Genomic DNA, 108,794 nt, shown 5'->3' on the forward strand with positions numbered 1-108,794 from the left:
TCACCATCGGGCAATTTGGGGTCCGCGATCGAGTGGTCGGGGTTGGCGAGCGGACCAAGTTCCGCCAGGGCCGCCGCCGAACCGCCCGCCCGCGCCTGTGCCAGCCCCTTCACCCAGGCGGTGCGCCAGCCGCGCAGGCGGACGCGATCGTCCTCGGTCGCCGCCAATCGCCAGTCGGACGCCTGTTCGACCCGCTGCGCCATGGCGGCACCGACCGCACCCACCGCCAGGGCCGTGGCCAGCAGGACGGTGGCGCCCCTCATTGCGCGGTCCATCCGCCATCGACCGACAGGTTCGCGCCGGTGATCGAGCGCGCCTCGTCCCGGCACAGGAACAGCGCGAGCGCCGCCACCTCCTCGATCGTCACGAACTGCTTGGTCGGTTGCGCCTTCAACAGCACATCGTCGACCACCTGCTCGCGGGTCAGGCCGCGCGCCTTCATCGTGTCGGGAATCTGGTTCTCGACCAACGGCGTCCAGACATAGCCGGGCGAGATGCAGTTGGCGGTGATGCCGTCGGTCGCCACTTCCAGTGCCACCGTCTTGGTGATGCCGACGACACCATGCTTGGCCGCGACATAGGCCGACTTGTTGGGGCTGGCGACCAAGCTGTGCGCCGAGGCCGTGGTGATGATCCGGCCCCACCCCTTTTGCCGCATATGCGGGATGGCCGCGCGCATCATGTGCCAGGCGGAGGACAGGTTGATCGCGATGATCGCATCCCATTTCTCGACCGGAAACTCGGCGATCGGGGCGACGTGCTGGATGCCCGCATTGTTGATGACGATGTCCACCGATCCGGTTTCCGCCACCGCGCGGTCGATCATCGCCGTGATCTGATCGGGCCGGGTCATGTCGGCCGGGTCGTAAAGCGCCGCCGCACCGCTCAGCTTTTCCAGCGCGACCCGCTCCGCCTCGATCGCCTCGGCATCGCCGAAGCCGTTGAGCATCACGCTTGCGCCCTCCGCCGCCAGCGCCTTGGCATAGGCCAGCCCGATCCCCGACGTGGAGCCCGAGATCACCGCCGTCTTGCCCTTCAGGAACATGCCATTCTCCCTTGGTATGGCACGCACCATGCTGCCAGATTATCGGTCGTGCAACCGCCGCAAGGCTTTGCGGGTTCAATGCCGCAAGACCCGATAGGCGGGCGAGGCGACAAAGGGGTGACGGTGCCATGCGGCTCGACGATTATGACAATGATATCGACGTCGGCGAGGCGCAGAGCGGCGGAGGCTTTGGCGGCGGAGGTGGTGGCGGTGGCCTGTTGTTCGGGCTGTTGCCGCTGATCGGCAGCCGTTTCGGATGCGGCGGGATCATCGTCGTCCTGATCATCCTGGCCGTGCTGGGCATGAACCCGCTGGGGTTGCTGACCGGCGGCGGCAGCAACACGGCGCCGGTCACCCGCTCCGCCGGTTCGTCGGGTGAACAGAATGCGCGCCAAGTTTGCGAAGTTTCGCCGGAACGCCGCGAAACCTGCCAAGCGTTCAGCAACGCGGACAATACCTGGGAAAAGATCTTCGCCCAGAGCGGCCAGCGGTTCGAAGCGCCGGGCCTGCGCTTCTTCAAGCCGGACGCCGGATCGGCCCAATCGGGCTGCGGGGTCGCCCAATCGGCGGTGGGACCCTTCTATTGCCCGACCGACCGCAAAATCTATCTGGACACCAAATTCTTCGACGAACTGGCCAACCGCTTCGGCGCGAAGGGCGACTTCGCCCGCAATTATGTCGTCGCGCATGAGTTCGGCCATCATATTCAGACCCTGCTGGGCACGTCGGAACAGGTCCATCGCGCGCAACAGGCGGCGGGCCAGGCGGAGGGCAATGCCCTTTCGGTCCGGCTGGAATTGCAGGCGGACTGCTATGCCGGCGTATGGGCGGCAAAGAACCGCGACCGGCTGGAGCCCGGCGATGTCGAGGAAGGCATGACCGCCGCCCGGGCGATCGGTGACGACACGTTGCAACGCGAGGCGACCGGGCGGGTCGTACCCGACAGCTTCACCCACGGCACTTCGGAACAGCGAATGCGCTGGCTGCGCCGGGGTATGGAGACCGGCGACCCGGCCCAGTGCGACACGTTTTCGGGGGCCATCTGAACCCTGCGCCGTCATCCCGGCATCAGCCGGGTTGACGGCCAAGGAGGATCAGAGCTTGACCAGCATCTTCCCCTTGTTGCCGCCCGAGAAGAGCGCGAGGAAGGCCTCCGGCGTCTTGTCCAACCCTTCGAATACCGTCTCTTCGCGCTGCAACTTCCCGTCGTTCAGCATCGCGGCCATGTCGCGATAAAAGCCGGCATGGTCCCGGAAGTCGGAGACGATGAAGCCCTGCATCCGCACGCGGTTGCCGATCAGCCGCGCCAGATATTTGAGGCTGGTCGGCTTCGCCTCGTTATAGACGTCGATCATTCCGCAGATCGCGAAACGGGCCCCCTGCCGCGCATGGGCCAGAGCCGCATCAAGATGATCGCCGCCGACATTGTCGAAATAGACGTCGATCCCGTCCGGGGCCGCTTCGCCCAGCGCCTCGACGACCGGCTTGCCCGCCTTATAGTCGATGACCGCATCGGCACCCAGCGAACGCACCCATTCACCCTTGTCCGCGCCACCGGCCGAGCCGATGACCGTCATCCCCTTGGCCTTGGCGATCTGGACCACGGTCGACCCCACCGCGCCCGCCGCCGCCGACACGAACACCGTCTCGCCCGGCCTGGCCTCCGCAATCTGGAGCAGGCCGTAATAAGCGGTCATGCCCGGCATGCCGAACTGCCCCAGAAACGCCTGCGGATCGACCGCCAGATCGGGTAGCGGCTGGACATGCTGGGCGGGCAGGATCGCCTCGTCGCGCCAACCCGCCATATGGCTGACGAGCGTGCCAACCGGAATATTCTCCGCGCGGCTCTCCACCACTTCGCCGATCGCGCCGCCCTGCATCGGCTCGTCCAACTGGAAGGGCGGGACGTAGCTTTTCGCGTCGTTCATCCGCCCGCGCATATAGGGGTCGACCGACAGCCAGCGGTTCGCAATCCGAACCTGCCCCTCGCCCAGTTCGGGCAGCGCCTGCTCGATCAAGGCGAAATCGTCCTGGCGTGGCATTCCCTTGGGCCGGGCCGCGAGTGTCCATGCCTTCATAACCGTCATCCTTTTCATCATTTGCGCCGGACATGGGAAAGGGCCCGGATGATGTCCACCCGAGCCCTCCAAGAAAACTCACCCTTCAGTGACGTTTTCTGTCCTCAATAACCCCGGTTGGTGTCCGAGGTGCTGCCCGTCGTACCGGTGGTACCAGCGGTGGTCGTGCCGCCGGTGGTGCCACCGGTGGTGCCGGTCGTGCTCTGACCGGCCGTGCTGGCGGAGCCGGTCGTACCCTGGCTGTTCTGGCCATAGCTGTTCGACTGACCGTAGCTGCTCGACTGGCCATAAGGATTCGACTGGCCGTACCGGTTCGAGCCGGTCTCGCTGGTGCGATCGCCGAACATGGCGCGCGCATTCTCCTCGTCGCGCCAATGGGTCTTGGCTTCCTCGGCGGTCTTGGTCAGCGTGATCTTGTCGTCGACCGACTTCAGCCAGCGCGACGGGATCGAGTGATGCTGGCCGCCCGCGTCCTTGTCGTTCTTGGTCAGCAGAATGCGGTCGCCCCGCACCTTGTCCACCGTGCCGACATGCGCGCCGTCCGAACCGAGCACTTCCTGATGCTCGGTCACCTTGGACAGCAGGCCGCGCTGGCCCTGGCGCTCGGTGCGCCAGCTGCTGAACTCGTTCTCGAACTTGGTGCGGTTCTCGCTGCGATATTCGTCATAATCGCGGTCGAGCGCGGCGATCTGGCCCGAGCGCCAGTTGTTATAGTCATGATCCTGCGCGGCATAATAGCGCTCGTCGAACTTGGCGTCGGCCTCGCGGCGGCGTTCGGCCTCCTCGTCGCCGAACCACGAACGCACCTCGTCGCCGGCGCGGGCAAAGAATCCGCGATCCTCATAATCATAGCCCTGCGGCTGACGGCCATAGTCGCGGCCCGACTGCTGGCGACCATAGTCGCCCCGGTCCTGCCGGTCGTCGCGGCCATAGCGGTCGCCGGTATAGCCATAGCCCCGCGCGGAGTCGCCATAGCCGCGTGCCGTGTCGCTATAGCCCGACGGACGATAGCCTTCGCGCCCATAATCGCGCTGGCCACCGCGATAGCCGTCCCGGCCATAGTCGCCCGAGCGGCCCTCGCCATAACGGCCTTCATTCTCGCGACCCTGACCATAGCGTCCGCCGAATTCCTGACGCGAACCGCGATAGCCCTCATTCTGGTCATAGCCCTGGCGGCCATAACCCTGGTGGCCATAATCGCGCGCGCCATAACCCCGGCGGCCATCGTTCCGGTTGTCGTTACGGTCGTCGTCAAAGGCGCCCGCCGCTTCGTAATCGCGTGCGCTGGAATAGGTATAGTCCCGCCCCGAGCCATAGTCCCGGCCATAGTCGAAGTCGCGACCGCCACGATTGGCGTCGCGGGAATAGCGATCGTAAGCCATCCTAAACCCTCCTGAAAATCGGTCCTGCGGGGGCCGACGCCGCTCGTCTGGCGGGCCGTGCCTTCCGATGGTTTCAATGAGGCAGATCAAGACATTGTTCCGTCGACACGGCGCTTCGCACGACGGAATGCCCGAAGCGAAGGGTTGATCGTGGCCGAAAAAATTTGCCGCCCGCAGGCGATGCGGTGTTGCGTCGCTTTCGATCACCAGCTAATGGCGTCGCTCCCGACCATGGTCGGGATATGGGGCGGGGCTGTAGCTCAGATGGGAGAGCGCTGCAATCGCACTGCAGAGGTCAGGGGTTCGATTCCCCTCAGCTCCACCACCCCTTTCACCGGATTGTGCGACGGTGATATTTCCTCCCATCGCTGACATTGTGCGATCCGGCAGGTTGACCTGGCGATGATGCCCGATCCTATTCCCGCCGCTACCCTGATCCTGATGCGCGAAGCGGCGCAGCGTGGGGCGCCGCCCGAAATCCTGATGGTCGAACGCGGCGCGACGCTGGCCTTTCTCGGTGGAGCGATGGTGTTTCCGGGCGGCCGGGTCGATCCCGGCGATCATGCGATGGTCCCTCCCCATGCCCCCGATCCAGACGACAGCGCCGCCCGCATCGCCGCCATTCGCGAAACGATCGAGGAGGTCGGGCTGGCGATCGGGCTGGTGCCCCACCTGGACGACATGACGGTCGCGTCCATCCGCGCGGATCTGGCCCAAGGGCAAGCCTTCGCGGCGGCGCTGACCGAACGGCATGTGGAGATAGACGAGACCGTACTGACCCCCTTCGCCCGCTGGTGCCCCGAGCATGTACCAGTTCGGCGGTTCGATGCGCGCTTCTATCTGGCGGAGGTCCCGCGCGACGCCTCCACGCCCGTTATCGACGGCGGGGAGACCGCGCGGGCCGAATGGCTGACCGCCCGTGCGACGCTCGCGGCGGCGGATCGGGGCGAGATCCATATCATCTTCCCGACCCGGCGGACGCTGGAACGATTGGCGCAGTATGGCGATTTCCTATCCGCGAAGGCCGATGCGCGTGCATGGCCGATCCGGCGGATCATTCCCTTTCAGGCGGAGCGTGACGGCGTGCCATCGATCTGCATACCCGACGATCTGGGCTATCCGATCACCTCGGAACCCCTTTCCGCCGCCAGACGCGGCTGATGCGCGCGTTGCGGCGATGGACGACCCTGTTGGTCGTGATCGCCGGGGCAGCGGTGCTGGCGCTCCTGCTCTGGGGCATGATGCGGCAGCGGCCGCAGGACGTGCCTTGGGCCCCGCTTGACCTCGGTCAGCCGGTGGGACTGTTTACCGGGCGCAAGCTGACCGCCTTGACCCAGGACGCTGCCAAGTGCCGCGGGCTGCTCGACCAGGCGGGGATTGCCTATACCGCGCTGCCTGCGCGAACGCCGGAGGCGCAGTGCGGCTATGACGATGCGGTCCGCTTCGCATCCGGCGGCGCACGCGCGATCGGCTACCGCCCCGCTGCACTGGGCGTCTCCTGCCCAGTCGCCGCCTCGCTCGCGCTTTGGGAGTGGAACAGCGTCCAGCCCGCCGCACGCGCCCTGTTGGGGGCGGAGGTGGTCGCGATCGACCATCTGGGCAGTTACAATTGCCGCCGGATCAATGGGCGGAGTTCCAGCGACTGGAGCGAACATGCCCGCGCCAATGCCGTGGATATTGCGGGATTTCGCTTAAGCGACGGACGCCGGATCAGCGTGGTGCGCGACTGGCGCGATCAGGGCGCGGTGGGGCGCTTCCTCCGCCAGGTCCGCGACGATGCGTGCGATCTGTTCGCAACCACCCTGTCACCCGACTACAATGCGGCCCATGCCGACCATTTCCATCTGGATCAGGCCTATCGCGGGCCGATGGGCTGGCGCGCCTGCCGCTGACGGGCGCGCCGGGATGCGATCAATTGGCCAGCGACGTGCCGTTGCTATCCACCTTTTCCACCCAATGGGGGAAAAAGGCGGGCTGACGGCTCGACCAGCCGGAGGCGGTGGCCGCCGCCTCACTGATCGACTGGAGCAGCTTGCGCCGCAATTCGGGGTGCAGGTGCGGCAGCGCCGCCGCCGCGCAGAAGACCGAGGGAAGCCAAGGGCGAACCTCTGCCCCGATCAGCCGCTCATACAGGAAGCGGAAAGCCGAAAAGCTGGTCAGCCGCCCCTGCCCCAGGTCGAACGCCGCGATAGTCACGGACGAAGCCATGAAAGGCTCCAGCGCCTCCAGGCCGCTGTCCACCGGGATCAGGTGACGGATTTCGGGCAGGTTGCGATACAGCCGGGCCTGGGCGCGGATGCTTGCCGCTTCGACCACATCGCGCGACCAGCGCGCCATCGCATCCTCGCGGTCCAGCCCGATGTCGAGCGAGCGGCGGATGTAACGCTGCGTCGCTGCGGCGAAGCCCGCAAACTCCTTCATCTCGGCCAATGTCATCGTGCCTTCGGCCGGTCGGTTCCTCGATCCCATATCCTTTACCCCGCCCATCGTAACTACCCGATCATCCTGCGCCAATTAGGTTAACGCAACGCTGAACGGGCCTTAGGCAAACGACCACGAAATTCGCCGCGCCGCAACATTGATTGCGACGAACGGTTATCGCGGCAATCATTTTCCACAAAGGCCGGAAAAATAGAGGCAAAAGGGATGCAGGCCGTCTTCATGGTCACGCGGCCGGAAATCGAACGGCCCAGCCACCCCCGGGCCGGGCGGAGTAGGAGGCCAGAGGCCGTTCCTCCGCCCGGATCGCAGGATCAGCGATCCTATTCCTTGAAGCCGGACGATTCCGCCGGGCCATCGCGGCCAGGCTGGGTGATGGAGGGCGGATCGCTGGCGTCCATCGATTCGTCGAGGCTTTCGTCGAGCTGTGCGTCGACATCCTCGGGGTTCTTCGCCAGACCGCCGGCAATGTCCGGGTCCTGCCCGGCATCCTGCTCGGGCGGACGCGGACGGTTGCCCTGTTCGGCCTGTTCGCCGCCCGGCGCCACCGATACGCTGTCGAGCGCGCGGTCGTCGATGCTGTCGTTCATGTCACTTCCCCATCACGAGTGGACCGGACCAACGAGCCAGCCCGCGCAAGCGTTCCTGCCCGCTTCAGTCGAGACGGCGGACGACCACCCGTTGATCGCAAAGCTGCGCCTCGCCGAAGACGGTCATAAAGGCGATGTCGGTCGCATCCCGACCGACGCAGACGCGCGCAATCTCGTCGGCGCGGGCCATGCCGGTCGCGTCCACCAGATGCCAGCTCCCCTCCAGCCACAATTCCGCAACCGCATGGAAATCGGGCGGATCGACGCCGGGCGCATAGGCCGAGACGCAGCGTGCCGGAATCTCCGCCGCGCGTGCCAGCGCGACGAGCAGATGGGCATAGTCGCGGCACACGCCGCTGCGCATCCCGAAGGTATCGAGCGCGGTGGTCAGTCCGCTCGAACTGCCTGATTGATAAGTCAAACGGGTCGAGACCCATTCGATCAGCGCCGCCGCCATCGCCCCGCCCGACAGACCCGCGAAACGCCGCCGCACAAACCCCTCCAGCCGGTCGGACTCGCAATAGCGGCTGGGCAGCAGATAGGGGATGAGATCGCCGGTCAGCGCCCGCGCCGGGGTCGGCCGCATGGCGTCCAGTCGCAGGACCGGTCGCGCAATCTCCACCACCGCTTCATAGCGCGCCATCAGGGCATGGTCCGCACGCACCCAGCATCGCTGTCCGATGCCCTCCTCGCCCGTCACCGCAGTGACGCCGTGGTCGGACCAGATGGTCAGCGCCTGATGCTCCAGCCGCTGATCCGCCATCGCCGCCACCTCGATCTGGAGCAGAATATCGGCGGCCTCGCGAAGGCCATAGTCCAGCGTGACTTCGATCGACAGGCGCATGGGCCATGTTCCTTCCACGAAAAAAGGCCCGGCGGACACACCGCCGGGCCCCATGTCCAAATCCGTTACCTGACGATCAGTCGCGGCTGGAGCCGAACAGACGCAGGATGAACAGGAACATGTTGATGAAGTCGAGATACAGGCTCAACGCCGACATGATGACCACGCGGTCCTGCATCGACGTGCCGCGCACCTGATAATACATTTCCTTAGTCCGCTGCGTGTCATAGGCCGTCAGACCGGCGAACAGCAGCACGCCGACGAAGCTGATGACCAGCGCCATCGTACCCGACTGAAGGAAGATGTTGATCACGCTGGCGACGATCAGGCCGACCAGACCGATGATCAGAAAGGTGCCGAACGCCGACAGGTCACGCTTGGTGGTATAGCCATAGAGGCTGAGCGCCGCGAAGCCCGCCGCCGTCGCGAAGAACGCGCCAGCGATCGAACCGCCGCTATAGACCAGGAAGATGGTCGACAGCGACAGACCCATGACGACCGCGAATGCCCAGAACAGCATCTGCATCGTCGAGGTCTTCATCCGGTTGACGCCCATGCTCAGCGCGAACACGAAGCCGAGCGGCGCGAACATGATGACATATTTGAGCGGACCGCCGTTCAGGAAGACCTGCGCGGCCATGCTGTCGCGCCCGCCCCATGCGAAGAGCAGCGCGACGATACCCGTCAGCAGCACACCCGACGTCATGTAGTTATAGACGGACAGCATGTACGAGCGCAGACCCGCATCATAGGCGGTCGAGCCTGTGGTGGCTGTGGTACCGAACGGCGCGGCGCTCGGCCGTGGATCAGACCAGTTTGCCATGGTGAAACATTGCTCCTTTGCCCGGCCAGATGCCGGTTACGCGAAATATCGTCCCGTTCGTGACTCATTTCAAGCGGGAGAGGTTCCCGTCGCGCCGACAGAGTGCGATAGACATGTTTTGTCATGCTTCGCCTGTTCGTCGCCCTTCGCCCGCCCCCTGCCATTCGCGACCTGCTGTCCGACGTCATGGACGGCGTGCCGCAGGCCCGGTGGCAGGATGACGATCAGCTTCACCTGACGCTGCGCTTCATCGGCGAAGTCGATCGCCCGGTGGCGGAGGATGTCGCCGCCGCGCTAGGCCAGGTCCATGCCCCCGCACCCGTCGTCCGGATTTCGGGGGTCGGGGTGTTCGATCATCGCGGTCGGGTCGACACCCTATGGGCCGATGTCAGCCCGCAGGATGCGCTGGCGCACCTGCATCGCAAGGTGGATCAGGCCTGCGTGCGGGCCGGCCTGCCGCCGGATTCGCGTGCCTATCGCCCGCATGTCACGCTGGCCCGGCTGCCGCGCTCCGCGGGCGCCGCCCCCGAGATCGAGGGGTGGCGCGCTGTTCACGCCGGCCTGTCCAGCGCCCCCTTCGCCATGGAGCATATCCTGCTCTATCAAAGTCACCTGGGGCATGGGGGCGCATCCTATGAACCGGTGATGCGTTGGCCGCTCGATACCGGTGGACGATAAGGCCGGACCGCCTATAGTTCTTTCGATCAGGGAGCTTCCGACATGAAATATATCGCATTGATGACCGGCGCCGTAGTCACGCTCGGGCTGGCCGCCTGCGACCAGAACAAGATGGAAACCGGCTCCCCGGTCCCCGGCGGTCCCAGCGCAACCGCCAGCCTACGCACCGGCACCGGTGTCGAGGCCGGACGCGCGACCGCGACCGAGGTGGCGGGCGGGTTGCGCATCACGCTGGACGCGATGAACGTTCCGGCCGGGATGCACGGCGTCCATGTCCACACCGTGGGTCGCTGCGACGCGCCCGACTTCACCACGGCGGGCGGCCACTGGAACCCCACGCAGCGCCAGCATGGCAGCATGAACCCGCAGGGTCCGCATGAGGGCGATATGCCCAACATGACCGTCGGCAATGACGGGCGCGGGACGCTGGGCGTCGTGCTGCCGGGTGCGACCATGGCGGGACTGCTCGATGCGGACGGCTCGGCGATCGTCATCCATGCCGCCGCCGACGACCTGAAGACCGATCCGAGCGGCAATAGCGGCGGCCGCATCGCCTGCGGCGTGTTCCAGGCCAACTGATCCTCGCTGGAGCGCCGATGACCAAAGCCCTGCCGACCCGCGCTTTTGGCGGTTTCCTGTTCGACATGGATGGGACGATCCTGAGTTCGATCGCCTCCGCCGAACGCGCCTGGACCGTCTGGGCGACACGGCAGGGGCTGGACGTCGCGGCGTTCCTGCCGACCATCCACGGGGTTCAGTCGGTCGAGACGATCCGGCGGCTGAACCTGCCCGGCATAGATCCGATCGCAGAAGCGCATGCACTGACCGAGGCGGAGATGCTGGATGTGGACGACGTCGTGCCGATCGGTGGCGCGGCCGCGTTTCTGGCCGCGCTGCCGCCGGATCGCTGGGCCATCGTCACCTCTGCACCCAAGCGGCTGGCGGAGGTACGGCTGAAGGCGGCGGGGCTGCCTTTACCCGGCGTGTTCGTGACGGCGGAGGATGCGGAGCGGAGCAAGCCCGCGCCCGATGGCTTCCTGCTCGGGGCCAAGCGGCTAGGCGTCGCGCCGAAGGATTGCCTGGCCTTCGAAGACGCCCCCGCCGGGATCGCGGCGGCCGAGGCGGCTGGGATGACGGTGGTGGTGATTACCGAGACGCATCGGGGAGCGATGGATACGCCCCATGCGACGGTGGCGGATTATCGCGACCTGGCGGTGGAGTGGGACGGCGCCAGCCTGAAGCTCGAACACCGGGTCTGATCCAACCTGTTCCCCGGCGAAGGCCGGGGTCCAGTTTCTATCCGGCCGAGATGGCGGGATATCGCCGCGTGGGAGGCAGATGCCCCCCGCCATTGAAAAGCCATAGCAACTGGGCCGCAGCTTTTGCCGGGGAACGGGCTAGAGATTGCTTGCCCTCCCCAACCCCGTTCAGCCTGAGCGCGGTCGAAGGCTAAGCCCTCCCCCTCAAACCGTGAAGCTTTCCCCGCACCCGCACGCGCCCTTGGCATTGGGATTCTGGAACACGAAGCCCGCCGTGAAGTCGTCCTCGACCCAATCCATGGTCGACCCGATCAGATACAGGATCGAGCCGCCATCGACGAACAGCGTGCCGCCGGGCGTATCGATCTTCTCGTCGAACGCCTTAGCCTTGGTGACGTAATCCACCGAATAGGCCAGACCCGAGCATCCCCGGCGCGGCGTTGACAGCTTGACCCCGATCGCCCCCTCCGGCGCACGCGCCATCAGGTCGGCGATCCGCGCCTCGGCCGAGGGCGTCAGGTTCAACGCGGCAGGACGCGGGCGGAGTGTGGTCGCCATGGTCAGAGCATCCCCAGTTCGAGCTTGGCGTCGTCCGACATCTTCTGCGGGTCCCAGGGCGGGTCCCAGATCAGGTTGACGTCGGCGGTCGCGATCCCCGGCACGGCCGAGACGCGCAGTTCGACCTCGCCCGGCATCGACTCGGCGACCGGGCAATGCGGGGTGGTCAGCGTCATGGTCACGATCGCATGGCCGCCCTCGGTCACCTCGACGCCGTAGATCAGCCCCAGGTCATAGATGTTGACCGGGATTTCGGGGTCGTAAATGTCCTTCAGCGCGTCAATGATCCCGTCATACAGCGCGCCGCCCGGCTGGGTCGGATCGTCGGCGGTCGGCTTTTGCGAGAGAAAGCCCGACAGATAGTCGCGCTGCCGCTCGGCCGGTGCCTCGACCACGTCCTGCACGCGCGCCTTGGGCGGCTGTGCGACGCTGTCCACTTCCTCGATCTTATAGTCGCTCATCCGAAAATCCTCGTGACCCGCCGGACGCCATCCACCAGCGCCGCGACGTCATCGGGTCCGTTATACACGCCGAAACTCGCCCGCGCGGTGGCGGGCAAGCCGAGCGCCTCCATCAAGGGCTGGGCGCAATGATGGCCCGCCCGGATCGCCACCCGGCTTTCGTCCAATATGGTGCCGATGTCGTGGGGATGAACCCCCTCGACCGCGAAACTGACGATTCCGGCGGAGTCCTCCGGCCCCAGCAGTCGCACCGAATTGATCGCCGACAGCCCCTCGCGCGCCTGCGCGACCAGGGCGGCCTCATGCGCATGGATCGCGTCCAGCCCGATGGCCGACACATAGTCGATCGCGGCATGGAGCCCGAGCGCCCCGACGATATGCGGCGTCCCCGCCTCGAACCGGCCGGGCGGCGGGGCATAGGTCGTCTTCTCGAAGCTCACCCGGTCGATCATCGACCCACCACCCTGATAGGGCGGCATCGCCTCGAGCAGTTCGGGCCGCGCCCACAGCACGCCGATCCCGGTTGGGCCATAGAGCTTGTGGCCCGAGAAGACATAGAAGTCGCAGTCGAGCGCCTTCACATCGACCGCGATGCGCGGCACCGCCTGGCACCCATCGAGCAGGATCTTCGCGCCAACCCGATGCGCCAGATCGGCCGCACGACGCCCGTCGAGCACCGATCCCAGCACATTCGACACATGGCCCAGCGACACCAGCTTATGCGCCGGGGTCAGCATCCGCGCCATCGCGTCCAGATCGATGCGGTGATCGTGCGTCAGCGGCAGCACGTCGATCGCGACGCCCAGCCGCTCGGCGACCATCTGCCACGGCACGATGTTGGAATGATGCTCCAGCATCGACAACAGGATACGGTCGCCCGCCTTTAGGTTCGTAGCGGCCCAGCATTGCGCGACGAGGTTGATCCCCTCGGTCGCGCCGCGCGTGAAGACGATCTCGTTCGCCGATCCCGCCCCGATGAACCGCGCCGTCGCCTCGCGCGCCGCCTCATAGGCGAGCGTCATGTCGGCCGAACGCTGATAGACGCCGCGATGCACCGTGGCGTAGCTGGTGTCATAGGCGCGGGTGATCGCGTCGATGACGGCCTGCGGCTTCTGTGCGGTCGCGGCGGTGTCGAGATAGGCCCAGCCGTCCGGGATGGCGGGGAAATCCGCCACCCGGTCGAGAGGCGCGGCGCTCGTCAAAGCGCCGCCTCCAGCCAGGCGTCCGCGTCCGCCGCAAAGGCCTCGCGCACCACCTCGTTACCGATCCGGTCGATCGCGTCCGCTACGAAGGCACGGGTCAGCAGCGCCTGTGCGCGGGGCTTCGGAATGCCGCGGCTCTGCATGTAGAACAGCGCCTTGGCATCGAGTTCGCCCACGGTCGCGCCGTGCGCGCACTTCACGTCGTCGGCGAAGATTTCCAGCTCGGGCTTGAGGTTCACCGTCGCGGTCCGCTGGAGCAGCAGGCCGCGAAGCGACTGTTCGCCATCGGTCTTCTGCGCATCACGCGCCACTTCGACACGTGCAGCGAGGCTCGCCTGACTGCGATCGGCAGCAACCGCGCGCCACAACTGATGGCTCTGGCCGTTCAGCGCGGCATGGCGCAGGCCCACCGCGCACTCCTGCTTCAATTCGCCCTTGGTCAGCAGCGCACCACCGAACTCGGCATAAGCACCGTCGCCGGTCTGGGTGATCCCACCGTCGATCCGCGCGCCCATATTCCCCGCCGCCAGGAAGGTTGCGGTCAGGCTCGCGCCCTCGCCCAGCTCGGCTTCCTCGCGCAGCGACACGAAGCCGTCGTCCTGCAACAGCCGCACCGCGCGCATCAGCCGCGCCGATGCGGCGAGCTTCAGCCGCGTCAGCCGGTTGGTCCAGCCGCGCCCGACATAGGTCTCATAGACCTGCGCCGCCGCATCCTCGGCCAGAACGATCTCGGCGGGCAGATGGTTGGCCGCGCCGCTGGCGACATGGACGATCTGTACGGGCTCCGCGACCGCGTCACGCTCCAGCCGCAGCGACCAGCCGCGCCCAAGCGCTTGGCGACCCAACGGATGATCGCTCGCGTCGATCTGGGTCAGCTGGACCGGGCCGAGGCTGCTGGCGCTTTCATCCAGCACGCCGTCGACGAACAGCAACCGCGCGCCCGGCAGATCGAGGAAGCGATCCGCGCCCGCCACCGGCACCGCCCGCTCGCTCTCCGCCGCGCGGCGAAGCGCATCGATATCGGCCCAGCGCCAGGCCTCCTCACGCGTGGAGGGGAGTTCCAGCGTGGTGGTCACGCCGCCGCTCCCTCGACGCCCGCATAGCCCTCACGCTCCAGCTCGAGCGCGAGTTCGGGGCCGCCCGAACGCACGATGCGGCCATCGGCCAGCACATGCACCCGGTCAGGCTGCACATAGTCGAGCAGTCGCTGATAATGGGTGATCAGCAGCACCGCCTTATCGGGCGCGCGCATGATGCGGTTGATGCCGTCGCCCACGATGCGCAGCGCGTCGATGTCGAGGCCGGAGTCCGTCTCGTCCAGGATCGCGAACTTGGGGTTCAGGATGCCCATCTGGACCATCTCGTTGCGCTTCTTCTCGCCGCCCGAGAAGCCGACATTGACCGGACGCTTGAGCATGTCCTGGTTCAGCCCCAGCCCATCGGCCTGTGCACGGGCGAGCTTCAGGAACTCGGCGCCGGACAGTGGCTTTTCGTCACGCTGCCCGCGCTGCGCGTTCAGGCTCTCGCGCAGGAACTGGACGTTGGACACGCCGGGGATTTCGACCGGGTACTGGAAACCCAGGAACAGGCCCGCAGCGGCGCGCTCGTTCGGCTCCAGTTCGAGAAGGTCGACGCCGTCGAACGTCACCGAACCCTCGGTCACTTCGTAACCCGGACGCCCGCCCAGCACATAGCCCAGCGTCGACTTGCCCGCGCCGTTGGGGCCCATGATCGCATGGACTTCGCCCGCATTCACCTCAAGCGTCAGGCCCTTGAGGATCGGCTTGCCGTCAATCTCGGCGTGGAGGTTTTCAATTTTCAGCATTTGCGACCATCAGCTTGGAAGGCCGTCGTCCAGCCTTCTTGTTCAGGAAAAGTAGTATTGGGGCAAAATAGAAAAATGCAGCTACGATTGCCCAAACGAGCATGCCTTCCGATGTACTTTCAGCGCTAAATTCCGGCCACAATGGAATTTCCAAAGTGACCACACTCCAAAGCAGAATTGGAAGGGCTACAGCCAACCATAAAATTGCCACGGACCAGAAAGCGACGAAGCGTATCACCCCACGCTCCCCTCCAGCGAAATCCCCAGCAGCTTCTGCGCTTCGACCGCGAATTCCATCGGCAGCTGCTGCAGCACCTCGCGCGCAAAACCGTTGACGATCAGCGCGACCGCCGCTTCCTGGTCCAGCCCACGGCTCATCGCATAGAAGAGCTGGTCCTCGCTGATCTTGCTGGTTGTCGCCTCATGCTCGATCTGCGCGCTGGGGTTCTTCACCTCGATATACGGCACGGTATGCGCGCCGCACTGGTCGCCCAGCAACAGGCTGTCGCACTGGGTGAAGTTGCGAACATTCTCGGCGGTCGCCGCCACGCGGACAAGGCCGCGATAGGTGTTGTCCGAACGCCCGGCCGAAATCCCCTTCGACACGATGGTGGAACGGGTATTCTTGCCCAGATGGATCATCTTGGTGCCGGTATCGGCCTGCTGGCGATTATTGGTCACCGCGACCGAGTAGAACTCGCCGACCGATCCGTCGCCCGCCAGCACACAGGACGGGTATTTCCACGTCACCGCCGAGCCGGTTTCGACCTGGGTCCACGACACCTTGCTATTCTTGCCCTGACACAGCGCCCGCTTGGTGACGAAATTGTAGATGCCACCGACGCCATTCTCGTCGCCCGGATACCAGTTCTGGACGGTCGAGTACTTGATCTCGGCATCGTCCAGCGCGACCAGCTCGACGACCGCCGCGTGCAGCTGGTTCTCGTCGCGCATCGGCGCGGTGCAGCCTTCGAGATAGGAGACATAGGCCCCCTTGTCCGCGACGATCAGCGTGCGCTCAAACTGGCCGGTATTCTCCGCGTTGATGCGGAAATAGGTCGACAGCTCCATCGGGCAGCGAACGCCCTCGGGGATGTAGACGAAAGTGCCGTCGGAGAAGACCGCCGAGTTGAGCGTCGCGAAGTAGTTATCGCGCTGCGGCACGACCTTGCCCAGCCACTTGCGGACCAGATCGGGATATTCCTTGATCGCCTCGGAGATCGACCGGAAGATGACGCCTGCCGCTTCCAGCTCCTTGCGGAAGGTGGTCGCGACGGACACCGAGTCGAACACCGCGTCGACCGCGACCTTGCGCGCACCCTCCACGCCCGCCAGCACTTCCTGCTCGGCGATGGGGATGCCCAGCTTTTCGTAGGTGCGGCGAATCTCGGGGTCGAGCTCGTCCAGCGACGCGATCGTCTTTTTCTGCTTGGGCTCCGCGTAGTAATACGCGTCCTGATAGTCGATCGGCGGGATGTTGAGCTTGGCCCAGTCGGGCGTCTCCAGCGTCTGCCACAGGCGAAACGCCTTCAGCCGCCAGTCGAGCATCCATTCGGGCTCGCCCTTCTTGGCCGAGATATAGCGGACCGTATCCTCGCTCAGCCCCTTGGGCGCGAAGTCCTGCTCGATCTCGGTGGCGAAGCCCCACTCATACTTCTTGTTGGCGGCGGCGAGCGCCTCTGCGTTTTTCGTGGCCATCAGGCGAATACCCCCGGACGCAGATCGGCGCCCATCACTTGCGATTCAACAGGATCGGCGGCGAGCGTCGCGAGCGTCACCCCGGAAAAGGCGGCGCGTACCGCCTGATTGACGACATGCCAATGCGGCCGGACGCGACATTGCATTTCCAGGCCGCAGTCATGCGCGGCGCCCTCGACACAGGCGGTCAGCGCGATCGGGCCGTCCACCGCCTCGACGATGTCGGCCAGGCTGATCGTATCGGCATCGCGGGCGAGGCGGATGCCGCCGCCGGTGCCGCGTGTGCTCTCTATCAGGCCAGCGCCCGCCAGACGGCTGACCAGCTTCTGCGCGGTGGGCAGCGGCACGCCCGTCTGGCCGGCCAGCAGGGTCGCATTGCTCCGCCCACCGGCACCTTCGCGCGCGGCGGCGGTCATCATCACGACCGCGTAATCGGCTAGGCTGGAAAGGCGCATGAACTCCCAATCGGATGGATTTGGTCCGATTGGCAAATGGGCGTGAGGGGCCGGTTCGTCAACCGCGAATACGTACGGGATTTTCGATCGGTGTGAGTGAAATCCTCCCCGGCACGGGGAGGGGGACCGCCGCGAAGCGGTGGTGGAGGGGTGTCGCCGCTGATGGGGACACCCCTCCGTCAGTCCTTCGGACTGCCCCCGCCCCGGGGAGGGGGGGAATTAAAGTCAGCGCCCGATCAGGCCTTGTGCGATCTCGTCCGCCACGTCCGAGGCCGGATGGCCCGTCTCGGCCGACCGCTGCCACACCTGTTCCAGCCGCTCGGGGATCTTGGCGATGCGCGCCATGACCTCGGCCGCGTCGCCCTGGCCCAGATATTCCAAGCCGACATTGATAATGCCGCCCGCGTTGATGACGTAATCAGGGGCATAGAGGATGCCCGCTTCCGCCACGCGTGCGCCGTCCTCGCGGGTCGCCAGCTGGTTGTTGGCGCCGCCCGCGACGACCTTCGCCTTCAGCCGCTGGATCGAATCGGCGGTCAGCACCGCGCCCAGTGCATTGGGGCTGACCAGATCGACATCGGCGAACAGGATCTCGTCGGCCGAGGCAACGCTCGCGCCCAGTTCCGCCGCCATCGCTTCGGCGCGGGCCTGGTCGACGTCGGCGATGGTCAGCACCGCGCCGTCCTTGGCCAACAGCTTGGCCAGACCGCCACCGACCGAGCCGACGCCCTGGATCGCGACGCGGACGCCCTTCATGTCGGTCGCGCCCAGTCCGCGCTTGGCGGCGGCCTTGACGCCCAGATAGACGCCGTGCGCGGTGTAGGGGCCGGGATCGCCGCCCGCCGCGCCGCTCGCGACCGGCAGGCCGGAGACATAGCGGGTCTGGGTCGCGATGACCTTCATCCGCTCCTCGGACATGCCCACGTCCTCGGCGGTGACGTAACGGCCACCCAGCGATTCGACCGCGCGGCCGAATGCCTCGAGCTGCGCGGTGGTGATGACGTCACCCGGCTTGGCCGCAAGCACCACGCCCTTGCCACCGCCCAGCGCCAGGCCGGCCATCGCATTCTTATAGCTCATGCCGCGCGACAGGCGCAGCGCGTCGGTGATGGCGAGCGCGGGGGTGGCATAATGCCAGAAGCGCGCACCGCCCGCCGCCGGGCCGAGATGGGTGGAATGCACCGCGATCACCGCCTGCAACCCCGATGCGGGATCGGTGAACAGATGCACGCCTTCATGCGCGTCGAAATCGGGAAAGCCCCAGTTCGTCATGCTCGTCCTTCGGTCCGACAAAAGCGGAACCGGACCGAGTCTTCCGATCCGGCCACCCTATCGGTGAGGATTTAGGGGGGACACGGGCACGAAAGGGGCCGGTGCCGTGGCCAGAGAAATGGCCGGGAAGAATGGGGCGACCGACGGGACTTGAACCCGCAACTTCCGGCATCACAAGCCGGCGCTCTAACCAATTGAACTACGGTCGCCGCGAAGGCTTGCGCCCCTAAACGGGATGACGGCCTTTCGTCAAGCGGTCAAAAGCGCCCTTCCGCCGAAAGTCGGTATCCACCGCCCGAGCCCGCGACGAAACCGAGTTGCTCCAGCCGCGCCGCTGCCGCCGGATCGCCGGGCGTCAGGACCAGATCCGCGGTGTAGCGACCATCGGGGCGGATGCGCAGGTTCACCGCCTCCGTACCCCCCTGCCCCGTCATCGGCAGCAGCAATGCCCCCGCCTCGCACCGGGCATTGCCCATCATCATCGGGGGCAAGGGCAGGCCGCCCGCCTCGCCCGCCACCGTCGCCCGGACACGACCGCCCGCCTCCTCGCACACGCCGTCGCGGAAGCGGACGGTCACATCCTCCAGCATCAGCGTCGTGACGGGGAGCGGCGCAAACAAGGCGGCAGCGGGCAGGCTGGCGGTGACGCCATCGATTCCCATGGCATGACGGCTGATCGTCGCCGCGCCGATGATCGGACGGCCATCGACCCCGGCCCCCTCGAACGCCAGACGCGCCCGTCCCAGCAGCAGCGCAAGGGGTGAGAGCGAGACGCGCAGATCGCCCAGCGCAACCTGCCCGAACCGCGCCTCCAGCAGGCTGCCACCCCAGATGGTACCGCCGACGCGCCGCGCGCTCAGCCCTTCGTCGGCAAGGCCCGTCGCACCCAGCGCCAGCCGCATGGGCAGAAAGACGATCAGCGCGACGACCAGCATCGCCGCGAACAACACCGAGGGTCGCGTAGTAAGCCGCAAGCGCATCATACCACCCGCGTCCGCAGGAGCAGCGCCACGCCGACCGTGCGGTCGCCATTATCGGTCAGCGTCGCCTGTTCGACCAGCACCCCGCCCCGCTCCAGCCGGGCAAGCCACGGCGTCAGCGCGGCGGGCCGGGCCGCGGCGATCTGCGCACGAACCCGACCAGGGCCATCCTCGGTCAGCGCGGACAGGGTAAAGCCTGCCTGCTCCGCCGACACCCGCACCGTGTCGGCCAGCGTTCCCGACAAAGCGGCCGGACGGCGGCGGCGCTGGCGCAGTTCGTCCGCGATGGCCTCCGCCTCGCCCAGTCGGATAACCGCATCGGCATGGCGTTCGCGCGCGCTCGACAAGCCGTCGCCCATGGGCCGCAAGATGCCGCCCCATATGATCGTGACGATCAGCAGTGCGGCCATGACCAGCAACAGCCGCTTCTCGCGGGTCGAACGCCCATCGAACCAGAGCCTCAACGCCCTCATCGTGCGCGCACCGTAAATTCTCCCGTGATCCGGCCATTCGCCGCGACGAAGGTGCTCGGCTGGACCGTGAAGCCCTGCGCCTCGACCGCGCGCTTCAGGTCGGTGGCCAGCGCCTCGCGGTCCACCGCCACGCCCAGCCTTATGTCGCCGGTCGGCTGGAAATCCATCGCGGTCAACTCGCTGCCGGGCACGCTGCGCACCGCCGAAAAGACCGCTGCCGCCGTCCGGCTGAACCCCTGGCCCGGACCGCGCACCGCCGCCAGACGTTCGGTCAGTTGCCGGTCGGCATCGACCAGCGTCTCGCCACGGGGCAGCGCGGTGCGGGCGACCTGTTCGATCTTCGCCTCGGTCGCGTCGGCGGCGAAGCTGTATTTGGTCCAGCGCACCAGATCGATCGCCAGCGTCACCGCGACGATCGCCAGCCCCAGCCAGCCGAGCCGCCGCACCAGCCGCCAGTCGATCGCAAAGCTCCGCCGCCGCGCGAACACCCCCTGTCTCAGGTCGAGCGCGGGCGCCGCCACCGCCACACTCAGCGCGCTTTCGATCCCGTCGGCGTCGAGATCGACGAGCGGCTCCTCACCCGTGACGATCTCGGTAAAGCCCGGTTCGTCGGCAAAACCCGACGCGCGCCCGCGCACTACGCCCTGCCCGGCGAGGTCGCCGCGAACATAGCCTTGCTCGGGGCGCGGCAGCAGCAAGGGCGCGGGCACCACCGCGACCGGATCGATCCCCTTGCCCGCCAACAGGCTGAGCCATACCGCCATCGCGCCGCGATTGACGATGCCGATTGCCCGGCTCCCCGCCTCGTCCTCGCCGACCGCGACATGGAGTTCGTCCATCGGCGCGGCGCTGACCTCCGCCGCCAGCAATCGCGCGGCGGCAGCCGCCTGCGCGGTCGAGCGGGCAGGAATCTCTGCCCAGTGCAGCGACACCGCATCGGCGGGCGCGACCGCGATCACCTCGCCGTCGCCTTGCGGGAGGCCCTCGCCGGCGGCGGCGACGCGCGCATCCTCGATCCGCATCCAGCGATAGTCGCCGCCCTCGCCCGGCGGCAGGAACAGGAGGTTGGTCGCACTCATCACTCTTCCCCCCATCTCCGCGCCACCAGTCGCGGCGGCAGTCGCGACGCATCGACCAGGGCGCGTTCGTTGACCTGGACGCTGCCCAGCGTCACGTCGATCCGCAGATCGAACCAGCGGGTCGTCGTCGCCACCCCGCCCGCGCCGCTCGCCCCCGGTATCTGCGCCCAGAAAGCGCTCGCGTCCGCATAGCCTTGCGGCGGGCGACGCAAAAGGGCCTGAGCGATGCCGGCGGGCGAAATCGTGTCGATCTGCGCCATCGCGACGAGCGGCGCCTGCTCGGGCGCCAAGGTGTTGATGTTGACGCTGGTCGGCTTCGCCTCGGGCAAGGTGCATATCCAGGGGCGCAGCGTGGCATAGAGTTCCGGCGTGACGCCGTTGACCATCCGCAACTCGCTGACATCCGCCATCATGGCGCCACCGGTCCGGTAAGGCGGATCGCGTGCCAGATACAGCGCATCCTCCGCCCCGCCCCCTTGCGGATTCTGGTCGCTGTCGATCCAGTCGGAGGTCGCCGTCGCCACCTGCACCGCGACCTGATCGGGGATGCCGAGCAGCCGCATCAGCCGGCCGAAATGCGCGACCTCGACCGCGTTGCCGATCAGCACGCCGGGCTGACCGGGAATGGGTTGCGCCAGCCCGTTCAGGTTGAAGCAGTTGCCGCCATCGGTCACGCGCGCCACCGCCGTTACGCCGCCCGCCCCATCGCCCAGCGGCAGCGCGAAGGGCCGATCGCTCCACCCGCCGAGCAGCGAGACCTTGCCTTGGGCGCGTTCCAGCAGATCGCCGATGCGGATGATCGCCAGCGCCTCCGCCGCATAGGCATATCCGCGCGCCTGCTCGATCGCCACCGCATTGCCGCCGAGCCGGGTCGACAGCCGCAGCTTCTCCAGCGCGGTCGCGGCCAGCACCGCGATCACCGCGACGAGGATCAGGACGGTCAGCAGAGCCGCTCCGCGTTCGCCCGGACCGGGCCGGGGCTCAGCCATTGGGTGTCGCGGTCGGGCTGGGGGTCGGAGAGCTGCTCGGCGACATCCCATTCGGCACGCTGACATAGCCGGTGCCGATGAGGAACAATTGCCGGAAGATCATGCCGTCATCGCGAACGATCGTGACCTCCGCCGCCTGGGGCAGCGCGACGCCCGCTTGCCCCTGCCACTGGTCGAGCCATGCGCCGCCAAACCGATAGCGCAGATGCAGTTCACGGACATGGTCCATCAGCGCGGCGGGCTCCATCGGCGCGGCCCCGTCGAGCAGCGGCCAGGCGACCCGCTCCAGAACGTCACCGTTCAGGCGATAGGCGACTTTCTGCAATGACGGCCGCGGTGCGGCGTCGAGGTTGCTCCAACCGGCACGCACCAACCGCATCGCATCGGGCCCGGCGACCATGGCGGGGGTCTGTACGCCGCCTTCGTCGCGGGTCGGCCGGTCGACTGCCTGTGCCAGGTCGGCGGACAGGATCGCGGTCGTCCGGCTGACCGCCGACATCGCGTCGAGCTTCTGGCCCGTCACCGCTTGCGCCCGCACGCTCAACGACAGGATCGCCACGGCGGCGGCGGCCAGCATCGAGAAGATGAGCAACGCCACCATGACCTCGACCAGGGTGAAGCCGTTGGAATGGGTGCCACACCGGCGAAGGCCGGGATCCCGTTGCCGTGCGGAATGAGGCGCGCAGCGACATTTGCCCGCCCTTTCAAGGTCCGCCGAAGCTGGACCCCAGCCTTCGCCGGGGTGGTGCAAGGTGAACATCACGATGCCGCCACCCCGATCGCCGCCGTCGCCATCGGCGGACGCACCATCGTCATCCGGCCGACAATGCTCCCCCCGGCATTGGCGACCGCGACATCGATCCGCACCACGCGCGCATCGCCTGTCCCGCTGACGATCCGGGTCCATTTCCAGCTTCGCCCGCCATTCACCTCCGCGCCGCTGGTCCGCCCTAGCGCGGGCGCCTGCGGGTCGGTGACGGCCGAGATCGCGACATTGCGCGCGACCATCTGGGCCACCAGCGTCTCGTCGAGAATCGAGGCACCCCGGATCGTCGCGCTCTCCAGCCGGACGAGCGCCATCGCCGCCAGGCTGAACACCGCCAGCGCGACCATGATCTCGATGAGGGTAAAGCCATCCTCCCCGGCACGGGGAGGGGGACCATCCGAAGGATGGTGGAGGGGGCGGGCCGCATAGCGTGCCCCTCGTGGAAGCCCCCCTCCGTCAGGCCTTTGGTCTGCCACCTCCCCGTGCCGGGGAGGATTGAAACGCCCCTCAACCATCGACCCGCACCGTGCCGTCGGCGCCGATCCGGACAATGCTGCTCGCCCGCTCGCGGGTCAGGCGGAGTTCGACCGGGCGATCGGCCAGCCCCGTCACGTCAAAGGTGATCCGCACCCGCCCGCTCGCATCGGGGATCAGGGCCTGGGTGCCGTCCTCCCATTGGGCGACGCGCAACGGCTTGGCGGTCATCGGGCTCCACGCGCCGTCCGTTCGCCGGTCGAAGCCATAGCCGCCGCGCGTCACCCAGATGCTGACCGGCGAAGCCTCGACCACCGCCACGTCATGCGCGGCGCGGACGCGCGCGGCGAAACGCAGCGCCTCGTCGGTCACGCGTCCGCGTCGATCGGGCAGCGACCAGACCGCGATGGCGGAGGCGAGGCCAATCACGGTGATGACGACCATCAGCTCAACAAGGGTAAAGCCCCGCTCCCTCAATCGGTTCGCACTGAGCGAAGTCGAAGTGCATGGGGGGAGGGCTCGGCTTGGCCTTCGACTCCGCTCAGGCTGAACGGAGGATTGGGATGAGGTCCCTCGCCTCACCACGCGCAGGCCCCGCCCGCCGCCGTTCCCGGCATCCAGGCGGGCGGCCTTGCTCACTTATCCCAGTTGCCGATATCGGCGTTGATCCCCTCGCCGCCTTCCTTGCCGTCGGCGCCGTAAGTCCAGACATCCGCCTCGCCATGCTGGCCGGGCGAAGCATAGAGATACGGACGGCCCCAGGGGTCGTCGGGCAGCTTCTTCAGATACCCACCCTTCTGATAGCGCGACGGATCGGCGAGGCCGGCGGGCATCGACACCAGCGCCGGAAGGCCCTGCGACGTCGTCGGGAAGGTCAGGTTCTGCAGCTTGTAGAGCTCCAGCCCGCCCTCGATCTGCGCGATGTCGGCCTTGGCCTTCTGCACGCGCGCAGTATCGCCCGAGGGAAGCACGTTCAGCGCGACGATCGTCGCCAGCAGGCCGATGATGACGATGACGACCATCAACTCGACCAGCGTGAAGCCGTTGGCGGGGCGCTTGCGGCGGATCCGCCGGGGGGTGGGGTTACGCATCAACTTGTCCTCATGGGCTATTGTCCCGCCAGCGTGTTGAGCTGGAGGATGGGCAGCAGGATGGATAGCACGATCGTCGCGACCACGCCGCCCATCACGACGATGATCGCCGGTTCCAGAAGCGACAGCGCGGTGGCGGTGAAGCGGTCGAACTCGCGTTCCAGATAGTCGGCAGCGCGCTCCAGCATCTCGTCCAGCCGCCCCGCCGCCTCGCCGCTCGCCGCCAGATAGGTGAGCAGCGGCGGAAACACCCCCGCCCGCCGCATCGCCGCCGACAGGCTGCCACCGCCCCGGATCGCATCGACGATCGCATCGGACGCGACGCGCAGGCGGCGGTTGTGAATGGTTCCGGCGGTCAGGGTTAGCCCTTCGAGCAGCGGCAGGCGGCTCGCCACCATCGTCCCCAGGGTACGCGCCATCCGCGCAGCGTGCAGATCGCGCAGCAACCGCCCCAGCAGCGGCAGCTTCAGCAGCCAGGTGTCGAAGGACAGCCGGATCGACGGCACCTTCAGCGCCCGCCAGAAACCGATGCCCGCGACCACCGCGACGCCCAGCATCAGCCACCACCAGCCGACCAGCAGGTCCGAAACCCCGATCACCATGCGCGTCAGGAACGGCAATTCCTGCCCGACCGTATCGAACTGCTCGACCACCTGTGGCACGACGAACATCATCAACGCGGTGACGACGCCCAGCGCGACGATGGCGAGGATCGTCGGATAGGCGAGCGCGGTGATCAGCTTGCCACGAATCTCCGCCTGCCGCTCCAGCAGCGCGGCGAGCCTTTCGAGGATCGTCGGCAAAGTCCCCGAACTCTCCCCCGCAGCAACCATCGCGCGGTAGAGCGGCGGGAAACTCTTGGGCTCGCGCGCCATGGCGTCGGCCAGGCGGCGGCCTTCGGTCACGCCTTGATGCACTGTGGAAACGATGGCGCGCACCCGCTCCTGTTCGGTCTGCCGGGTGATGGTGCGCAGGGACTCTTCCAGCGGCGAGACGCGGTTGAGCGTCGCGAGTTGGCGGGTGAACAGCGTCAGTTGCTTGACCGACATGCGCGCCCGGCCGAGCTTCAGCCCGAAGAGCGGGCGGCGTTCGGCGGTATCGCCGCTGCCCGGCTTGACCGAGACGACATAAAGCCGCTGCTTCTCCAGCGCGGCGCGGGCGGCGTCGCTGGTTTCGGCAGGGATGAACCCACGCCTCTCCGCGCCCTTGGTATCGATAGCGACATAGTCGAACCCGGCCATGTCAGTGCCTCACCCCATGACACCGCACCACCCCGGCGAAGGCCGGGGTCCAGTTGCGGTGAGGTATATGGGATCGAGATTTTATCTCACGCGAAGCCGCGAAGCCGCGAAGAGAAGATGGGTTCGCGCAGGGGCGCAGAGGACGCAGAGGTGTCTGGCGCGCGGCAGCGCTCTGTTCTTTCAACCGAGCGAAAGATGACGGCCGCTGGCGCGGCGAAGACAACCTCTCTGCGCCCTCCGCGCCTCTGCGCGAACACGCCCTTCTTCTTCGCGGCTTCGCGGCTTCGAGTGAACCCGAATTCGTGACGCATGGCGACTGGACCCCGGCCTTCGCCGGGCTGGAGGATCGTGATGGGACGATAGACACCCTCCTCACCCCGCGTCGGAGTCGCGGCGGGACACGCGGATGGCTTCTTCCGCCGTCGTCACGCCATCCAGCACCAGCGCGCGCGCCGCCGCCGCCAGCGGTTGCTGTCGGGCAAAGGCATGGGCCGCGATGGCCTGTTCGTCGCCGCCCTCGTTGATCAGCCGCCGGATCGTGTCGTCGACGCGCACCGCCTCGTACACGCCGGTCCGCCCCTTATACCCGGTGCCGTTGCACTGCGGACAGCCGACCGCCTCATACACGATCGCCTTGTTCTCGATCCCGAGCAGCGGTGCCACCGTATGCTTGGCCTTCACCGGCCGCTTGCACGCCGGGCACAGCCGCCGCACCAGCCGCTGCGCGATGACGGCGCGCAGGGTCGAGGCGAGCAGGAACGGTTCGACCTTCATGTCGCGCATCCGGGTGATCGCGCCGACCGCGTCGTTGGTGTGCACGGTCGACAGCACCAGATGCCCGGTCAGCGACGCCTGCACCGCGATCTCGGCAGTTTCGCGGTCGCGGATTTCGCCGACCATCACCACGTCCGGGTCCTGACGCAGGATCGCACGCAATCCGGCCGCGAAGGTCAGGCCGACCTTGGCGTTGACCTGGGTCTGCCCCACCCCCTCGACCGCATATTCGACCGGGTCCTCAACGGTCAGGATGTTGCGGCTGCCATCGTTGAGCAGGCGGAGCGCGGCATAGAGGCTGGTCGTCTTGCCCGAGCCCGTAGGCCCAGTGACCAGGATGATGCCGTTGGGCTCGCTGAGCGCCTCGCGCAGCAGCGCGTACATGGCCGGGTTCATCCCCAGCGCGTCGAGGTCGATCCCGGCATTCTCCTTGTCGAGGATACGCAGCACCACCCGCTCGCCCGCCCGGCTGGGCAGGGTCGAGACGCGCACGTCGAGCAGCTTGCCGCCCAAAGTCAGCGCCATGCGCCCGTCCTGCGGCACACGGCGTTCGGCGATGTCGAGCCGCGCCATGACCTTGATACGGCTGACCACCACGGGCGCGACATGCGGCGGCATGCGCAGCGTCTCGCGCAGCACGCCATCGATCCGCATCCGCACGACCAGGCCGGTCTCGTAGGGCTCGATATGGATGTCCGACACGCCGTTGCGCGCGGCGTCGGCGATGATGCCGTTGATCAGACGGATGGCAGGCGCGTCGTCGGCGGTGTCGAGCAGGTCCTCGGCGGTCGGGATGCCGTCGGCCAGCATGTCCAGCTCGTCGCCCATGCCCACCGCCGCGATCGCGGTCGCCTGTCCGTCCATCGCATAGGCGTCGGACAGAAGGCGGTCGAAAGCGGGCGCCTCGACCCGTGCAACGGCGAAGGGGCGGCCGATATGGCGGCGCAGTTCGATCAGCGCACGTGGGTCCGCCCCGTCGCGCAATGCTATGGTCAGCGGGTCCGCGGCCTGCACCACCGTGCCGAACTTGCGCGCATAGGCATAGGGGATGGTCAGCGGCGCGACCAGCTCCAGCGCCTCTACCGTTTCCTCCACCGGCGACATGGGCAAGGCATCGCCGCCACCGACGGGCTCGGCGGCCCCCAGCGGCAGGGGGACCATATCCCCGGAAGAGACGGATTGCGGCTCGTCAGTCACGGCGCTTGATCGGTTCGACCGACTTGGCGACGGGGACCGCGATGCGCGGGTCCTCGATATTGCCGGGCATCGGCGCATGCGGGATGGGCGGCGCGGCGTTCATGTAATCACGGACCAGCTCGTCGATCGAGGGCTCGACGCCGGGCTGGGCATAGCCCTGAAGCTGGCGGAGATAGCCGTAACGCTGCTCGGTGACGCGGCGGCTGTCCTCGGGCGTGCGCAGGATGGTCGGGCGGATGAAGACCATCAGATTGGTCTTGGACCGGCTGCGCGCCTTGGAGCGGAACAGCGCGCCCAGGCCGGGTATGTCGCCGAGCAGCGGGATCTTCTCGATGGTGCGGCGCTCATTGTCGTCGAGCAGGCCGCCGATGACCGTGATCTGGCCGTCATCGGGGGTGAAGACATTCTCGAAGGCGCGCTTGTTGAGGATCAGCTCGCTGTTGTTGCTCGACACGGGTCCGGCGATCGAACTCACCTCCAGTCTAACATAGAGCTTCAGCGAGCCACCCGCATTGACCTGCGGCTTCACGTCGAGCTGGATGCCGACATTCTGGCGCTGCACGGTGCGGAAGGCATTGTCGAAATTGTTCGACAATGCCTGGCCGGTGGTCACCGGGATTTCCTGCCCGACCAGGCTGTGCGCCTGTTGATTGTCGAGCGTGATGATGTGCGGAACCTGGAGCAGATTGGACGTCGTATCGCTCTTCACCGCATTGATGATCGCGCCGAACACCGTGTCGCCGATCTGCCCGCCCCAGCCGGCAAAGCCGCCGGTGGTGCCCAGGATCGACTGAACCGCCGACTGGGTCAGCTGGCTATAGGCCTGGTTGGGGACGTTGGTCGTGGTCCGCGTGCCGTCGGGCGCGACCACCGTGGTCGTGGTGCCGCCGATCGTGTTCGCCCCGACCGCGCCTGCGATCTGGAGGATGTTGGGTGCGGTATTGCCATAGGTCGATGCGGCGAACGCCCCGCCCGACAGGCTGCCGAGCAGGAATTGCGCCCCCAGCCGCCGCGCGGTCTGGTCGGACACTTCGGCGACGATCGCCTCGATCAGTACCTGTTCGCGGCGTACGTCGAGTTGGCGGATCACCTCGCCGATCTGGCGCTGGATGTCGGCGGGGCCGGCGATCACGATGGCGTTGGCGCCGGTGAAGCGGGTGACGACCGCCGCCGTCCGCCCGCCTTGCGTGCTGATCGCGGGCTGCTGTCCGCTCTGGCCGCCGGCTCCGGGGGCACCGGCCGCCTGGGGCTGCGCCACGGGCTGGATACGCTGGGCGATCGCGGTGCCCGCCGCCGAGCCCGCCTGGGAATTGGTCTGGGTGAAGCTGCCGCGCGACAGGGTGGTTTCCTGCACCGGATCGGGCGTCTGGCCGACCAGTTGCTGGAGTACCGGCAAAAGCTGCTCGGCATCGGCATTTTGCAGGAAGACGACGCGAATCTCGGTGCCGCTCTTCGCCTTGTTGTCCAGGTCGATCGCGATCTGGGCGAAGCGCGCCACGCTCGACGGATCGCCGCGCAGCGCGATCGAGTTGGAACTGTCGATCGCGACCACCGACACACCGGTTCCGCCTTGCGCAGGCGCGCCGCCCTGCCCGCCACCGCCACCGCCACCGCCCGCCAGCGTCTGGAGCGCGGTCGCGATCTCGCGCGCGCCCGCATTCCTCAGCGCGATGACGCGGGTCGACGCGTTGTCGGCGTCGATCCGGCGAACCACCTCGCGGATGCGGCGGATATTGTCGGCGAAGTCGACCACGACCAGGCTGTTGCCCGCGCGGTTCGCCGTCACCGATCCTTGCGCGCTGACCAGCGGGCGCACCGTCTCCAGCGCGCTGTTCGCGTCGATCGCGCGCAGGCGGATGATCTCGGTGACATAGGAATTGCGGTTCGCCCCCGACGATCCGATCCGGCTGGGCTGCGAGGCGGCATTGTCGATCGGCTGCACCCGGAACGCCCCGCCCGCGCTGGGCACTGCGACCAGGCCGTTGGAGCGCAGCGTCGAGAGGAATATCTCGAAATATTCGGACCGGGACAGCGGTCGGTCGGTCACCACCGTCACCTTGCCGTTCACCCGGCTGTCGATGATGAAGGTGCGGCCCGTCACCTTGGCGGCATCGGCGATGAAGGCGCGGATATCGGCGTCGCGGACGTTGAGCGTGGTCTGCGCCTGCACCCCCGCCGCCAGGGCGAGCGCCAGAACCGAACCGAGGACGAGCTTCTTCATGGCCGTGGTGCCGCAATCTGGAGGGAGAGCGGCAGCGTCTGGTCGCCCCGCTCGACCGTGATGGAGAGAGAACCGCCCTGTGCGAAATCGCTTGCCAGCCGGTCAAGGTCGCCTGGCCCGCTGACGGAGCGCCCGCCCAGTGCGGTAACGATATCGCCTTCGCGCAGGCCCGCCGCGCGGAACGCCGCACCCGAACCCATCGGCCGGACGACCAGGCCCGAGACGCGCCCGCCGTCCAGCCGCGGGATGAAGCCGATATCGCTGCGCAACTGCGCGATCGCGACGCCACCCTGGGGCGGGACGGGGCCGGATAGCGGCGCGGACGGCGCGCCCGGGACCGGGGCGGAGACGGTGGCGGGTGGCGCGTCGGACTGGTCGAGATACAGATCCTCGGTCGCACCGCCGCGATCGATGGTGATATGGTCGAACGCCACCGCCTTCAACGTGACGCCCGGCTGGATTTCCTCGCCGACCGACACCGAACGCTGGACGCCGTCGGCCCCCGCGACGATGGCCGAGCCGCGTCCCATCGCCTCGTCGATCCGGGTGCCGTAGAGGGTCAGCTGAAGGTTGGTGACGGCAGCCGGGGCGGCCTGTGCCCCCTGCAAGCGGAAAAACGGGTCGAAGCCTTCGAGGATCGCCGCCGTCGAGCCTGCGACGACAGGGGCAACCGGCCGCCAGTCACCCAACGGCGAAATCGGCGTCACAATCACCCATAGCAGCCGCGCACCCTGAACGGCGAGACCCGCCATCAGGGCCAGTTCGGCCACCGAGTAGACATTCACGACCGGCAAGCGCCGCAACAATCGGCGCCCGCGCGCGTCGAGCCTCAACCGCATGAAATTAGACCCCATCCGCTTTTCAGCCACTAGGCATGGCATGTTACACGTTTGCGTCAAACCCCCGAAACATGTTCGTCATACTCGTTTCACATGGACATTGCGATGAACAGGCCCGCTACGAACTCGCCGACACTGGGCAATGGTCTTGATCCGACACCGATCGTCGCGCGGCTGAGCGCCATGCCGGGCGTGCAGCGCCTGCCCAGCCCCAAGCTGACACTGTTCATCGCGCGCGACATTCTGCCGCCCGATCTATGCGCCGTGCTGATGGCGCGAATCGATGCGGTCCGCCGCCCCTCGACCATCGCCGACGCCAATGGCGACACCGCCTATCGCACCAGCGAGACTGGCGACCTGCCCGCAGACGATCCGGCCGTGATCGAAACCGAACGGCGGATCGCGATGCTGACCGGCCTGTCGGGCGAATATGGCGAGCCGATCCAGGGACAGCGCTATGCCGTGGGGCAGGAATTCAAGCAGCATACCGATTATTTCGAACCCAAGGGGTTGGACTATCATCGCTATTGCGCCCTGTCGGGCAACCGGACCTGGACGGTGATGCTGTATCTGAACACGCCGGAAGCGGGCGGCGCGACGCGGTTCAAGGTGGTGGACAAGATGATCCAGCCCGAACCCGGCAAGCTGGTCGCCTGGAGCAACCGTCGCGCGGACGGCTCGACCAACCCCGCCACGCTGCATCAGGCGATGAAGGTGCGGGCGGGGGTGAAATATGTCATCACCAAATGGTATCGGGAATTGCCCTGGCGGGGGTGAAGACGAACCTCCGTTCTTCCTGAGCGAAGTCGAAGCCCACTCCCCGCCCCTCCCCAAACGGAAAAAAGCCGCCGTCCGGATCACCCCGGACGGCGGCCCATCACCGAAACCCGCCTAAGGGATTAGAAGGTCGTGCTGATCCCCAGCGAGAACACGCGGCCCAGATCATAGCGGTTCAGATACACGAACCGGCCATTCCCGAAATCCTGCCGCTCGTTATACCGCGTGCGGGTCAGGTTGCGGGCTTCGGCCTTCAATTCGAACTTGCCGCCCATCAACTCGAAGCCCTGCCGCGCCACGAGGTCGAGGCGGATGCCCGGCACCTCGACGATGTCCGGCTGGAAACCCGTACCCGACAGGTTGGACGGTCCGCGATTGGTCACGCGGTTGCTGGCATAGTTGAACAGCAGCGTGATCTGCGACAGCGCGGCGGTATCCTCCAGGCCCAGTTGCAGGTTGACCAGATGATCCGACTGGCCGGTCAGCGAAGCCCCGTCCCGGAACAGCAGCCGCGCGGGGCCGAAGCCCGAGGCACAGCCCGCGAGCCCCGGCGAACCCGCCGCCGATGCCGGGTTGGGCACGCAGGTCGCGTCCGCATTGATCTTCGACTTGGTGTAGGTGTAGTTCGCGATCGCGACGAGGCGGCGGGTGGCGAAGAAATCCCCACCCAGTCCGGCCAGCGGCACATATTTCTGCAACTCGACTTCCGCACCATAAAGGGTCGCCGAAGGCAGATAGGTGAAGCCCGTCTGCAACCGGTCGTCCGCACCGGTGTAGAAGCCGACCTGTTCGATCGGGTTCTTGATCCGCTTATAGAAGCCCGCCAGCGTGAAGCGCTGATCGCGAGCATAGAACCATTCGTAGCGCGCTTCCAGGTTCCACAATTCGCTGTCGCGCAGGTTCGGGTTACCGAAGAACAGGCGGTCCGAATCCGGGTCGCGGAACTGCTGCGGCGCCAATTCGCGGAACTGCGGGCGCGAGATGGTCTTCGCGCCGCTCGCGCGCAATTGCATGTCGGCGGCGAAATTCCAGGTCAGCGTACCGGCGGGCAGGAAATAGTCGTTCTTCAGCCGCGTGGTGGCGCTCTGTACCGGCGTCACCGTCTCGACCGCCGTCTCATAACGGAGGCCCGCCACCGCACGCAGGCCGTCGGTCACTTCCGCTTCCGCCTGCGCATAACCGGCATGGACGTTCAGCTTCGCGTCGTACGCATAAGCGCCCGCCTGGGTCGAGAATTGCAACTGGAGCGTACACGCCCCCTGCCCGCGCAGCGGACAGGCATTGTTGATGACGTCCGGGCTCAGCAGATAGTCCGGGCGATAGAGATTGTACGGGAAGCCCGGCGCGGTGCCCGCACCGTCGCTGGTCTGATAGTTGAACTGGATACGGCTCGAATAGCGGTCCGTGCCCTGGTAGAAATAACCGGTGCTGAGCGTGATCGGGCGGTCGCTGTCGATCTTGTAGGAAAGATCGGCCTGTCCGGTCCACAGATTCTCGTTCAATTCCGAGAAGATGATCGAGGCGAAGGGGGTAAAGCGCTGCGTCACCTGATAGGCGCCGTTGCACTGCAATCCGCCAGCGCCATTCGCGCCGTCATAGCTGATCGGCAGGCCGTTGCTGGTCCGTGCGGAACAAAGATAGTCGAACTGCCGCTCATAGGGCGCATTGCGCTTGGAGTTCGCGAAGGCGCCGCGCGCGTCGAACTTCAACGCGTCGGTCAGCTTGAACTCGCCGACGAGCTGGCTTTCGATCAGCTGGCGCTCGAACCAGTTGGTGTTCTGCTGGAAGCGCAGGCCGCTGGCATTGTTATAGACTTCCGCCGCCGAGCCGCGACCCTGCTTCAGCGTGTCGTGGATATAGACGTTGGTCCAGCGCACCGTGTTGTCGCCGAATTCATAGCCCAGCCCGACCAGCGCATTGGCGACGATGCGATTGTCGGTCAGCAGCGTGCGGAAATCGTTGCGGATCGTGCCGTCGGGCGACACCGAGTCCTGCTGGATCGCCGAGCGGGTGCGGAAGGTGTTGGAGAGCGAGAGCGAGGAGATCACGCCCAGGCGGTCGCTGCCGATGTCGAAGACCGAGCCCGCCGACAGCTCGCCCGACAGATTGGCGGGCAGCTGGTTGTTGCGCTGGAGCAAGGTGGTCGAGGCGTTGGACAGGCCCGCCACCTGCGCGGCGGGAACGATGCCCGAGCCCTTGCCCGCCTGTACGTCGCGCACGAACTGCGGCACGCCGCGCGTGCCGTCATCGAAGCCCAGCCAGTCGGCATCACCGCCCGCATAGGTATAGCCCAGCTCGCTGGTCGTGACATCGTCGGCCGCGACGGTAAACCCGCCCGAGATGAAGTTCTTGGCCGGGATCGCCTTGGTCGTCAGGTTGATGACGCCGCCGCCGAACTCGCCGGGGTAGTTGACCGAATAGGTCTTCTGGACCAGCGCCGAGCCGACGATCGTGGTCGGGAAGATGTCGAGCGGGACCGAGCGGCGCAGCGGCTCGGGGCTGGGCAAGGGTGAGCCGTTGAGCAGCGACGAGGAGTAGCGATCGCCCAGACCGCGGACATAGACGAAGCCGCCGCCGACGACCGACAGGCCGGTGACGCGGGTCAGCGCGCCCGCAATGTCGCCCTCGCCCGTGCGCGCGATGTCGGCGGCGGACAGGACCGAGACGATCTGCGGCGTGGCGCGGATCGTGTTGGGGATGTTGCGGCCGACGACGACGATCTCGTTGCTGGCCGAGCTATCGACGCCGGGGGCCGAGATTTCGACCGGCTCTTCCGTCGACTGACCGTCCTGGCCCGTCGGGGTCTGGCTCTGCGGCGTGGCCTGCCCATCGGGGCTGGTCGCGGTGGTGCTGGTCTGCGGCGGCGCACCGGCCGTCTGCGCGAGCAGAGCGGGCGCGACGAGCTGCGAGGTCAGCAGAAGGAGGGAGGCATAAGCGAGGCGTCGCTGCATGGCCGGTTCATCCGATCAGATATATGGAGGAAAGCCGGGGCGGCGATGTTCGCCACCCCGGCCTGCCGAGAGCGCCCGGTCGAGCCAGGGGCGCATGGTCAGCGGGGCCTTAGCGGCCGTTGCAGCTGAAATAGACCGAGGTGAAGACCGGCGGCCCCTGATCCTGCAGCGCGCTGTCGGCCGCACGGATCGTGGTGCGGCCCGAGCCCGAGCCTTCGCCCGCGATCAGGTTGATGCAGGCCACGCCGGACTGGGTCGACTTCACGATGCCGTTGATGAAGGTCATGTCGGCACCGCCGCGCAGACGGATGGCCGCCGGCGCATTGGCCGTCTGGACGAAGGTGAAGTTGGCATAGCGGCCGAAGGTGCGCGGCAACAGGTCTTCGGCATTGTTCGAGTCGATCTCGGTCGAGAAGCTGTCGGCGGTCGCGCCGATCGTGCGCTGTGCCGCGATCAGGAACTGCATGAAGCCGCGATAGCCATTGTCGATGTCGAAGCCGTCATCGTCCGCGCCGGTGATCGCGATATATTTCAGGTTCGACGTGCCGCCGAAGATCTCGATGCCGTCATCGGCCGAGTTGTGGCTCTGGATATGATCCAGAACCGTGCCCGAACCGGTGCCGCCCAGCGTCAGGCCCTGAAGCTCGTTGCCGTCCGAGATGGCGATGCCCGAATAGCGGATCTGGACATAGGACATCTGGCCCGACGAGTCGGCCTGGTTCGCGCCGCCATAGAAGCGGCCCGTCACGCCTTCGATCGCCAGCTGGCAGGTGGTGGAGGTGCCGGCGGCATTGTTCGGGCCGGTGCCGGTGGCGCAGACCGCGGTCGGCGCGCGGCCGAGCAGGATGATGCCGCCCCACTGACCCTGGCTGGCGTCCGATACGCCGTTGTTCACCAGATTCTGCTGCGAGGTGAAGATGATCGGCGCGTCGCGGGTGCCGACGGCCGAAATCTTCGACCCACGGTTGACCAGCAGCAGGTCGTTGGTCGCTTCCGACGAGTCCGCCGCGATCACCACGCCCGGCGCGATGGTCAGCGTGACACCGGCGCCGCCGGTCGAACCCAGATCGGTGCCGACTTCGGTCTGGCCACGCAGGCGATAGACGACGCCCGCAATCTTGGGCAGCGTCACATTCTGGGTGGTCGTGATGGTGTTGTCGATGCGGCAGTAGCGGAAGCTGGGCGAGGACGAACTGTTGGTGCCGTCGTCGATCGTGCCGGTCGGGCAGACCGACGTGGCGGCGGCATAGGTGCCGATCGACGGAACCGCCGTACAACGCGCGCCCGAACCGCCGAATTCGGCCGAGGTCGAGTTGCAGGTCCAACCCTGGAAGGCCGTATCCGACGGGCCGTTGAGCGCACCGACATAGTTGGTCGAGGTGAAGAAGCTGTTCAGCGTCGACGGGTCCGACGCGGTGGTCAGCGAGGTGCTGCTGGTCGGATAGATGCCGTTCAGCGCCGCGCCGGTGCCGTTGACGTTGTTGTTGGACCCGGCATTCACGATCGCCAGCTGCTCGTCGGCGGTGATCGAGATGCTGTTAACCGTGTTCACGGCGGCGAACTGCGCGGCGGTGATGTTGGCGGTCGGCGTCGGGGTGGGCGACGGGGTCGGCGTCGGCTGCGGCTGAACGATCACGACGCTGCCCGCCCCCGGCGAGGCGACGCTGTCGGCACCGCCGCACGCGGCAAGGGCCGCACAGGCCGAGCTGGTCATGAGAATGAGGCCTAAGCGCTTGATGCTCGCCATCGCCGAAAAACTCCCGATCTTATCGTTGCCATATCGGGCGAATGGCCGCCCGATGATCGACTCAAGACAAGGTCCCCCTGTCGATCCCGGACCGGGCGTTAGGCGCGGCTCATGACGCCAAGATGCATTTTACAAGAATCTTTTGTGACACATCGAAGTCGTTTCGATGACAGGGCGGTGCATCCGTCCGCTCGAAAAATATATTCCGCCGGAACACCGGCAGAGGGCAGCTTTTTGCAGCCATGGTCGTTACAAAGGGGCGAGGTCGAGCTTCCGCACGTCCTTGGCGCCCCGCTCATCATCGTGTCACTACGGATCGGGCGGGGCGTCTCTCACCTTCGCCGCCGTCCTGTTTTCTCACGTCACGTCAGCGAGGATTTGCGCTTGGGCGCATCCTGCCCCTCGGTGCTATCCTGTCCCCGGTCGAGCGTATCGCTGGGGCGGCGCGCATCGCCATCCTTTTGATGCTCGGTCGAAAGATTGGGACGACGGGTTTCGGTGGTGGGCTTGATCGCATCGGTCATGGTCGCTCTCCTGAACGAACCAATGCATGCTCCCCAAAGGCGTTCCGCCGATCCGGACGAGCGGGCGAGACCGGATCATGCCGGTCCCGCCTATCACTCGGCCCGTCGAATCAGGCCTGGCTCGTCGACCTGGCCAGGACCGGCGTCTGCTGATGCTGCACCACCCGCCAGACTTCATGTTCGAGGCGGCGGATGACGGAGGTGCAGTGCGCCTCATAATGTTCGTCGCCCCGATGGGCGGCCACGTGATAGCCGATGACGATCAGCCCCTCCTGCGGGCGGGAAACCTGTCGTTCGGTCAGCTCGGCGCGGTCCCAGACGGGCGTATCGGCCACCGCATCGATCGCGGCGCTGCCCGACAGGACGAAGGGCGGGCGCGGCAGGACCATCACGACTTCGGGATCGACCTTTTCACGATAATTGTCCGGCCCCTCGGTCCAAAGGCTTTCCTCAAAGCTCCAAAGGCGTGCGTCTTCCATCCTGTTTGCTCCCGTTTCGATGTTCGGCGCGGCGCGTTGCCGAGAGTCAGGCGAAGTCGCCCAGATCGGCGGCCTCGTCCTCGGCGCGCTTGGCAAGGGTCGCGTCGCCGGGTGGCGCAGCATGCGGACGATCCTTGGCCGGCCCCGTTTCTTCGCGCTTGTCGGCGGAGGGATCGGGGCTGGGGTCGGGCGTATCGGACATGCTGGCTCCACGGGCTTGGCGTCGACCCTGCACAGAACGTCCCAGAACGCCGTCGGAGCCGTGCTCCGCAGCGGAATATTATTCCAGGTCAAGTCGTAAGCGCGTCGCCGGGCTGGTCAGCCCCTGGCCGTCACCGGAACCGAGGCCCGCGCCGCCGGGGCAGAGGCCGGACGCGGCCCGCCCGGCCCGTCATGTCGCGTGGCGTAGAGGTGGCGCAGGATCATCGCCAGATCGTCCTCGCTCAGACCGGACGCGGCGTCGACGACCACCCCCTCGGGCAGGGTCTCGACCCATGCCGCCAGACGGTTGCAGGCGGCGCCAAGCGCGGGATCGAAGCTGTCGTCAAAAGCGGCCATCGGCTCAGCCTAGAGCTTTGGCGATGCACCGCAAGACGATGGTCATAGCGAGATGCCCCGCTTCGCCATCTCGGCAAAGGCCATTTCGGCCAGCGGCGTGCGCGGCGCCTGCTGGAATATGTCAGCGAGGTCGAGCAGGTCGTCATTGCCCAAGGCGGTGATCGACGCCTCGATCCGGGCCACCGTCCTTGCGGTCGTGGCATGATGATCGGCGATCCGTTTCATTCGTGTCTTGAGCATGGTCTTATCTATTGCACATTTTTCGAGTGTGTCAGGATTTGATCGAGCGTCACTGGCATAAAATGATGCACATCGACGCCGACGTCGAATTGGCGGGGCATCGGCTTCAACCGGCCATGGCTGTGGCCGTGAAGATTGATGGCGCGCCGATGCTGCCCATTCCAGCTTCGAAAGGGATAATGGCAAAGGACCAGCGCGTGTCCATCCACTTCGATTTCGGCATAATCCCCGGTGCTGGCCCATCCTGGCGCCATCAGCGTGGCCGCCGGATCGTTATTGCCGCGCAACAAGTGCTTGGTGCCGTTCAGCCGCGTCAACAGCGCGGGTACATCGGCGGGGCGGCGCGCGACGTCGCCCAGATGCCAGACCACATCGTCCAGCCCTACCACGGCGTTCCACCGCGCTATCAACATGGCATCCATCTCGGCCACATTGCGGAACGGCCGCTTCTGGATATTGATGGTGCGGTGATCGCCAAAATGCGTATCGGCGGTGAAGAACAGGGTCATGTCCAATACAGGATGCGGGCGGACGGCAAGGCCGATGCGATCCCCTCTTCGAAAAAGCCGCGCAGTTCGCGCATCGTCGTCGCGTCGTACACCTGCTTCTCGGTGCCGAACTTGGTCCGTTTGGTGACGCGGCGGGTTGCGCCCATGTCGAGCGACGATCCCGGATACCAGCTGTCCAGCACCGCCTTCGACCCCGCCGTAAAGCGGTGGGTGATGAGCTCGATCGTCAGGTCCAGCTCTGGCACACCCGCCAGCGCGGCCCCCGCATTGGCCAGCAATTCGCCATAAGCCTGCCGCCACCCCTCCGCTGCGATGATCGGCGCGATGGTGAGACCGACCGGATAACCCGCCATCGCCATCCGGCGAAGCGCGGCCAAGCGGTCCGCGACCGCCGATGTGCCGCCCTCGAAACGCGCATATATCCGGGGGTTGACCGACGCGCGCATCCGCGTCCGCCCCTGATGATCGATATTCAGCAAGGGGCCGACATCGGCGAATTTGGTGGTGAAACGAAGCTGGACCGGGGCGTCCCATCGGCCGAACCGCGCGATGGCCGCCGACAGCGATCCGGTGATCGGCTCCAGGGCCAGCGGATCGGTATAGCAGGACGCCTCGAACGTCGTGCCCTCATGCGCCCGATCCCGATTGCGCGAGGTGATCGTCCCCTGTCCCAGATAGGCCGGAAGCCCGTCCAGTATCTCGTCCAGATTGGCATAGACGCGGGTGATCGGCGGGCCCTTGAGCGACCCGGCGAGATAGCAATAGCTGCAATGCGCCGGACAGCCCTCCGCCAGATCGACGCGCCAGTCGGCGCTGGGGGCGATGGGTTGCAGCCGGCGCTTGGACGGCGGCGCCACCACCACGGCCAGCGTCGTCTTGGCTGCGGCATAGGCGCGGCGCGGATCGTCGGGCAGGTCGAGCGCCAGCCGGTCACCCGGTAGCAACACGATCTCCACGCCCTGCGCCTCGGCGCGTTCGACAATGGCGCGGCCCTGGGCAAAACCCATGGCCGACCGCGTGACCAGCAGCCGTCTGGGCCGCCACGCCGTCTTGTCGCTGCTCACTGATGGGACTGCACTGGCCATGGCCGCTGAACGATCCGCGCCGCCAGATGGTCCGACACAATATCGCCTTGCGCAAGCGCGCCGCTTTTTTCGCCATATGAGGCACTTAGCGGAGCACCATGCATCGCTGCGCGTTACGGCCCGACACCATCGAAAGCAAAGCGTGCCGCATTTCCTGATCGCGCAAAGCGAACGCCCCGAGGAACGGGAGGCCCGTCGCAAGCGCGCCGGCAAGAGTTCCGGCGAAACCTATGCCGCCACCCTCCGCCAGATGCAGCCGGGGGTCGAGATCAGCGTCGTCTCGCCCGCCGACGACGATGCGGCCATACCGGTCGAGCGGCTGGCGGACTATGACGCCGTCTTCCTGACCGGCTCTCCCATGCATGTCTATGACGACGGGCCCGAGGTTCGGCGGCAGCTCGATTTCATGCGCGACGTCTTCGCGGCGGGCGTACCGTCCTTCGGTTCCTGCGCGGGTCTCCAGATCGCGGTCGCCGCCGCCGGCGGTCGGGTGCGCAAGATGCCCGAGCGAATGGAGGCGGGGATCGCCCGCCGGATCAGCGCGACGGAGAGTGGCCGGACGCATCCCTTGTTGGCGGGCCGCCCGGCCAGTTGGGACGCTCCGGCAATCCATGGGGACGAGGTGCTGGATCTGCCGCCCGGCGCGACCCTGCTCGCCAGCAACGCGGTCACGCGGGTTCAGGCGGCGGAAATACGCTTCGACCGCGGGATATTCTGGGGTGTGCAATATCATCCCGAACTCGCGTTGCGCGAAATCGCCATCGCGGTCTCCGCGCAAGCCGCCGACTTAGTCGCGGCGGGGCTGGCGGAACGCGAGGACGAGGTTCAGGAGCGCGCCGCCGTCATGGATGCCCTGCACGATCGCCCCGACAGCCGCGCGTTGCGCTGGCACCTGGGAGTGGACGGCGAATTTGCGGAGGAACGCCTGCGACGTCGAGAGATCGCCAATTTCCTGGCCCATCTCCCCCAGTTGCGCGCGGCCTGATCCCCCGCATTCTAGACCCGCCCCCACCTGCGTGAGGGGAGCGCCAGCGAGACAGCGATTACCGGCTCATCGAATAGGGTCTGTCTTTCGCAGCCGTCGCCCATGTCCGATTGGGTCGCGCCGCCATCCGGAACTCTAGCGTGCCCCCCGCCATGATCTCCTCATGCCGGATGTAACCGTGCCTTAGCGGCTGCCCGTTGAGCCGTACCGATCCGATATAGGGATGATCATCGTTTAGCCCCTCGGCACTGATCGCGAAGCGCTTGCCATTGGGCAGGTTGAGCACCGCGCGGCTGACGAAGGGACGGCCGATGACATATTGGTTGGTCCCGGGCGTGACCGGGTAGAAACCCAACGCCGTGAACGCCAGCCACGCCGACATCTGGCCCAGATCGTCATTGCCCGACAGCCCGTCCGGCGTCGGCTTATACTGGCTGTCGACGATCTGTTTCAGCCGTTCCTGCGTCCGCCATGGCTGTCCGGCATAGCTGTAGAGATAGGCGACATGGTGGCTGGGTTCGTTGCCATGGATATACTGGCCGATCAGGCCCGCAATATCCTCGGCATGGCTATAATCGAGCTTGGAATTGTCATAGTCGAACATGCGGTCGAGCTTGGCGACCACCTTCTTGTCGCCGCCCATCGTCCGGAACAGTCCGGCCTGATCCTGGGGCACGAACCAGCTATATTGCCAGGCATTGCCCTCGGTATAATCCGACCCATAGTTGATCGCGGTGGGATCGAATGGCACGCGCCAGCTCCCATCGGCCTTGCGCGCCCGCAGGAAGCCGGTCTTCGCATCGAAGCTGTTGCGCCAGTTGCCCGCCCGCCTGTCGAAATCGGCGGCGATGTCGCGCCGCCCCATCGCCGCGGCCATGCGGGCGATCGTCCAGTCGTCATAGGCATATTCGACCGTCTTGGACGCGGCCTCCGGCTCGCGGTCGATCGGCACATAGCCGCGCGTCATATATTCGCCCAGACCGCCATAGGGCGCATAGCGCGCGCTCGCGACCATCGCCGCCAGCGCGGCCTCGGCGTCGAACCCCCTGATGCCCTTCATATAGGCGTCGGCGATGACCGGCACCGCGTGATAGCCGATCATCGTCCAGGTTTCGCGTCCGTGGAATTGCCACACCGGCAATAGGCCTTCCGGGCTGACCGCCTGGCTCGCGAGCAGGGACCGGACGATCTCGGCATTGACCTTTTCCGGCTGGATCAGGGTCAGCAGCGGATGCTCGGCGCGGAACGTATCCCAGAGCGAAAAGGTCGAGCGGAAGGCAAAGCCCGTCGCCTGATGCACCTGATCGTCGGGCCCGCGATACCGCCCGTCGCTGTCGCTCCACACACTCGGTGCGAGCAGGCTGTGATAGAGCGCGGTGGCGACCATCCGGCGCATCGGGGCCGCCCCCTCCACCTCGACCGCGCCCAGGGCCTGGGTCCAGGCGGCGCGGGTCCGATCGCGCACCGCGTCGAAGCCGCCCGGCTCGCTGTCGAGATTGGCGATCGCACCCGCCTCGTCCACGCCCGAGATCGCTACCTTGACCTCCAGTGGCCGGTCGAGCGTGCCGAAGTCGAGCCGCGCCATCAGCGCCCGGCCCAGCCGCTCGGCCACCGCATCGCTGCCGCGCCCCGGGCCCTGGAAGCCCTTATAGGGAACGTCCGTCTCCCGGTTGACCAGCGCGTGCGCGACGAGCGGAGCGGAGAAACGCATGGCGAAGAAGAATTTGCGCCCTGGTGCCCAACCGCGCGTCTCGCGAAACCCGGTCAGCGTGCCATCGGGGCGAAGCCGCAGGCCCGACCACAGGATCTTGCCCGGATAATTGTAGAGCGACGAGCGGAAGTCGATGACCAGATGCGCGGCCTTGCCGGTCGGGAAGGTATAGCGATGCACCCCCGCCCGAGTGGCGGCGGTCATTTCCGCGCGCACCTCCGGCCCGTCCAGCGTCACCGCATAATAGCCGGGCCGCGCTTCCTCCGTCGCATGGCGGAAGGGCGAGCGGTATCCCGGCTTGTCGGGCGTGCCGGGGTCCATCGGAACCGCATCCCCCGACACCGGCATCAGGAGAAGGTCGCCCAGATCGGAATGCCCCGCGCCGGAGAAATGCGTGTGGCTGAAACCCTGGATCGTCGGATCATCATGGCGGTATCCGGCGGCGTGGCCGTAGCATTCGCGAAGCGCACATTGGGTATCGGTATCGGGCGATAGCTGCACCATGCCGAACGGCGCGACCGCTCCCGGAAAGCTGTGCCCCTCTCCGCCGGTGCCGATAAAGGGATCGACCTCATCGACCATGGCCCGCTGCGCCGACGCGCTGGCGGAAAGCAATGCCAGGCCCAACATCATGCCCCGTATCGCCATCCCCACTCCCCTTTTCGCCCTATCGGTCCATCTTTCCCGATACACGCCGCCTTGCCAAGGGTGTCACGAGGTCACGCGTACGCGCTAAACCAATTAAATTGCTGACTTAATCGACGGAACCATAGGAATAGCCGGTCAGGCCATTCAGGAATCCTTGCGGTCGAGCCGACCCAAGATCAGCGCTGCCGTTTCCGCGACCGCGCAGAGTCTTTCCTCGTTCCACCCTTCGCGGGCAGCGGCCGACAGACCGAGCATCGTCGTGGCGATGGTATCGGCGATACGCCCGGGCGCCTCGATACCGGACTCGGTCAGGAACGCGTGCACTTTCTCCCGGTTTTCCCCGGCGATCTGCGCAGCCGCGCTGCCCCAATCGGTCGTCACGGTCTTGGCATGTTCGAGGATGAGGCACCCCCGCCGCTGAGGATGCTCGGCATAAGCATGCGCTGCGGCGCATAGCATGTCGGCAATGGCGGTCAGGGGCGCGTTTCCCGGGACCAGGAAGCGGTCCAACGGCACGACGGTCGCCGAATAACGGTTGAGCGCGTCCTTGAAGAAGGCGGTCTTGCTGCCGAAGGCCGCGTAGAAACTCGGCGGGGTTATCCCGATCGCCTCGGTCAGCGCCGCCACGCTGACATTCTCGTAACCATGCTGATGGAACAGATGCTGCCCGACCTCGACCGCAGCGTCGAGCGCAAACCCGCGTGGCCGTCCCCGCAGCCGCCTATTTTCTTTAATGGTCATTACAGAATCCATTTGCCTCACCCGACGGCATTTGTATAGCGGCCATTCATAGAAATCGCCATGCCCGGATCGCCTCGGTGCGGGGCAGGCGTGGGAACCGCCGAAGAAGGACCGTCATGCCGCCATCCCCCTTGCCGAGCCGCGTCGAAACAGGATCGGCCCCGCATGCCGATCTGCCTGTCGCAGCACTTTCCGGCCTCGCCGCCAGTGGTTTCCTGTGCATCGTGACCGAGACGCTTCCCGCCGGCCTGTTGCCGCAGATCGCGTCCGGTCTGCAAATTTCCGAGGCAATTGCGGGCCAACTCGTCGCGGTCTATGCCCTGGGGTCCCTGCTGGCCGCGATCCCGCTGACGAGCCTGACCCAGGGCCTTTCCCGGCGGGCCGTCCTGCTGGCGACGATCTTCTGCTTCGTGATCGGCAATAGCCTGACGGCATGGGCGGGATCGGTCGGGGTCATATTGGTCGCGCGGTTCGTCGCCGGCTGCGCAGCCGGGCTGGCCTGGGGAATCCTTGCGGGGTACGCGCGCAGCATCGTGCGGCCGGACCAGACCGGTCCGGCGATGGCAGTTGCGATGGTCGGCGTGCCGCTGGCGCTCTCGCTGGGTGTTCCCCTGGGGACCTTCCTTGGCGGCCTGGTCGGATGGCGCGGATCGTTCCTGATCCTCTCGGCGCTCAGCATCGTATTGATCGGCTGGATCATCGCCAAAGTGCCCGACGCGCCCGGTCGGTCGGGCGACGATCGTTCCTCGCTGCGCCAAGTGATCGCCACGCCGGGCGTCGTGCCGATCCTGCTCGTCATCCTCGCCTGGATGACGGCGCACAACATCCTCTATACCTATATCGCACCCTTCGCGACGGCCGCGGGGGTGCGGATCGATCTGGTCCTCCTGGCATTCGGCGTCAGTTCGCTCGCGGGCATCTGGGTGGTCGGGCGACTGGTGGACCAGATGCTGCGCGCGCTTGTGCTGCTCGCGATCGGGTCGTTCGCGACGGTCGCGATCCTCCTAACCATCGCTGGCGAGCAGGGCGTTGTCGTCTATGCCGCTGCCGTCATCTGGGGACTTGGGTTCGGCGGCGCAGGAGCCATGATGCAGACGGCGTCGGCGGACGCGGCCGGAGATGGCATCGACCTGGCACAGGCCATGGTGACCACAGCCTGGAATCTGGCGATCGCGGCGGGCGGTGCGTTGGGCGGAGCACTGCTTACCACCGGCGGGACGGCGCTGCTGCCGCCCGCAGTCGCCGCGCTGGCTCTGCTCGCCTTCCTCATCGCGCTGGCCGCACGCCGTTTCGCCTTTCCGCCCGGTCGCCGCGCGCCCTCGGGGCGCTGAAGCGGCATCGCACCGGGCGGAAGGCCCCTCACCGATCCGGGATCAGCCAGGTTTCCGCGACCTGTTTCCCGCGTCCGCTGCCGCCCATTCCGGGCGGCCGCGTCCATGCCAGGTCGAGCGTGCCCCCAGCGGTGGCTTCGCGCGGAATAGAGAGCGTTACCTGCATCGGGTTGGCGGTGCGGGCGAACTGATCCTGCAACACGATATGCCCGTTGGCGACCAGCCGGATCGGCAGCGTATAGTCCTCCCCCGCATAGGTGACGGTCAGCCGGTAGCGGCGGCGCGGGTCGAGGCCGGTATAATGCAGCCGCAGCGGGCTGTCATACAATGTCTCGGCATAGTCGAGCTCGCCCGGCCACCAGCCGTCTTCAGGCGTGCGGTCGGCGATGCCGTCGATCGCGGTGGTGAACATCTGCGGATCGGTCGCGAAGCCCGGCCCGCGCACCAGATGCGGCTCGGCATCGGGGCGGCCGAGATCGTCGTAGAGCGCGCCCTCTGCACGTCGGCTGCGATCGGGGATGGGCCAGCCCTTTGCCATCTGCGCCTCGATCCAGGCGCGGCCGGTCAGGTCGACATCGGCGCGGTCGAGATTGGCACCGCGTTCGATGTTGGACGCACCGAAGCGCGTCACGCTGAGCTGCAACCGCGCCTGCTGCCACAACCGCTCGGCCAGCCCGTTCAGCCGGGCGAGCAGCGCCGCCACCTCCGGCCCCTCCCCGGTCGCCAGGATCGCCCGCGCCCGTTCGGCATCGGGAGCCGCCAGGGCAGCCGCCCGGCGCGCGCGCGCGGCGATGGTGCGGCGACGGACCAACGCGTCATAGACCGCGCGGTAACGCAGCGCGTCGATCCGCCAGTCGGCAAAGGCGGCGGGACGGATCGCGTCCGCCAGGCGCAGCGTCGCGTCGATCCGTTCGTTGCTCGCCGGATCGCCGATCCAATTGGCCTCCAGCGCGGGCGGAAGCATCGCGGCCATCGGATCGCCAATGAACATCCGGGCATAGTCGCTGGCGAAGGCCTTCGAATCGGTTTGCGGGTTCCAGCCCAGACGGAACCAGAGGAACTGGTTGAAATCGTCGTTCACCCCTTCGGAATAGGTGATGAACCCAGACGTCAGGGGCATAAAGCGCGCGAAGATATGCGCATAGGCGGCCGGGCGCGGATTGATCGGCTCGCGCCCCTCGGTCAGCGCGAATTCGGGCCACCAGCGCGGCACGGGGAATTGCGCGTGCATCGTGTGCGCGATGTCGGGATAGAGGATCAGCGGATAGCGCACGGGAATCCGCGCGCGTTCGAGCGGCAGCGGATCGCGGGTCTGCGGCCCGACGAAAATGCCGGTCAGCCAGTCGGGGCGCTTGTCCAACTCACGATAGAAATCCTCGAACCCGGCAGCGTCGAAGCCTTGTGACGATATATAGACGGGAGCCCCGGGATTGCGCGCACGGAGCAACGCCGCCTGCTGCGCCACCAGCGGGAACAGGAGCGACGGAGACGTATGGCCCGGATCGCCGCCCGGAACATAAAGCGCGTCGACATAGGGCAGATCGGCGAGCGTCCGCCGGAAGGCGGCGAGTTCAGCCGCGACTGCACCCGGCTTTTCGTAATGGCCAAGTTCGGGATAATAGAGCGCGACGTCCAACCCCAGCCGATGGGCGATGGTCGCGATGCCCGCCAGCGTCTCACGCGCGGGCGCGGGGAAGAGCGGCCCGGTCTCGTCATCGTCCGAGACAGGCGCGATCACCTGCACCCCGCTCGCGCCCCAAAGCGCAAAATCCTCGATCCGCCGCTGAAACATCGGCAGCGTCCAGGCGTCATAACTGTTGTTCTTGGGGCGATAGCCGATCTGGGTCAGCCGCGTGGCATAGGCTGGCGACTGGCGGACCGGTCCTTTCAGGGACAGGCGCGCAGTCCCGCCTGCGACATCGAGATGGCGCAGCACCCAGCCCGCGCCATAGACCAGACCGCGCGTCCCCTCGGCCGTGATGACGGTGACGGGGCCGACCCGCCGAATCTCGAAGCCCTCGCGGCCCAGCGATGCCGGGCGGCGCCACTGTTCCCGCCATCGGCGCGGCAACGCCCTGGCGACCGCGTCCGGCGGAGCGATCACCAGCCGAACGGTCCCGCAATGCTGTACCCGCTCCGCCATCCGGCGATGGAGCAGATCGGCCGCAACCTCGCCCCCGGCCCCGGCCGTGACACAGGACGCCGCGAGCGCGGTTGCCGCCAGGATCATGCGGCGCTCCAGGGCGAAAGAAGGACGGTGCCGGTCACATTCTGCTCCGTGGTTTCATTTTGGTCTTGTGCCGCGCCATCGGCGCAGAAAAAAGGCCCCGGCATCGCTGCCGGGGCCAGCGGAAGGCGGCTGCGCGACCGCCCTCCCGGGGTAGATCAGAAGCGCGCGGTTCCCGTCAGCGAGAAGACGCGCCCATTCTTGTACAGCGCAGTCGGAGCCGACGGCGTGCTGCTATACTGGTAATAGGTCTCGTCCAGCAGGTTCGACGCATTCGCCGTCACGCGGAAATGGTCGTTGATGTTGTACGACGCCGAGAAGTCGAGCTGACGATAGGAGTCGGTGAAGTTCGACGACTGGAGACGCCCGAAGCCATAGAAATATTTCGAGCGGTAATTGTAGCTTAGCCGCGCCTGGAAGGGTCCCTTCTCGAAATAGGGGACGATATTGTAGGTGTTGCGCGACAGATAGGGCAGGCCCTGGCCCACGACGGCGGTCTCACCGCTGGCGAAGGTATAGTTGGACTGGATGCCGAAGCCCCAGATGATGTTGGCCTGCCCGGTCAGCGAGAAGCCGGTGACCGTCGCCTTACCGCCATTGACCGGGCGGTTAATGGCGTATTTGTTGGTCAGGCCCGTGACCGCGTTGGTGTATTCCACGCCCTGGCCATCGGGACCGTTGTCGACGACATTGCCAATATAATTGCTGATGTCGCGGTAGAACACCTCGCCCGACAGATAGCTGGCGGGAGCGAAATACCATTCCGCCGACAGGCCGAAATTGGTCGCGGCATAGGGCTTCAGGTCGGGATTGCCGCCTCCGCCGGTCTTCTGCGTGTCGTCGAGCGACAGCGAGCCAGCAAGGTCGCTGTAGCGCGGCCGTGCGATGACCTTGGCCGCCGCACCGCGCAGCACGACGCTGGGCCCGGCGTCATAGGCGATGTTGAACGCAGGCAGGAAGCGGTCGTCGGTGCGCGGCGCCGTCACCAGCTTGGTCTGCCCCGCCGAGGACAGATAATAGGTCGAGATGTCGCGGGTGCGGACGAAGCGACCGCCGATATTGCCGCGGAACTTGCCGGCCTCGTAATCGACCTGGACATAGGCCGTGCCGATCCGTTCCTGCACCTGGAAGAAGGAGCCGGTATCGAGCGGACGGGTGATGTTCAGCGTGCCGGGCGCGTTCAGCGCCTTGATCGCGGCTTCCTTGGTCAGCGTGGCATAGGGCACGGCGTTGCCGGTGGTCGACAGGCCGTCATAGACGCTGCCGCTCAGCACATAGGAGACCAGATCGGCCAAAGTGAAGAAGTTGTTGGTGTAGGTCGCCCCGCCATAGGTCGTCTGACGGTTGTCATGGATGTTGGCGCGTACCCCGAAGCGCACCGTCTTCAGCAGACCGCTGTCGAGGTCACGTGCGAAGTCGATCTGGCCGAATTTCTCTTGGTCGACCGTGTTCTCGGCGCGGGTGATGCCACCGATCTGGGCGCCATAGAAGCCTTGGCCATTGGTCGCGGCCAGCACGGCGGAATCCTTGCGCAGACTGGATTCGGCGGGCGAGGTGCTGATCCACTGGGTGCCGTCGCTGGCCGGATTGTCCCAGTTCAGCGTGGTGTTGCGGCCGTTCGCGCCCACGGTGAAGCCCTGACGGGTGCGGAAGTTCAGCAGATATTCGGGGTCCTTGCCGCCGGTCGCGCGGGTGTAGCCGGCATTGCCGGTGATCTTCCACCCATCGACATCCCAGTCGAACAACGCGCTGTAGCTGTCGTTCTTGATCCGGGTGCGACGGAAATTGGTGTCGAGTTCGCCCATCCACGTCTTGCTGGTGCTGGGCTGCGCCGCGAAGGTCGCCGAGGTGATCAGACCGTTGCTGATCGTCGCGGCGGTCAGCTGCGACCCGCGCGTGTTGTAGCTATATTCGGAATTGCTGAAATTGTCGTAATTGCCGCGGATCACGATCGCATTGGCGGTCAGGGTGAAATTGTCCGTCGGCTTGAACTGCATCGTGCCGGTGAAGCCCAGGCGCTGGCGCGTCTGCTGGAAATATTCATGCGCCAGATAGGCGGGCAGGCGTGCGGCCTTCAGGTCGTTGACCGTGCCCCCGGTAATCTTGGCGTTCGGGTTGATCAGCACGGTCTGGCCCGACGCGTCGGTGGTGGTGAACTGGCTGCCGGTCAGATAGCCATAGACCGCGACACCGGCGCGGGCGAGATTTTCCTTGTCGTAATTGACCGAACCCAGGATCGCGAAGGTGTCGCTGTCATTGTGCCAGCTATAGAGCGCCGATCCACGGAAATTTCCCTTGGCCGAGCGGTCGTTATACTCATAACCGCCGGTCGCAGTGATGGTGCCGGGCTTCAGGTCCAGCGGCTTGCGCGTGACGATGTCGACGGTACCGCCGATCGCGCCTTCCTGCAGCCGCGCCTCGGGCGTCTTGTAGACGACGGCCTGGCTGATGATCTCGGGCGAGAGCAGCGAATAGTTAAAGGTGCGGCTCGACCGGTCGCCGGGGTTGCCGCCCCAGTCGGCCGAGGCGATCGAGTGGCCATCGATCAGCACGCGGTTCAGCGCCGGCTCGACACCCGCGATCGACACCTGCTCGCCCTCGCCGAACTGGTGGTCGACCGTCACGCCCGGCAAATGCGACAGCGATTCCGCGACATTGGTGTCGGGGAATTTGCCGACATCCTCGGCACTGATGACGTCGACGATCGCATTGGTCTTGCGCTTCGTGTCGATCGCATCCTGAAGGCTCTTGCGGATGCCACGCACGACGATGTCGTTTTCCTGGCCGACGGCGCTTTCGTCCTGGGTCGGCGTGGTGGCGGATACGGTCGTGGTCTGAGCCTGCGCTGTGCCGGTCAGGCCCGCCAGGATAGTGGTCGCGAGAATGCATTTGCGCAGGCGCATGATGATAAACCCCCCTTTTTTCGGTCCACGCCCCCTATTGGGGTGGACCGAGCTTCGGCCGTCTCTCGACGGACGAAAGTGCGCGGGGCGTCGATCCCTCCCGACGGTGGACGCCCCCTGCACCTAGGCAGGAAAGATACCAATTAATACCAAATAGGTCACCAAAAACTTTTATTGTTACTTTCGTTATATGACCGGGTATAACTTATTCCACAAAAAGCAGATTTTGTTGCGCCTCGGCCAAGCCGTCCCATGGAGCCCATATTTTTTTGGCGATCAGGGGCGCAAAATTCCTGCCGTCTGATTTTTCGCCACGAATCAAATGAGCTGGCGCGGATCGTCCGGGGACGCCCGGCGGGTGCCCCTCAAAACGCGTCGAACGCCGCCTGAACGGGAAGGGAAGCGGGCTCCTTCCCCGGTGTTCGCCCTTGATGTCAAAAGTGCGGGGAAATGCGGATCGATGGGGAAAGACCCAACACTGATGAATCCTGAGCGCCTGTCCGATCCGGCTGAACGCAGCCGTCAAGCGCCAGGTGTCTTGTCCCAGATTTTGATGATGGGGTTCTTTCGTTGGAATGGAAGGAAGCCATGCCGTCAAACGCTTCCATTACGAACGCCACGACCAGCCACGGGCGCACCCCGCCAACTTCACGACAACCTACAATTTCGCCGCCGGCTCAAGACGCTCAGCGAGCTCACGCCCTAAAAGACGTTGCCAAGATTTGGACGTCAGAGCCAGACCGGTTCATCGCCGACCCGATCCACCAGATGCCGGGACTGGACACCAAGTCGGAAAGTCAGCGAACACGGATTTAACACTGATAGCACGAATTTCCGTCAAGGTGGTGGAGCGGCGCCTCCATTAATAGCGGCCGCCCCTTCCGCAATAAGCCTGCTTTCGTGATGCGGCTCCACCGAATGAGGACGAAAAATTACCCGGACACTTCGGCGTTTGCGATCAACCAGAATTTTTTGGCGAAGGGCGCTTTGGACGACCAGGTGAGCTTGGTGCCACATGGTATGGCGAGGATGTCGCCTCCCTTGAGTTCATGTGTCTCGCCGGTACTTTCGTCGACGACCTGGAATTGGCCTTCGAGCAGCAACTCGATCTCGTCGCCGAGCGGAGACGTATAGGGAATCACCGTCGATCCGTCGGGCTCGCAACCGGCTATGCCGACGCCCGCCCGCCACAGGCCGCAGAGGAGAGTTCCGGTGCTTCCCCTCGCGCGCAGTTTGAACAGTTCGCCGCATACCATGGCGCCATGCTCTGGCTCGTCCCATGCAAAAGGCTCCCAATTGTCGGGATTGTCGCTGATATGACCGACATAGACATCGTCTTCCTTGACGCTGGGCGACGGCGAATCCCACAAAATCCAGAATTTCTTGAGGAAGGGCGCATCGATGTCCCAGGTGAGCACCACATCCTTGGGGTCGCTGATGATCGTGCCCGCTTCAAGGCGATACTGTTTGCCGGTCGCCGCGATCGTGACGGTCGCACTTCCCTCGAGAATGACCATGGTCTCGTCGCCGAGCGGCGCGGAATAGTCGACATGGCACGATCCGTCTTCATGGCATCCTGCGATGCCCTTGCCGGTTCGCCAGAGACCAAGTTGCAACGATCCGCTTGTATTCTCGAACGGGATCGGCGCGACTTCGCCCTTGGTCTGGGGGCCGAATACGGGATCGTCCCAGGCGAAGGGCGTCCACTCGGCCGGATTGCTGTTGCGAGAGCCGGTGCTGACGCTACGGGCTTTCGGTGCCGTGTCGCCTTGGGCAATGGGTTCGCTGGCCATGGGGAATCTCCTTGCTCGCGTTGCCTTCCCATATCCGTGCCACTGGCGAATTGTGTCGCTAGCAGGCGGGCGGACATGCTGAATTTGCCTCGCGAGACTATGAAGAGGGCCGATGCCAACCTAGGACCAGGGCGTCCATTTCCACTGGTGCCAGGCTGCCAGGGCTGGCTCCACCCATCGTAAGACGAAGCCCGGCTCACATGGGAGCGGCCCACACCGTCAGCAATTTCCCTGACCATTGGGCATGAAGCAGACGGTCGCCGGGATTGAAGCCGATTGCGGGCCCGACCGGTGCGCCGTCCACCGTCATCACATCAGGCGTTAACATGATCCGGTAAACCACCGCGCCGGTCGCGAAGACCGCTCGCTCGGATTCAGCCGCGTCGTTGCCGATCAGGGTTGGAAGTGATGCCGGATCGAAGGCGCACTTGCCGCGCCATACCCGTTTGCCATCACGTCGAATGGATACCGCTGTCTCTCTCCGACGAAACATCGAGCGCGATATACTACCCCATGGCAGGTCAGAATACCGCTCCTGCGATTACACCCTGTTTCGAGAAGACGGATGACAGCGTCAGCCTTGTTCGGTCATACGGTCCACTCGGCAGGAGTTACGGTGTGTCCGATCAATCCATTAACCTCGTAGCCGTGCAGGCCGCTGAGGTGGCGCCGAGGATAAAGCCCTCAAACTATCCCGAACCTTTTGCATCCATGATGGCCGGACGGGTCAAACGCCCGATCGGCGACCTGTTTGGGTTACGGAGCTTCGGCGTGAACCATGTGACGCTTCCGCCCGGCGCAATATCCGCGCTCCATCACCGGCACTCGGTTCAAGACGAGTTCGTCATCGTGCTTATGGGACAGATCCACCTTGGTCCATGATGCCGGAGAGGCCGTCCTCACACCCGGCATGTGCGCCGGCTTCGCGCATGACGGAACCGCCCATCACCTTGTCAACCGCTCGGATGCGGACGCGACCTACATGGAGGTCGGTGACCGGCAGGCGGGCGATGAGGTCAGCTATCCCCGAGACGACCTTAAGGCCGAGCGCACTGTGGAAGGCTGGCGATTTTTCCACAAAGACGGAACACCATATTAAGCGAGCGCCGATTCCCGCTTACCGATCCTCGCGGCAAGACCCCGGCCCTCTCGCCGCCTTCCTGTCAGGGCAGTGCATCAACTCCATTACAGCTTCCTGCCCGGCCTCAGGGGCGTAAAACCCTATCATCGGGCCCTTTCCCTAGTGGGTAGATGATCGGTGCGACCGGGCACAACGTCGTCACCTGTCTGGATGAGCGCCCGATCATCGCCAAAGGATGTGGCACTCGTGGCCCATGCGGATCCACCCGATGCCCTCGTGCGCGAGGGTCGGGATATCGAACGGTGCGTGCTGGCGCTCCGTGCGGCATCGTCTTGCCGACCGGGTCCTGCTCAACGGCGCAAAGACCATCGCCTTCACCGACTGACGAGCCCCCGTTCAGAAGTGCAGCGCCTGCCCCTGCTGCGCCTGTATATAGTGCGCCTCGGGACCGCCGGGCTCGGCCAGTTGCGCCATCACCCGCCGTTCGACCGTATCGCTGCCCGACAGGTCCGGCTTGATATGGCCGATGACGATCGGCACGCCCGCCAGCGATCCCGCGACGTCGGCCAGCCGCGACAATTCGCTGTGCAGCCAGCGCGGCGTCAGGTGGCCGAACAATTGGCCATCCGGCCGGGGATCGGGATAGGATGTCTCGACGATGATCGCCCTCAGCCGCCCCTCGCGGATCAAGGGCGCCACCGCCGTCCAAAGAAGCGCCAGCGCGCCGCTTCTTTCGACGGCGTCGGGACCGGTATCCCCCATGCACAGGATCGCGTCGGCGCCGGAGCGGATCAGGAAGGCGGTGGACACGGTACCGCCATGGGACAACGGGAAAGCCGATACATTCAGCCCCGTCCCGGCGATCGGCACGGGCGGCGCACCGGGTACCAGATCGCGATAGGTATAGCGATTCAGTCGCGGCGCGGGGCCACGATCGGCCATGTTGGGCCAGGCGCTCCCGTTGAAATAGTCCGCCGCCAGCGCCGCATTGACCGCCGGTAGCGCGAAGATCGGCTTGGCCGTGTCGTCGGGCGAGGCCATCACCAGCCCCGCGACATGGTCGAGATGGGCATGGGTGATCAGATAGGCGCCGATCCGGTCGTGCAGCACGTCCGCCACCTTCGCGCCACGCCCGAACGCCCCGGCCCGAATGCCCGCCCTGATACCGGGCACCAGCGTACCCGCGTCGCAGGCGACGCCGCGGCGGCTGCCCGCCGATGCGATATACCAGGCCGTCGTTTCGCCCTCTTCGAGGCCACCCTTGACCCCCAGTGGCACGATGTCGAAGGCCTGCCGAGAACGCGCCCCGGTCGCAGGGCCCGGCAGGGCCAGCGCCACCAACGTCATAGCCAGTAAAACCCGCTTCACATCGCCCCCCTCGCCAAGTCCCCCACTGGTAGCGGGCGCCGAGCGGCAGTCCAAATTGTAACATTGGCGCACATCTGCGGTGTCGCAGTCTGATCACGATGGTGCCGCGGTCAGGATATCAAACACGAAGGGCGTATGAGACGGGCGGGCCATTCCTATTGGGGTCGTACTCCGGGAAGGGCGCCTAGCTGCCGATCTGACGGGCTGGAACCCCGACGACCGTCGTTCTGTCGCCGACCTGACGGGTAACTACGGCGCCGGCACCGATCGTCGCACCTTGGCCAATATGAAGCCCCTGCGAGATGGACGCATTCAGCCCCACGAATATGTCTGGTCCGGACGTTACGCACCCACTGAACCGCGCTGGGTTTGTCGGAGGCCCCAACTCCTGAGAGGAAGGGGCTATGGCGAGCAAGACGATCAACAAGTTTTCGCCTGAGGTGCGCGCGGTGCGGATGGCGGGCGAGAAGAGCATCGTCATGGTGGACGTGGACGGCCAGCGCCGCCCGTCCCTGGCCCTTGCCGCTGCACAAGACGAAGAACGGCAAGGCGCACATGGTGCCCGCGACGGACACCGTCGTCGCCCTGTTGGACACGCTCAACAAGCAGGCGGTCGGCGGGTGCTGGTTCCAACTCGACAGCAACATCCACAACGACGTGAAGGCGATGGGCCACGACATCGGCGACGTCGGCCTGCACATCCTGCGGCACACCTGCATCACCCGACTCGCGTTCGGCGGGATGGAGCTACAGCGCCTATCGATGTGGGCCGGTCACTCGGACGTCAGCATCATCACGAAGCAGTACAGCCACCTCGACGCCTCGGCGCTCGCGGGCGGCATCATTGCCCGGTATCCGGGATCATTCCAGAGCCGGTGCTCATCGTGCCGAACTTGGTGCGGCATGATTGCGACAAATGGCTGATTTATGCGGGGTAAATGGCGGAGAGGGAGGGATTCGAACCCTCGGTACCGTTGCCGGTACGCCGCATTTCGAGTGCGGTGCATTCGACCACTCTGCCACCTCTCCGCGAGGACGATCCTAAGGCGCTTTGCCATCGGGGCCGGTCGATTGGAGGCGCGCTCCTAGATCAGCTTTTTATGCATTGCAAGCGCCTAAACTTGTGCGACGCGACAAAGGCATTAAATCAGACCCATGGATCGTATCGACACCCTCCCCCACCCCTTGGGCCAGGAAGCGCAAGCGCCGATCGTCGCGACCGCGCGGTTCGCGATCGGGGACGTGGTGCGCCACCGCATGTTCGACATTCGCGGCGTGATCTTCGACGTCGACCCCGTCTTCGCCAATAGCGACGAATGGTATGACGCCATCCCCGAGAAGATTCGTCCCGCCAAGGATCAGCCCTTCTACCATCTGCTCGCGGAGAATGCCGAATCGAGCTATGTCGCCTATGTCAGCCAGCAGAATCTGCTGCACGACGACAGCGACGAACCGGTGGAACATCCGGCCATCGACGGGATGTTCACCGGCTATGTCGATGGGCGCTACCTCTTGCGGCGCGAACATCGGCATTGATCCGTTCGGGGCCGGCGCATGCCCTTGAAATTCGAATCCTTGGTTGACAATCGGCCCACCTTTGCCTAGCTGGCCTTTCTTTCCCGGTGGGCATTCCCGCGCGGGAGCCATGCATTTGGGAAGTGATAAGAGCCATGTTCGCAGTCGTGCGCACGGGCGGCAAGCAGTATCGCGTCGCCGCCGGAGATAAGATCGTCGTCGAGAAGATCGAGGGCGAAGCCGGCGCGTCGGTGACGCTGGGTGACGTTCTGCTGGCGGGCGAAGGCTCGGAGCTGAAGGCGGTCGACGGCATCACGGTCGCCGCCGAAATCATCGCTCAGGCGAAGGCCGACAAGGTCATCGTCTTCAAGAAGCGTCGTCGCCACAACTATCGTCGTCGCAACGGCCACCGTCAGCAGCACACGATCCTGAAGATCGTGTCGGTCGGCGCCTGAACCTCAGTCGCGCCACCCAACGAAATCCAGGAGTAGTTCGCAATGGCACATAAGAAAGCAGGCGGTTCGTCGCGCAACGGTCGTGATTCGGCCGGCCGTCGCCTTGGCGTGAAGAAGTTCGGCGGCCAGGAAGCCATCGCCGGCAACATCCTCGTGCGTCAGCGCGGGACGAAGTTCTATCCGGGTCGCAACGTGGGCATGGGCAAGGACCATACCCTGTTCGCGCTCGTCGATGGTCGCGTCTCGTTCCACGAGGGCAAGCTTGGCCGTAAATTCTGTTCGGTCGAACTGGCCGCAGCGGCCGAATAATCGGGTAACCGTGCCGGGTTGCCCACCAGGGTGACCCGGGTTCCGCGACGGAACCAGCAAAAAAGGGAGACGGGTCACCCCGGCTCCCTTTTTTTTCATGCTCCCTCCACCGCTTCCGGGCCCATGTCGCCATCCCGTCATCCAGACGTGGCAGGGGCAGGCCCGACGCGACGAGGAGTTGTCGAGTGATGTTCGCGCGGACCGAAAGATTGTTGTTACGGCCGGCATGGCCGGAAGATGCTACCCCCCTGGCGGAGGCCATCGGGCACGAGTCGATCGCCCGCATGGCGGCGCGGGTCCCCTACCCCTATACCTCGGAAGACGCGAGCAACTGGCTGGCGCAACCATGCAGCGCGACCGAGCCGCGTTTCCTCATCACCGCGCTCGATCGTGGCGGCGCGCCCGAATTGATCGGCGGCATCGCGATCATCGCTGGCGATACGGGTCATGAGATCGGCTATTGGCTGACCCCGTCGGCATGGGGACGGGGATACGCGACCGAGGCGGGGCAGGCCATCGTCGCCATTGCCCGGCATGCGTTGCCAATTCGGCGGTTGGGCGCGTGGCATTTCGCCGACAATCCCTCCTCGGGGCGCGTGCTGACCAAGCTCGGTTTTGTGCCCACGGGTCAGCAGATGTTCCGGGCCTCGGTCGGTCGCGGAGGAAGTGCGCCGAGCATCCATTATGCTATCGACCTGGAAGCAGACCGATGCCGGACGATGCCGCTGGCGGCATGATGGAAGAAAAGCCGGGCGGCAGCCACAAAGATTGGCGCCGTTCCGGCATTCCGGTTCGCCCTGCCAGTTTCGGCTGATGGCAGACCCGTCGAGGCGATAAAAATCGATCATTGATCCATGCGAATCACCGTGCCGGTTTGGCAAGGGTGATGGCCGATCTATTTTCAGTTCAACGATTATACGGCTGGTTTATTACCATTCTGGACACAAAACTTTTTGCGCGTCCACATTTCCAGCCAAAATGGCCATGAATATTGCCTAGACAAGCATAATTTGGAGCGTGGGTTCGATCTTAATCCTTTTGCAAGCAATTTCAGCAGGACTGGTGTTCGCAGGCAGTCAATCGCCGGAGAACATCGATGGTCGGGCTCATGGGAGCGAGAACGGATATCGACGCGCGCCACGTCACGGGATCAAGGGGCCCGGGTGTGCGAATCGTACGCAGTCAGCGCGGCGTCGCTGCGGTGGAAATGGCGCTGGTGCTGCCAGTGCTGTTATCGGTCCTGTTGGGAATTGTCAGCGTCGGCGACTATTTCCTGACCGCTCATCTTGTCCAGCAATCGGCAAGCGATGCGGCCCGCGCGGCTTTGGCGGGATTGGACGCCCCCGAACGCAGGACGATCGCGATCGCCACCGCCCAGCGCATGCTCAATTCGACGGGCGTGTTACGCGCCGATCGCGGACGAATCGAAACAATCGAGAAGGACAATATCCTGACCGTTTCGATCCAGTACGACGCGTCGGCTGACCCTTTGCTCAACTTGCCATTCGTTCCCGCGCTTAGCCGCAAAATGACCGCGACCAGTGCGGCGTTGGTCGGCGGCCTGTCATGATCAACGCGCTCAGGCATAATCGGCAAGGCAGCGTCAGCATTCTGACCGCCTTGGCAGGGGTGATGATCATCGGCGGCGCGGCCTTTGGTATCGATATCGGCATGATGACCCTGTCGCAGCGCCAGCTTCAGGGCGTCGCCGACCAGGCCGCGATGGCCGCCATGGCCTCTAGCCCCAACCGCCGCGCGCAAGCCGTTGGACAGATACTGGCCGCCAATGGCGTCAGCGATGCGTCGAGCACCATGACCTTGGGCACCTATCGCGCCGACCCAGCCGTTGCGCCCGAAGCGCGCTTTGCCGCAGGCGCGGATGGAGACGCGATCCGCGTTACATTACGACGTCCGGTTCCGTTGGTCTTCGGCCGAATCCTGACCGGCACCGCCTCGAAGCCGGTCGCGGCGAGCGCGATCGCCCGGCGAATGGATTATGCCGCCTTTTCGCTCGGCAGCCGGTTGGTCAATGTCGAAGGGGGGCTGCCCGGCGCCTTGCTCAACGGGCTGGCCGGCACCGATCTGTCTCTCTCCCTCTTCGATTATCAAGCGCTCGTCGGAGCAAAGATCGATTTGCTGAAGGCGATCCCGCTGCTGGGCACCCGCATCGGCCTGACGGGGGCGAGCTTCGACACCATATTGGCGGCGGATGTCACCTTGCCCGTTCTGCTGACGGCGATGGCGGATACGACGGGCGATGCGGGAGCGGCGGCTGTGCTCCGACGCATCGCGCTGCGCGTGCCTGGGTCCAAGGTGCCGCTTACCCGTTTGATCGACTTGGGACCGCTGGGCACCCTCACCAAGGCCCACTCACGCGACTCTGTCTGGGTGGATGTCTATGAGATGCTGCGCGAATCACTGTCGGTCTCCAATGGACGCCGACAAGTGGCACTCGATCTCGGCGGATCCATCCCCGGACTGGCCTCGACGAAGGTGATGCTGTCGATCGGCGAGCGCCCCGTCACCACACCCTGGCTCGCCGTCGCGCGGGACGGAACGATGACCGTTCGAACGGCGCAGCAGCGGATGTTGCTGGAAACCCAGATCGGCACACCCCTGCTAGCTTCCGTGCAACTGCCGATCTTCGTCGAAACCGCAGCGGCACAGGCGCGGCTGAACAGCGTCACCTGTTCGGGGACGACGCCATCGGTGACCATCGATACGCTTCCCTCGCCCGGCACGCTCGCCATCGCGCAGATCGATCGTGCCCGTTTCGACGACATGCAGCAGTCGCCGATCGCAGGGCCCGCCACGCTGCTCCAGGTACCGCTCGCGCGCGTGACGGGCCAGGCACAGGTCAATCTTGCCAGCGACTCCGCTTGGCAACGGGTCAGCTTTGCCGGCACGGATATCGCCAACGGCACGGTCAAGAGCGTTACCGCCAATTCGGCCGTCCGCGGAATCGCCAGTTCGCTGATCAATCGGGTCGATCTGCGGCTTGAGCCCTTGGGCTTCGGCGTGGGATTGAATGGGCTGACCGGGATCGTCGGTGCCGCGCTGACGCCTGTCGCGCCGGCGCTCGACACGCTGATCGGCAATCTGACCGATTTGATGGGATTGCATGTCGGACAGGCGGATATCACGGTGGATGGCGCACGGTGCGGCGCGGCGGCGCTGGTAGCCTGATCGCACCCGCAGACAAGGCCGGGCTGGCCTCTTGCGTCCTTGCGAGGTAAGAGCGCGACCATGCATTTCCTTGACCAGGCCAAGATCTTCGTCCGCTCCGGCGCGGGCGGCCCCGGCGCCGTTTCCTTCCGTCGTGAAAAATACATCGAATATGGCGGTCCCGACGGCGGCAATGGCGGCAAGGGCGGCGACATCATCTTCGAGGCGGTCGCGGGGCTGAACACCCTGATCGACTTCCGCTACACCCAGCATTTCCGGGCTCCGCGCGGCCATGGCGGATCGGGGTCGAACCGCACCGGCGGCGGCGGCGATGATCTGATCATCAAGGTGCCGGTCGGTACGCAGGTCCTGTCCGAGGACAAGGAAGAGGTGCTGATCGACTTCACCAAGGTCGGCCAGCGCGAGGTGTTCCTGCGTGGCGGCGATGGCGGACGCGGCAATGCCAGCTACAAGACCTCGACCAACCGCACCCCGCGCCAGCACGGCACCGGCTGGCCGCACGAGGAGGCGTGGGTCTGGCTGCGGCTGAAGCTGCTCGCCGATGCGGGTCTGGTGGGCCTGCCCAATGCCGGCAAGTCGACCTTCATCAACGCGGTGACCAATGCGCAGGCAAAGGTCGGTGCCTATGCCTTCACCACCACCCGGCCGCAGCTGGGCGTGGTGCGCCATCACCAGCGCGAGTTCGTCGTGGCCGACATCCCCGGCCTGATCGAGGGCGCGGCGGACGGCGCCGGGATCGGCGACCGGTTCCTGGGGCATATCGAGCGGTGCCGCGTCCTCCTGCATCTGGTCGACGCCAATGACGAGGATGTGGCCGAAAGCTATCGCATCGTCCGGGACGAGCTGGAGGCCTATGGTGCCGGCCTCATCGAAAAGCCGCACATCATTGCGCTGAACAAGATCGACACGCTCGACGACGAGCTGATCGAAGCACTGTCCGCCGAACTGGCCGAGGCGAGCGGCGCGGACGTCATCCCGCTATCGGGTGCGGCGGGAACGGGCGTCGACTGGGTGCTCGACAAGCTGCTGGAGGCGATCGGACCGGGGCCGGATGCGGTGCCCGCGAATGACGAGGGCGAGGACGAGATCACATGGTCGCCGCTCTGATCGCAGCATGATCTTCCCCCCCGCCACCTTTTCGCGGCTGATCGTCAAGGTCGGTTCCGCCCTTCTCGTCTCGCCCGAAGGCGAAGTGCGCCGCGACTGGCTGACCGGCCTGGTCGCCGACATCGCCGCGCGGGTCCGCGAGGGGCAGCAGATCGCGATCGTCTCTTCCGGGGCGATCGCACTCGGTGCCCGCCGCCTCGGCCTGCCCAAGGGCGGGCGCGCCAGCCTGGAGGATGCGCAGGCGGCCGCCGCGACCGGGCAGATCGCGCTGAGCCAATGTTGGGCCGAGCTGCTCCATGCCCAGGGGCTGACCGCCGCGCAGATGCTGGTGACGCTGGACGATCTGGAGGATCGCCGTCGCTATCTGAACGCCGCCGCGACGCTCGGGCGCTTGATGGGACTGGGCGTGGTGCCGGTCATCAACGAGAATGACAGCGTCGCGACCGAGGAAATCCGCTTCGGCGACAACGACCGGCTGGCGGCACGAGTGGGTCAGGCGGCGGGCGCGAACGGCGTACTGCTGCTGTCCGACGTGGACGGATTGTACGATAGCAACCCGCACACCAATCCGCAGGCGCGCCATATCGAACGGGTCGATCGGATCGACGCGGTCAGCGGCATGGCCGATGGCGGCTCCGCCTCGGGGATGGGTTCGGGTGGCATGGTGTCGAAGATCGCCGCCGCGCGCATCGCGGTCAGCGCGGGTGCGCATCTTGCCATCGCTTCGGGGCGGATCGACCATCCGCTGTCGACACCGGCGCGCCACACTTTGTTCGTCGCGGAAAGAAGCGCCCCCGCCCGCAAGGCGTGGCTGGCGGGCGGCCTGACTGCGCGGGGCGCGATCAGCGTCGATGCGGGCGCGGCCAAGGCGCTGGCCGAGGGCGGCAGCCTGCTCGCCGCCGGAGCCACCGCCGTTCAGGGCCATTTCGCGCGCGGCGACCTCGTCACCGTCGAGGGGCCGAACGGCACCATCGCACGGGGCCTCAGCGAATATGACTCGACCGAGGCCCGCGCGCTGATCGGCACGCGGTCCGACGAGCAGGCCGCGATACTGGGCCATGCGCCGCGCGCCGCGCTGATCCATCGCAACCATCTGGCCCTGCTGTGATCGTCGCGGTGACGGGAGCGACCGGCTTTGTCGGTCGCGCGGTGGTGGACCGTGCCGCCGGTTCCGGGCTGAGCCTGCGTGCGCTGACCCGGCGGGCCCAGCCGTCGCGCGCCGGGATCACCTGGATCGCGGGTGCGCTCGACAAGCCGGAGAGTCTTGCCACGCTGGTCGAGGGCGCGGACGCGGTGCTGCATATCGCAGGCGTGGTGAATGCACCCGATCGCGAGGGTTTCGCCGCGGGCAATGTCGATGGCACCCGCGCGATGGTCGAGGCGACGAAGGCTGCGGGCATCAAGCGCTTCGTCCATGTCTCCTCGCTGTCCGCCCGCGAGCCCGAACTGTCCATCTATGGCTGGTCCAAGCGGCAGGCCGAGAATGAGGTGACGGAAAGCGGACTCGATTGGACGATCGTGCGGCCGAGCGGCATCTATGGCCCGCACGATACCGAGTGGCTGGACGTATTCCGCACCGCCCGGCTGGGGCTGTCCTTCATGCCGCCGCCGGGCAAGCTCTCGCTGATCGCCGTCGAGGATTTCGCCCGCCTGTTGACCATATTGGTCGCCACCGATGGCCCGCGCGCCGCGCTGGAGGTGGACGACGGGCAGGTGCTGACCCATGCCGAACTGGCCTCCGCCATGGGTGCGGCGGTGGGGCGGCGCGTGATGACGCTCCACCTGCCCAAGGGCCTCTTGAATCTGGGCGCGAGGATCGATCGAAAGCTGCGCGGGCCGGGTGCCAAGCTGACCGCCGACCGCGTCGGTTATCTCTGCCATCCCGACTGGACCGCCGATCCCGCCAAGCGCCCTTCCCCCGAGCTTTGGCAACCCGCAATCGCGCTCTCCAAGGGGCTGGCCGACACGGCGCGGTGGTATCGCGCCAACGGCTTGCTATAGCAGCACGATACACGCGGTCGAAAAGCCGCCGCATTTGGGTGCCACTGGCCCCTTTGAAAGGATCATCATGAGCGACCGCCAAGCCATTTTCGACACCGTCGCGGCCCAGATCGCCCCCTTCAACAAGAAGGGCGTGGCACTGACCGAGGCGACGACCTTCCAGGGCGACCTGGAGTGGGACAGCCTGACCGTGATGGATTTCGTCGCCGCGATCGAGGACGAGTTCGACATCATCATCACGATGAACATGCAGGCAGAGATCGAGAATGTCGGTCAGCTCGTCGACGCGGTCGAAAAGCTGAAGCAAGCCTGACCCCTACAGCGCCCGAGACGGACCCTCCCATGACCGAAGCCGCCGCCCAGTCCCATGCCCTTCCCGCCGACGCGCCCGAAATCGCGCCGGAACGCGACCTGCTCTCCAAGTTCGACGGCCTGATCGCCGAGCGGCAGAAGCTGCTCGACTCGGGCGTCACCGATCCCTTCGCGATCGTGATGGAACAGGTGAAGTCTCCCACCGAGGCGGTGATTCGGGGCAAGGACACGATCCTGCTCGGCACCTATAATTATATGGGCATGACCTTCGACGCGGATGTGATCGCGGCGGGCAAGACGGCACTGGAGCAGTTCGGTTCTGGCACGAACGGCAGCCGGATGCTCAACGGCACCTTCCATGACCATATGGAAGTCGAACAGGCCCTGCGCGATTTCTACGGCACGACCGGCGCGATCGTCTTTTCGACCGGTTACATGGCGAATCTGGGCATCATTTCGACGCTGGCGGGCAAGGGTGAATATGTCATCCTCGACGCAGACAGCCATGCCTCGATCTATGACGGCTGCCAGCAGGGCAATGCCGAGATCGTCCGCTTCCGCCACAATTCGGTCGAGGATCTCGACAAGCGGCTCGGCCGGCTTCCGAAGGAACCCGCCAAGCTGGTCGTGCTGGAGGGCGTCTATTCGATGCTGGGCGACATCGCCCCGCTGAAGGAGATGGTCGCCGTCGCCAAGAAGCATGGCGCGATGGTGCTGGTCGATGAGGCGCATTCGATGGGCTTTTTCGGCCCCAACGGGCGCGGCGTGTACGAGGCGCAAGGGCTGGAAGGCCAGGTCGATTTCGTCGTCGGCACCTTCTCCAAATCGGTCGGCACGGTCGGCGGCTTCGTCGTGTCCAACCATCCGAAGTTCGAGGCGGTGCGCCTGGCCTGCCGCCCCTATATCTTTACCGCCTCGCTGCCCCCCTCGGTGGTGGCGACCGCGACGACCTCAATCCGCAAGCTGATGACCGCGCATGAGAAGCGCGAGCGGCTCTGGTCGAACGCGCGCGCATTGCACGGCGGCTTGAAGGAAATGGGATTCAAGCTGGGCACCGAAAACTGCGACAGCGCGATCGTCGCGGTGATCCTGGACGATCAGGAACAGGCCGTCATCATGTGGCAGGCGCTGCTCGACGGCGGCCTTTACGTCAACATGGCGCGGCCGCCCGCGACTCCGGCGGGCACCTTCCTGCTGCGCTGCTCCATCTGCGCCGAGCATACGCCCGAACAGATCGAGACGGTGCTGGGCATGTTCCGCACGGCGGGCCAGGCGGTCGGCGTCATCGCCTGATCGCCCCATCGCGCGCGGCTTTGCATTATCCGGCGGCTGGGATAGCGTGAACGCCGTGATCGAGCAGGACAATCTCGGAGGGGTCGGCCGCTGGTGGACCTTTGCGCTGATCGCGATGGCGTTGGCCGGTGCGGTGACGCTGGCCATGCTGATCGTAACGATGGGCAACGCCAATCGCGAGCGCGACCAGGCGTTGGAGCGTCAGCGGCACAGCTATGAGGTGATGATCCTGGCCCGCACGCTGGCGGGGACGATCGCACGGTCCGAAGCGTCGCTGGGTCGCTATGTCATCTCGGGCGACAGCAAGCTGGGCCAGCTTTACGTCGACGAATGGAATCTGGCGCGCGCGCAACTTGAACGGCTGGACGTGCTGATCGAGGAGACGCACCAGCAGAAGCGCGTCGAGCAGCTTCGCAAGGCTTATGAGGCGCGGGGCGACGAATTGTCGTTGATCGCACTTTCGACCACCTATCACCGCAACCGGCAGGCCTATGGCCTTTATTACCAGGCGCGACAGGCCGACGCGCTGTTGCAGATCAACCGCCTGCTCACCGCACTGATCGAGGGGGAGCGCGTTCTGCTGGATCAGCGGAGCACGGCGGCGCAGGAAACGGTGCTCCACGCCAACCGGATCGCCGGGGGGCTGGTGATCTTCGGGATTGCGCTGGCGTTGGGGGCGATGCTGCTCGGCTGGCTGATGTTCCGCACTGTGGGCGAGCGGGCGGAGGCCCGCGCCGAGGCTTGGACCGAACGCGCCCGCGCCGAGGAACTCGCTGCCGCCGTCGATGCCGCGACCGAGGAACTGAAGGTGCAGGAAGCCAAGCTGCGCCAGGTGCAGAAGATGGACGCGCTGGGCCAGCTGACCGGCGGGATCGCGCATGATTTCAACAATATGCTGGCGGTCGTGCTGGGTGGATTGGAACTGGCACGCCGGGCCGAGGGGCGCGAGTCGGTGATCCGCCACCTCGAAAGCGCGACCGAGGGCGCGCATCGCGCCGCCGCGCTGACCCGCCGCCTGCTGATGTTCAGCCGTGAAGAGGCATTGACCCCTGAATGGCTCGCCCCGCGCCAGTTGGTGAGCGGCATGCGCGACCTGCTCGACCGCACGCTGGGCGATGGGGTGAAGGTGACGGTCGAGGACACCACCACCGGCTGGACGATGTTCGGCGACCGGGTGCAGGTCGAAAACGCCATCCTCAATCTGGCGGTCAATGCACGCGATGCGATGGACGGGCGGGGCGAACTGACCATCCGCACCGCAGAGGTCCGGGTGGACGCCGATGCCCTGCCGCGGGCGGGGACGGGCGACTATGTCGTCCTGTCGGTGACCGACACCGGCGCGGGCATGACCCCCGAAGTGGCCGAGCGCGTCTTCGAGCCCTTTTTTACCACCAAGCCGGCGGGCAAGGGAACCGGCCTGGGGCTCAGCCAGATTTTCGGGCTGGTCGGCCAGATGGGGGGCGACGTCGCCATCCGCACGGCGCCGGGGGCCGGAACCACGGTCAGCCTCTATCTTCCTCGCCATTTCGAGACACACGCCCCCAAAGCGGAAGAAGCGCCCGCCGCCCTTCCCGAGGTGCCGGCGCTGGAAGGCTTGCGGATGCTGGTGGTGGAGGACGATCCGCGCGTGCTCGCCGCGACGATGGGGGCGCTGCGCGAACTCGGCCATGATCCGGTCGCCTGTGGCGACCCGCGCGAGGCGGAAGAGCTGCTCGCCCGACATCCGGGCATTCGCCTGATCGTGTCGGATGTGCTGATGCCGCATATGACCGGTCCGGAAATGATCGCCGCCCTCCGCCCCGCCCATCCCGGCATCGCGGTGCTGTTCGTCACCGGCTTTGCGGGCGAGACGCAGGCCACCGGGTTCGAGGGGCATGAGGTGTTGCGCAAGCCCTTCACGCTGGCCGGACTGGAGCGCGCTTTGGCGGCGGCGTTGAAGCGGGTGGCGTCGGGGCCTGTCTCGGCGGCGGCTTGAAGCGGCAGTTCGGGCGAAGGCCATGGGCGTTGCGCGGAAAACCCAAAGCCCAAAGGAGGGGGTGACGCGCCCCGCCCCGCCCCGTATAGCCATGGCCGTTTTATCGCGCGAGTGATGTTCCCCGCATGAAGTCCCCCGCATGAAGTCGATCGATCGCTACATGGCCCGGCTGATCGCGTTGCCCTTGTTCGCGACGCTGCTCATCTCGGCGATGCTGCTGGTGCTCGATCGCATCCGCCGCCTGTTCGAATTCGTCGCGACCGAGGGCGGGCCGATCAGCGTGGTGTGGCGGATGCTCGCCAACCTCCTGCCCGAATATCTGGGGCTGGGCATTCCGATCGGGTTGATGCTGGGCATATTGCTCGCCTTTCGCCGCCTCGCCACCTCGTCCGAACTGGACGTGATGCGCGGCGTCGGCATGAGCTATACCCGGCTGCTGCGCGTCCCCTATATGTACGCCATCATATTGGCGGCCCTCAACCTCGCCATCGTCGGCTATATCCAGCCGATCGCGCGCTATTATTATGAAGGGCTGCGCTACGAGTTGCGCACCGGGGCGCTGGGGGCGTCGATCAAGGTCGGCGAATTCACCCATCTGGGCGACCGCATGACGCTGCGCATCGAAGAAAGCCGCGACAATGGCCGCGACCTGTCGGGCATCTTCGTCCACGCCAACACGTCCAAGGGCGACTGGATCGGCGTGACCGCGGAGCGCGGGCGCTTCCTGGCGACCGACGATCCCAATGTCATCATCTTCCGCCTGACCAACGGCACGCTGATCCACAACCGGCCGGAATTCCGTGCGCCGCGCGTCCTGACCTTCTCCAGCCATGACCTGCCGATCGACCTGCCCAAGTTCGACAATTTCCGGCAGCGCGGCGGCCGCGACCTGGAATTCACGCTGCCCGAACTCGCGCGGCACGGCCAAGAGGCGCAGAGTGCGGAGGCGCGTGCGGGAAGCCGTGCCGAATTCCACTTCCGCGTGGTGGAAGTGGTGACGATGTTCCTGTTGCCGCTGCTCGCGGTCTCGTTGGGCATCCCGCCCAAGCGATCGACTTCGGCGCTGGGCGTGTTCCTGTCGATCGTCATGCTCGTCACCTATTTCAAGGTGAATCAATATGCCGCCGACATCGGCGCACTGGGGCGGGTGAATCCCGCGCTCGCCTTGTGGGGGCCGTTCACGGTCTTCGCGGGACTCGTTCTCTGGATGTATTATGTCACTGCCTATGTGCCGGGCGGCCAGCCGATCGGCGCGCTGGAGCGTGGCGTGGCGAAGCTGGCCAAGGCCATAGGCCGCTGGCTGCCGGGCCGTCGCCGCAAGAAGGGGCAGACGGCATGAGCCTGTCCAACATCTTCCCGTCGCGGACGATCGCCATCTACATGGCGAAGATGTTCCTGATCCGCACCTTCGCCATTCTGTTCGCGGTGGCGCTGGTGCTCCAGACGCTTGACGTGCTGAGCGAGTCCGGCGCGGTGCTGGCCGCGCCCGGCAACGGGCAGGCGCAGGTATGGCGCTATGTCTCGCTGCGCGCGCCGCAGATCATATCCTTCCTGCTGCCCTTCTCGGTGCTGCTGGGTACGATCCTGACCTTCTTCACGATGAACCAGAATTCGGAGGTCATCGCGCTGAAGGCAGCGGGCATGTCGGCGCATCAGGTGCTGGCGCCGCTGCTGGTCGCCAGCGCGGGCGTCGCGGTGCTGAGCTTCGCGTTCAACGACCGGATCGTCCCGCGCGCCACCGCGACGCTGAGCGCCTGGCAGAAGGTCGAATATGGACCGCTGCCCATCGATAGCGGCGACCGGGCCAATGTCTGGGTACGCGACGGCGACGACCTGATTTCGGTCGACCTGATCCAGGGGCGCGGCGACAGGACGCAATTGGGCGGCGTGACGCTTTACGATCGCAGCGGCGGCAATTTGCGGGCGATCGTCCGCGCGCCGCGGGGACAGCGGGACGGAGCCGGCTGGCGGATCGGCCCGGCCACCCGGTTCGAGGTGGCGTCGGGCAAGCTGACCAATATTCCCTCGCTGGTCATCGGCCAGGGCGTGACGCCCGAGCAACTGACCCTGGCCAGCGTCAACGCCGACAGCCTATCCTTCGGCGCCTTGTCTGGCGCGATCGATGATCTGCGCGAGGCGGGCCGTCCGACCAAGTCGCTGGAGGGTTCGCTCTGGCACAAGCTGTCCGCGCCGATGTCGGCGGTGCTGATGCCGCTGCTGGGCGCGGTCGCCGCCTTCGGCATCGCGCGGTCGGGCAAGCTGTTCGTTCGCGCCGTGATCGGGATGGCGCTGGGCTTCGCCTATTTCGTGGCGGACAATTTCTCGATGGCGATGGGCGATCTGGGGGCTTATCCGCCCTTCCTCGCGGCCTGGGCGCCGATCCTGCTCTTCTTCCTGATCGGTGAGGCGGTGCTGTTTCGCACTGAGGAATAAGGCGGGCCCCGCCCGTCCTGCCTCCTACCTCCGTTCGCGCTGCGCGAAATCGAAGCGCACAGGCCATTATGGCGGCCTGCGTGCGGCTTCCTTGGGCTTTCGCCTTCGCTCAGGCTGAACAGGCAGCAGGGCCGATCGTCACGCCGGACGAAGTCGAGGCGCGTGCCCCGCCTTCGTCCGATGCAGGGAAATCACTTCCCCCGACGAAGGGTGCTCATGCCGATCTTGGCAACCAGCCCCGGCAGCCCGCTATAGCTCGCCTTGTGATAAGGCGAATCCGGGGTCAGCGCCGCGCTGATCCGGCGATGTGCCTCGCCTAGCGCATGATAGGGCAGCGACGGCAGCAGATGGTGCAGCGCGTGATAGCGCAGGCCCACGGGCGCCCACAGCCCCGGCAACAGAGCCGGGGGCGGCACATTGACCGAGTCGAGATATTGCGCGGTCACCGTCATCTGCTCGCCCTCATTCTCCCACAAATGGGCGACGAGCGTGCGGACCTGGTTCAGCACCGCGACCGCCGAACCGATGGCGAATCCGATCGCGAAGCCGCGCAGCGAAATGATGCCGACCGCCACCATCACGACCAGAGCCACCGCCCAGATCGAGGCGGCCGCATCGGTGCGGTTGAAACGCACCAGCGCTTCGCCCTCGGGCATGCGACGGCGGAACTGCGGGTTGATCGCCAGCGCCGAATAACGCTCGACCACCATCTTGCGCAGCCCCGGAACCACCCAAGACAAAGGCGACAGGATCGCAAAGCGGATCAGCAGCCCCAGCGGCGCCAGTGCCGACACCAGGATGAAGACCGGCAGCGTCCACGGCTTCATCAGCGCGAGCGGCAGATATTCGGGATCGTCGACCGTGCCATAGCGGGTCTTCGCATGGTGAAGGTTATGCACCCCCTCATACATAAAGGCGGGGGTCAGCAGCGGCACACCGACCAGCGCGTTCCAGCCCTCGCGGAAACGCGGCAGCGCCGAATGCTTCATATGGCTGACTTCGTGGATGAACAGCAGCGCGCGATAGAGAGCCAGCACCGCGACCACCGACGCGACGACGATCACTCCGGTCGAGGATGCCGTCACCGCCACGGCCAGTGCGGCATAGCCGAGCAGCGCACTGCCCGCCATGTCGGCCCAATAGAGGCGCGGATTTGGCGCGATCAGGTCGCGCGTCAGTTCGGCGGCGGCGCGCAGCATTGCCTTGTCGTCCGCGATCGGCAGGCGCGCACCGGGCATGGTGCCGGCGGCCGAGGCGCCGCGCTCGAAAGAAAGGGTCGATTCCATGGGCATATCCTTTGCCCCCATATAGTGGCGACACGGTGGCATTCCCACGGCGGGCGATGACGATATCCTCACTCGCTATGATCGACCAAGCCGGTTAGGTACGAGGGCGAAATCATACGCTGGACCGATCCCACATGACCCTTTCCATCCGCCCCATAGCGTCCAAGCGCGACCGCAAGACCTTTGTGGACTTCCCGTTCGGCCTCTACGCGGACGATCCGCATTGGGTGCCGCCGCTCAAGGGCGAAGCGCTGGGGCTGATCACGCCGGAAAAGAATGGCTGGTACAGCCATGCCAAGGCGCAGCTTTTCCTGGCGGAAGAGAATGGCAAGGTGGTCGGGCGCATTTCGGCACATCTCGATATGCTGGCGCTGGAGATGGACGTGTCCAAGGGGTTCGGACCGGGCACGGGTTTCTGGGGACTGATGGATGCGACGCGCGAGGAGGTGTTCCGCGCGCTGCTGTCGGCGGCCGAGGGGTGGCTGCGCGAACAGGGCATGACACGCGCGATCGGTCCGGTGTCGCAATCGGTGTGGGAGGAGCCGGGCCTGCTGGTCCAGGGGTTCGACCAGGACCCGACGATCATGATGGGCCATGCCCGGCCGGAATATCAGGGCTGGATCGAGGCGGCGGGTTATACCACCATCAAGCAGCTCTTCACCTATGAGCTGGACATCACGCAGGAATTCCCGCCGATCGTCCAGCGGATCATCAAGTCGGGCGAGAAGAACGAGCGCATCCGCGTGCGCGAGGTGAACAAGGCCAAGTTCGAGGAGGAGGCCGCGATCATCCTCAGCATCCTGAACGACGCATGGTCGGACAATTGGGGCTTCATCCCGCTCACGCCGCCGGAAATCAAGGACGTTGGCGTCAAGCTGAAGCCGATCGTGTTCAACGACCTGATCCGCATCGCCGAACTGGACGGCAAGCCGGTGGCGTTCATGATCACGCTTCCCGACCTCAACGAGGCGATCAAGCCGCTCAAGGGCAGCCTGCTCCCCTTCGGCTGGGCCAGGCTGCTGCTGTGGCTGCGCGCGCCCAAGGTACGGACGATGCGCGTGCCGTTGATGGGGGTGGTGAAGGAGCTTCAATCGTCGCGCATGGCGAGCCAGCTGGCCTTCATGATGATCGAATATATCCGCCGCGCCTCGGTCACCAAATATGGCGCGTCGCGGGGTGAGATCGGCTGGATCCTCGACGACAATCAGGGGATGCGCTCGATCGCCGAGACCATCAAGAGCGACGTGAACAAGACCTATAACATCTACGCCCGCGATCTGGGCTGACATGCGCGGGGCGGGGCCATGCGACAGCGGTGGCCCCTACCCCCTTTTCGATCACTTCTTGCGGCCGATATAGTTGAGCGGATCGACGCCGTTCCACAGCCACTGTTTGCGCGTCTTGCAGACCTTGCCACGCATGATGTGATCTTCCTCGACATTCAGGAAGCAATAGCGGGGCGGCTTGACCGGAGCGGAGGCGCTGGGCAGCGCGGAGGCTTCGATCGGGGTGGCCGCTGGCTTGGCGACCTCATCGCGCGGCGACGGAGCGGACAGGGAAGCAGCGGCGGCGAGCAGTGCGAACAACATCGTGATTCTCCAACGAGCGGTGTGTCTGAGGGGGGATCAGCGGCGCGCGATGCGGCCGGTGGGAACTTGGCCTTCGGTGGCGATCCACTCGTCCGCCGTGCGGCAGACCTTGAGGCGGATGCGCGATCCGGTCGGCGTATCGTAAATGCAAAAACGGGTATCGGCCGGGAAAGTGGACGCTGCGGAGCCCCCCGACGTCATGGCGGCCGTACTTGGCGCGGCGACCGTCGGTGCGATCGGCTCCCGGCCCGACGCGGCGGTGGACAGGGTCGATGCGATCAGCAGTGTCAGCAACATGGTAGTAACTCCCTGAATGCCGGATCACCCCGGCATGTGAGTTACTGCATTAGTTGTGCCATACACTGAAAAAGCCGGATTTCAGCCACTTAGCTGATTCCCACATAGGACGATCCGCCAAGCTGTAGTGTTTTTCGCCAAGTGATCCGGGAAATTTTGCTACGCTGCGCCGTCGAGGCCATACACGTCGCCGCGCTGGGCGCTCAAGCTTTTCGCGTAAGCAGATAAATCGCGGGGTAGTAGGATGGGCAAGTTGCATCGCCCTATCTTACTACATATTACAAATAGATATCCCCACGCTCCCGTCATTTCTAAGCCGAGCATAAATCATCCTCCCTATATTTATCATAAGGACGAGAATCGACAGCTTGATAGCTAAATGCAAATTGCGACATATCCGTGCATATAGGATGACATATTCGTTGCGTTATTGAGAAATCTCGTAGGCGACACGGCTCCTGTCGTGAAATTGTCACGGGTCGCTGCGAACAGGGATGGGATCGCCGCACTACGGGATGCCCATTCGATGGCAACGCAGATGAGTACCGCCAGCGTCACCAAGGCCTATGATCGCTGGTCACCAGTTTACGACCTGGTCTTCGGCCCCGTCTTCAGGAAAGGCCGCTCCGCCGCGATCGTCGCCGCCGAGCGGATCGGCGGGCGGATCATCGAGGTCGGCGTCGGCACCGGCATTTCCCTGCCCCAATATTCCCGCGACAACCGCATCGTCGGTGTCGATTTGTCCGAGCCCATGCTCGACAAGGCACGCGAACGGGTGAAGCGCGGCAACCTGGCCCATGTCGAACAGATTGCTTACGGCGATGCCGAGGCGCTGCAATTCGCCGACAACAGCTTCGACGTGGTGGTCGCGCAATATGTTATCACCGCGGTCCCCAATCCGGAACGCGCGCTCGACGAATTCGCTCGCATCTGCCGCCCCGGCGGCGAGATCGTCATCACGACGCGGGTAGGCGCGGGCGATGGGCTTCGCGGTCGCATCGAAAAGACGCTGATGCCGATCACCAGTCGCCTGGGCTTCCGCACCGATTTCCCGTTCCACCGCTATACCGACTGGGCGGCAACGCGCGGCGACGTGGAACTGGTCGAAAGCCGCCCGCTGCCCCCGCTCGGCCATTTCTCGCTGGTCCGCTTCGCCAAGCGTCAGCCTTCCCTCCAAGGACATGTCCAATGACGGGTTTTCGCACGCAGCTCGCCGAACAGCGGTGGGACGATCATCGTTATTATCATCACAGCCTGGTCAATCAGAGCCTGCACTTCGTCAGCGCCTGCACCTTCCTGACCGCCTATGTCCTCTTGTTCATCGACCCGGCGGTCGCCAGCCTATTGGCCTGGGGCGTGGCGATGACCAGCCGCCAGGCCGGACATTTCTTCTTCGAGCCCAAGGGCTATGACCATGTGAACAAGGCGACGCATGAGCATAAGGAAGAGATCAAGGTCGGCTACAACCTGGCGCGCAAATATGTGCTGATGGGCATCTGGGGCGCGATCCCGCTGGTGCTGCTGGTCCAGCCGACCCTGTTCGGGACGCTGGAATATCCGGACGGCTTCATGGGCTATTTGCGCCATGTCGGCATCGGCTGGCTGGGCCTGGGCGTCAGCGCGATCATCGTGCGGGTCATGCAACTCTGGGTCGCCCGCGATCTGGAAACGGGCCTCGTCTGGGCGACCAAGATCGTCACCGACCCGTTCAACGACTTCAAGATGTACAAGAGCGCACCGCGCCGCCTGATGAAGGGCGAGCGGATGGATCATCACGATGTCGATGATTTCGAGGATTTGAGGGCGGCGTAAGCCTACTTCGGAACTACGTTTTCAAAGGGGGGGGCGCCCAGCCCCCACCCCTTGCCCAACCCTCTCCCCGATGGGGAGAGGGCTTTTGCCTTTCCTACTCCCTCTCCCCCCAGGGAGAGGGTTGGGGTGAGGGACTGGGGCTGGGCGAACGTTATCCATCACTCCCCCCGCCCCATCCGCACCGCCAGCGACTCCTTTAAAATCCGCCGCCGGATCGCCTTGTTCGCCAGTTTGAGGTCGGTTGGCGCGTCCGGAGAGGTCCACCACCAGCCATCGTCACGCATCTGTTGTCCTGCTGCAACGAAGCGGTCGCAAATCTCGGCAAACAGGGTGTCGTCGATGTCGAGGCTGAAGATCAGCCGCCCGGTCCCGACCCAGCTCAACGCCAGTCCTTCCGCCCGGAGATAATATTGCAGCATCCAGTTATAGGGCGAGGCGACCGCATAGAGGATGGTCCAGATCGTCTGGACATGCGCGACCGACAAAGGAAGCCCCGCCGCCGCCATCGCTGCGTTGAACATCGCGGCCCGCGCATTCCATCGCGCGTCCAGCCCGTCATAGAGCGCGGCGATCTCGGGCGTCTCCAGCCGCCGAAGAAAGGCGTTCATCGCGCCCATGACCATGGGGTGCGAATTGAACGTGCCGCGCGCGAAGCAGATGTCGACGGGACGATCCTCGCGCCAGCGCTTCATCAGATCGGCCGGGCCGCAGAGCACACCGACCGGCAACCCGCCGCCCAGCGTCTTGCCATAGGTGATGAGGTCGGGCCTCACCCCGAAATATTCGGGCATCCCGCCTTTCGCCAGGCGGAAGCCCATGAACACCTCGTCGAAGATCAGGACGATACCGTTCGCCCGGCACACATCGGCCAGCCGGTGCAGCCATTCGCGATAGGCGGCCATGTCCGCCCCCGCCTTGCGACCGCCATCGACCAGTTGCCCGTCGGACGGGGCCGAGCCATTGGGGTGCATCGCCTGGAGCGGATTGACCAGCACACAGGCGATGTCCTTGCGCGTGGCGAGGACCTTCAGCGTCCGCTCCGACATGTCGGCCAGCGTCAGCGTGCGGTCGGCGGGCATGGGATTGCCGATGCCCGGCTGAACATCGCCCCACCAGCCATGATAGGCCCCGGCGAACCGCACCAGGCGCGGACGGCGTGTGTGATAGCGCGCCAGCCGGACCGCCTGCATCACCGCCTCGGTGCCCGACATATGGAAGGACACCTCGTCCATCCCCGACAATTCGGTCAGGCGGCGGACATTGTCGGCGACCACCGGGTGAAAGGACCCCAGCACCCCGCCCAGATCGGCGACCATCGCCGCCCCTTCGGCCATGGTCTGTTTGTAGAAGTCGTTCCCGAACAGATTGACGCCATAGGAGCCGGTCAGGTCGATCAGCCGGTTGTCGTCCAGATCGACCAGGATCGGCCCCTCCGACCGCTGGTAGAAGGCGCCGGTCGCGAGCGTCGTGCGGACCTTTTCGCGAAACTGGAACGGCACGCGGTAAGCGCCGGTGAATTGCAGGTCGGACAGACCGGGCCGAGTCTCGCGGGTCAGCGCGAGCGTCTGCGCGAATCGAGTCGCAAAGATGTCGCCCAGCCGCTCGAACCCCGCGCGACGTTGCCCGGCCACCGCATCGGGAGCGCCATCGACCCGAAAGAAGCGATCCTCGCCATAGCTATAGAACGGAATCTGCCCGGCAATCCGCTTGGCCATGCGGACATGGCCGCCCAGCCCGGGATGCTTGGCGCGCGACAGGGTCAGGCGGCGATGCCCTTTGGTCAGGGCGACTGCACCGGCGGAAACGGCCAGCAGGCCAGTGAGAATCGGGTTCATGCGGTCTTTGACCGCGTACCCATGACGGAGGCATGACAATGCGCGGACCCATCATGCGGTTCTTCCTGAACGAGGACATCAATTTCCTCGTCACCAATCGCCTGCCCCGCCGCTTCGCCACGCAATTGGTCGGCCGAATCGCGCGGATCGAGCATCCGCTGGTGGCGAAGCCCAGCCTGGCGCTGTGGAAATTCTTTGCAGGCGTCGACCTGTCGGATGCGCGGACGAGGCGGTTCAAATCGTTGCGCGACGGCTTCGTCCGCCCTTTACGCGACGGCGCGCGCGCGTTCGATACCGATCCCGACACACTCGCCTCGCCTTGCGATGCGTTGGTCGGCGCGCATGGCCGGATCGAGGACGATCGACTCTATCAGATCAAGGGCTTTCCCTATCGCCTGGGCGATCTGGTTCCCGACCCCGAACTGGTCGAGCGGTTCCGCGACGGCTCGTTCGTCACGCTGCGGCTGACCGCGGGCATGTATCACCGCTTCCATGCCCCGACCGACATGGCGGTGGAGGGGGTGACCTATCTCTCCGGCGACTGCTGGAACGTGAACCCGATCGCGCTCAAGCGGGTGGAACGGCTTTTCTGCCGCAACGAACGCGCGGTGATCGAGGCGCGAACGCTGGTCTCGGGGCGGCCGCTGCTGATCGTCCCGGTCGCCGCGATCCTGGTGGCGAGCATCCGCCTCCATTGCCTGGATACCGAACGCAGCCTGCGCGAACATGGCCCGGGCCGCCGCCCCTGCGCCGCGCGGATCGGCAAGGGTGAGGAGATGGGCTGGTTCGAACATGGTTCGACCATCATCCTGTTCCTGCCCCCGGACATGCGGCTGGCGGACACTCTGGTCGAGGGACAAGCGATCCGCGCAGGCACGGTGATCGGGCGAACGGCCTGACGCGGACTGGTCGCGGGGCCCGATCCGGTGCGGCCGCATCAACCCGTATCGTTCTCGTCGCGCAACGCTCGTCCGGCGATCGTGATCTCCCCCACGAAACAGGCCAGCCCCGCAACCGCACAAAGCAACCCACCACCGAAAAAGAAGAACAGCAGCGATGCATGACCGGAATCGCGCAAGGTCCCAAGGAACAGCGTGATGGCCGAGCAACAGGTCATCGCCCCCGCCGCCGCCGTCAGGCTCACGGCAATATCGAGGATCTTAGAGCGCAGCCGCAGGCGGCGCATCTCCAGGCTGTTCGCACGCCCCTCCTTCTTCAGGGCCTGGATTCGGTCGCTGATCCGCCCCAACCGCGTCGCGAACACGTTAAGCAACGACCCCACGGCAGTCAGCAGGAATATCGGGGTCAGTGCCAATTGAATGACATGGGCGGCGGCACTCAAGGGTTCAGTCATATCGGCTCAGTTCTCCATCCCGCATCGATCGATCAGATCGCCGCGATGTTCCGTCACTGCCGTCGAGATGGTCCTGACATGTTTGTCATGGAACGGCCGACCCGCTCCAAGACTTTGGGATAACGCCACAACATAGGAGCCCGTCATGCGAATTTCCGTTATCGCCATCGCCGCTGCGACCCTGGTCGCCAGCCCGGTCTATGCCAAGGGCTGTATCCGTGGCGCGGTCGCGGGCGGCGTTGCAGGCCATATGGTCGGCAAGGGACATGGCGTCGCCGGGGCCGCGGCGGGATGCGCGCTCACCCATCACCATTATGCCAAAAAGGCGAAAAAGCAGAAGTGAGCCCTTGCCGGTAGGGATCGGTGCGAAAGTCGGCGTTCCGATCTCTTCCCGCACCACCTCTGGCGTATACCAGGATAGCGGCTGGGTTTGACAGCGATCCGCTGAGCGGTGCGGCCGACGCCAGCTCTGAAGACCCGTGCGATCCTGTCGGCTGATCCCATGGGACACTGGCGTGGTGACCCCGACTGGCATCTAACTAATTGGCCGCCACCGTTCGTTCCCGACCGCTTTCTCTCCTATGGTGAGAACAGATAAAGGCCATTTGTTCCGCAATCGTTCGTGGACGTTCGCCACAAGCCGCGATATAGTGAGGGAATGGTTGAGGGAGAACTATGGGCAAGCTGACAGCCCTATCAGTCAGGAACGCGAGGCCGGGACGCCATGCCGATGGCCAGGGCCTGTACCTGCTCGTCAAGCCGACTGGCGCGAAGTCCTGGCTGCTCCGCGTGCAGGTCGACAGGCAGCGACGGGATATTGGTCTAGGCTCTGTCGACACCTCCAGCCGCGTTGGAGCGGATCGCAGCACCCCTCCCCCGATCGCCATCCCAATCCTGCATAAGAAGGTCCTGACGCTGAGCGAGGCGCGGGAAAAGGCCGGGCTGCTGCGCACGGCCGCCAAGTCCGGGCTCGACCCGATAGCCGAGCGCGACCGTGAGCGGCGTAAGGCACCGACGTTCGAGGAAGCAGCGAAGGCAACGCACGAGGCGCTGAAGAGCGGTTGGGCTGAAAACACCGCCACCCTCTTCCTCAGCACCTTGGCCAATCATGCCTATCCCACCCTTGGCAAGATGCGCGTGGACCAGATCGATGCCGAGCACATCCGGGATGCGGTTGCGCCCATCTGGACCAGCAAGCCGGAAATGGCGCGCAAGGTGAGGTTTCGAATCAGCAAGGTGCTGGACTTCGCGAAGTCGAAGGGCTGGCGGAAGAGCGAGGCACCACGCCGGTCCGTGACCGTTGGCTTGGCCAAGCAGGCGGATGGCGGGAATTATGCCGCCATGCCTTATGAGCAGGTGCCTGCGCTGGTCGCGCAGCTGAATGCCGGGGCTGCCACCAAGGGGCGCCAGGCACTGTTGCTTGCAATCCTGACGGCAGCACGATCGGGGGAAGTTCGGTCGGCACGGCGCAAGCATTTCGACCTCGACAAGGCAGAGTGGAACCGGCCGCCCGAGGTAATGAAGACTCGGATCGCGCACACCGTCACGCTGAGCAAGCCAGCGGTCGCGCTGCTGAAGCAGATATTCGAGGAAGGCGGTCACGAGCCCGACGACCTCGTCTTCCCCAACCGTAAAGGTGAGCAGCTTTCCGATATGACGTTGAGCAAGGCCCTGCGGGACGCGCGACACGCCTATACCGTGCACGGCTTCCGCAGCTCGTTCCGGGACTGGGCAGCCGAAAAGATGCCCGAGGTGCCTGATGCGGTTGCCGAAGCCGCGCTGGCTCACGTCGTGCCGGACAAGGTGATCCGCGCGTATAAGCGTGCCAAGTTTCTCGACATGCGGCGTGGACTACTGGAGGTTTGGGGTAGCTACATTTTTTCGGGCATCAATCAATGAACGATGATGGCTTTCTGGTGGAGAATAGCATTCGCCTCGATGATGCCGCGTTTGAATTGCGCAATGCATTCGAACGGCATGGCCTGCTACCAAAGGATGAGCAAGATCCGGCCTTTCGGTTTTACGAGTCATCACCTCTTGAGCACATGAATGATGCCACAAAGGCTGACTGGTTAAAGCGCACGACCCTTGGCATTCTGTCTGAAAAAACCTTGGAGCGATCGCTAATTCGAGGCGAGCTCGTGATATGGACAGCTGATTCTGAGGGGGAACGGCAGCGCGATCCGAAGGTATTATTTTCGAGGAATAACTGCAATATCCATTACACACTGGTTACCGGTAAATTCATACCCATTCAGTCCCCCCGAGACACCCCTAATTATTACTATGCCCGGCTCTTTATCAAATTAATCGACTGGTCGACCTGGCTAGGTAAAATTCTTATTATGAGATACGGGGTGCAAATAAGCGAATTATTAGATCTCCCCAACGCACCCATCATTCAGAGCCAAGGCGAAGCGAGCAGCACCAAAAATGAGAATCTAAAGGCTTCTCTTCCCAATAATGCCAGACCCAACAATAAACGCCACGAAGAATATGCTCACTCCGCCGCAGAGCTTGTTCGCACAGGGGTCAGATTGTCCGAGGCCATCCGTCAAGTAGCCCCGAACGATCCAATGCGGACAGAAGCGAGCGTACAGCATGCCATTAGGCGTACATTCGATCTCATGTATGACAACATGGGTATCCCGCTCTGATCAAAAATTGATCTGTTTTGATCAGACGACAAGTGACAGAAACACCACGTAATTCCGTAGTCGCCCGCTGGTGTTCGCCAGCAACGAGGAGGCGACAGATGCAACCTGTTTTACACCCCATCAAGAACTTCTGTGCTGCTTACGGCGTCGGCAAGACCAAGGCCTACGAGCTTATTGCATCCGGGGAATTGCAGACGGTGAAGATCGGCCGCAAGCGGCTGATCACGGACGCGAGTGCACGTCGCGCGCTGCTCGGTGAGGCGGCGTGATCGGCAATGGCAAATGGAAAGGGGCACTCGCGCCCTACTAAGCGAGAAAGCCGCCCGGCTGGCACCGTGCGGCTTCCCAAAACTTGTCAGCTTGCCTGCGACGAGTTTGGAAATAGCACCTCTGCGCTGCAGCTTCAACGGCTCAATGCGGCGTTTGGCATCACCGGTTTGCGTGCTGAACTGATCGCGTCCCTGCATTGGGGCGCCCTTCCCTCTTACAACGAGGGGATGCGGTGATGCGCCATACAGACACATCAGCAGCAGCTTGGGCATCCATCGCCGACGCCACCGGCCATCTCGAGCGCATTGTCATGAAGACGCTGCATGCCAATCCCGGCGGTCTAACTGTCGACGAAACGTGCACGGCCGCGGGGTACCCCCGGTATTCGCTTCAACCCCGCTTTACGGCCCTAAAAGATCGCAAGGCCATCTACGATACCGGCGTTCGTCGTCGCAATGTCAGCGGCGCGAAGGCAATCGTCTGGCGGATCAATGCTCCCTGCGCCCCGAACGATCCGCAGCCCGTGCATACCGGCGAGAGCCCCGAGGAGGCGAACGCATGAACGACCATCAGATGGTCACGAAGCTGATCGACCTGTTTGCTCTGCGCGCCAGCCAGATGTCTACCGGACAGGAAACTGATCTCTGGACGCCCGCAATCGCCAATCTGGCGGTGGTGATGGCGGAAACCATTCTTGTTCTCACCCCCGAGCAGCAGAGCCTTCTTGTTGGGATCGGCGCATTGATGACGCGCCATGCTGCGGTTGAGGTCGATTGTCGCGAGACGGCGGCGGCGATGATCTTCCAGGCAGTAAAGAAAGGCGGTGCCGCATGATGAACGTCGAGATGTTCAGCGGCGCGATGCCGGTCGGGGACGGGTTCACCGTCTCCTTCCGGTTCGCCAACCAGCAGCTTGAGGCGGATTGGTCCCCCCGTATGCCGATCGGGCCCTCTGGTCGGAAATACCTTCCGGCCTACCGTCTGGCACGTGACGAGTTCCTGCGCCGCATCGCTAAGCGCACCGGGATCAGCATGATGGTGGTCGACCTATGAGCGGCGCCATTATTCCCATCGCGTCGCGTCAGACGCCTGAAGTGCAGGCCCGCGCCATCGCCGCTGTCACCGCATTGCGGCGGCAGGTGAACGAGCCACGCAGCCTTGCCCGCGTCCTGGGCGTGGATCGTGGGATCGTCGGCTATCCGACGCTTGACGCCTGGTACCGTGCCCAGCCCGTCCCGAAGGGGCGGCTGGGTGCGCGCCTACGCCTCTCCCCCGATGAAAAGCGACTGTATGGCCTGCGCCCCTCTGCCGAACTGATCGAACTGCGCGGGCTGGGTGAAGAGTCGGAGCGCTGGTCGGTCTGCGTCTTCCCCGTCGCAGGCGGTTACATCGTCGGGGTGAAGGCCCCCATGGGCGGCGGTGGCGTCGGCGTACGCTTCACCAAGTCGCATCAAGCATCGGATTATGCCCACCGCCTGTCGGTCGAGCATGATCTGCCGATCGTGGAGCGGTACGCATGACCCGGCGGCTCGATACCAGAGCGCTCGCCTCCGTCGTTGCGAGCATCCGCGACCGCTTCCCATTGTCGGGGGTCGCTGCCAAGGCGGGCGTGAAGCTGCAACGTGCAGGCCGGGAATGGAAAGCATGCTGCCCGTTTCACCCTGACAGGACGCCTTCTTTTACGATCTATCAGGACGATCGACGCGCCCATTGCTTCGGGTGTGGCTGGACCGGCGACGTCCTGGACTTCGTAAAGGCGTCCTACAGAGTCTCCCTGATCGAGGCGATCGACATGCTTGACGGCGGCGTCCTGCGTGAACTCGAACAGCAGCATGCTCCTGCCAAGCCGAAGTCCGATATGCGGGCCGTGGCTCAGCGGATCGTCGATGCGTCTGTATCGATCGATGGCACTCCTGCGGAAGCCTACCTCCGCTCGCGTGGCATCACGATGCCGCTGCCGCATACTCTGCGGTTCGCTCGGATCGCTCCCCCGAAGATCGACGGCAACGGCCTGTTGGCTGCGAACGGCCCCGCACCGCTCCCCGCCCTGATCGGAATCGTCACCGACCCGGCCGGGCAACTCGTCGGTGTCCAGCGCACCTATCTGACCGAGAATGGGCGCAAGGCAGCCACGACGCCGACAGAGTCCGACCCAAAGCCGAAGGTGAAGTATAGCCTGGGTCAGGTGATCGGTGGCGCGATCCAACTCGGGCCGCCCGCCGCCAGCATGCTGGTCACGGAAGGGCTTGAGGACGGGCTGACGCTTACTCAAGCGTTGGGGCGGTCGGTGTGGGTGGCAGCAGGCACTTCGATGATGCCCCAGATGACGTTCGCAGACGTGACGCGGGCGATCGTCATTGGTGCCGATGGCGATGCTGCTGGGTCCGTCGCGGCGGGTAAAGCGGCAGAGGCATTCACAGCATCAGGCCTAGCGGTGCGGATCATGCGCCCGAACCCGCCATACAAAGACTTCAACGATGAGTTGATGGGGACGCGGTCATGAGCGCGGCATCCATGCAATCGCGGTTCGACGACGCAGAGTCGTTCACCTCGATGCCCTTCGAAGGGTACGCGACCACGGGTCGCACAGCTGGATGGTCGACTCCCGACATGTCGGTTACGCGCGCCAGCCTTTCGCCCGCTCCACTTTTCCCCGGCGATGTGCTGGGCGACCTGATGCCGCTCGTTCGGGATCTGGCCGCGGGCAAGGGTGCGCCCGTCGACTATGTCGCTATCGGTGTCCTGACAGTTGCGGCGTCACTTATCGGTGGCAAGCGCTGGGTTTCTGCCTGGGAGGGCTTCGACCAGCCTTGTATCCTGTGGGGCGGTCTTGTCGGTGACCCATCGTCCAACAAGTCACCCGGCATCGATGCCGCCACCCTACCCCTGCGCGCCATGGAAGGTGAGCTGGCCGAGCAGCACCGCATGGTCCTTATGAGCCATGCCACGGTCGCAGAGCGCGCCAAGGCAGAGCGGAAGCAGTGGGAGGACAGGGTAAAGCAGGCGACCAAGGACAATGCCGAAACCCCCGACATGCCCGAGGAAGCCGAAGCGCCGGAGGCGCCGCAGCGCCCGCGTCTGATGGTTCAGGATTCTACGCCCGAGGAGATGGCGTCGATCCTGGCCGGTAACGTCAACGGCACACTGCACCTGCGTGACGAGCTGGCCGGATGGCTGGACAGCTTCGAGCGCTATTCGCCTGGTGGCCGGGCGTTCTGGCTCGAGGCGTACGGCGGGCGGCACTTCGTCGTCGACCGGAAAAGCCAGACCAAGCCACTCGTCGTCCCGTTCAACGGCGTCAGCGTCCTGGGCGGCATTCAGCCGGACAAGCTGCGGGACGCTCTACTTGGCGTATCGGACGATGGCCTTGTGGCACGTTTCATGTGGGTATGGCCCGAAGCGATCCGCTTCAGCCGCCCGCGTCAAATTGCTGACACCGCGCGCTTGGATCGACTCTATCGCCGCCTTCAGCAGGTACATCGCCCCGCAGACGAGATGGTGACCATTCCGCTTGATGCACGCGCCGCTGATATTTTCGAGGAATGGATCACTGACAACGATGCCGACGTGCGGCAAGCGGCAGGTCTTTATGCATCCTGGGCGGGCAAAGCGCGTGGCCTGGCGCTTCGCCTTGCTCTGACACTGGAGTATTTGACCTGGGCGGACACTGGCGGACGTGAACCGTCTTGCGTGTCGGTCCTGTCCCTGACCAACGCCCTGACGCTGATCGAGGACTACCTCAAGCCGCACGCGCGGCGGGTCTTTGGCGACGCCGCTCTGCCGCCGGTTGAGAAGGACGCGGCAGCGCTTTCTCGGTTCATCGTCAAGGAGCGGCTCGAGCGGATCAATGCCCGTGAGGTGCAGCGCAACCCAAAGCTGCCGTCTCTCGGGAATAAGCAGGACGTCGAGGCGGCGGTTGAAGCGCTGATGGAAGCTGGGTGGCTTCGCGAAGGCTTCACCAGGCAAGGCGACGGCCCGGGGCGTCCGAAGAAGGACTATTTGGTCAATCCCGCAGTGCATGGTGCGGCCCATGGGTAACTGGCGACAATCGGCGGCGGCAGCGCTGGCTGACACGGCGCCGACCTATATCCGCACATCCGCCTATGGCCTGCCTACCGCCGTAGAAGCAGGGCTTCGGGCACTCGTGAAGCAGAAGCCACCGCGACTGGCCAGCCCCGACGAATGGCACGCAACCGTTGCCGACGCGATCCGGCTGGCGTCCGAAGGCTGGGCAACCACCGCGCTGTCGATGGGGTGGACCGAGCACGACGTGTTCGGGATCGGCCCGCATGGGAGCAGCGAATGGCTGTCGCTCGCGGTCTGGATAGCGGGACGGTCGATCGTCGCGATGGACGACCACCGCGCGTTCACGGCCGACGACGTCTATTATCTCGAACGCTGGGGTCGACCGAATACGACCTTCGTGGCCCCGGTGACGCTGTGGGAGATCGGCCGGTGACCGGACCTATTGTCCCTATTGTCCCTATTGTCACGGGCGCTGCGTCTCGATCCCTGGGTGCCTGCGCCCTCGCGTCGTCCCCTAAAAAGACTTCTATCTATCCATATAAAAAGGAGAACACAGTGACGCACACGGAGGCTCTGACAATAGAGACAATAGCGACAATAGGTCGCGTTGGTCACGCCGTACGACGGAACGGCGCCCATGGTTGAACCCCGTAATCCGGCCGAAAAATCGGGAGACGGTCGGTTCAAACCCGGCAACCCTGGAAAGCCGAAGGGGGCGCGTTCGCGGGTGACTTTGGCCATCGAGGCGCTGCTGGAAGGCCAGCATGAATCCCTGACCAAGGCAGCGATCAATAAGGCGCTGGAGGGCGACACGGTTGCCCTTCGCCTGTGCCTGGATCGTCTGGCCCCGACCCGTCGGGACGCACCAGTATCGATCGAGTTGCCCCCGGTTCGATCGGCCGCCGATGCGGTCGCGGCGTCAGCGGCGGTCCTGGCGGCAATATCCGCCGGCGACATCACCCCGGATGAAGCCGGGCGCATCATGGCCGTGCTGACGGCGCACAAGGCGATCGTGGAGACGGGCGATCTGGAAGCCCGGATCGCGGCATTGGAGGAGAAAAACTGATGGGCTCGATCAACGTTCGACTTGCCCGATTGGAACGTGCGGTAGCGACTGACCCAAGAATGACGGCGGAGGAGATTGATGAAGCCGCAGTCCGGTACGAGGCCGAATTGCGCAACGACGGCGTACCGGGCGGCGGCACGATTGCCGAGGCGGTCATCGCATGGCGTTCCGTAGTAGAACGGGCCGGGGATACCTGCCTCCAGCGGATATATGCGGGCATGGCCCCTGCGGATTTTTACGCATGACCGCTTCCCTGACACGCCGCCTCATGGTGCTCGAAGCAAAGCAGCCTCGTCTTGCGGGGCGTCGACTGCTTTTAATGCCGTGGGATATAATGCCAGAGCCCCGAGAAGGTGACATGATCGGCTGCTACAATTTCGTGGCCTCGACCCCAGACGGCCCCGAGCGCATCGATTACGAGCGCAATGGCATCCACCCCAAGGATGACGTCCCTGGCTCCCTAAACCGCTATCTGTACTTCGGAGAACCGCTCCATGCGTAATTTATCTCGGCGGCTGGCCGTAATGGAAAGGCACCCATCAAACCGCCCGATCAAACGGGTCGTCATCGTTTTTGTAGGCCAGCCCGTGCCGCCGAACAGCGATGACATCCACATCATCTACGTCGTTAAGGCCAACAAGCAGCCTGGTACAGGCGCGAACGCCATGGAACAAAAGCATGATTTTGCGGAAGGGACCGCCGCATGAACGCCGCGTTAAAGGCGCGGATCGCAAAAATGGAGAGCCGTACGCGGCGCATGCCTAATTCTTTGGATTTGAGCATGTTGACGGGTCACGAGCTTGAAACGTTGACATCTCTCCCACACGACCCGACCGCTCTAACCGCACTCATCGAGTCTCCAGAATTTGACTGGATGCCGCTCGCTCGCATCTTCGATCGCCTAGGGTGGAGAAGCTGACATAGGGCACTTAGCGTATAGTGCTCGCCTCCATCGGAGTGTGGCGAAACCTCGTTATCCCCGCCCCTTACCTAGCATTTCACATTATTCGGTGGCGTTGGCGGCGGTAGAGTGCATCCAGCCCCACCCCTAGCCGCCCTGCATGACGGACGAACAGGCCGCCCGAATTGCAGCATTGAAGCCGGGTAAGGATTACCGACACGGCACCCGGCGTCCCTATCGCCCCTGCCCTCCCAATTTTCGCGAATATTTCCTGAAGATGGGCTGGGACGGTATCGATGAGCATTTTCACGCCAATTGGCCATGCATCGCTCGGTGGGTGCGAGAATGCGGGGACGACGAACTTCGTGAGGCACGCGCCGCTGAATCCGGACACGCATTGCCGACAATTCGACGGAGATCTGCGCTGCCGAGTTATGCAGAAGCTGTTGAGGCGATCATGGCGGCGGCGGTTACAAAACCGAGCGATAATTTGGCGTGATGCCGCTGCGTTCGATCGCAATGAGAAAGAGGTAACGGCGGTAAGCGCTTCCGCTTCTGTGCCTATTCAATTGGGTATGGAAACCCAAACACCCCCAAAAATGCCGAAGGATGGGAAAGCTGGTGCCCCGTTGAGGGCGCGGCCGACCGACTTCCGAGATCAATTCATTCGCCTTGGGTGGGACGTCGTCGACCACTACGCCACGAGCTGGAAAGTCGTCTCGCGCTGGGTTGATGAGGAAGGCCGCGAGGATCTTCAGGCAGACCGCAAGGCATATCGACAAATGCAGCATCTTCAGCAGCGATTCCAGGCGATCGCAGAAGGCCGATCCGTGATCATCGTGAAGGACTTTGCCGACACCGTAGCCAATGCCGTGGCACGATCGGCACGCAATCATGGGGCGTTACGCGCATGACGGCTCCGTTCGCACAGACCAGCCCGGCGGTCGCGCAGATCTGCGCCTATTATAATGAGATCCGCAGTCGCCCGAGGCGTGTGACGTGGATCGAAGTACCGTTCGCTGACGGCATATATCGTTTCACCTTGCGCCTACCCCAGATCGAAGAGCTCGAACGGACGCTCGGTTATATTGGCCGCGACGGTGCCCGCATTCCAATGGGCATTGGGGCAATTTTTGCCCGGCTGGCAAAAGGCCGAGCGTTCCTCAGCAACGGTGAGCCGGACTGGTCGTCGCTGGGCGAGGCAGAAGCCTTGGCGAGTGAGATCGCCATTCGCGACAGCATCGAGGTCATTCGCTTGGCGTTGATCGGCGGCAACCGTGCCATCGTCAACGGGATTGAGTCAGGCGTCCCCCCCCAGCGCGCCCTCCAACTAATCGACGCCTATATCGTGGGGCAACCGGTCGAAGACGCGTGGCATTATGCGTTCGCGATCGTCGGCGCATTGATCTTCGGCGTTGAACCGCCGTCCGAGCCGATCAAGGACGAAGGCTGATGGGCCGGGGCGGTCTCCGCCGGCTGATTACCCGTCTAGAACAGGACATTGCGCCTGCCGTCACCCAGGGTGCCCGGATCATCGAAGATCAGGCGAAGGGTTTGATCATGCAAGGCTCGAGCAGCTTCATGCGTCACGTCGTTAGCCGCCCGGGCGAGCCCCCCAACAATGACCTAGGCGATCTGATCCGAGGCATCGACCACGTCGAGCTCGAGCCATTGCACGCCTTGGTGGTATCAACTGCTGGGCATGCGGCGCCATTGGAATTCGGCACCAGCAAGATGGCCGCTCGTCCCTACATGGCTCCTGCTGCCGACATGCGGCGGAAAGAGGTTGCCAACCTTGTCGCGCGGGCTGCCTCTATCGCGATCAGAAAGAGTGGGAATAGCTGATGACCGTCACCGCAGAAACGGTCGCGATCGAAGTGATCGCACGCCTTGATAAGGCGAAAAGCGGCATCGCCGATCTCGACCGGACATTCGAGACGTCGACCGGGCGAATGCAACAGGCCGCCAAAACGCTCGACGCCAACCTCGACCGAGTGGCTCAAAACAGCGCCACCAGCTTTACGCGCGTTGGATCGGCGTCGAAGAAGGCGGCTGATGAAGTTGATCGTTCCTCCGGTCGGATTGCCAACGCCCAGCGTAATCTTGGTCGACAGATCAGCGATGTCACGACGCAGCTCGCTGGCGGCCAGAACCCGGGCCTGATCTTTGCTCAGCAGGCACCGCAGATTGCCGATGCGCTGGCCGATACCGGTGGGCGTGCAGCCAAATTAGCTTCGTTCTTTGCCGGACCATGGGGCGCAGCTATTCTTGGCGCCGGGTCGATACTGGCCACCGTCCTCGTGCCCCGCCTTTTTGAAGGTTCGGATGCGGCGGACACCATGTCCAAATCGCAGATCGACCTTGCCCGGTTTGTCGACGCGACGACTGGTGCCATCAACCGCCAGACCACAGCCGTACAACGGCTGGCCGCTGCCCAAGCCCGTCAGAACGATGTCGAGGCCGGAACTCGCACATACGTAACGGCCCGCAGCCGGGCAATCGGTGCGGCCAAGGACGCGGCGGGCGTTCGGGAACCAGTATTCACCGCTGGCTTCCGCCAGCCCGACGCGGTCATCACCGATCCTGTGAAAAAGCAGTTGCGGGATCTGGCTGCCGAAGCTGCGAAGGGTACGCTGCCGATCAACGACTTCGCGCTGGCTGTTAGAAATGCCGTCGGGGACCGGCCTGAGTATCGGTCGTTGGTAAAGACGATCACCGCCCAAGCCGCAGCCGCCGTCGATGCTGCCCAGGGCGTCCAAAAGCTAAAGGCCGAGCAGGCTGTGCTGACCGGCACCGCCACCGCGCAGCAAAAGGCGTTGCTCGGGATCGGTGCGGCAACGACGAGCCTTGTTGAAAAACAGGTGGCGTTGCAGACATCAACAACGGCTTTGGAGAAGGCACGCGCCCGCCTCGTGCTGGTCGAAGAGAAGGGGCGCGGCATTCAGGCCGGGGACGCGAAAGCCCTCAATCAGTACCGCTCCGAACTGACCAGCGCCCATAATGCCGTCAACTTAGCCGAGGCGGCGGAACGGGCAGCGGCCCAATCCAAGCGGGATCATGCCAAGGCCACCCGCGATGCAGCCAAAGCCGTGCGAGAGCAGGCTCGCGAAAATCGGATTGCGGCCCGTGCCGAACGCGAATTGCTGGCACTTCGATCGGACCGGGCATCGTCGTTGGCCGATCTTACGTCCGATCCACGCCAGCAGGACGATTTTGCCCGTCAGCGCATCAGGCTGGATCAGGCTGGCCGGATTAGCGATCTCGACGAGCGCCAATCGCGTGGGGATCTTGATGCAGCGGAGTATGCCGAGCGCAAGAAGGTAGTCGACGAGATTACCGCTAATCGCTTGCTGCTCGTGGACCGCAATGCCTCGATCAGGGAGCAGAACAACGGTCTGGAACTTGATCGTCAGCGCCTCGGCAATCAGCAAGACATTCTTCGCGCTCAACAGGGCTTGGCGCGCACATCAGAAGAGCGGCGACAGCTTGAATTGAAGCTGCTGGACCTCGGCATCGAGGAGCAGCGCCTTACAGCGCAGAAGGTGTTAGACCTCGCGGCTCAAGGCAAGGCGTCCCCACAGGAGGCGGCGCTGGCCCGGGGCACCCTCGATGCTCTGCCGGACCTTCGCCGCTATGGCGCGGCCGCTATGGAGCGCAACAATCAGGGCCCCCTCGCCTCGTACCTCAACGATATTCCGCGTGCCGGGACGGAAATGAAAGAAGCCTTGGAAGGTGTAGCGGTCAACGGCGTGGAGCGCCTCAACGACAGCCTGGCGACAGCTGCATCCAGTTTCCTCAAGTTGCGTGGCGTCGCTGGGGAAGCGATCTCCGGCATCATTGCCGATCTCGCTCGCTTATATCTACGCCGCGGCATCCTGACGCTGCTCGGCCGCTTTTTGCCCGGCGCAGGTGGCGCTGCGGGCCTGTTGACGGGGGCTGCAGCAAGCGCCGTTTCACCCGATGTTAGCAGCCTTCCCCGTCTTGCGTCGGGTGGGACAATCAGGGCGGGTGGGCTTGGTGGCGTTGATCGCAACGTCCTGAGCGTCAACGGCGTCCCGAAGGCCATGATCAGCGCCCACGAAACGTTAAGTGTATTCAATCCTGCTATGATGGCCGCGCCGATCCGGTCGGCCGTGCCCAACATCACCATCAATCAGCATTTCAATCCGGATATGCGGGGCAGCATCACCACGAAGGAATTCACCGAACGACTGGTGAACTATGCAGACGGTCGCGCTGCACAAGCCAGAGACTCAGCGGTTGCGATCGCGGGTCAGCAGGCCCCTGAGAGGGTCGCCCGGTACCAGCGGTTCCGATCATGATTCCGCTAGCCCGCAAAGGGGTCATCAACCAACTTATTTGCGGCCTTGCCGTTGCAGCGAGCTATGGCGAGCATGGCGGCATTTGAACCCGCCAAGCTGTATCGTCCAACAAGTTGCCCGCCCCGTCGGAAGGCCACCGACCGAGCAGCCATGGCCATCGCTATGGTTTGAACGCCGTCGGTTTCGATCAGGATGCCGCCTGCGGTATCGGTTTTCATGCCGAATGCCTTAAACGTAAGCGGATCGCCCGAGTCGAATTGGACGGTCACCTCATAGGTCTTGTTCTTGTCGATCGACTGCCACCGATCGTTCCACAGGGTGATCGAGCTGTCCTTTTGCTCGTGATCCAGTGACAGCCCCACTGTGGTGCCGTCCTCGAAAACTTTGTCCGCCGAGCATGTAGATTCGTCGCCATATATCTCCCAGCCACGAACGGTATGATCGGACTGGTAAGATGCGAATAGGGCGAACGCTAATTTAAGCGTCATATTGAGGACCCCTAGTCCAAGCAGGGTAACTTGGCGCTTAGCAGAGTATCACATGCCCTCGACCTCTTGCCCAGCCAAGAACCGAAGGCGCACATTGTGCCGGGTTCACCGATGCTCCGTTTTAGGCACGGGTTGCTAGCGCCTCGAATGGATGACGATAAAAGAACACCGAGCAATAATCGGTCAAACCGCTTCCGTGCCGCCTAGCGATCGATCTGGTTGGGCGACAGCGGGGCCGCGGGATCAGAGATAGGCTGATCGGGATTTTGGTGCGGCTCATATGCGATCACCCATTGCGGATAGCCTTCTGGGGACATGGTGATGTCGGCATGCCCAACGGGGTCGCTGCCGGTCTCGACCCACCCTGCCCCGTGGCAATAGTCGCAGATTGCCCGTTTGCACCGGAAGCTGACCAGATCGATCTCGGTGTTCCATTGCCCGTATCCCCGACAGATCGGACATTTCGCATCCAAGGTCCCGTTTCGCGGCTGAAGCGGGATGATGTCAAAAGCGTGGGGGCTGTTTGGTCCGTCGCAATAGACGACGTTGCTGGCATGGGCGATCGGTCTTCTCCTCGGCTCTGGCTAACGATTCATCCGAGACGGGGTTTCCGCCATCGGCAACGGTAGACGGATGGTCTTGGGCGATCGCAGCATGTCTGCTCGTGGTGGTTAGCTGCCGTTGTGCCAGCGGCTGATGATCGCGTTGATCGCGGCGCGGCTACCAAAGCCAACAACGGCGGCAACCGCCAGTGCGGCGGCGACAAGCAGCCAATCAAGATCGTGGCGGCAGGGCGCTTCGGGAACGCAGTCACCCAGCGCGCTCAATAGAATCACGCACCCAAGCAGTGGCAAACCAACCAGCGCCGCTATCCCGCAACCCCATTTGCCTCCCGGTGTGCCACCGGAGCGATAACCGTCAGCCATCCGTATAGACTAGCAATGATGGGTTTGTCCGCAACTGGGCGACTGCGGAACAACCGCCTTTGATAGTCAGTGCTTGGAGCTCAACGGACCGTTCCGCCGGCGGCACTCGGTTATCAATCGGCCCAACAATGGGCTTGGTGGCACATGCATCCTCCACTTCTCACCCACACTGAAAATGATTGTATGCGGTGAGTGTATTAAGAGATCAGCGACGGCGTCGTCGTCAACCAAGAGGCCGCCCATATGTCTGCTACGATCGATAGGGAAGCGCCATGCGCGACTGTCGACAATGAGTAAAAATGTGTCAGAGGGCGGAAGGCGTCCTTCGTAGCTTAATATAAGCATGGGTTTCCGGTCACACAAAGCGAGGAAGTAACTGCTCGAATTGCGGCCAAAGCGATAGATTGCCGCCCCACGATCCTGGCCAGCGTCAAATCTATAATGCCAGCCAGCCTGTGACCACTCACGCTGTGCCGGATGCGCCGGGTGGCGAATATGGGAGCACGTTACTGCGGCGATTCCTATCGCGACTATCAGGACAATTTGCGACAGCCGCGTCATCGGGCCAAGGTGCACCAATCAACGAATGTCTTCAATTGGGCGATTACCGCCAGTCTGCTCCCGGTGCTGCAAACGCCCGTACTGATGGCTAAAACTGGGAAGAAAACAGCACCTCAAGAAGTTGGCGGTGCCTACCGAAGCCGCTCAGAATAGCCCTTAAGTTGAAGAGCCTTACGCGGAGACAACGCCCGTCCTACAGTCGCGATCATCGCGTCGCCCTCTTTCAAGCGGCCTTGCAAGAAAAGACACCGAGCCTGTTCAACCAGAGCGCGTTCGCGAACAGGCAAGTTACCATAAGGATCGAAAAACGAGTCTACTCGCGAGCCATCCTCCACACCTGTCCAGCCAAAGCGGACTTCTGCTGGCGTCTGCGCCGCCAACTTGCGGTAGCGCTGCGTTGCCTCGGCAAGCGTGATCCTTCCTGCGAGCAGTTCGAAGCGGGTGCGTAACAACGAGCTTGCCGGCCCAGGCGCGTCGGCTTCAAGGCGATCGAGAACCGAGCCGAGCCATGCCACATTGATGTTGCCCGTTTCAGCCTGCATTCCCAAGATATTAAAAGCCGCGATCGCCGCCAAATGCGTTAACGTCGTTGCCGCATTCACTTCAGCTACTGTCGGTCGAGGGTTTTCCGAAGCGCGCACCAGCTCGATCGTCGGGTCCAGCGAAAGGATCGCCTCAAGATCGGGCTTATGGAAATAGCCGATCACGACCAGCACGGTCTTGCCCGGCCTAGCCGCAGCAGCGGCACGGATCCGCTGTGCCTGCATGAAAGTGCGATAGAGGTATAGCCTACGGGGCAGATCCTGATCTGCGCGAGGCGACGGTTTGGCGGCCCAGACAGTGACCTTTGACGTCTCCGTGGCGTCTTCGGCCGCGAAAAAGTCTCGTTTCAATGCACTCGGATCTGGGAAGGTAAGGAATCCCTGAAAACCGGATGCTCGGCGCACCTCCAAAGGTGTATCCAGATCAAGGCCGAAGCCGAGAATCTGATCCTCGACCGGTGGCATCCAGTCGATGGGACACAGCGCCGTGTGAGATGTCTCGGCATAGGGGAGGATAATGCCCTGAACCTCGTAGGTATACTCGTAATAGCTACCACGCGCTGCTTGCTCTGGCGGTCGCTCAATACAGATCGCATCGGGCCGGGTCTGCTGCAGGTAAGCGGCGAGAAAACCAGGCTGGTCCGATTGAGAGACGAGTTGCGCCCCATGATCTACCCCAAGAATAATCACACGGGTTCGACGGGCTTGTTCGGCAGGCGCGGGCTGCGAGACCAAACCTGTCAGCAGCAGAAGACACAAAGCCACAAACCGCATGAACATCGACCCTGATAGTGCTGGAGCGGCCCAGCGGACCGGCGGCTTGTCACCCGCCAATGCGAGTCGGACCCGTGTCGGGGTGTACGGTCGCGACAACGGTGGTGATACTTCTCCGCAGCGGTCACGTTTTAGCGGCATTCTATAGGTCATCTCAGCCGCACCAAGCGACCAACGCTCACGGTACATGTCCAGAAGTGGGCAGCGCCCCAAAGGATCCAGAACGTCTGCAATTGGGCGATAGCGGACGTTCGGGCGGGCAGACTTACTGCTGCTCGCGACCGATAAACCCATATTTAACGAAGCCAACATCAGGGTGTTCAGCAATCCAAGCAGACAAGCAGTTTGATGCGCGATCCGATCGGGTAAGTGCCAGTGTCACAGTCGCCCTATCACCGGATTGAACTATTTTTGCAGGGGCATGACACTTCGCGATGGCTGCCTTCATCTCGCTGACCTCTGCCGCAGGGCCTTCAGCGAACGGGAAAGCTACAAGCTGTTTAGCAGGATCGGCCAACAGCAACGACGCTATAACTAGGATCATCCCCCGATCATGCCCCCACTTTGGAATGGCTGCAATTGGGCGGAAGCTGACGCAGCTTTATTCGGAGCGAGCCCCATGAGCGGGACTCGAACCCGCCAAACAAACTCTCCGTCGAGGCTTGCCCCCCGCCGACCGTGTCAGGGACCCTGGCTAGGATAGCCGGACGCCGCTCAGTCTAGCAACAGTACGCTGCCCTTCTGGAAACTCGGGCCGTGCCCATCGCATCGCCAAAGCAATCGCCGCGTCGCTCACACGTTAAACGGGAGTGGTTTTGCTTCCCCGTCCATCGCCGCTTAACATGCCGATCAATCCTTCGGCTCTACCGGCTCTTTCACTTCGCAAAATGAGCGCGGCGTCATCCCGCGATGATCAGGAAAAGGGGGCCGCCCTAATATAGCGATAGACGGCGCTATGCCGACTGCGCAGCTTTATGGCTTCATGAGCCCGGCCGCCCTCAGTGCGCCATTGATCGTGGTCGTCGGGTCAAAGCGCATCGACCGTACGGATGCCTGTTTCTGCGGTACGGCCGCGACAGTGTCTACCGGCCGGGCCGGCGCTGCCGCGGGCACGATGCCCCATGCCGCAGCAATCCGGTAAGTGGAGGAAAGGCCTACAGGGAGCATATGTGGCCCCGGCACGCCACAGGCCTCATCGCCATCGGTAGCCAGTGGCGTCCCATGTCCCATGCCCGTGACCATATACTCTTCAATCACCACACGTCCGTCCTGGTTATGCCAGGTGCGGCGGCTGTGGCTATCGATCCGCTCAGTTATGTCTGGCTCGCCGACGCCGTGGATTCCCCGCCACTGGTCGACGATCAGCCCGGCGTTGACCGCGTCAACCGTGGGGTCTGCCGTGCCATGCCAGATCGAGACTGTTGGCCAGGGCCCGCCATGCGCGGCTGCCTTGCGCACCCGATCACTCAGGGTAGCGCGGTCGTGGCCGCGACCGCGCATGCGTTCGAGTGCTTCCGGCACGCTGTGAGCAGTGTCGAATGGCAGCCCCGCGATAATCGCGCCACCGGCAAAAAGCTCGGGATGACACGCCAGCATTGCGGACGTCATCGCGCCGCCCGCGGACAGGCCGGTGACGAAGACCCGTGCCGGATCGAGTTCATAGCGCCCAACCGCCGCGATAATCATCTCACGGATCGATCCGACCTCCCCGCTACCTCGCCGCGTATCTTCGGGCACGAACCAGTTGAAACAGAGGTTGGGGTTATTGGCGCGCTGCTGCTCGGGAAACAGGAGCGCGAAACCGAACCTGTCCGCTAGCGTCGACCAGCCTGCGCCATGATCGTACGAGCCTGCGGTCTGCGTGCATCCGTGCAGCACGACGACGAGCGGCGCATGGGTGGGCAAACCGTGCGGAATGTGCAGATACCCCCGCAGAGCACCGGGATTCTGACCAAAATCATCGATCGGCGTGAGAGGGGCGGCTTGCTGAGCCGTCAGGTTCGCGGAGGCGGCAAGGTCGCGAAGATGGGCGATGGTGTCGGAAATTGAGCGCATAGCGGTGCCCCTTTTCGGCAGAGGGGAGCAATGGATAGGCTATGCCTGCCGCACACATCCTATTGTGCATTGCAGCATAATTGGTGTTCCAGGGCTCGCGGCGCAAGGCATTCTGAATTCGGGCCTTGGTCGCCCATTAAATAGAGCCATCAGCATCGACCCTGAGCCGATGGCTCCAAGTTAAAGGTCTCTGCGGAAAAACAGCTCCGGCTCGTCTAGCGGCAGTAGCCCATCAATCCGCCCAGCGGCGGTCCAACCGGTCCCATTGATGAGCGACAACGCCGCCGTATTAGCGCCCCCGGTAGATATATAAATTCGTCCGCTTAGCGCTGTCCCGAGGGCTTGGGTTAATGCTTGGGCAACCCCCCTGCGTCGGTAATTATCATCTACGACCAGCTTGTTGACATAGTCCTTGCCGATGCATCCACCGTGTTGCCAAGCGAGGTATCCGACGACGGTAGCGTCCACCTCCGCCACCAGCATTCGCCTTTCGACAATCTCATTAACGCGATCGCCCAAAAGACGGTCGAATTCCATCAATCGCGGCAGGTCACGCGGCTCCCCGCGCCGGATGGCGACCATATGCAAGCCCCTCATATCGTTAGTCTAATTACGGCACACCGACTGAAACGTTGCAAGCGTGGCGATCGACTAACTGATACGGTTCCGGTGGAAATTTAGTCGTTTGTCGCCATCATCTCATTCACCTTGCTGGTCAGCGCATCGAGCGTGAACGGCTTGGTCAAAAGCTCCATGCCTGGCTCGAGATGTCCATTCCCCACCGCCGCATTCTCTGCATAGCCCGTGATGAATAAGACCTTCAGGCCGGGGCGCAACGATCGCCCGGCGTCAGCCACCTGTCGTCCGTTCATGCCGTTGGGCAACCCGACATCCGTAATGAGTAGATCGATACGCGCACCGGATTGCAGCACTTTCAGCCCCGCCGCACCATCTGCTGCGCCAATGACGGTATAGCCCACCTCGTCCAGCACCTCGTCGACCAGATGCCGGATGGTCGCTTCATCGTCGACGATAAGGATCGTGCCGCTGCCGTGATCCGGCAATGCTGCCACCATCTCTTCCACGTCGTCTTCGGCATCGCCCACATAGCGGGGCAGATAGATGCAGATGGTCGTCCCCATACCGAGCTCGGAATATATACGGACCTGCCCACCTGACTGCCTGGCAAACCCGTAGATCATCGACAGACCCAAGCCCGTCCCGTGCCCCAGGGGCTTGGTCGTGAAGAATGGCTCAAACGCACGATCGATCGTATGCTGATCCATGCCAGTCCCGGTATCCGTGACGCAGATAGATAGGTACTGCCCTGGGGGAAGATCGCGTTCCCTGCCGCTCCGATCATCGAGCCACTTGTTGGCCGTCTCGATCGTCAGCCTTCCCCCTTCAGGCATAGCGTCGCGGGCATTGATGCACAGGTTGAGCAACGCGTTTTCGAGTTGCCCAGCATCGATGCAAGCTGGCCACAAGCCCCCGGCGCCAACCACTTCCAGGCTGGTTTCCGGCCCCATCGTCCGGCGGAGCATGTCTTCTAGGCCGCTAATCAACCGATTGACGTCGGTGGGGCGCGGATCAAGGGTTTGGCGGCGGGAGAACGCCAGCAGGCGCTGGGTCAGCGAGGCGGCGCGACGGCCCGCGCCTTGGGCCGCAAGAATGAAGCGGTCCAGATCCTCCAATCGCCCCCGTGCGACGCGGTGCTGGAGGAGTTCGAGGTTGCCCATCATGCCGGTGAGCAGATTGTTGAAGTCGTGGGCCAAGCCACCCGTAAGCTGGCCCACCGCCTCCATCTTTTGCGCCTGGCGCAACGCCTCTTCGGTTCGGTGCTGCTCGGTCAGATCGCGACCGATGATGTAGAACAGGTCCGAACCTACGTCCGGTACCGCCGTCCACATGATCGTGCGAGCGCTGCCGTCGCTCGCCAGCACATGATCGACGAAGCCGGTGACCATCTCCCCCGCCGCCAGCTGCGCGACAACATCGGCAGTTTCGGCATAATCGGTCGGGTCAATGAATTCGACAAAGGGCCGTGAGAGCAATTCGGCTTCTACCCAGCCCAGCAGCCGCGTCCAGGCCGGGTTCACCTGAACCAAGTAGCCATCCAATCGGGCGGTTGCCATCAAGTCGTTGGTCAGCTGCCAAACCCGGTCCCGTTCTGCGGTGCGTTCCTCCACCCGCTGTTCGAGGATCAGGTTCGCGGCCTTCAGCTGTGCTTGGCTTTTTTCCAGCGCGGCATCTGCCAGCACGCGTGCGGTCGTCTCGTTGGTGAAGATGAAAAGGCCTGCAATCCCACCCTCTGCGTCTAGGACACGCGAATAGGAGAAGGTGAACCACGTATCGGCAGCGCCGCGATCCGTGTCGAGCTTCCATGGCAGATCGTTGAAGCGCTGGCTTCGTCCAGCAAAGGCTTCGTCAATGATGGGCTTGGCCTGTTCCCAAGCGTCAGACCAAACGTCCTTGAACGGGGTGCCCATTGCCCAGTCGCGGCGAGGCCCCAGCAGCGGGATGTAGGTATCGTTGAAGAAGAACGTCAGATCGTCCCGCCCCCATGCGAGGATCATCGATTCCGGGGAATTGAGCAGGAGGCTCAATGCAACCTTCAGTCCCTCGGGCCACGTCTCCGGCTCACCGAGGGGATGTCCGGTCCAATCCCGTTCAAGGATCAGCCGGGCAGCTTCACCGCCACCGGATAGGAAGCCTAACGAGCGAGTGAGTTGCGGTGTATCGACTTGGTCGTGACGGGACATATGAGGCTGAATGCCCCAAGCGTCTCTGCGTTCAATTTCGTCAGATCAAGTTTATGATAACGCTGTAAATTGCCTACGCTTGGTCGCGGCTGCCGGATCAGGTAGTTTCAGGTTTCGCCAAGCGGACACCGACGCCGCCGGACGTCGTATCCCCGTCAGCCAAGAACTGCACGCCAGCAGCTTCGAGAACGCCCTGCATAGCCGCCAAGTTATTCGCGATCGGAGTGGACCGCTTTGCCTCGAAGTTTCGAACCGTTGACGGCCCTAGGTTCGCGGCTGCCGCCAACTCTTCCTGAGACACACCGACAAGCGCCCTTCCAGCGCGACACGTTTCAGGGGTCAACATATTCGCGGATTACCAGAATAACGAAAAATACGCAAGACAACGGTTTTCGTTTGACCATCACGATAAGCCGTGTATAACGGTTTTCGTTACTCGACGAGCCGAGCGGAGGATTAGGCCCCTCCACCCGGCTCTGACCACAACCGATCTATGAAGGAGATCGACTATGGCTACTGCCGCGCATAGCATCCTTGCGCCTGCCGTCCAGACGGCGGATTGCATCAACGCCCCTACCCCTGCGAATGACACCGCTCCCTGCTGGACGACCGACCGGCGCGCCCGTGCGATCCTGGCGACTGTCGCTGCGCATCCGCCTCATGGCGAATGGCACCGCCCGCGCTTCGGCAACACCGTCGACGAATATTGGACCTATGTTGGCTATCGCTTCGACTGCCTGACGGCGATCCGGGACGCGTACGGCCAGAAGGCGCTGGAGCATTATCACGCCACCGGCAACTTCGCGGTGTTCAGCGCCTATTGCGATGCCCCCAACGTCAACGATGCGATCGAAGCGGCTCGCGAAGCCGGGCGGGAGGGCTGAACGATGGCCAGCTATGCAATCGCGGCAACCGTGACCGACCCCGTCACGGCCATTGCCGACATGTCGCTCGCGATCGAGCGCGTCATCGTCACAATGGACAATGCCAACAGCGAGCTCATGGAGCAGGTGGTCGGGCGGCTGAATGACCCGGCGTCGCCCATGCATCATGCCGCCTTTGGCGCGTGGTGCACGCACCAGATCGCCTCCGAGAAGCTGGTCGAGATCAGCACGGTACTGGACGAGGTGGAAGACAGGCTGTCGACCCCGCCGGACAAATCGCAGGCACAGGAAGCCGAGCATGCCGAATGGCATCGCGCGCACGCGGCCTGGACCGAGGCACACGCAACCGTTCGGCGATACAATGCGACGCCGGGCGGCGTTCCGGACGATGTGATGGACGCCGCCGTTCGGATCGAACGCGAAACCGTCTATCAACTTGCTGCCGCGCCTGCGCCGAACCGTGCCGCCGTTGGCATCAAGATCAACGCCTTGCTCGACTATCTCGAAAACTGCGCGATTGACGAGGCGGCGCTGCGCACGATCGCGGCCGACGCACTGCGGGCGGAGGGCTGAACCATGACTACCGAAACCACCCGTCGCGCCCTGTTCGGGGGCGCTGGCCTCGTCGCGCTTGCCGCTGCCGTGCCGGCAGTCGCATCGACAATGTCCGCCAGTTCGAGCGTCAGCCCTGCCCTGGCCAGGCTGATCGCGGTTAGCGCGGAAGCCTGGCAGGTGTCGGAGGACCACGACAATTTGATCCTGAAACCCGCTGATAAGGCGGCAAAGGCGCTTGCATCCCAGATCCCGCATGTCGCGGTCGACATTGATGGTGATCCTTACTGGACCACTGCGAACCCGGGGGCGGTCAACGTCGCCCGTGGACTCGTCGAACGTGATCCGGCGCGCAACCATCCCAATAGCCCCGGACTGCGCCGTCTGGTTGCGGCCGACCTTCAACGGCAGCGTCTCCGCACCCGTATCCATCGCGACACGGGCCTGACTGCTGCGGTCGATCGCAGCAACGCCCTGAACGACGCCTATGCCAATGCCGAGTCGGCCGTTGCGACGCACCCGGTCAGCACCGTCACCGACCTGCACGCGAAGCTGGCGTTCATGATCAAGAACGACATGGGCGATGGCCGTGATTGGCTGGAAGAGATTGCAGACGACGTGGCCCGCATCGCGAACGTGGAGGGCCGCTGACATGTCGACCACCAGCGAAGCCTTCTGCGCGCTGCTCGACGCTTCTGAAACCGCCAGCCGCCGCTTTAACCGCCTGCCGTCCGACTTGGAGGAACAAGACCCCATCACGTTTGAGCAGGAGGAACAGGCGGTATGTGCAGCATCGCATGACGCAGACCTTGCCGAACCAACGACCTGGGCGGAATTTACCCGTCTGCTGGAACACATGTCGTATTGTGGCGCCAGCGCCATTGATGACGACAATGCTGCCCGGCTGTTGGCTCATGCGAAGCGCCTCAACGGGGAGGGGCGCTGACATGGCCACCCTCCCCCACCCCACGTCCTTCAACCCAACCGCCTGGCTCCACGCCCTCGTTCAGATCGGCGGCGGCTATGCCCTGACGTCCGACCGCAAGCTGTGGCTGGTCATCCAGGAATGCCCATCGGATGACCTGACGCCGCTAATGGCACAGATCGTCGGGCATCCTGACCGAGCGGAGGCGGTGCGCCAGACCATCGAGCAGCGGCACTATGGGGAGGCGGCATGATGGGACACGCTGCCGTCACCCCACCGCCCAGCGCCCACCGTGCGATGCCCTGGCGCCGATCGCGCCGCCGTCCCTGGCATCGGCTGGACCGGGTCGCATCGCCACATGCAGTGTTGGCCACCATCCCTTCCCTGCCCCGTGCTGAATTGGCGCGGATCACCGAACGGCTGATCGACCGCATGAACGAGCTGGACGGGGATTCCGATGTAGAACTGAACGGTGACGAACTGGACGGCACCGTCGCAGAAGACGACTTCTGCGACCAGAATGCCGACTGGTTAGAGCATCCCGGCTGCCCGGTCAGCGATCCCGGAGAGGACAACGGCGATCACGAACTGGAGGAACCCCACGAATAACATCGCTCTACCGTCGCCGGTCCCGTCCCGGCGCATGGAACACAGGCCCGTCGCTCGCGATCGTCGAGCGGCGGGCTCTCCGCGTGTGCATCGGTTCCGCGACAGCCTGGCCCTTTCCGAGAGCTTCGTGGACGCGGATTGGTGGCTCCCGCTGTACCGGCGCGCCTTCCCGACGATGGTGTCAGCGGTGGCCGTGCGCGAAGATGGATGGGCGCAGCGAGGCGGGATAGACCGGCTGCTCACGCTCTCCTGCGGGCGGACGTACGCCGTCGACGAGAAGGTGCGGATGCACGACTGGCCCGATGTCTTGCTGGAGCGCTGGTCAGACGAAGCGCGCCGGGTACCTGGGTGGATCCAGAAGCCGTTGGCAGCCGACTTCATAGGGTACGCCTATGCCCCGGCCGGGATGTGCCTGTTGCTGCCCGTCGTGCCGCTACAGCGCGCTTGGCGACAGCATGGGCGCAAGTGGATTAGCCTCTACGGGACGCGGTCAGCGCAGAACCCCGGGTATGTGTCCGTCGGGGTCCCGGTGCCGCGCCACGTGCTGATGCAGGCGATCGTTGAGGCGATGGTGGTAGGCTAATCTTCACTCATAGGCAGGCCCAGAGTCGAGCCGACTCATATTCGCGACGAATGGAGTCGGGCACCAATTATGCGGTGTTGAACCGAGATTCCTGGGGGCTTACCAAGGTGGCGGCGGGATGCGCCGGAACACCCTTCTGCCTGAACGCCCAGTGCGTGACGGCAGCCGTTCAGATGGTTGCCCACAGGATGGTGGCCTATCGACTGATCGGTGTCAGGAAGGCCGGGGCCCGTCACCTATCCCCAGCTATATCCGTAAGCCTCAAATAGTGGACGATCGTTGATGGGAATCTCGCCTTGATGCCCAAAAGGCAGCCGCAAAAGGCCGAAACCAGCTGCGCTACGCTGTTTCGGGGCTTTGGCCACGCGAGGATGAAGGGCAAGCGCAGGTTCGGTCGAATAAGCCGATGACTTACTGTCTAAACCTTGGAAGAACGCGCTTGCGGCTATGTCAGCCAACTGAAGCCCAGCCAGCCCACTGTGCGGCCGGACGTCACACAAGCCAGCGTGAAGAACGCCAGGTACGACTTCCTTTGCCTTGAGGAACGTCCTGCCGGTTTCAGCTTGAGCACACAGAGTATCGATATACCCGCGCAAGTGCGTATAATCGTGGCCGCCGCGCTCCGAAAAAATGATGCGCGCAGCCTCTATGCCTCGTTTTTCGACCTTGGATCGGTTAGCGCACCACTGTGTCACGCGCTCCAACAGGAGGCGCAGACACCAGTTGTAAAACTCGCCGCGGCCGAACGAACTCCCAATCCTCTTGTTTTGATAACCCCGCATGTTTGTCTTATGCGAGGCAACGATAAAAATTCGCACGTCCTTGCCAGCAAGCATGCGACACACTCGCGCCTGATTCGACCGCGATAGCTTGCGATAGTGGATCGGCGATCGGCCCTGCGCCCGTACAGCCTCCCTCATGTCGGCGATCCACGCTGGCGCATCTTGCTCTCGCGCATCCCGGATCACCACTGCCGATACAACAAACCACTCGGACGCCGCTTCAAGCTCAGCGGCGGATTTTTGTTTCACACCAGGATCGCCCGCCTCGTCGATGTATACGACGTATCGCGGAGTCGGCAGTTTCATTGCGCCATCCTAGCGCTCAACAATCCAGAGTGCCAAACGTACATTTTTCGACTCAACGCAATCATCGGTATCAGGACCGATGACGTGACACCAATCGCCACCATTCTTGAATCGAGGGCTGTCGGCAACTCATGTCTATGGCCATGCTTGTCGGCATTAGAGCGACAAGACATGTGCTCTTAATACGTCAACCGTCTCCGTAAGCCCGTCGGCTTCCATATCGAGCAGTAACATTTCCGCCGTCTTCTCTGGCCTTTTGAGCCTTTGCCTCATCAGTCGAATCGCGGCTACAGCACGGCCAGGATCAAGGGCAATCGTATCCGCGATGAACTGGTCCGCAGAACGGACTTCCATGTTGCGGGACCGTAAAAATTCGTCAGGAAAATCCCTGAGGTTTTCTGTGACGATAGTAGCGGCCTGGGTCTTGAGGGCAGCCGCGAGCACATGGGCATCGCCCGGATCGGGCAGCCCATCACACGCCGGAAGGAATGCTTCATAGTCTTCGACGGTCGCGTCCTCAAAGGCAGCCTCCATAACCACCCGAGCCCGATTGGCATGTCGCGTTGGGTCCGCCGCCCCCTTCCCAGTCAGTATTTTAGCAATGGCTACTTCGGTTTCATCCATCACCTTTCGCGACCAGCGCACACGAAAGAATTCGGCTTCGGCAAGCGTAAGCAACAGGTTGCGCTTCAGCGTCCCCGCAAGGGTGCAGGCATCAATGAAAGCGGTGTACCTGTTAGCGAACAAACCTACAGGTACTCCGCATCCATTTCAGCAAGAGACGCCAAAGCCGCCCCCCGCTTGTCGTCTCGCGCCCGCTTGTATGAGAATAGATCCTCAGCCTTAATACGACGATGTCGACCTACCATATCAAACGTAATCTCCCCCTTCTCTAAAAGTGAGATCAAGAACGGACGAGATACGTTCAATATGTCAGCTGCCTGCTGGGTGGTAAGCATTTGGCTAACCGGAACCAAAGTTACGGCATCTCCACGCCCAACATGGCGCAACACCTCCATCAGGAGCTTCGAAAGCCCAGGAGTAAGGGTTACCTCTGTTGGTTTCTTGTCGTCATCAAGAAGCCGGAGCGTTGCGTCGCCCGAAACTTGTGCTGCGAGAATTTGGCGAAGCTGATTTGCCGCCGCCTTCTCGAGCGCGGAAGGCAGGCGGCTGCCGAGCTCCTCGGCAAAGGCGGGCATGGTCATTGGGGGGCGTCTCCGTTGCCAGCCGTCTATGCGATAATCGCAATAAACGCAATAACCGAAATATCTGAAGTCCGGTATAGTTCCGGTTAACATCCCAACCCCTTGACGCATGTTCCCTTTTCGTTCCAGCTAGGCCGGGTCACGAATCGCTGGAATATGAGCATGATGCAGCACGACCCCCGCCTGCGCGAAGCCGCGCGCGCCATCTATGAGGCTTGCTATCCTTCAGATGAATGGGCGCAGTTCGCGTTCGAAGAGGCGGAGCGATACGGGACCGTGCATTACCGTCAGGCCGTCGATGGCGCATTGGCAGCACGTGCCTGCCTAGCTGCCGCTGGCGAACAGCTCGCGCTTCCCGTCACGTGACACCTCAGCCTGCGATGCGCCTGCATGACGTGCCGTTCGACCTCGTCCCGCGCGAGGTGCCGTTCTTCCTGTGCCGGACCCCGGCGGGCTTCCCATCGCCCGCCCAGGACGACATGGAAGAGCCGATCGATCTGGGGGCTTGGCTCGTCGAGCATCCCGCCGCCAGTTACATCATGCGGGTCGAAGGCGGATCGATGGCAGGCGCCGGGATCACGGACGGCGACCTGATCGTGGTCAACCGCGCCAAGCGAGCCCGCGCCGGTTCGATCGTCGTCGCGCTGGTTCATGGCGAACGCACGCTGAAGCGCCTCAAGCAGATGGACGGCCGCTATTGGCTGGTCCCGGAGGCGGACGGCTTCTCCCACATTCTCGTCGACGAATATGTCGAGATATGGGGCGTCGTGGTGGGTGTAGCGCGCAAGGTCGTATGACGTCGCCAATCGCCCTGATCGACTGCAACAACTACTACGTCAGCTGTGAACGAGCGTTCGACTCCAGCCTGGTGGGCGTGCCGGTCATCGTGCTGTCGAACAACGATGGCTGCGCGATCGCGCGGTCTGCCGAGGCGAAGGCGCTGGGCATTAAGATGGGTGATCCGGCCCATCACCTGCGCGATCTGATTCGACGCCACGGCATTCAGGTCCGCTCGTCCAATTACACCCTCTATGGCGACATGCAGCGCCGCGTCTTGGCTGCCTGCCAGGCGTTCGTCCGAGACTTCGAGATATACTCGATCGATGAAATATTCCTCGACCTGACCGGGTTCGATGACCGCGACCTGGTCGACCACGCCCATCGCCTCCGCGCTCAGGTCCTGCGCTGGACGACGATTCCCACCTGTGTCGGCATCGCGGACACCAAGACGCTGGCCAAGCTGGCGAACGCTGCCGCGAAGAAGCAGCCGCGCTTCGGTGGTGTCGCGGACCTGCGGGACGAACGTCTGTGCCAAGACGTGATGCAGGCTTTCCCCGTCGGTGACGTCTGGGGCGTCGGCAAGGCCACAGCGATGAAGCTGATAGCAATGGGTGTAACCACCGCCGCCGGGCTTCGGGACATGCCCATGAAGCAGGCTCGAGGCGTCGGGACGGTCGTCTTGGAGCGACTGGTCGCTGAGCTGCGCGGCATCCCTGCTGAGGCTGTTGAGACAGTCGCGCCGCAGCGGAAGGGCATGGCCGTCACGCGATCCTTCGGGACGCCCGTCACGGACTTCGACGGCCTGATGGGCGCGCTATCTCAATATGCGCTTCGGGCCGGGGAGAAACTGCGCAATCATGGTCTCGTCGCAGGGCGCCTGACGGCATTCTTCCATACCAACAAGCACAAGCCCGACCGCCCCCAATATGCCGGATCCCGAGCAGTCACGCTCCACCCGATGACGAGTGATAGCTTGGAATTGATCGCCGCCGCCCGGCGGTGTGCCGAGCGTGCCTGGCGCGATGGATACGCCTACACGAAGGCCGGGATATTACTCGACGACCTGATGGCGGCGGATGATCGCCCCCGGACGCTATTCGAGGCAGACACGGAAAAGCGCGACCGCCTCATGGCTGCGCTCGACGAGGTGAACGGGCGCTTCGGGACGTTCACCGCGGTCACTGCTGGACAGGGCTTTAAACGGCAATGGCGCCTTCGATCGGAGATGCGGTCACCCGCTTGGACGACGCGTATCGATGAGGTGCCGACGGTTCGGGCGTGAAGCAAATCACCACTGGCCGCTCTGGAAAAGGAATGGCCAGTGGCTTGATCGGCCAATTAGTCGCAGGACGACTCCTCAGTGAAGCTATCAGGTCCCGGCCGTCCGAAAAATTGAGACGTACCATCGCAGTAGATAATCGACTCTCCGACAAATTCGCCGCGATCGTAATAGAGGGTCCGCAGATGGACGCCGCCCGCCTGTGCCAGAGCAATAGTCGGGGTAACGGCACACATCGCTGTCAAAATGCCGAGCACCAAACGCTTCATAACGACTCTCCCTTTGTGGCCAGGGCAGCCTACATGAATAAAACTTCACGGAAAGACATTTACAGCGGTTTGGCAATGCTGCGTGTTGGGAAAACCGGCATCTAATTTTTTATGCGCTAAGTGGAATATAGGCGTTGGCGTCCGAAGGGATCCTCGGCTCGACCACTACGGCTTACGGGGCGGCATCCGGCGACGAAACATGCGGTTGATCGCGCCCGTGCCGGCAACTGCCTGCTGTAACAAATCATGTCGCGGGGACCCTGTCCAAGACAGCCCCGTTTGAAGCGTCTCTAACCTACATTCGCCTAGACGCTTTTGGGAGCGGTTGCATGAAACGAACCACCGGGTTTTTAGGCGTCGGTCTTATCGGTGCCATGGTGTTGGGCGGCTCGATCGCTGGAGGGTACTTGGACCAGCGCTTCAAGCCTCAGACCGCCGCCACGTCGTCGTTCGGACAGGGCGCGTCGCCTGCGCAGGAGATGGAACGCCGGAGAGGTAGAGCCGCAACCGCCGCAGTAGCCGAGGCAGCCGTCCGCTAGGCAAATTGAACGGTCTCACCCCAGCAATCGGGATATTGCCGCAGTCGGTTGAAATGTTGGTCGTCTTCCTCGGCGTTTCACATCAGCGAGACACGCATCGTCCGCCCGCCACCCCGAAATGGAGCGGCGAGCGTTTTGCCATCTAGCGGAGCTTTGCTTTGTCCGACTGGGGAATGGCTTTGACGATCGCAGTAACTGCTACAGCATAGGGGTGGACGCCTTCGGGCGTCGGCTGGCTTGCAAGAACCGGCCAGGTCCCAGGCGAGGCTGCGTCATACCAGAAGGGCTTGGTGTCAATATAAGCAGCTATACGGCCCTCAGCGCCCGCTTCCTTATAGGCCTCCAACTGCCACTTGAAGCCACTGCCCCAGCCACCCGTGGGGGTTCCCCATTCGTTGCCGGTCGCAGCCGTTTGCCCTGCCCGGCTCATCCACAGGTCGGTGCTCGTCGTGCGAGGAAGAACGCCGGTCGCAACGACGCGTATCCCAGGGTAACGCGCCGCGAACCGGTCGATGAAGCCGACATAGTAGGCCTTCATCGTCGTGTACTTGCTGTTCAGGTCATTCTGGCCCAGCTGGTTGATCAACACCGTGAAGGGCAACGCGCGCCCAGTGTTGAACTCCGCCGCTTGATCAATCACCTGCCAGCGCAAAAGCGCGCCGGTATTCAGCTCGAGGTTCGACTTGGCTCCCGGCATGCCAATCATGAAGTGCGGCACGCGCCCATAGGTCGTATCTGCGGTGTCCAGCCATTTGCGTAGCCAGCCCAGATTGCCACGGGTGTCGGCCTCGACTGCATATTCCTGACGAGACTCGCCGATGCTGTCCACCGTGCCTAGCGCGACTGGGCGACCATCCCATCCCTTCGCGACGCACAGGTCAGGGCCATAATAAGCAGGCTGTGATTGGCCGCTTCCGGTATCGAGCGAAGCGGTACTGAAGTCATTGGGGGTGTCCAGATGTGCCGTGACGCTTGCTAGGTCAGCACCGCCCCATACGCGTTCACCGCGTCCTGGCTGAATACGATAGACCGGGATCTGTTTCTCGCCAGCGGCGGTGTGATAGGCGGTGGTCATCGCGACGTCGCTGTTCGCGGGGATACCACCCGGCAAGTCAATGGCGTCGGTCCACACGCCAGTTGAGCCGCTATCGATCGTTGCCGCAGAGGTATTATTAAAAGTCGCGCGAACCTTCGTGGCGCCGATCGACATCCAGAAGCCGTCGACAGTCGTTGCGTTGCCCGGCAGAATCGACTCCTGCGGCGCGCTGCCGCCTTCGGTCGAGGCGAAACCGGCAAAGTGGCAGCGGACCGACGTAACGGCGCTCTGAGGAGAGCCAACCAATATCCGCGTCATAACGAACGGCGTTTCGTTCGCGGCGGTAACTAACGAACCACTCGGCATGCGCAACCGGGTAAAGGCAATCATGTAACGGTCGGGATTCCCGGCCGCCGGGGTCGGCGTCGCTGTGGGAGTTGGTGTCGGAGTTGGCGTAGGTGTGGGCATGACGATCGGTAGCCCATCAGGCGAATTAAATGAGCCATTCATCGCGACGGTGCAGCTGCCGATCATCAAAGACAGCGC

120 protein-coding genes, 3 tRNA genes and 2 pseudogenes (2 of these 125 running past the window's edge) are annotated in these 108,794 nt (G+C 64.4%); 61 read left to right on the top strand and 64 right to left on the bottom strand.

Annotation, left to right across the window (positions count from 1 at the left end):
* Together NZL82_RS10415 and NZL82_RS10420 are read right to left on the bottom strand one after the other, a co-directional pair.
* A protein-coding gene (locus NZL82_RS10415) for a DUF4893 domain-containing protein (protein WP_261269697.1) crosses the window boundary here: on the bottom strand, positions 1 to 263 show its 5' portion. Its footprint begins 355 nt before the window's first position; only the first 263 of its 618 coding nucleotides appear in the window; it begins with the start codon at positions 261 to 263; its stop codon lies beyond the left edge, outside the window.
* Positions 260 to 1,045 carry a 3-hydroxybutyrate dehydrogenase gene (locus NZL82_RS10420; RefSeq protein WP_261269698.1) on the bottom strand — a complete coding sequence of 262 codons (786 nt, stop codon included), beginning with the start codon at positions 1,043 to 1,045 and terminating at the stop codon, positions 260 to 262. Before NZL82_RS10420 ends, NZL82_RS10415 begins: the two co-directional genes overlap by 4 nt.
* 128 nt (positions 1,046 to 1,173) lie before the next feature.
* Here NZL82_RS10420 and NZL82_RS10425 point away from each other — a divergent pair, with 128 nt between their 5' ends.
* Positions 1,174 to 2,091: a neutral zinc metallopeptidase gene (locus NZL82_RS10425; RefSeq protein WP_261269699.1), complete on the top strand. Its 918-nt coding sequence runs from the start codon at positions 1,174 to 1,176 to the stop codon at positions 2,089 to 2,091.
* Positions 2,092 to 2,139: 48 nt separating this feature from the next.
* Here the strand turns inward: NZL82_RS10425 and NZL82_RS10430 are convergent, their stop codons facing one another.
* Positions 2,140 to 3,123, bottom strand: coding sequence for an NADP-dependent oxidoreductase (locus NZL82_RS10430; RefSeq protein WP_261269700.1), 984 nt, complete (start codon positions 3,121 to 3,123; stop codon positions 2,140 to 2,142).
* Positions 3,124 to 3,227: 104 nt separating this feature from the next.
* Complete coding sequence (locus tag NZL82_RS10435; protein WP_261269701.1) at positions 3,228 to 4,505, bottom strand: DUF2171 domain-containing protein; 1,278 nt, start codon at positions 4,503 to 4,505, stop codon at positions 3,228 to 3,230.
* Positions 4,506 to 4,754: 249 nt separating this feature from the next.
* On the opposite strand from NZL82_RS10435, the gene NZL82_RS10440 reads away from it, so the two are divergent.
* The 3 genes from NZL82_RS10440 to NZL82_RS10450 all read left to right on the top strand — a co-directional run bounded on the left by NZL82_RS10440 (position 4,755) and on the right by NZL82_RS10450 (position 6,397).
* A tRNA-Ala gene (locus NZL82_RS10440) sits at positions 4,755 to 4,830 on the top strand.
* A gap of 80 nt (positions 4,831 to 4,910) precedes the next feature.
* Positions 4,911 to 5,666 (top strand): NUDIX domain-containing protein, encoded by a 756-nt coding sequence (locus NZL82_RS10445; protein ID WP_314732884.1) that lies wholly within the window; start codon positions 4,911 to 4,913, stop codon positions 5,664 to 5,666.
* On the top strand, positions 5,666 to 6,397 hold the full coding sequence (locus tag NZL82_RS10450; protein WP_261269703.1) for an extensin family protein: 732 nt from the start codon (positions 5,666 to 5,668) through the stop codon (positions 6,395 to 6,397). Before NZL82_RS10445 ends, NZL82_RS10450 begins: the two co-directional genes overlap by 1 nt.
* A gap of 19 nt (positions 6,398 to 6,416) precedes the next feature.
* Here NZL82_RS10450 and NZL82_RS10455 read toward each other — a convergent pair whose 3' ends face one another.
* The 4 genes from NZL82_RS10455 to NZL82_RS10470 form a co-directional block, all read right to left on the bottom strand.
* A complete protein-coding gene (locus NZL82_RS10455) occupies positions 6,417 to 6,974 on the bottom strand; it encodes a hypothetical protein (RefSeq protein ID WP_261269814.1) in 558 nt (185 codons plus the stop codon).
* Positions 6,975 to 7,267: 293 nt separating this feature from the next.
* Positions 7,268 to 7,534 carry a hypothetical protein gene (locus tag NZL82_RS10460; RefSeq protein WP_261269704.1) on the bottom strand — a complete coding sequence of 89 codons (267 nt, stop codon included), beginning with the start codon at positions 7,532 to 7,534 and terminating at the stop codon, positions 7,268 to 7,270.
* A gap of 64 nt (positions 7,535 to 7,598) precedes the next feature.
* A complete protein-coding gene (locus NZL82_RS10465; RefSeq protein ID WP_261269705.1) occupies positions 7,599 to 8,378 on the bottom strand; it encodes a transglutaminase family protein in 780 nt (259 codons plus the stop codon).
* Between the two features lie 76 nt (positions 8,379 to 8,454).
* On the bottom strand, positions 8,455 to 9,201 hold the full coding sequence (locus NZL82_RS10470) for a Bax inhibitor-1/YccA family protein (protein WP_261269706.1): 747 nt from the start codon (positions 9,199 to 9,201) through the stop codon (positions 8,455 to 8,457).
* A 123-nt stretch (positions 9,202 to 9,324) separates the two neighbouring features.
* Here NZL82_RS10470 and thpR point away from each other — a divergent pair, with 123 nt between their 5' ends.
* From thpR to NZL82_RS10485, 3 genes are read left to right on the top strand one after another with little or no spacing between them, the layout of a single operon-like run.
* Positions 9,325 to 9,879, top strand: a complete 555-nt coding sequence (gene thpR, locus NZL82_RS10475) for an RNA 2',3'-cyclic phosphodiesterase (RefSeq protein WP_261269707.1) — start codon at positions 9,325 to 9,327, stop codon at positions 9,877 to 9,879.
* Between the two features lie 42 nt (positions 9,880 to 9,921).
* A complete protein-coding gene (locus NZL82_RS10480) occupies positions 9,922 to 10,458 on the top strand; it encodes a superoxide dismutase family protein (protein WP_261269708.1) in 537 nt (178 codons plus the stop codon).
* Between the two features lie 17 nt (positions 10,459 to 10,475).
* A complete protein-coding gene (locus tag NZL82_RS10485; protein ID WP_261269709.1) occupies positions 10,476 to 11,138 on the top strand; it encodes an HAD-IA family hydrolase in 663 nt (220 codons plus the stop codon).
* A 204-nt stretch (positions 11,139 to 11,342) separates the two neighbouring features.
* On the opposite strand, the gene NZL82_RS10490 is transcribed toward NZL82_RS10485, so the two are convergent.
* From NZL82_RS10490 to NZL82_RS10595, 22 genes are all read right to left on the bottom strand, one after another.
* Positions 11,343 to 11,696 carry an iron-sulfur cluster assembly accessory protein gene (locus NZL82_RS10490; protein WP_261269710.1) on the bottom strand — a complete coding sequence of 118 codons (354 nt, stop codon included), beginning with the start codon at positions 11,694 to 11,696 and terminating at the stop codon, positions 11,343 to 11,345.
* 2 nt (positions 11,697 to 11,698) lie between these two features.
* Entirely contained in the window at positions 11,699 to 12,157 is a 459-nt protein-coding gene (locus NZL82_RS10495) for an SUF system Fe-S cluster assembly protein (RefSeq protein ID WP_261269711.1), read from the bottom strand.
* Complete coding sequence (locus tag NZL82_RS10500) at positions 12,154 to 13,359, bottom strand: aminotransferase class V-fold PLP-dependent enzyme (RefSeq protein WP_261269712.1); 1,206 nt, start codon at positions 13,357 to 13,359, stop codon at positions 12,154 to 12,156. The genes NZL82_RS10495 and NZL82_RS10500 overlap by 4 nt, the downstream gene beginning before the upstream one ends.
* Positions 13,356 to 14,435: a SufD family Fe-S cluster assembly protein gene (locus NZL82_RS10505; protein WP_261269713.1), complete on the bottom strand. Its 1,080-nt coding sequence runs from the start codon at positions 14,433 to 14,435 to the stop codon at positions 13,356 to 13,358. Before NZL82_RS10505 ends, NZL82_RS10500 begins: the two co-directional genes overlap by 4 nt.
* Positions 14,432 to 15,184 carry a Fe-S cluster assembly ATPase SufC gene (sufC, locus tag NZL82_RS10510; protein ID WP_175312552.1) on the bottom strand — a complete coding sequence of 251 codons (753 nt, stop codon included), beginning with the start codon at positions 15,182 to 15,184 and terminating at the stop codon, positions 14,432 to 14,434. The genes NZL82_RS10505 and sufC overlap by 4 nt, the downstream gene beginning before the upstream one ends.
* Positions 15,171 to 15,422 carry a hypothetical protein gene (locus NZL82_RS10515; protein ID WP_261269714.1) on the bottom strand — a complete coding sequence of 84 codons (252 nt, stop codon included), beginning with the start codon at positions 15,420 to 15,422 and terminating at the stop codon, positions 15,171 to 15,173. Before NZL82_RS10515 ends, sufC begins: the two co-directional genes overlap by 14 nt.
* Positions 15,419 to 16,882 carry a Fe-S cluster assembly protein SufB gene (gene sufB, locus NZL82_RS10520; RefSeq protein WP_007404490.1) on the bottom strand — a complete coding sequence of 488 codons (1,464 nt, stop codon included), beginning with the start codon at positions 16,880 to 16,882 and terminating at the stop codon, positions 15,419 to 15,421. Before sufB ends, NZL82_RS10515 begins: the two co-directional genes overlap by 4 nt.
* Positions 16,882 to 17,337 (bottom strand): SUF system Fe-S cluster assembly regulator, encoded by a 456-nt coding sequence (locus tag NZL82_RS10525; protein ID WP_261269715.1) that lies wholly within the window; start codon positions 17,335 to 17,337, stop codon positions 16,882 to 16,884. Before NZL82_RS10525 ends, sufB begins: the two co-directional genes overlap by 1 nt.
* A 225-nt stretch (positions 17,338 to 17,562) precedes the next feature.
* Positions 17,563 to 18,609, bottom strand: coding sequence for a Glu/Leu/Phe/Val dehydrogenase family protein (locus NZL82_RS10530; protein WP_261269716.1), 1,047 nt, complete (start codon positions 18,607 to 18,609; stop codon positions 17,563 to 17,565).
* Positions 18,610 to 18,741: 132 nt separating this feature from the next.
* Positions 18,742 to 18,818, bottom strand: a tRNA-His gene (locus tag NZL82_RS10535).
* A gap of 48 nt (positions 18,819 to 18,866) precedes the next feature.
* The gene (gene gspN / locus NZL82_RS10540; RefSeq protein ID WP_261269717.1) at positions 18,867 to 19,589 is read right to left on the bottom strand and encodes a type II secretion system protein N; all 723 of its coding nucleotides are present in this window, start codon (positions 19,587 to 19,589) and stop codon (positions 18,867 to 18,869) included.
* Positions 19,589 to 20,062, bottom strand: coding sequence for a type II secretion system protein M (locus tag NZL82_RS10545; RefSeq protein WP_261269718.1), 474 nt, complete (start codon positions 20,060 to 20,062; stop codon positions 19,589 to 19,591). The genes gspN and NZL82_RS10545 overlap by 1 nt, the downstream gene beginning before the upstream one ends.
* Entirely contained in the window at positions 20,059 to 21,141 is a 1,083-nt protein-coding gene (gene gspL, locus NZL82_RS10550; RefSeq protein ID WP_261269719.1) for a type II secretion system protein GspL, read from the bottom strand. Before gspL ends, NZL82_RS10545 begins: the two co-directional genes overlap by 4 nt.
* The gene (gene gspK, locus NZL82_RS10555; protein WP_261269720.1) at positions 21,141 to 22,130 is read right to left on the bottom strand and encodes a type II secretion system minor pseudopilin GspK; all 990 of its coding nucleotides are present in this window, start codon (positions 22,128 to 22,130) and stop codon (positions 21,141 to 21,143) included. Before gspK ends, gspL begins: the two co-directional genes overlap by 1 nt.
* The gene (gspJ, locus tag NZL82_RS10560; RefSeq protein WP_405051365.1) at positions 22,123 to 22,890 is read right to left on the bottom strand and encodes a type II secretion system minor pseudopilin GspJ; all 768 of its coding nucleotides are present in this window, start codon (positions 22,888 to 22,890) and stop codon (positions 22,123 to 22,125) included. The genes gspK and gspJ overlap by 8 nt, the downstream gene beginning before the upstream one ends.
* The gene (gspI, locus tag NZL82_RS10565; RefSeq protein WP_261269721.1) at positions 22,890 to 23,243 is read right to left on the bottom strand and encodes a type II secretion system minor pseudopilin GspI; all 354 of its coding nucleotides are present in this window, start codon (positions 23,241 to 23,243) and stop codon (positions 22,890 to 22,892) included. Before gspI ends, gspJ begins: the two co-directional genes overlap by 1 nt.
* A 160-nt stretch (positions 23,244 to 23,403) precedes the next feature.
* Positions 23,404 to 23,847: a GspH/FimT family pseudopilin gene (locus NZL82_RS10570; RefSeq protein WP_261269722.1), complete on the bottom strand. Its 444-nt coding sequence runs from the start codon at positions 23,845 to 23,847 to the stop codon at positions 23,404 to 23,406.
* Between the two features lie 158 nt (positions 23,848 to 24,005).
* Positions 24,006 to 24,461, bottom strand: coding sequence for a type II secretion system major pseudopilin GspG (gene gspG, locus NZL82_RS10575; RefSeq protein ID WP_261269723.1), 456 nt, complete (start codon positions 24,459 to 24,461; stop codon positions 24,006 to 24,008).
* 17 nt (positions 24,462 to 24,478) lie between these two features.
* A complete protein-coding gene (gene gspF, locus NZL82_RS10580; RefSeq protein ID WP_261269724.1) occupies positions 24,479 to 25,702 on the bottom strand; it encodes a type II secretion system inner membrane protein GspF in 1,224 nt (407 codons plus the stop codon).
* Between the two features lie 372 nt (positions 25,703 to 26,074).
* Positions 26,075 to 27,580: a type II secretion system ATPase GspE gene (gspE, locus tag NZL82_RS10585; protein ID WP_261269816.1), complete on the bottom strand. Its 1,506-nt coding sequence runs from the start codon at positions 27,578 to 27,580 to the stop codon at positions 26,075 to 26,077.
* Positions 27,581 to 27,665: 85 nt separating this feature from the next.
* Complete coding sequence (gene gspD, locus NZL82_RS10590; protein WP_261269725.1) at positions 27,666 to 29,894, bottom strand: type II secretion system secretin GspD; 2,229 nt, start codon at positions 29,892 to 29,894, stop codon at positions 27,666 to 27,668.
* Entirely contained in the window at positions 29,891 to 30,733 is an 843-nt protein-coding gene (locus NZL82_RS10595; RefSeq protein ID WP_261269726.1) for a type II secretion system protein N, read from the bottom strand. The genes gspD and NZL82_RS10595 overlap by 4 nt, the downstream gene beginning before the upstream one ends.
* A 105-nt stretch (positions 30,734 to 30,838) precedes the next feature.
* On the opposite strand from NZL82_RS10595, the gene NZL82_RS10600 reads away from it, so the two are divergent.
* Entirely contained in the window at positions 30,839 to 31,510 is a 672-nt protein-coding gene (locus NZL82_RS10600) for a 2OG-Fe(II) oxygenase (protein ID WP_261269727.1), read from the top strand.
* Between the two features lie 122 nt (positions 31,511 to 31,632).
* Here NZL82_RS10600 and NZL82_RS10605 read toward each other — a convergent pair whose 3' ends face one another.
* The 9 genes from NZL82_RS10605 to NZL82_RS10645 form a co-directional block, all read right to left on the bottom strand.
* Positions 31,633 to 34,461, bottom strand: coding sequence for a TonB-dependent receptor domain-containing protein (locus NZL82_RS10605; protein WP_261269728.1), 2,829 nt, complete (start codon positions 34,459 to 34,461; stop codon positions 31,633 to 31,635).
* A gap of 109 nt (positions 34,462 to 34,570) precedes the next feature.
* Positions 34,571 to 36,208 (bottom strand): hypothetical protein, encoded by a 1,638-nt coding sequence (locus NZL82_RS10610; RefSeq protein WP_261269729.1) that lies wholly within the window; start codon positions 36,206 to 36,208, stop codon positions 34,571 to 34,573.
* Between the two features lie 362 nt (positions 36,209 to 36,570).
* Complete coding sequence (locus NZL82_RS10615; protein WP_261269730.1) at positions 36,571 to 36,732, bottom strand: hypothetical protein; 162 nt, start codon at positions 36,730 to 36,732, stop codon at positions 36,571 to 36,573.
* A 110-nt stretch (positions 36,733 to 36,842) separates the two neighbouring features.
* Positions 36,843 to 37,211: a nuclear transport factor 2 family protein gene (locus tag NZL82_RS10620; RefSeq protein ID WP_261269731.1), complete on the bottom strand. Its 369-nt coding sequence runs from the start codon at positions 37,209 to 37,211 to the stop codon at positions 36,843 to 36,845.
* Positions 37,212 to 37,257: 46 nt separating this feature from the next.
* A complete protein-coding gene (locus NZL82_RS10625) occupies positions 37,258 to 37,413 on the bottom strand; it encodes a hypothetical protein (RefSeq protein ID WP_261269732.1) in 156 nt (51 codons plus the stop codon).
* Positions 37,414 to 37,529: 116 nt separating this feature from the next.
* Positions 37,530 to 37,769 carry a hypothetical protein gene (locus tag NZL82_RS10630; protein ID WP_261269733.1) on the bottom strand — a complete coding sequence of 80 codons (240 nt, stop codon included), beginning with the start codon at positions 37,767 to 37,769 and terminating at the stop codon, positions 37,530 to 37,532.
* A 42-nt stretch (positions 37,770 to 37,811) separates the two neighbouring features.
* A complete protein-coding gene (locus NZL82_RS10635) occupies positions 37,812 to 37,994 on the bottom strand; it encodes a hypothetical protein (RefSeq protein WP_261269734.1) in 183 nt (60 codons plus the stop codon).
* A 23-nt stretch (positions 37,995 to 38,017) separates the two neighbouring features.
* The gene (locus NZL82_RS10640) at positions 38,018 to 38,518 is read right to left on the bottom strand and encodes a metallophosphoesterase (RefSeq protein ID WP_261269735.1); all 501 of its coding nucleotides are present in this window, start codon (positions 38,516 to 38,518) and stop codon (positions 38,018 to 38,020) included.
* Positions 38,515 to 39,582, bottom strand: a complete 1,068-nt coding sequence (locus NZL82_RS10645) for a spore photoproduct lyase family protein (RefSeq protein WP_261269736.1) — start codon at positions 39,580 to 39,582, stop codon at positions 38,515 to 38,517. Before NZL82_RS10645 ends, NZL82_RS10640 begins: the two co-directional genes overlap by 4 nt.
* Before the next feature lie 163 nt (positions 39,583 to 39,745).
* Here NZL82_RS10645 and NZL82_RS10650 point away from each other — a divergent pair, with 163 nt between their 5' ends.
* On the top strand, positions 39,746 to 40,588 hold the full coding sequence (locus NZL82_RS10650; protein ID WP_261269737.1) for a type 1 glutamine amidotransferase: 843 nt from the start codon (positions 39,746 to 39,748) through the stop codon (positions 40,586 to 40,588).
* A gap of 58 nt (positions 40,589 to 40,646) precedes the next feature.
* Here the strand turns inward: NZL82_RS10650 and NZL82_RS10655 are convergent, their stop codons facing one another.
* Both NZL82_RS10655 and NZL82_RS10660 read right to left on the bottom strand, forming a co-directional pair.
* Complete coding sequence (locus NZL82_RS10655) at positions 40,647 to 42,929, bottom strand: GH92 family glycosyl hydrolase (RefSeq protein ID WP_261269817.1); 2,283 nt, start codon at positions 42,927 to 42,929, stop codon at positions 40,647 to 40,649.
* Between the two features lie 162 nt (positions 42,930 to 43,091).
* Positions 43,092 to 43,688, bottom strand: coding sequence for a TetR/AcrR family transcriptional regulator (locus NZL82_RS10660; protein ID WP_261269738.1), 597 nt, complete (start codon positions 43,686 to 43,688; stop codon positions 43,092 to 43,094).
* Between the two features lie 116 nt (positions 43,689 to 43,804).
* Here NZL82_RS10660 and NZL82_RS10665 point away from each other — a divergent pair, with 116 nt between their 5' ends.
* A complete protein-coding gene (locus tag NZL82_RS10665; RefSeq protein WP_261269739.1) occupies positions 43,805 to 45,019 on the top strand; it encodes an MFS transporter in 1,215 nt (404 codons plus the stop codon).
* Positions 45,020 to 45,047: 28 nt separating this feature from the next.
* Here the strand turns inward: NZL82_RS10665 and NZL82_RS10670 are convergent, their stop codons facing one another.
* Both NZL82_RS10670 and NZL82_RS10675 read right to left on the bottom strand, forming a co-directional pair.
* Positions 45,048 to 47,249 carry a hypothetical protein gene (locus NZL82_RS10670; protein WP_261269740.1) on the bottom strand — a complete coding sequence of 734 codons (2,202 nt, stop codon included), beginning with the start codon at positions 47,247 to 47,249 and terminating at the stop codon, positions 45,048 to 45,050.
* Between the two features lie 155 nt (positions 47,250 to 47,404).
* Positions 47,405 to 50,149, bottom strand: a complete 2,745-nt coding sequence (locus NZL82_RS10675) for a TonB-dependent receptor (RefSeq protein ID WP_261269741.1) — start codon at positions 50,147 to 50,149, stop codon at positions 47,405 to 47,407.
* A 593-nt stretch (positions 50,150 to 50,742) separates the two neighbouring features.
* Between NZL82_RS10675 and NZL82_RS10680 the strand changes: the two are divergent.
* A pseudogene (locus NZL82_RS10680) lies at positions 50,743 to 50,965 on the top strand (hypothetical protein); the annotation flags it as partial.
* Positions 50,966 to 51,081: 116 nt separating this feature from the next.
* Here the strand turns inward: NZL82_RS10680 and NZL82_RS10685 are convergent.
* Positions 51,082 to 51,942, bottom strand: a complete 861-nt coding sequence (locus NZL82_RS10685) for a cupin domain-containing protein (protein ID WP_261269742.1) — start codon at positions 51,940 to 51,942, stop codon at positions 51,082 to 51,084.
* Positions 51,943 to 52,288: 346 nt separating this feature from the next.
* Positions 52,289 to 52,445, bottom strand: a pseudogene (locus NZL82_RS19815) (IS110 family transposase); the annotation flags it as partial.
* Between the two features lie 115 nt (positions 52,446 to 52,560).
* Here NZL82_RS19815 and NZL82_RS10695 point away from each other — a divergent pair.
* Both NZL82_RS10695 and NZL82_RS10700 read left to right on the top strand, forming a co-directional pair.
* Positions 52,561 to 52,824 (top strand): cupin domain-containing protein, encoded by a 264-nt coding sequence (locus tag NZL82_RS10695; RefSeq protein ID WP_261269744.1) that lies wholly within the window; start codon positions 52,561 to 52,563, stop codon positions 52,822 to 52,824.
* The gene (locus NZL82_RS10700) at positions 52,814 to 53,041 is read left to right on the top strand and encodes a hypothetical protein (protein WP_261269745.1); all 228 of its coding nucleotides are present in this window, start codon (positions 52,814 to 52,816) and stop codon (positions 53,039 to 53,041) included. The genes NZL82_RS10695 and NZL82_RS10700 overlap by 11 nt, the downstream gene beginning before the upstream one ends.
* 378 nt (positions 53,042 to 53,419) lie before the next feature.
* On the opposite strand, the gene NZL82_RS10705 is transcribed toward NZL82_RS10700, so the two are convergent.
* Positions 53,420 to 54,391 carry an MBL fold metallo-hydrolase gene (locus NZL82_RS10705; RefSeq protein WP_261269746.1) on the bottom strand — a complete coding sequence of 324 codons (972 nt, stop codon included), beginning with the start codon at positions 54,389 to 54,391 and terminating at the stop codon, positions 53,420 to 53,422.
* 519 nt (positions 54,392 to 54,910) lie between these two features.
* Here NZL82_RS10705 and NZL82_RS10715 point away from each other — a divergent pair.
* On the top strand, positions 54,911 to 55,315 hold the full coding sequence (locus NZL82_RS10715; RefSeq protein WP_261269747.1) for a tyrosine-type recombinase/integrase: 405 nt from the start codon (positions 54,911 to 54,913) through the stop codon (positions 55,313 to 55,315).
* Between the two features lie 15 nt (positions 55,316 to 55,330).
* On the opposite strand, the gene NZL82_RS10720 is transcribed toward NZL82_RS10715, so the two are convergent.
* A tRNA-Ser gene (locus tag NZL82_RS10720) sits at positions 55,331 to 55,420 on the bottom strand.
* Positions 55,421 to 55,546: 126 nt separating this feature from the next.
* Here NZL82_RS10720 and hspQ point away from each other — a divergent pair.
* From hspQ to lptG, 14 genes are all read left to right on the top strand, one after another.
* Positions 55,547 to 55,927, top strand: a complete 381-nt coding sequence (hspQ, locus tag NZL82_RS10725) for a heat shock protein HspQ (RefSeq protein WP_261269748.1) — start codon at positions 55,547 to 55,549, stop codon at positions 55,925 to 55,927.
* A 134-nt stretch (positions 55,928 to 56,061) separates the two neighbouring features.
* The gene (rplU, locus tag NZL82_RS10730) at positions 56,062 to 56,361 is read left to right on the top strand and encodes a 50S ribosomal protein L21 (RefSeq protein ID WP_007405484.1); all 300 of its coding nucleotides are present in this window, start codon (positions 56,062 to 56,064) and stop codon (positions 56,359 to 56,361) included.
* Between the two features lie 42 nt (positions 56,362 to 56,403).
* Positions 56,404 to 56,670: a 50S ribosomal protein L27 gene (gene rpmA, locus NZL82_RS10735; protein WP_183951678.1), complete on the top strand. Its 267-nt coding sequence runs from the start codon at positions 56,404 to 56,406 to the stop codon at positions 56,668 to 56,670.
* 188 nt (positions 56,671 to 56,858) lie between these two features.
* Entirely contained in the window at positions 56,859 to 57,407 is a 549-nt protein-coding gene (locus NZL82_RS10740; RefSeq protein WP_261269749.1) for a GNAT family N-acetyltransferase, read from the top strand.
* 359 nt (positions 57,408 to 57,766) lie between these two features.
* Complete coding sequence (locus NZL82_RS10745; RefSeq protein ID WP_261269750.1) at positions 57,767 to 58,240, top strand: TadE/TadG family type IV pilus assembly protein; 474 nt, start codon at positions 57,767 to 57,769, stop codon at positions 58,238 to 58,240.
* A complete protein-coding gene (locus NZL82_RS10750; protein WP_261269751.1) occupies positions 58,237 to 59,856 on the top strand; it encodes a TadG family pilus assembly protein in 1,620 nt (539 codons plus the stop codon). Before NZL82_RS10745 ends, NZL82_RS10750 begins: the two co-directional genes overlap by 4 nt.
* A 60-nt stretch (positions 59,857 to 59,916) precedes the next feature.
* Positions 59,917 to 60,963 (top strand): GTPase ObgE, encoded by a 1,047-nt coding sequence (obgE, locus tag NZL82_RS10755; protein ID WP_261269752.1) that lies wholly within the window; start codon positions 59,917 to 59,919, stop codon positions 60,961 to 60,963.
* Between the two features lie 7 nt (positions 60,964 to 60,970).
* Positions 60,971 to 62,071, top strand: coding sequence for a glutamate 5-kinase (gene proB, locus NZL82_RS10760; protein ID WP_261269753.1), 1,101 nt, complete (start codon positions 60,971 to 60,973; stop codon positions 62,069 to 62,071).
* The gene (locus NZL82_RS10765) at positions 62,071 to 62,964 is read left to right on the top strand and encodes an SDR family oxidoreductase (protein ID WP_261269818.1); all 894 of its coding nucleotides are present in this window, start codon (positions 62,071 to 62,073) and stop codon (positions 62,962 to 62,964) included. Before proB ends, NZL82_RS10765 begins: the two co-directional genes overlap by 1 nt.
* Positions 62,965 to 63,031: 67 nt before the next feature.
* Positions 63,032 to 63,277 (top strand): acyl carrier protein, encoded by a 246-nt coding sequence (locus NZL82_RS10770; RefSeq protein ID WP_058718202.1) that lies wholly within the window; start codon positions 63,032 to 63,034, stop codon positions 63,275 to 63,277.
* Between the two features lie 29 nt (positions 63,278 to 63,306).
* Entirely contained in the window at positions 63,307 to 64,569 is a 1,263-nt protein-coding gene (spt, locus tag NZL82_RS10775; RefSeq protein WP_261269754.1) for a serine palmitoyltransferase, read from the top strand.
* Positions 64,570 to 64,684: 115 nt separating this feature from the next.
* Positions 64,685 to 66,544, top strand: a complete 1,860-nt coding sequence (locus NZL82_RS10780) for an ATP-binding protein (protein ID WP_405051368.1) — start codon at positions 64,685 to 64,687, stop codon at positions 66,542 to 66,544.
* A 139-nt stretch (positions 66,545 to 66,683) separates the two neighbouring features.
* Positions 66,684 to 67,883, top strand: a complete 1,200-nt coding sequence (gene lptF, locus NZL82_RS10785) for an LPS export ABC transporter permease LptF (protein WP_261269756.1) — start codon at positions 66,684 to 66,686, stop codon at positions 67,881 to 67,883.
* Positions 67,880 to 68,977 (top strand): LPS export ABC transporter permease LptG, encoded by a 1,098-nt coding sequence (gene lptG / locus NZL82_RS10790; RefSeq protein ID WP_261269757.1) that lies wholly within the window; start codon positions 67,880 to 67,882, stop codon positions 68,975 to 68,977. The genes lptF and lptG overlap by 4 nt, the downstream gene beginning before the upstream one ends.
* A 191-nt stretch (positions 68,978 to 69,168) precedes the next feature.
* Here the strand turns inward: lptG and NZL82_RS10795 are convergent, their stop codons facing one another.
* Positions 69,169 to 70,263, bottom strand: a complete 1,095-nt coding sequence (locus tag NZL82_RS10795) for a fatty acid desaturase (RefSeq protein ID WP_261269758.1) — start codon at positions 70,261 to 70,263, stop codon at positions 69,169 to 69,171.
* A gap of 134 nt (positions 70,264 to 70,397) precedes the next feature.
* On the opposite strand from NZL82_RS10795, the gene NZL82_RS10800 reads away from it, so the two are divergent.
* Positions 70,398 to 71,549, top strand: coding sequence for an N-acetyltransferase (locus NZL82_RS10800; RefSeq protein ID WP_261269759.1), 1,152 nt, complete (start codon positions 70,398 to 70,400; stop codon positions 71,547 to 71,549).
* Between the two features lie 51 nt (positions 71,550 to 71,600).
* Here NZL82_RS10800 and NZL82_RS10805 read toward each other — a convergent pair whose 3' ends face one another.
* Positions 71,601 to 71,852, bottom strand: coding sequence for a hypothetical protein (locus tag NZL82_RS10805; RefSeq protein ID WP_261269760.1), 252 nt, complete (start codon positions 71,850 to 71,852; stop codon positions 71,601 to 71,603).
* Between the two features lie 36 nt (positions 71,853 to 71,888).
* The gene (locus tag NZL82_RS10810) at positions 71,889 to 72,149 is read right to left on the bottom strand and encodes a hypothetical protein (protein WP_261269761.1); all 261 of its coding nucleotides are present in this window, start codon (positions 72,147 to 72,149) and stop codon (positions 71,889 to 71,891) included.
* Positions 72,150 to 72,687: 538 nt separating this feature from the next.
* Between NZL82_RS10810 and NZL82_RS10815 the strand changes: the two genes are divergently transcribed.
* Both NZL82_RS10815 and NZL82_RS10820 read left to right on the top strand, forming a co-directional pair.
* Positions 72,688 to 73,341 (top strand): class I SAM-dependent methyltransferase, encoded by a 654-nt coding sequence (locus tag NZL82_RS10815; protein WP_261269762.1) that lies wholly within the window; start codon positions 72,688 to 72,690, stop codon positions 73,339 to 73,341.
* On the top strand, positions 73,338 to 73,961 hold the full coding sequence (locus tag NZL82_RS10820) for a hypothetical protein (RefSeq protein WP_261269763.1): 624 nt from the start codon (positions 73,338 to 73,340) through the stop codon (positions 73,959 to 73,961). Before NZL82_RS10815 ends, NZL82_RS10820 begins: the two co-directional genes overlap by 4 nt.
* Before the next feature lie 158 nt (positions 73,962 to 74,119).
* Here NZL82_RS10820 and NZL82_RS10825 read toward each other — a convergent pair whose 3' ends face one another.
* Entirely contained in the window at positions 74,120 to 75,796 is a 1,677-nt protein-coding gene (locus tag NZL82_RS10825) for an aminotransferase class III-fold pyridoxal phosphate-dependent enzyme (RefSeq protein WP_261269764.1), read from the bottom strand.
* 38 nt (positions 75,797 to 75,834) lie between these two features.
* Between NZL82_RS10825 and asd the strand changes: the two genes are divergently transcribed.
* Positions 75,835 to 76,695 carry an archaetidylserine decarboxylase gene (gene asd / locus NZL82_RS10830; RefSeq protein ID WP_261269765.1) on the top strand — a complete coding sequence of 287 codons (861 nt, stop codon included), beginning with the start codon at positions 75,835 to 75,837 and terminating at the stop codon, positions 76,693 to 76,695.
* A 38-nt stretch (positions 76,696 to 76,733) separates the two neighbouring features.
* Here asd and NZL82_RS10835 read toward each other — a convergent pair whose 3' ends face one another.
* Complete coding sequence (locus NZL82_RS10835) at positions 76,734 to 77,150, bottom strand: DUF2721 domain-containing protein (RefSeq protein ID WP_261269766.1); 417 nt, start codon at positions 77,148 to 77,150, stop codon at positions 76,734 to 76,736.
* A gap of 145 nt (positions 77,151 to 77,295) precedes the next feature.
* Here NZL82_RS10835 and NZL82_RS10840 point away from each other — a divergent pair, with 145 nt between their 5' ends.
* The 19 genes from NZL82_RS10840 (at position 77,296) to NZL82_RS10930 (ending at position 90,391) form a co-directional block, all read left to right on the top strand.
* Positions 77,296 to 77,493, top strand: a complete 198-nt coding sequence (locus NZL82_RS10840; RefSeq protein WP_261269767.1) for a hypothetical protein — start codon at positions 77,296 to 77,298, stop codon at positions 77,491 to 77,493.
* A 332-nt stretch (positions 77,494 to 77,825) separates the two neighbouring features.
* Positions 77,826 to 79,049, top strand: a complete 1,224-nt coding sequence (locus NZL82_RS10845; protein WP_261269768.1) for a site-specific integrase — start codon at positions 77,826 to 77,828, stop codon at positions 79,047 to 79,049.
* Complete coding sequence (locus NZL82_RS10850; RefSeq protein WP_261269769.1) at positions 79,046 to 79,807, top strand: hypothetical protein; 762 nt, start codon at positions 79,046 to 79,048, stop codon at positions 79,805 to 79,807. Before NZL82_RS10845 ends, NZL82_RS10850 begins: the two co-directional genes overlap by 4 nt.
* Positions 79,808 to 79,905: 98 nt before the next feature.
* Complete coding sequence (locus NZL82_RS10855) at positions 79,906 to 80,076, top strand: helix-turn-helix domain-containing protein (RefSeq protein WP_261269770.1); 171 nt, start codon at positions 79,906 to 79,908, stop codon at positions 80,074 to 80,076.
* A 236-nt stretch (positions 80,077 to 80,312) separates the two neighbouring features.
* A complete protein-coding gene (locus tag NZL82_RS10860; protein ID WP_261269771.1) occupies positions 80,313 to 80,639 on the top strand; it encodes a hypothetical protein in 327 nt (108 codons plus the stop codon).
* Entirely contained in the window at positions 80,636 to 80,911 is a 276-nt protein-coding gene (locus NZL82_RS10865; RefSeq protein ID WP_261269772.1) for a hypothetical protein, read from the top strand. Before NZL82_RS10860 ends, NZL82_RS10865 begins: the two co-directional genes overlap by 4 nt.
* Positions 80,908 to 81,129, top strand: a complete 222-nt coding sequence (locus NZL82_RS10870; RefSeq protein WP_261269773.1) for a hypothetical protein — start codon at positions 80,908 to 80,910, stop codon at positions 81,127 to 81,129. The genes NZL82_RS10865 and NZL82_RS10870 overlap by 4 nt, the downstream gene beginning before the upstream one ends.
* Positions 81,126 to 81,596, top strand: coding sequence for a hypothetical protein (locus NZL82_RS10875; protein WP_261269774.1), 471 nt, complete (start codon positions 81,126 to 81,128; stop codon positions 81,594 to 81,596). The genes NZL82_RS10870 and NZL82_RS10875 overlap by 4 nt, the downstream gene beginning before the upstream one ends.
* Positions 81,593 to 82,579 (top strand): CHC2 zinc finger domain-containing protein, encoded by a 987-nt coding sequence (locus NZL82_RS10880; RefSeq protein ID WP_261269775.1) that lies wholly within the window; start codon positions 81,593 to 81,595, stop codon positions 82,577 to 82,579. Before NZL82_RS10875 ends, NZL82_RS10880 begins: the two co-directional genes overlap by 4 nt.
* On the top strand, positions 82,576 to 84,114 hold the full coding sequence (locus NZL82_RS10885) for a YfjI family protein (RefSeq protein ID WP_261269776.1): 1,539 nt from the start codon (positions 82,576 to 82,578) through the stop codon (positions 84,112 to 84,114). The genes NZL82_RS10880 and NZL82_RS10885 overlap by 4 nt, the downstream gene beginning before the upstream one ends.
* A complete protein-coding gene (locus tag NZL82_RS10890; protein WP_261269777.1) occupies positions 84,107 to 84,535 on the top strand; it encodes a hypothetical protein in 429 nt (142 codons plus the stop codon). The genes NZL82_RS10885 and NZL82_RS10890 overlap by 8 nt, the downstream gene beginning before the upstream one ends.
* Positions 84,536 to 84,739: 204 nt before the next feature.
* Positions 84,740 to 85,168: a DUF5681 domain-containing protein gene (locus NZL82_RS10895; protein WP_323131671.1), complete on the top strand. Its 429-nt coding sequence runs from the start codon at positions 84,740 to 84,742 to the stop codon at positions 85,166 to 85,168.
* The gene (locus NZL82_RS10900) at positions 85,168 to 85,413 is read left to right on the top strand and encodes a hypothetical protein (protein ID WP_261269779.1); all 246 of its coding nucleotides are present in this window, start codon (positions 85,168 to 85,170) and stop codon (positions 85,411 to 85,413) included. The genes NZL82_RS10895 and NZL82_RS10900 overlap by 1 nt, the downstream gene beginning before the upstream one ends.
* A complete protein-coding gene (locus NZL82_RS10905) occupies positions 85,410 to 85,670 on the top strand; it encodes a hypothetical protein (protein ID WP_261269780.1) in 261 nt (86 codons plus the stop codon). Before NZL82_RS10900 ends, NZL82_RS10905 begins: the two co-directional genes overlap by 4 nt.
* On the top strand, positions 85,663 to 85,875 hold the full coding sequence (locus NZL82_RS10910; RefSeq protein ID WP_261269781.1) for a hypothetical protein: 213 nt from the start codon (positions 85,663 to 85,665) through the stop codon (positions 85,873 to 85,875). Before NZL82_RS10905 ends, NZL82_RS10910 begins: the two co-directional genes overlap by 8 nt.
* A gap of 490 nt (positions 85,876 to 86,365) precedes the next feature.
* The gene (locus NZL82_RS10915; RefSeq protein ID WP_261269782.1) at positions 86,366 to 86,983 is read left to right on the top strand and encodes a hypothetical protein; all 618 of its coding nucleotides are present in this window, start codon (positions 86,366 to 86,368) and stop codon (positions 86,981 to 86,983) included.
* The gene (locus NZL82_RS10920) at positions 86,980 to 87,522 is read left to right on the top strand and encodes a gene transfer agent family protein (RefSeq protein ID WP_261269783.1); all 543 of its coding nucleotides are present in this window, start codon (positions 86,980 to 86,982) and stop codon (positions 87,520 to 87,522) included. Before NZL82_RS10915 ends, NZL82_RS10920 begins: the two co-directional genes overlap by 4 nt.
* Positions 87,522 to 87,914 carry an HK97 gp10 family phage protein gene (locus NZL82_RS10925; RefSeq protein WP_261269784.1) on the top strand — a complete coding sequence of 131 codons (393 nt, stop codon included), beginning with the start codon at positions 87,522 to 87,524 and terminating at the stop codon, positions 87,912 to 87,914. Before NZL82_RS10920 ends, NZL82_RS10925 begins: the two co-directional genes overlap by 1 nt.
* Complete coding sequence (locus tag NZL82_RS10930) at positions 87,914 to 90,391, top strand: phage tail length tape measure family protein (RefSeq protein ID WP_261269785.1); 2,478 nt, start codon at positions 87,914 to 87,916, stop codon at positions 90,389 to 90,391. The genes NZL82_RS10925 and NZL82_RS10930 overlap by 1 nt, the downstream gene beginning before the upstream one ends.
* 5 nt (positions 90,392 to 90,396) lie before the next feature.
* Here the strand turns inward: NZL82_RS10930 and NZL82_RS10935 are convergent, their stop codons facing one another.
* From NZL82_RS10935 to NZL82_RS19820, 7 genes are all read right to left on the bottom strand, one after another.
* Positions 90,397 to 90,879 (bottom strand): hypothetical protein, encoded by a 483-nt coding sequence (locus NZL82_RS10935; protein ID WP_261269786.1) that lies wholly within the window; start codon positions 90,877 to 90,879, stop codon positions 90,397 to 90,399.
* 671 nt (positions 90,880 to 91,550) lie between these two features.
* Entirely contained in the window at positions 91,551 to 91,805 is a 255-nt protein-coding gene (locus NZL82_RS10940) for a hypothetical protein (RefSeq protein ID WP_261269787.1), read from the bottom strand.
* A gap of 692 nt (positions 91,806 to 92,497) precedes the next feature.
* The gene (locus tag NZL82_RS10945; RefSeq protein ID WP_261269788.1) at positions 92,498 to 93,682 is read right to left on the bottom strand and encodes a hypothetical protein; all 1,185 of its coding nucleotides are present in this window, start codon (positions 93,680 to 93,682) and stop codon (positions 92,498 to 92,500) included.
* Between the two features lie 972 nt (positions 93,683 to 94,654).
* Complete coding sequence (locus tag NZL82_RS10950; protein WP_261269789.1) at positions 94,655 to 95,737, bottom strand: PHB depolymerase family esterase; 1,083 nt, start codon at positions 95,735 to 95,737, stop codon at positions 94,655 to 94,657.
* 180 nt (positions 95,738 to 95,917) lie between these two features.
* Positions 95,918 to 96,319 carry a GNAT family N-acetyltransferase gene (locus NZL82_RS10955; RefSeq protein ID WP_261269790.1) on the bottom strand — a complete coding sequence of 134 codons (402 nt, stop codon included), beginning with the start codon at positions 96,317 to 96,319 and terminating at the stop codon, positions 95,918 to 95,920.
* Positions 96,320 to 96,414: 95 nt separating this feature from the next.
* On the bottom strand, positions 96,415 to 98,499 hold the full coding sequence (locus NZL82_RS10960; protein ID WP_261269791.1) for a PAS domain-containing sensor histidine kinase: 2,085 nt from the start codon (positions 98,497 to 98,499) through the stop codon (positions 96,415 to 96,417).
* A 97-nt stretch (positions 98,500 to 98,596) separates the two neighbouring features.
* Positions 98,597 to 98,845 carry a helix-turn-helix domain-containing protein gene (locus NZL82_RS19820; protein WP_405051366.1) on the bottom strand — a complete coding sequence of 83 codons (249 nt, stop codon included), beginning with the start codon at positions 98,843 to 98,845 and terminating at the stop codon, positions 98,597 to 98,599.
* A 163-nt stretch (positions 98,846 to 99,008) separates the two neighbouring features.
* Between NZL82_RS19820 and NZL82_RS10965 the strand changes: the two genes are divergently transcribed.
* The 7 genes from NZL82_RS10965 (at position 99,009) to NZL82_RS10995 (ending at position 102,052) form a co-directional block, all read left to right on the top strand.
* The gene (locus NZL82_RS10965) at positions 99,009 to 99,383 is read left to right on the top strand and encodes a hypothetical protein (RefSeq protein WP_261269792.1); all 375 of its coding nucleotides are present in this window, start codon (positions 99,009 to 99,011) and stop codon (positions 99,381 to 99,383) included.
* A 3-nt stretch (positions 99,384 to 99,386) separates the two neighbouring features.
* Positions 99,387 to 99,956, top strand: a complete 570-nt coding sequence (locus NZL82_RS10970; RefSeq protein ID WP_261269793.1) for a hypothetical protein — start codon at positions 99,387 to 99,389, stop codon at positions 99,954 to 99,956.
* 3 nt (positions 99,957 to 99,959) lie between these two features.
* Entirely contained in the window at positions 99,960 to 100,586 is a 627-nt protein-coding gene (locus NZL82_RS10975) for a hypothetical protein (protein WP_261269794.1), read from the top strand.
* A gap of 1 nt (position 100,587) precedes the next feature.
* Positions 100,588 to 100,881 (top strand): hypothetical protein, encoded by a 294-nt coding sequence (locus NZL82_RS10980; protein ID WP_261269795.1) that lies wholly within the window; start codon positions 100,588 to 100,590, stop codon positions 100,879 to 100,881.
* 1 nt (position 100,882) lies between these two features.
* Positions 100,883 to 101,113 carry a hypothetical protein gene (locus NZL82_RS10985; RefSeq protein WP_261269796.1) on the top strand — a complete coding sequence of 77 codons (231 nt, stop codon included), beginning with the start codon at positions 100,883 to 100,885 and terminating at the stop codon, positions 101,111 to 101,113.
* Positions 101,110 to 101,469, top strand: a complete 360-nt coding sequence (locus NZL82_RS10990; RefSeq protein ID WP_261269797.1) for a hypothetical protein — start codon at positions 101,110 to 101,112, stop codon at positions 101,467 to 101,469. Before NZL82_RS10985 ends, NZL82_RS10990 begins: the two co-directional genes overlap by 4 nt.
* A gap of 85 nt (positions 101,470 to 101,554) precedes the next feature.
* The gene (locus tag NZL82_RS10995; protein ID WP_261269798.1) at positions 101,555 to 102,052 is read left to right on the top strand and encodes a hypothetical protein; all 498 of its coding nucleotides are present in this window, start codon (positions 101,555 to 101,557) and stop codon (positions 102,050 to 102,052) included.
* A gap of 236 nt (positions 102,053 to 102,288) precedes the next feature.
* Here the strand turns inward: NZL82_RS10995 and NZL82_RS11000 are convergent, their stop codons facing one another.
* The 3 genes from NZL82_RS11000 to NZL82_RS11010 all read right to left on the bottom strand — a co-directional run bounded on the left by NZL82_RS11000 (position 102,289) and on the right by NZL82_RS11010 (position 104,345).
* Positions 102,289 to 103,140 carry a DUF3800 domain-containing protein gene (locus NZL82_RS11000; RefSeq protein WP_261269799.1) on the bottom strand — a complete coding sequence of 284 codons (852 nt, stop codon included), beginning with the start codon at positions 103,138 to 103,140 and terminating at the stop codon, positions 102,289 to 102,291.
* Between the two features lie 156 nt (positions 103,141 to 103,296).
* Complete coding sequence (locus NZL82_RS11005) at positions 103,297 to 103,887, bottom strand: PIN domain-containing protein (protein WP_261269800.1); 591 nt, start codon at positions 103,885 to 103,887, stop codon at positions 103,297 to 103,299.
* A gap of 2 nt (positions 103,888 to 103,889) precedes the next feature.
* Positions 103,890 to 104,345 (bottom strand): excisionase family DNA-binding protein, encoded by a 456-nt coding sequence (locus NZL82_RS11010; protein WP_261269801.1) that lies wholly within the window; start codon positions 104,343 to 104,345, stop codon positions 103,890 to 103,892.
* A 162-nt stretch (positions 104,346 to 104,507) separates the two neighbouring features.
* Between NZL82_RS11010 and NZL82_RS11015 the strand changes: the two genes are divergently transcribed.
* Genes NZL82_RS11015 through NZL82_RS11025 form a run of 3 tightly spaced genes read left to right on the top strand, consistent with a single transcriptional unit; the run spans position 104,508 to position 106,407 of the window.
* Positions 104,508 to 104,711: a hypothetical protein gene (locus NZL82_RS11015; RefSeq protein WP_405051367.1), complete on the top strand. Its 204-nt coding sequence runs from the start codon at positions 104,508 to 104,510 to the stop codon at positions 104,709 to 104,711.
* The gene (locus NZL82_RS11020; RefSeq protein ID WP_261269802.1) at positions 104,708 to 105,142 is read left to right on the top strand and encodes a LexA family transcriptional regulator; all 435 of its coding nucleotides are present in this window, start codon (positions 104,708 to 104,710) and stop codon (positions 105,140 to 105,142) included. The genes NZL82_RS11015 and NZL82_RS11020 overlap by 4 nt, the downstream gene beginning before the upstream one ends.
* Positions 105,139 to 106,407, top strand: coding sequence for a Y-family DNA polymerase (locus tag NZL82_RS11025; RefSeq protein WP_261269803.1), 1,269 nt, complete (start codon positions 105,139 to 105,141; stop codon positions 106,405 to 106,407). The genes NZL82_RS11020 and NZL82_RS11025 overlap by 4 nt, the downstream gene beginning before the upstream one ends.
* A 56-nt stretch (positions 106,408 to 106,463) precedes the next feature.
* Here NZL82_RS11025 and NZL82_RS11030 read toward each other — a convergent pair whose 3' ends face one another.
* Together NZL82_RS11030 and NZL82_RS11035 are read right to left on the bottom strand one after the other, a co-directional pair.
* Positions 106,464 to 106,673, bottom strand: coding sequence for a hypothetical protein (locus NZL82_RS11030; RefSeq protein ID WP_261269804.1), 210 nt, complete (start codon positions 106,671 to 106,673; stop codon positions 106,464 to 106,466).
* Between the two features lie 681 nt (positions 106,674 to 107,354).
* Positions 107,355 to 108,794, bottom strand: partial view of an SGNH/GDSL hydrolase family protein gene (locus NZL82_RS11035; RefSeq protein WP_261269805.1) — the 3' portion only. It continues 30 nt past the right edge of the window; the window shows 1,440 of its 1,470 coding nt (coding positions 31-1,470); the start codon falls outside the window, past its right edge; its stop codon occupies positions 107,355 to 107,357.

The organism is Sphingomonas sp. LC-1 (assembly GCF_025371035.1).
Lineage (GTDB): Bacteria > Pseudomonadota > Alphaproteobacteria > Sphingomonadales > Sphingomonadaceae > Sphingomonas > Sphingomonas sanguinis_E.

Excerpts from the sequence above, each read along its gene's own strand:
- NZL82_RS10420 (WP_261269698.1), bottom strand. The coding sequence starts at position 1,045 with ATGTTCCTGAAGGGCAAGACGGCGGTGATCTCGGGCTCCACGTCGGGG.
- NZL82_RS10425 (WP_261269699.1), top strand. The coding sequence starts at position 1,174 with ATGCGGCTCGACGATTATGACAATGATATCGACGTCGGCGAGGCGCAG.
- NZL82_RS10430 (WP_261269700.1), bottom strand. The coding sequence starts at position 3,123 with ATGAAGGCATGGACACTCGCGGCCCGGCCCAAGGGAATGCCACGCCAG.
- NZL82_RS10435 (WP_261269701.1), bottom strand. The coding sequence starts at position 4,505 with ATGGCTTACGATCGCTATTCCCGCGACGCCAATCGTGGCGGTCGCGAC.
- NZL82_RS10445 (WP_314732884.1), top strand. The coding sequence starts at position 4,911 with ATGCCCGATCCTATTCCCGCCGCTACCCTGATCCTGATGCGCGAAGCG.
- NZL82_RS10450 (WP_261269703.1), top strand. The coding sequence starts at position 5,666 with ATGCGCGCGTTGCGGCGATGGACGACCCTGTTGGTCGTGATCGCCGGG.
- NZL82_RS10455 (WP_261269814.1), bottom strand. The coding sequence starts at position 6,974 with ATGGGATCGAGGAACCGACCGGCCGAAGGCACGATGACATTGGCCGAG.
- NZL82_RS10460 (WP_261269704.1), bottom strand. The coding sequence starts at position 7,534 with ATGAACGACAGCATCGACGACCGCGCGCTCGACAGCGTATCGGTGGCG.
- NZL82_RS10465 (WP_261269705.1), bottom strand. The coding sequence starts at position 8,378 with ATGCGCCTGTCGATCGAAGTCACGCTGGACTATGGCCTTCGCGAGGCC.
- NZL82_RS10470 (WP_261269706.1), bottom strand. The coding sequence starts at position 9,201 with ATGGCAAACTGGTCTGATCCACGGCCGAGCGCCGCGCCGTTCGGTACC.
- thpR (WP_261269707.1), top strand. The coding sequence starts at position 9,325 with ATGCTTCGCCTGTTCGTCGCCCTTCGCCCGCCCCCTGCCATTCGCGAC.
- NZL82_RS10480 (WP_261269708.1), top strand. The coding sequence starts at position 9,922 with ATGAAATATATCGCATTGATGACCGGCGCCGTAGTCACGCTCGGGCTG.
- NZL82_RS10485 (WP_261269709.1), top strand. The coding sequence starts at position 10,476 with ATGACCAAAGCCCTGCCGACCCGCGCTTTTGGCGGTTTCCTGTTCGAC.
- NZL82_RS10490 (WP_261269710.1), bottom strand. The coding sequence starts at position 11,696 with ATGGCGACCACACTCCGCCCGCGTCCTGCCGCGTTGAACCTGACGCCC.
- NZL82_RS10495 (WP_261269711.1), bottom strand. The coding sequence starts at position 12,157 with ATGAGCGACTATAAGATCGAGGAAGTGGACAGCGTCGCACAGCCGCCC.
- sufC (WP_175312552.1), bottom strand. The coding sequence starts at position 15,184 with ATGCTGAAAATTGAAAACCTCCACGCCGAGATTGACGGCAAGCCGATC.
- sufB (WP_007404490.1), bottom strand. The coding sequence starts at position 16,882 with ATGGCCACGAAAAACGCAGAGGCGCTCGCCGCCGCCAACAAGAAGTAT.
- NZL82_RS10525 (WP_261269715.1), bottom strand. The coding sequence starts at position 17,337 with ATGCGCCTTTCCAGCCTAGCCGATTACGCGGTCGTGATGATGACCGCC.
- NZL82_RS10530 (WP_261269716.1), bottom strand. The coding sequence starts at position 18,609 with ATGACGAACTGGGGCTTTCCCGATTTCGACGCGCATGAAGGCGTGCAT.
- gspN (WP_261269717.1), bottom strand. The coding sequence starts at position 19,589 with ATGCGCTTGCGGCTTACTACGCGACCCTCGGTGTTGTTCGCGGCGATG.
- NZL82_RS10545 (WP_261269718.1), bottom strand. The coding sequence starts at position 20,062 with ATGAGGGCGTTGAGGCTCTGGTTCGATGGGCGTTCGACCCGCGAGAAG.
- gspL (WP_261269719.1), bottom strand. The coding sequence starts at position 21,141 with ATGAGTGCGACCAACCTCCTGTTCCTGCCGCCGGGCGAGGGCGGCGAC.
- gspK (WP_261269720.1), bottom strand. The coding sequence starts at position 22,130 with ATGGCTGAGCCCCGGCCCGGTCCGGGCGAACGCGGAGCGGCTCTGCTG.
- gspJ (WP_405051365.1), bottom strand. The coding sequence starts at position 22,890 with ATGTTCACCTTGCACCACCCCGGCGAAGGCTGGGGTCCAGCTTCGGCG.
- gspI (WP_261269721.1), bottom strand. The coding sequence starts at position 23,243 with ATGGTCGCGCTGGCGGTGTTCAGCCTGGCGGCGATGGCGCTCGTCCGG.
- gspG (WP_261269723.1), bottom strand. The coding sequence starts at position 24,461 with ATGCGTAACCCCACCCCCCGGCGGATCCGCCGCAAGCGCCCCGCCAAC.
- gspF (WP_261269724.1), bottom strand. The coding sequence starts at position 25,702 with ATGGCCGGGTTCGACTATGTCGCTATCGATACCAAGGGCGCGGAGAGG.
- gspE (WP_261269816.1), bottom strand. The coding sequence starts at position 27,580 with ATGTCGCCGGTGGAGGAAACGGTAGAGGCGCTGGAGCTGGTCGCGCCG.
- gspD (WP_261269725.1), bottom strand. The coding sequence starts at position 29,894 with ATGAAGAAGCTCGTCCTCGGTTCGGTTCTGGCGCTCGCCCTGGCGGCG.
- NZL82_RS10595 (WP_261269726.1), bottom strand. The coding sequence starts at position 30,733 with ATGCGGTTGAGGCTCGACGCGCGCGGGCGCCGATTGTTGCGGCGCTTG.
- NZL82_RS10600 (WP_261269727.1), top strand. The coding sequence starts at position 30,839 with ATGAACAGGCCCGCTACGAACTCGCCGACACTGGGCAATGGTCTTGAT.
- NZL82_RS10605 (WP_261269728.1), bottom strand. The coding sequence starts at position 34,461 with ATGCAGCGACGCCTCGCTTATGCCTCCCTCCTTCTGCTGACCTCGCAG.
- NZL82_RS10610 (WP_261269729.1), bottom strand. The coding sequence starts at position 36,208 with ATGGCGAGCATCAAGCGCTTAGGCCTCATTCTCATGACCAGCTCGGCC.
- NZL82_RS10615 (WP_261269730.1), bottom strand. The coding sequence starts at position 36,732 with ATGACCGATGCGATCAAGCCCACCACCGAAACCCGTCGTCCCAATCTT.
- NZL82_RS10620 (WP_261269731.1), bottom strand. The coding sequence starts at position 37,211 with ATGGAAGACGCACGCCTTTGGAGCTTTGAGGAAAGCCTTTGGACCGAG.
- NZL82_RS10625 (WP_261269732.1), bottom strand. The coding sequence starts at position 37,413 with ATGTCCGATACGCCCGACCCCAGCCCCGATCCCTCCGCCGACAAGCGC.
- NZL82_RS10630 (WP_261269733.1), bottom strand. The coding sequence starts at position 37,769 with ATGGCCGCTTTTGACGACAGCTTCGATCCCGCGCTTGGCGCCGCCTGC.
- NZL82_RS10635 (WP_261269734.1), bottom strand. The coding sequence starts at position 37,994 with ATGAAACGGATCGCCGATCATCATGCCACGACCGCAAGGACGGTGGCC.
- NZL82_RS10640 (WP_261269735.1), bottom strand. The coding sequence starts at position 38,518 with ATGACCCTGTTCTTCACCGCCGATACGCATTTTGGCGATCACCGCACC.
- NZL82_RS10655 (WP_261269817.1), bottom strand. The coding sequence starts at position 42,929 with ATGTTGGGCCTGGCATTGCTTTCCGCCAGCGCGTCGGCGCAGCGGGCC.
- NZL82_RS10660 (WP_261269738.1), bottom strand. The coding sequence starts at position 43,688 with ATGACCATTAAAGAAAATAGGCGGCTGCGGGGACGGCCACGCGGGTTT.
- NZL82_RS10665 (WP_261269739.1), top strand. The coding sequence starts at position 43,805 with ATGCCGCCATCCCCCTTGCCGAGCCGCGTCGAAACAGGATCGGCCCCG.
- NZL82_RS10670 (WP_261269740.1), bottom strand. The coding sequence starts at position 47,249 with ATGATCCTGGCGGCAACCGCGCTCGCGGCGTCCTGTGTCACGGCCGGG.
- NZL82_RS10675 (WP_261269741.1), bottom strand. The coding sequence starts at position 50,149 with ATGCGCCTGCGCAAATGCATTCTCGCGACCACTATCCTGGCGGGCCTG.
- NZL82_RS10685 (WP_261269742.1), bottom strand. The coding sequence starts at position 51,942 with ATGGCCAGCGAACCCATTGCCCAAGGCGACACGGCACCGAAAGCCCGT.
- hspQ (WP_261269748.1), top strand. The coding sequence starts at position 55,547 with ATGGATCGTATCGACACCCTCCCCCACCCCTTGGGCCAGGAAGCGCAA.
- rplU (WP_007405484.1), top strand. The coding sequence starts at position 56,062 with ATGTTCGCAGTCGTGCGCACGGGCGGCAAGCAGTATCGCGTCGCCGCC.
- rpmA (WP_183951678.1), top strand. The coding sequence starts at position 56,404 with ATGGCACATAAGAAAGCAGGCGGTTCGTCGCGCAACGGTCGTGATTCG.
- NZL82_RS10740 (WP_261269749.1), top strand. The coding sequence starts at position 56,859 with ATGTTCGCGCGGACCGAAAGATTGTTGTTACGGCCGGCATGGCCGGAA.
- NZL82_RS10745 (WP_261269750.1), top strand. The coding sequence starts at position 57,767 with ATGGTCGGGCTCATGGGAGCGAGAACGGATATCGACGCGCGCCACGTC.
- NZL82_RS10750 (WP_261269751.1), top strand. The coding sequence starts at position 58,237 with ATGATCAACGCGCTCAGGCATAATCGGCAAGGCAGCGTCAGCATTCTG.
- obgE (WP_261269752.1), top strand. The coding sequence starts at position 59,917 with ATGCATTTCCTTGACCAGGCCAAGATCTTCGTCCGCTCCGGCGCGGGC.
- proB (WP_261269753.1), top strand. The coding sequence starts at position 60,971 with ATGATCTTCCCCCCCGCCACCTTTTCGCGGCTGATCGTCAAGGTCGGT.
- NZL82_RS10770 (WP_058718202.1), top strand. The coding sequence starts at position 63,032 with ATGAGCGACCGCCAAGCCATTTTCGACACCGTCGCGGCCCAGATCGCC.
- spt (WP_261269754.1), top strand. The coding sequence starts at position 63,307 with ATGACCGAAGCCGCCGCCCAGTCCCATGCCCTTCCCGCCGACGCGCCC.
- NZL82_RS10780 (WP_405051368.1), top strand. The coding sequence starts at position 64,685 with ATGGCGTTGGCCGGTGCGGTGACGCTGGCCATGCTGATCGTAACGATG.
- lptF (WP_261269756.1), top strand. The coding sequence starts at position 66,684 with ATGAAGTCGATCGATCGCTACATGGCCCGGCTGATCGCGTTGCCCTTG.
- lptG (WP_261269757.1), top strand. The coding sequence starts at position 67,880 with ATGAGCCTGTCCAACATCTTCCCGTCGCGGACGATCGCCATCTACATG.
- NZL82_RS10795 (WP_261269758.1), bottom strand. The coding sequence starts at position 70,263 with ATGGAATCGACCCTTTCTTTCGAGCGCGGCGCCTCGGCCGCCGGCACC.
- NZL82_RS10800 (WP_261269759.1), top strand. The coding sequence starts at position 70,398 with ATGACCCTTTCCATCCGCCCCATAGCGTCCAAGCGCGACCGCAAGACC.
- NZL82_RS10805 (WP_261269760.1), bottom strand. The coding sequence starts at position 71,852 with ATGTTGTTCGCACTGCTCGCCGCCGCTGCTTCCCTGTCCGCTCCGTCG.
- NZL82_RS10810 (WP_261269761.1), bottom strand. The coding sequence starts at position 72,149 with ATGTTGCTGACACTGCTGATCGCATCGACCCTGTCCACCGCCGCGTCG.
- NZL82_RS10815 (WP_261269762.1), top strand. The coding sequence starts at position 72,688 with ATGAGTACCGCCAGCGTCACCAAGGCCTATGATCGCTGGTCACCAGTT.
- NZL82_RS10820 (WP_261269763.1), top strand. The coding sequence starts at position 73,338 with ATGACGGGTTTTCGCACGCAGCTCGCCGAACAGCGGTGGGACGATCAT.
- NZL82_RS10825 (WP_261269764.1), bottom strand. The coding sequence starts at position 75,796 with ATGAACCCGATTCTCACTGGCCTGCTGGCCGTTTCCGCCGGTGCAGTC.
- asd (WP_261269765.1), top strand. The coding sequence starts at position 75,835 with ATGCGCGGACCCATCATGCGGTTCTTCCTGAACGAGGACATCAATTTC.
- NZL82_RS10835 (WP_261269766.1), bottom strand. The coding sequence starts at position 77,150 with ATGACTGAACCCTTGAGTGCCGCCGCCCATGTCATTCAATTGGCACTG.
- NZL82_RS10840 (WP_261269767.1), top strand. The coding sequence starts at position 77,296 with ATGCGAATTTCCGTTATCGCCATCGCCGCTGCGACCCTGGTCGCCAGC.
- NZL82_RS10845 (WP_261269768.1), top strand. The coding sequence starts at position 77,826 with ATGGGCAAGCTGACAGCCCTATCAGTCAGGAACGCGAGGCCGGGACGC.
- NZL82_RS10850 (WP_261269769.1), top strand. The coding sequence starts at position 79,046 with ATGAACGATGATGGCTTTCTGGTGGAGAATAGCATTCGCCTCGATGAT.
- NZL82_RS10855 (WP_261269770.1), top strand. The coding sequence starts at position 79,906 with ATGCAACCTGTTTTACACCCCATCAAGAACTTCTGTGCTGCTTACGGC.
- NZL82_RS10860 (WP_261269771.1), top strand. The coding sequence starts at position 80,313 with ATGCGCCATACAGACACATCAGCAGCAGCTTGGGCATCCATCGCCGAC.
- NZL82_RS10865 (WP_261269772.1), top strand. The coding sequence starts at position 80,636 with ATGAACGACCATCAGATGGTCACGAAGCTGATCGACCTGTTTGCTCTG.
- NZL82_RS10870 (WP_261269773.1), top strand. The coding sequence starts at position 80,908 with ATGATGAACGTCGAGATGTTCAGCGGCGCGATGCCGGTCGGGGACGGG.
- NZL82_RS10875 (WP_261269774.1), top strand. The coding sequence starts at position 81,126 with ATGAGCGGCGCCATTATTCCCATCGCGTCGCGTCAGACGCCTGAAGTG.
- NZL82_RS10880 (WP_261269775.1), top strand. The coding sequence starts at position 81,593 with ATGACCCGGCGGCTCGATACCAGAGCGCTCGCCTCCGTCGTTGCGAGC.
- NZL82_RS10885 (WP_261269776.1), top strand. The coding sequence starts at position 82,576 with ATGAGCGCGGCATCCATGCAATCGCGGTTCGACGACGCAGAGTCGTTC.
- NZL82_RS10890 (WP_261269777.1), top strand. The coding sequence starts at position 84,107 with ATGGGTAACTGGCGACAATCGGCGGCGGCAGCGCTGGCTGACACGGCG.
- NZL82_RS10895 (WP_323131671.1), top strand. The coding sequence starts at position 84,740 with ATGGTTGAACCCCGTAATCCGGCCGAAAAATCGGGAGACGGTCGGTTC.
- NZL82_RS10900 (WP_261269779.1), top strand. The coding sequence starts at position 85,168 with ATGGGCTCGATCAACGTTCGACTTGCCCGATTGGAACGTGCGGTAGCG.
- NZL82_RS10905 (WP_261269780.1), top strand. The coding sequence starts at position 85,410 with ATGACCGCTTCCCTGACACGCCGCCTCATGGTGCTCGAAGCAAAGCAG.
- NZL82_RS10910 (WP_261269781.1), top strand. The coding sequence starts at position 85,663 with ATGCGTAATTTATCTCGGCGGCTGGCCGTAATGGAAAGGCACCCATCA.
- NZL82_RS10915 (WP_261269782.1), top strand. The coding sequence starts at position 86,366 with ATGAGCATTTTCACGCCAATTGGCCATGCATCGCTCGGTGGGTGCGAG.
- NZL82_RS10920 (WP_261269783.1), top strand. The coding sequence starts at position 86,980 with ATGACGGCTCCGTTCGCACAGACCAGCCCGGCGGTCGCGCAGATCTGC.
- NZL82_RS10925 (WP_261269784.1), top strand. The coding sequence starts at position 87,522 with ATGGGCCGGGGCGGTCTCCGCCGGCTGATTACCCGTCTAGAACAGGAC.
- NZL82_RS10930 (WP_261269785.1), top strand. The coding sequence starts at position 87,914 with ATGACCGTCACCGCAGAAACGGTCGCGATCGAAGTGATCGCACGCCTT.
- NZL82_RS10935 (WP_261269786.1), bottom strand. The coding sequence starts at position 90,879 with ATGACGCTTAAATTAGCGTTCGCCCTATTCGCATCTTACCAGTCCGAT.
- NZL82_RS10940 (WP_261269787.1), bottom strand. The coding sequence starts at position 91,805 with ATGGCTGACGGTTATCGCTCCGGTGGCACACCGGGAGGCAAATGGGGT.
- NZL82_RS10945 (WP_261269788.1), bottom strand. The coding sequence starts at position 93,682 with ATGCGGTTTGTGGCTTTGTGTCTTCTGCTGCTGACAGGTTTGGTCTCG.
- NZL82_RS10950 (WP_261269789.1), bottom strand. The coding sequence starts at position 95,737 with ATGCGCTCAATTTCCGACACCATCGCCCATCTTCGCGACCTTGCCGCC.
- NZL82_RS10955 (WP_261269790.1), bottom strand. The coding sequence starts at position 96,319 with ATGGTCGCCATCCGGCGCGGGGAGCCGCGTGACCTGCCGCGATTGATG.
- NZL82_RS10960 (WP_261269791.1), bottom strand. The coding sequence starts at position 98,499 with ATGTCCCGTCACGACCAAGTCGATACACCGCAACTCACTCGCTCGTTA.
- NZL82_RS19820 (WP_405051366.1), bottom strand. The coding sequence starts at position 98,845 with ATGTTGACCCCTGAAACGTGTCGCGCTGGAAGGGCGCTTGTCGGTGTG.
- NZL82_RS10965 (WP_261269792.1), top strand. The coding sequence starts at position 99,009 with ATGGCTACTGCCGCGCATAGCATCCTTGCGCCTGCCGTCCAGACGGCG.
- NZL82_RS10970 (WP_261269793.1), top strand. The coding sequence starts at position 99,387 with ATGGCCAGCTATGCAATCGCGGCAACCGTGACCGACCCCGTCACGGCC.
- NZL82_RS10975 (WP_261269794.1), top strand. The coding sequence starts at position 99,960 with ATGACTACCGAAACCACCCGTCGCGCCCTGTTCGGGGGCGCTGGCCTC.
- NZL82_RS10980 (WP_261269795.1), top strand. The coding sequence starts at position 100,588 with ATGTCGACCACCAGCGAAGCCTTCTGCGCGCTGCTCGACGCTTCTGAA.
- NZL82_RS10985 (WP_261269796.1), top strand. The coding sequence starts at position 100,883 with ATGGCCACCCTCCCCCACCCCACGTCCTTCAACCCAACCGCCTGGCTC.
- NZL82_RS10990 (WP_261269797.1), top strand. The coding sequence starts at position 101,110 with ATGATGGGACACGCTGCCGTCACCCCACCGCCCAGCGCCCACCGTGCG.
- NZL82_RS11000 (WP_261269799.1), bottom strand. The coding sequence starts at position 103,140 with ATGAAACTGCCGACTCCGCGATACGTCGTATACATCGACGAGGCGGGC.
- NZL82_RS11010 (WP_261269801.1), bottom strand. The coding sequence starts at position 104,345 with ATGACCATGCCCGCCTTTGCCGAGGAGCTCGGCAGCCGCCTGCCTTCC.
- NZL82_RS11015 (WP_405051367.1), top strand. The coding sequence starts at position 104,508 with ATGATGCAGCACGACCCCCGCCTGCGCGAAGCCGCGCGCGCCATCTAT.
- NZL82_RS11025 (WP_261269803.1), top strand. The coding sequence starts at position 105,139 with ATGACGTCGCCAATCGCCCTGATCGACTGCAACAACTACTACGTCAGC.
- NZL82_RS11030 (WP_261269804.1), bottom strand. The coding sequence starts at position 106,673 with ATGAAGCGTTTGGTGCTCGGCATTTTGACAGCGATGTGTGCCGTTACC.